Source organism: Bogoriella caseilytica, assembly GCF_003752405.1.
Taxonomy (GTDB): domain Bacteria; phylum Actinomycetota; class Actinomycetes; order Actinomycetales; family Actinomycetaceae; genus Allobogoriella; species Allobogoriella caseilytica.
Genome location: NZ_RKHK01000001.1, coordinates 2738358 through 2853700, shown reverse-complemented (window position 1 = coordinate 2853700; position 115343 = coordinate 2738358). Strand labels below are relative to the sequence as shown.

Here is a 115343-nt window from a genome sequence, read left to right as displayed (position 1 = left end):
GAAGTGTTCGGGACCGTCGTCATCGACGGGTTGCGGGGAACACTAGGGAGTAGATTGCAGATTGTCAACAATCTCCAATGACTGTCGGACCTGGCGAATGCCTGCCATCATGCGGTGATGCCGGCACGCGACGTAGAGAAGGGAACATGACGATGGCGTCATCCGTGGAGGCCCCCCGAGCAGCCCTGAGTGACCACGTGGTGCAGGTGTTGCGCGACAAGATGGCCAGCGGGGAACTCCAACCTGGCGAGCACCTCCGTGAACTCGAGCTCGCCTCTCAGCTCAAGGTCAGCCGCGGCCCGGTACGGGAGGCGCTCGCACTGCTAGCCCGCGAGGGGCAGATCGAGATCCGGCGCCATCGCGGCGCTTTTGTCAGCGTGCTCACCAAACGCGACGTCGAGGAGGTGCACACCCTGCGAGCGGCGCTCGAGGCGCTGGCCGCAGAGCGCGCGGCCACCCGGATGACCCCGGAGCACTTCGCCGAACTCGACGAGGTGCTCGCCGAGATGAAGGTGACCTCGGGCAGCGTCAAGCCACAGGACGCCGTGCGGCTGGACCTCGCCTTTCACGACGTCATCTACCGTGCGGCCGACCACACCCGCCTGAGTTGGGTGTGGACCTCGATCCGCAGCCAGGTGTCCTTCTTCCTGCTCACCCGCAACATCAACTTCCCGGACTTCCCCACCGTGGGGTACCCCGAGCACCACGAACTGCGCACCGTGCTGGCCAGTGGCGACCCGGCCGCCGCGCGGGTAGCTGCTCAGAAGCACATGAGTGGTGCGTACTCGCGCCTGAGTGAGCTGGAGCTACCAGAGCAGTAAGGGCCGGACCAGCCACATGCCCACACCAGTGCCTGGCGCGGGCACCTTTGCGCTTGTGCTCGGCAAGCGTTGCTCCACTTCGCCGTCTCGCGGTTCGTAGCGACGTCGAGTGAGCACAAACGCGAAAGGGTAGGTGGGTCAGGGAGCTCAGGCAACCCACTGATGGGCTGTGTGGGCCGATCTGCGTCAGCTGCGGCGCGGTGCCGGGCCCAGCTCGCGGAGCAACTCCCCCATTTTCGAGTAGGCCTTGTTGCGGTAGGCGATCAGCGCTTCGCGAGTGTCGTCGTCGTAGTCTGCGGCCAGCCCCTTGCCGTTCTTCACCCCGTACCGACCGGATTCGACGGCATCGGAGATCAGTCGCGGAGTGCCCAGGCGTTCACCGAAGGCCTCCTCGATGATCCCGAAGGCCTTCTGGTAGACGTCCAGTCCGGCTTGATCGGCGATAGCGAAGGGGCCAAAGAAACCGAGGCGGAAGCCAAAGGTGGTGCGCACGATGGTGTCCACATCCTCCGTCGTCGCCACCCCCTCCTCGACCACGGAACACGCTTCCTTCAGCAAGGCGTACTGCAAACGGTTCAGCACCATCCCCGGCACGTCGGCGACCTGTGCACCTTGACGGCCGGTCCGCACCAGCAGTTCCTTGACCGCCTCGACCACCTCAGGCGCCGTCGCCTCCCCGGCCACGAGTTCGACGCCGGGGATGAAGGGCGCCGGGTTGGAGTAGTGCACGGTGAGGAATCGTTCAGGGTGCTGTACGGAGGGTGCGAGCACCCGGACCGGGATCGTGGAGGTGTTCGTCCCGATGATGGCGTCAGGGCGAGCGTGAGCGGAGATCTCCGCCAGCACGACCGTCTTCACCTCCGGGCTTTCGAATACTGCTTCCTCGATGAAGTCGACATCCGCCACGGCGCCGGCCAGGGAGTCTCCTGCCGTGAGATGGGCACGGATGGTCTCGGTCGAGCCGGATCTGTACAGGCCCTGGTCCTCGAAGTCCTGAGCCTCACGGAGCAATCGGGCGAGGCCGGCCTGGGTCGCCTCAGGATCCGTGTCGACGATGCGCACCTGCAGGCCGGCCAAGGCGAGGCTCTGCGCGATACCACCACCCATGTATCCGGCACCGACCACCGTGGCTGTGGAGATTGGTCGCATGGATTGTTGCTCCTCACTTATCGCAGTGCCGAGCTGAGCACCTGGCGGATGTAGTCACGGTTCTCGGCGGCCACCCCGAGAGAGTCGCTGCCGTAGTGCTCGCAGCAGAACACGCCGGTGTACCCAAGCTCCACCGCCTGCCGGATCACGGCGCGGTAGTTGATGATCCCGTACTTCAACGGCACGGGGGCGGAGGCATAGGAACCGGTGGCCGGGTCCTCGTCGCGGAGGTAGTTCTTGATATGCCAGAAGTTCGCGTAGGGCAGGACGGCGGCGTACATGTCCTCCCACTTGGGGATGGGGCGGTGCAGGCGGACCAGGTTGCCCAGGTCCGGGTTCAACCCCACCGCCGGGTGATCGACGTCCTTGAGGAAGCTGATCGCTTCCTCCGGAGTACCGACGTAGGTGTCCTCGTACATCTCCAGACTCACCTCGATGCCATTGGCGGCGGCATGCTCGCCGAGCTCGCGAATGCGCGCCACGGCCAGGGGGCGGAGCTGCGGATCGTCCACGTGCCCCTCGGCGAGCCAGAACCACAGCGCCTGTTGCTGCGCCGGGGTCAGGGCCTGCATGAATCCGGTGTTCACCACGGGAACGCCGAAGTGCGGGGCGAGATCGATCAGGCGATGCGCCAGTCGCAGGTTCTCCTCGCCGTTGGCCACATCAACGACTGAACTCCGGGTCATCGAGATCGAGCCGATGGCCAGGCCTTCATCGTCGAGGACGGTCTCGAACTCCTTCAGCCGCGCATCGGAGAGGGCCGCGATCGGCAACCACGCATCAGAGGGGTCGATGTGCTCGAAGCCCAACTCACGCACTTGCCGGAGCTGGCGGGCCCAAGTACTCGCGGGCGCTTCGACGATCGGGCTGCCGTCTGCGGCGCGCGAGCCGAAGGGCAGCATATTGCAGGCGATCGGCCACGTTTCTGCAGTGAACATCCTCGTCCTTCTCAGTAGGCAATATCCTATATGATAGTTGACAGTGGCAGCTCTCACGTCAACGTGACAGGCTCGAAGCAACGATTCCGCCGCCCCACCCGGCCCCGCCCCGGCCAACGACGCCCGAGGAAGAGTCATGACCTACTTGATCAACAAGGCCGAGGATTTCCCGGCCGAGGCGCTGGCAGGTTTCGCTGCGGCGCACCCGCAATACGTGACCGCCGTCCACGGCGGCGTAGTTCGTTCCACCGAGACTCCCCCGGGCCAGCCCGCACTGGTCATCGGCGGCGGCTCAGGCCACTACCCCGCCTTCGCCGGCTGGGTTGGTCCAGGACTGGGGCACGGCTCCCCCTGCGGCAACATCTTCTCCTCGCCCTCCGCCTCCCAGGTCTACTCCGTGGCGCGGTCGGCCGAGAACGGCGGGGGCGTGATCATGGGCTTCGGGAACTACGCCGGCGATGTGCTGCATTTCGGCGCGGCCGCGGAGAAGCTGCGCGCCGAGGGCGTGGACGTGCGCATCATCATGGTCAGCGACGATCTCGCCTCGAACACAGCGGAGAACCATCGCGACCGGCGCGGGATCGCCGGTGACCTCCCCGTGTTCAAGATTGCCGGGGCCGCCATCGAGGCGGGCGCGGACCTCGACGAGACCGAGCGTGTGGCCTGGAAGGCCAATGACGCCACCCGTTCGCTCGGCGTCGCTTTCGACGGTTGCACCCTGCCGGGCGCTGCCGAGCCGCTCTTCCACGTCGAGCAGGGCACCATGGCCATCGGTCTGGGCATCCACGGCGAGCCGGGTGTCCGCGAGGAGCCGATGCGCACCGCTGCCGAGATCGCCGATCTCCTGGTCGACGGCGTGATGGCCGAGGCACCCGAAGCGCATTCCGGGCGCGTGGCGGTCCTACTGAACGGCTTGGGCACAGTGAAGTACGAGGAGTTGTTCGTGGTCTACCGCCAGGTGGACCGGCGACTTCAGGAGCTCGGCCTGACGGCAGTGCGCCCCGAAGTTGGTGAGCACGTGACCAGCCTGGATATGGCAGGGCTGTCGCTGACGCTGGTCTTTCTCGATGAGGAACTCGAGGAGTACTGGCTTGCGCCGGCTGACACCCCGGCTTTCCGGCGCGGCGAGGTACCCGGAGAACGCACCCAGCGCACCACGGTGTACCAGCCGGGTGAGGCGGAGATCCCCTCGTCGTCGGAGAGTTCCCGCGCACTTGCCGGAGCCATCGTCACGGCGCTGGACACGCTGCACCGTACGTGTGTGACGCACGAGGAGGAACTCGGCCAGCTCGATGCCGTGGCCGGTGATGGTGACCACGGTGCAGCCATGGTGGCGGGATCACGAGGTGCCACCGCAGCCGCGAAGGAGGCCCTCGCCCAGGGTGCCGGTGCCCGTACCGTTCTCATCCGTGCCGGTTCTGCGTGGTCCGAGGCGGCCGGCGGGACCTCGGGGGCCTTGTGGGGAGCGGCCCTGACGGCAGTCGGTGGCTCCCTCAGCGACGACGACGGCGCAGACGTGGCGACCCTGGTGGCAGCGCTCCTTGCAGGCATCGGAGCCGTGGAGAGGCTCGGTGGCGCGAAGGCCGGTGACAAAACCATGATGGACGCCGCACTGCCTTTCGCTGAGCAGCTCCGTGCACACTTCGACGCCACCGGCGATCCGGAGGCCGCGCTGGCCGAGGCCGCAGGTGCGGCTCGGAGCGCAGCAGCGGAGACCGCCGAGATCACGGCACGACTGGGGCGCTCCCGGGTGCTCGGAGAGAAGAGCCTCGGCACGCCCGATCCCGGCGCACATTCCTTCGCACTTCTGATGACCGCACTCGCTCAGCACATCAAGGACTGAAGGAGAAACCATGGGACTACGGATCGCCGTCGGCGGAGACAGCGCCGGCTACTCCTACAAAGAGGTACTGAAGCAGGAGCTGGAGGCGGACGCACGCGTCGAGACGATCGTCGACGTCGGCGTCACGGGCTCTGACGATGAGACCTACTACCCGAACGTGGCCATCGAGGCTGCAGAACGGGTCGCGCGCGGCGAGGTCGACCGTGCGCTCGTGGTGTGCGGCACCGGGCTCGGCGTGGCGATCTCCGCCAACAAGGTCGCCGGCGTCCGCGCCGTGACCGCCCACGACACCTACTCCGTCCAGCGCTCGGTCCTGTCGAACAACGCGCAGGTTCTCTGCCTGGGTGCGCGTGTGGTGGGGCTGGAGGTGGCACGCCTGCTGGTTCAGGAATGGCTCGGGCACGAGTTCGACCCGGACTCGAGTTCGGCTCCCAAGGTCGAGGCCATCACCGCCTACGAGGGCACCGGAGCGTGACCACTCGCTGGGTGGGCACCAGCTGGAAGATGCACAAGACGCTGGCCGAATCCGTGACCTACGCACAGGGGTTGGTCGCCGCCTTGCGGGATGAGCCCGGTGAGTACGCCGGGGTGCAGCCCTTCGTGATTCCCTCGCACACCGCGCTGGCCTCGGTGGATGAGGCACTCGGCCCCGCGCGCGATCGGCCGGCCGGGCTTCTCCTCGGAGCCCAGGACGCTCACTGGGAGGACGCCGGCGCCTGGACCGGGGAGGTCTCGGTGCCGCAGGTGGCGGATGCCGGGGCTCAGGTGATTGAAATCGGCCACTCCGAGCGCCGTGAGCACTTCGCCGACTCCATCGAGCGCACGGCGTGGAAAGTGCGCGCCGCGCTCCGCCACGGCTTGATGCCGTTGCTGTGCGTCGGCGAACCGGACGCCGTCCAGCGAGCCGGAGGATCGCGGGAGCATGTGCTCGATCAGGCCAGGGGGGCACTCGACGGGTTGAGCTCCGACGAGCTCGACTCCGTCCTGATCGCCTACGAACCCGTATGGGCCATCGGCGAACACGGGCGGACGCCGCACACGGCCGAGATTGATGGCCCGTTGCAGTCGTTGCAGGGCGAGTTCGGGGACCGAGTCCAGGCGGTGCTGTATGGCGGCTCGGTCAACGCTGGGAACGCCGTCGAACTGCTCGCGCTGGGAACGGTCGAGGGCTTGTTCGTCGGCCGGGCGGCCTGGAGCCTCTCCGGATATCTCGAGCTGCTCCGCCTGGCTGCGGACTGAACACGGTTCGCTGCTACTCCCCCGGCGCCTCAGCATCGAGCAACGTGCGCTGGCGCACCCCGAGAATGTGCGACTCCATCGCTGCCGCGGCCTGGTCCGCATCCCCGCCGACGATGGCCTCCAGCACGGCCTCGTGCTCGGCGACTGCCTGCTCAGCATCCGGAGTGCGATGTGCGATGAACTGCCGAAGTCGCTCTCCGTGGATGGAGATGTGCCGAGTCATCTCCTGGAAGAACGGGTTCTGCGTGGCCTGGAAGAGCAGGTCGTGAAAAGCGCGATCGGCAGCCAGGTACTCGCTGAGATCCTGGACCGAGGCCTCCGCCGTCGGCGGCGTCAGGGCCGCCGCATGCTGTCGATGGCGATCGACGGCAGCGCGCAGTGCGGGTTCTAGGCCATCGTGATTCTCGGCAGCGTGGCGAGCAGCCGCGACCTCCACCACCAGCCGGGCGTCGAAGAGCTGCTCGATGGTGGTGCGCGACATCGGCGGGGCAACCTTGTAGCCCCGCAGCGCCGTGCGGGTGACGAGCCCGGTGGCCTCGAGTTGGACCAGCGCCTCGCGAACCGGCGTGGGAGAGACGCCGAGCAACGCGGCGAGTGGATCGATGCCCAGCGATTCCCCGGGGCCGAAGCGTCCAGCGACCAGCATGTCCAATACGGCGTCGTACACCTGATCGCGGAGCGACCTGCGCGCGGCCAGTCCCGCCGCCTCGGGTGCGGAGTGCGGCGATGGTTGTGGCGCCATCCGGGCCGGGTCGGTCGCTGACATGGGCTCTACCCTAGGATCCGGCGGCATGCGAGGTGGCCTTGGGCGAGGAACACCTGATGTCGAGCTTGTTCACCGACGGCGAGTCCAGCAACACGGTCTATCTCGCCACCGGGTAGGTGGGCACCGGTCTCAAGAACCCGAGGATCATGGTTGGCGGGCGGTCAAGAAGATCCTGACTGCCACGGCAATCGTGGCCACGGCACCGGCTATGACGGCAGCCGTCCCCACTGCGGTGACCGCCGGGGTCAGTGCGGCAGGCAGAGCGGTCACCGCGAGAGTGACAGCGAGCAGGACCGGATGCAGCACGATACCGATCACCTTCGTCGACCGCGTCCAGAGCTGGCTGCGCAGGAGCACCACGACCGCCACCACCCACACGGGCAGGATGACAGCCACCGGGATCAGCGCAGCGCCAAGTGTCCACGAGTGCGCCACCGGGTGGAGACGAGCAGGGCGAGCACGACCCCCGCTGCCGTCCACCACCGCCCAGCGTCGCTGGTGCCGGTGGTGCGCACGCGTGCCAGACGCGCAAGAAGCAAGACCAAGCCGACGCTCGCTACCAGCACGACCGCCACACCCCCGAGACGCACCGTATCCGCACCGATTCCAGTGCAGAAACTGCTCCCTGTGCGGACACACTCATCGACGGCACGCAGTATGAACGCTCCCCAGCCCAGCAGTGCGAGGCACCAAGGAAGCGCCAGCCACGCAGCCAGACGATCGACTCCCCGGTACAGCGGGGAGAGGGTGACCAGCAGGGCGCCGACGAGCGCCAGCGGTGCCGGAGGGGAAAGCAGCACCACGGGAAACGACCACAACAAGCTCACGGGTTCGAACATGGGCCCGCCGCTACCCGCCGAACCAAGACCGAGACCGTAACTGCCACTGAGCAGAAGCAGCATCGCGAATGTGCCGATGGCCACCAGGGCGACTGCCACCGGAGGTACCCATGCCCCCGACATCGCACTGGGCGGCTCGGCGGTCATGGTTGGCTGGCCGTCCAGCGCTGCGGCGGCGATCTCCTCGGGTGGACCCAGGTCATCCAGTACGTGGCGAACCTCCTGCTCTCGCCACGGTTCCGGACCCAGCGCGGCCTCGAGATGATCGTGCACACCGGCCAGCACGTCGGCGCGGTAGGCGGGGTCGACGCCGCCCAGCATGCGGGTCACCTGGTTGAGGTATGTCGAGACGGTCTCGGTGGACATCGTGATTCCTTCATTGGGGATCATGAGGGTTCGTCCGGGTCCAGCACCGCATCAACAGCATCGCTGAACGCACGCCAGGTGTCGACGAACGTCGCAAGGGCTGTCTGGCCAGCGTTGGTCAGTGCGTAGTAGCGGCGCGGCGGGCCGGTGGTCGATTCCTGCCAGGTGGTCTCCACCAGCCCGGACTTCCGCAGCCGAGCGAGGAGCGGGTACAAGGTGCCTTCTCCGCCCATCAAGACACCATCTCGCGTTAGCTCGCGGGCGATCTCCAGGCCGTAGCGAGGACCAGGCCGAAGTAAGGCCAAGATGCAGTACTCCAACGCTCCCCGACGGAGGTTCGCGAGCACCGCGCCCTTGGCTACCATGCCAGACATGGTACCAGGTGAGACATTGATCCAGCAGTGACTGGAGCCCAGGTCACGGAACACGCACGGCACGTCAAGCAATCTTGACGTGATCGGCCACCCGTGCGTAGCTTCGACGTCAAGGTACCTAGACATCGGAGTGGGACGTGCGTCGTTGGATCTACCTTGCCCTCGGCTGCTTGGCAGCGCTGATTACCGTGTGGGCGCTGGACCATGCGTTGCCCGAGACTTACGGGTGGCTCATCACGGTGCTCTACACCGTGTTCGTCTTCGGTGCGGGGATCGGTACCCACCTGACGCGCCGGCAAGCGGAGAAGGCGAATCGCACCGCTGAACCCGAAAGCGTCGAGCACGAGTTGGCGCAGCAGTCCGCCGCCGGGACCTTCTCCCTTGCACTCGTGCTACCCCTGGGTTTAGGTCTCTACCTGCTGACCCAGGGCCTCTACGTGGGCGCAGCGATCTCCTACCTCATGGTCGTCGTGCTGCTCTTCGCGTACTGGATCCGCTACGCGATCCTGCGCGAACGAGTGACGTGAGCCGAGGTGGAGAACACGCTCGCACAGCTACGCAATCAGCACGGCATCACCCAGGACGAGCTCGCACGTCTGGCCGAGGTCTCCCGGCAAACCATCATCTCCATCGAAAAGGGCCGGTATGAGCCGCGCCTCGCCCTGGCTTTCCGCCTCGCGCGCATCTTCTCCTGCCGGGTCGAGGACTTGTTCATCCCCACCGACGAGCGTTGATCGCAAGAAACACCGGCCGCAGTATCAGGACGTCTCAGGTCACAACGCCTTGACCATCACGTCACCGGTTTCAGTGGCCTGACGTTCAACACCATCCTGGTCCACGTAGGTGTAGGTCTGAGTTTGTTGCTCGCCGGTGGGTACGTAACCCAGCCGCAGGTAGAGCTGGCGAGCGCGTGGATTGTCGACCCCGACGATCAGGCTGACCCGAGTGAAGCCCCGCTCGCGAGCCACCTCCTCCGCCGCGGCCATCAGGGCCGCACCCACACCGCGATTGCGGTAAGCCGGCTCGACATGCAGGTGACGCAGCAGCGGGAGCCGGGCCTCGGGAATCCCGGCGGCGTTCCCGTCAATGATCAGCAACTCACCACCGAGGATCTCCTCGCGGTCGCGCGCCACGAGGTAGACCGCCTCACCGCGCTGCTGCCGGGCAAAGTGCCTGGTCGCGATGTCGGCACCCGGTGGTTCACGCCTCGCAGCGAGCTCGACGTCTGCTGGGGTGGCCTGCCGGATGTTCACCGGGCGAGTCTCGCACGAGCGCTGTGCGCACACACTCGCCGACGGCATCGATCCCCGGTGACAGTCGATCATTGCTCTTGCGAAGGCGGACACTCCTCGTCAGGAAGCCAGTAGGCTCGATCCATGGGGCAGCTGGGTACGGAGCACTCATCGGCAGTTCGATCTCCCGATGCCCCACCGGCTGCGCCGTCCGGCCCCCTCGGTCTCCTCGTGCGAGCACTGATTGTCATGGCCCTGATTGCCGGTGGGGTGCAGCTGACGCAAACTCCCGCTCACCGCCCCCTGGATGACCTTTTCCAGGCCATCGAGGCGGGCGAGGTCAGCACCATCACGATGGAACAGCTTCCGCCCAATAGTCAGGGCCAGTCCACCGTGGAGTGGGACGGCCTCGCCCGGCCCGCCTGGTCCACATATGAGTACAGCTCTGAGAACGCGGCTCCGGAGGGATGGGCAGTTGATGATCCCTCCGTGTCCGGTGCCGATGAGCGAGCGATGATCCTTGACCTCGCCTCACGCTCTGGCGTTCAGGTGCTCGAACGGGATCTTGGGGCCTCGAGCGGCGGGCACCTCGTGTGGTTCAGCGGCCTCGCGTGGACCGCTGCGCTGCTGCTACTCATCGGTGGACCTCGACCTCGCCTGGCATCGAAGTGGGCGTGGTTCTGGCTCGCCGTAGCGACGCCGATCACCTGGCTGGTATTCGCGATCCTGGAACCCACCCTGTGGGGCCGGCGACGCCCGTCTCCGCAACGTGCCCGTCGACTTTCCGGCGGGTGGGGCTTCCTGCTCGCCCTCGTGATCGCCGGCCTGCTCGCCAGCATTCCCTGGTATCGCGACCACTTCCTGCGATAGGTGGCCTCCTCGACTACCACCGGGCGCAGCCACTGCCCCACTTCCGTGTCGGCGACCCAGCTGAGAGGCTCTCGCATCGGCCTAGCCTTTCTACCCCGGGGCTTCCGCCAGCACGAGCCATCCTCGACCGGGCGCATAGGGAAGGTCGCGGATCTCCACCTCGGTGAAGCCAGCCTCGGCCACCGTCGAACGCAGAGCGTCTTCGCTGCGAAACCTCAGCGTGCTCGTGGAGTCGATGCGCTCGCCATCGGAGTGGAAGACCGTAGGCGACTCGAAGGTGACGAGCTCACCGTCCACAGCGGTCACCTCGACCCAGTCCTCCACGAGTCCACCGGCTCCGGTGTCGACGACCCGATGTGACAGTTCCTTGGTCCAGCGCTCCCAGGCACGATCCGCAGGCACCCGGGACTCGAAGGCCAACCAGCCCCCAGGGCGCAGGCAGGTGTGAATGGCACAGAGCGTCTCGATCCAGTCCGAATCCTCCACGAAGACCTGGGCGACGTTGGCCGTCATCGTGGCCAGGTCGAAGCGCTGGCGGTGAGCGGGATCAGCCGCCACGTCTGGCGCCGTCCCCACCAGCCAGGTCACGGCCCCGGCTCCAGGCTTCCCCCGGGCCACCTCCACCGAGGCCGCCGCCGGATCGACCCCGACCACCGAGACACCTCCCGCCGCGAGCCGGCAGGCAAGACTTCCGGTCCCGCACCCGATGTCCAACACGGACCTGGCTCCGAGCTGCGCCGCCAACTCGGTGTAGGTGGTCAAGTCGCTACGGTCGCCGTCGAGAGCGTCATAGACGCGGGCAAGACGGGGGTGGGAGAAGATCGCGTCGGCCATCTGCGGATCGTACGGCGGTGCGGTGGCTGCAACTCAAGGGATTTCGCCGCCTGTCAACATCACCCGACCACCGCCCATACTGGGCCAATGGACAGCCTGGTGACCCTGCAGCAGCTGAAGTACTTCATCGAGGTCGCCGCCAGCGGCTCGATCACCCGGGCGGCGGCCGCGCTCTACGTCGCGCAGCCAAGCTTGTCGAAGTCGATGAAAGAGATCGAGGCTCGCGTGGGCCGCGAACTCTTCACCCGCACCGCCCAGGGGATCAGCCTGACCCCGGACGGCGTGGAGTTCCTCGGCTATGCCCGGCAGGTGGTCCAGCAGGCCGACCTGCTTGAGCAACGCTATGCCGACAAGAAGCCGCCCCGCCGTCTCTGTTCCATCTCGACTCAGCACTATGCCTTCGCGGTCAATGCCTTCGTCAACATGGTCCGGCGGGCCGACACCGCGGAGTACGAGTTCACGCTTCGGGAGACCCGAACGCACGACATCATCGAAGATGTCGCCACGCTACGCAGCGACATCGGCATCCTCTACCGCAATCCCTTCAACCAGCAGGTGCTGGACAAGATCTTCCGCACTCGGGGCCTCGCCTTCCACCCGCTCTTCACCGCCCGCCCGCATGTGTTCGTCTCCCGCACCAATCCGCTGGCGGGCCGGGCCTCGGTCAGTCCGGCCGACCTCGCGGACTACCCTTGCCTCTCCTTCGACCAGGGGGTGCACAACTCGTTCTACTTTGCCGAGGAGATCCTCAGCACCGAGTTCAGTCCGAAGGCCGTCCGAGTGAGTGACCGCGCCACGATCTTCAACCTGATGATCGGACTGAACGGCTACACCATCTCCACTGGCATCCTCAGCACCGATCTCAATGGCGAGAACATCGTCTCGGTGCCGCTGGAGGTGGACGACCACATCGAGGTGGGCTGGATCGCACCAGCCTCGGTGCAACTCACCGGCCAGGCGCGCACCTACCTGGATGAGCTCGAGCGCGTCCTAGCCGAAGAGGTCGACGACGACTCATAGCTAGGGGCTATGCCAACCGATAGCAGCTTGGTCTTACCCTATGTGCCAGATCTGGTGCGACCGTGGAGTCATGAGCACACGATTCCACCTCGTCGGCAGCCTCCTGCGCCCCCAGGAGCTCCTCGACCACAAGACCGCCATCCAAGAGCGCGACGACGTCACCTACCCGTTCTACGACGACGTGCCCGGGTACCGGGAGACCGAGGTGGCCAGCACCCGCGACGTCGTTGCCAAGCAGATCGAGAACGGCGTCGGCATCCTGACCGACGGCGAGTACAACCGCGCCCTGTGGCACACCGACTTCATCTGGGGACTCGGAGGCACCGAGCGATTCATCGCCGAGCACGGCTACTACTTCCGCGATCTCGACGAGGAGGGCACCTACGAGACCCGCCGCGACATCGGGGTCCGCGTAGTCGCTCCGCTGAGCGGGCGCGGGCACCATTTCATCGAGACCTACCGGCGCCTGGCCGAACTCAGCGAAGGCCGGCCCACCAAGCTCTCCATCCCCTCGCCCTCCCACGTCTTCGGCGAACTCTCCGGCAAGCTCTTCGGCGCCCCGAACGCGGGCCGGGCCGAGGGTGTCTATGCCAACGCCGACGAACTGAAGGCCGGGCTGCTCCGTGCCTATCAGGAGTTCGCCGGCGAGTACGCCGAGGCCGGCGGGGAGATCCTGCAGCTCGACGACTGCCTGTGGGAGATGTTCGCCGAGGACAACCCGACCTCCCCGTTCACCGGTGGAGCGGTGCCCTACGAGCAGGTCCGCGGCTTCGCCGAGGAGTTCATCGACCTCAACAACGCGCTCATCGACCACGCCCACACGTTGGGTTTGAAGGTGTGGACGCACAACTGCCGCGGCAACTACGACTCCCGGCACATGGGTGCCGGTTCCTACGAGGCCATCGCCGAGCTCTTCCTGCGCAAGCAGCGCTATGACCGCTTCTTCCTGGAGTGGGACGACGAGCGCGCCGGATCCATCGAGGCGCTGCGGGTCTTCGCCGACCGCCACGAAACCGAGGTCGTGCTCGGCCTGCTCTCGTCCAAGACCGCCGAACTCGATGACGAGGAGCGCGTCCGCGCGCTGCTGGAGGAGGCTGCGTCGATCGTGGACAAGGAGCGCCTGCACCTGTCCCACCAGTGCGGCTTCGCCTCCTGCGACAACGGCAACGAGCTCTCCGAGGAGCAGCAGTGGGCCAAGGTCGGCCAGGGCCAGCGCATCGCGCGCGAGTTCTGGGGAAGCTGAGAGTTCCACCCGGCCATGTCCTCGCCTTCTCTCGCCCCGAGCGCCCCCTCAGCCGTCACCCCCGCAGACGCTCCCTCCCGCTCCACGGCCTTCCTCGTGCAGCGGACCCGGCGTCGAACCCTGATCTCCTTCGAGGTCTTCCCGCCGCGTCCCGAGGTGGCACCCACTCAGGCCTGGCAGGCGATCGACACCATGGCGCAGGCCGGGCCGGACTACTTCTCTGTCACGCACGGGCACCAGCAGTCAGCACATGCGCATCGCGAACTCATCCGCCACCTGCTGGAGCACACGGAGGTGCCGGTGCTCGCGCATCTGATCTGCGCCGGCCGCACCCAGGACGACCTGCGAGCGCTCGTGGCCGGCTTGATCACGGAGGGGGTGCGGGACTTCTTGGCTCTCCGGGGCGATCCGCTACCGGGCGCGACCGAGTGGGTCGACGAGCCCTCCGGGTTCAACCGTGCGGCGGAGCTGGTACGCGCCATCCGGCAGATCGAGGAAGAACGTCTCCACCCGCCTGCCGGGATCGGTGCACGACCGATCTCGATCTCCGTCGCGGCCTATCCGCGCTCCGGTGCCCCGCGGGACTACAGCAGGGATCTGCACGCACTGTGGGAGAAGCAGGAGGCCGGAGCGGACTACGCGATCACGCAGGTCTTCTACGACGCCGAGGACTACGCGCGCCTCGTGGACGACGCCCGCTCCCAAGGGATCCACCTGCCGATCGTCGCCGGGATCGCTCCACTGACCAGCGCCAAGCGGCTGCAGCGGCTGCAGCAGATCACGGGCGTGCCGGTGCCTGAGCACTTGCTCGCCCATCTCGAGGGCGTCGATGAGGCGGAACTCGGCCGGCGCGGAGTGGCCGCCACGCTGCATCTCATCGATGCCGTGCTCGAACTCGGGTGCCCTGGTCTCCACCTGTTCACCTTCAACCGCTACCGCGCTCCGCTGTCGATCCTGGAGCACCTCAGGATCCGCGATGCGGCGCGCCAGCATCGTGCGGGCACTGCTGCCGCCAGCGCGGCCACGGCCCTGCCCTGAGCCGTTCCCGACCACCCACCACCATCTCGAGGATTCCGATGAACACGATCCCGTCACCCTCTGGCGCCCCCCGTCCGGCCACCCTGCCCACCACAGTTCTGGGCTACCCCCGCATCGGACCGGACCGGGAGATGAAGAAGGCACTGGAGGCCTACTGGGGCGGTGGCGACCCGGCGGCGCTGAGCGCAGCCCTGTCCAGCCAACGGGAACGGACACTCCAGCACCTGCAGGGCCTCGGGCTGCGCGGCGACGGCGCCGTTCCGGCGGACGGTGCCGCGATCGATCAGGTTCTCGACGCCGCGGTGCTCCTGGGCGTGGTGCCGGCCCGGTTCCGGGCGGCCGGCCTGCGGCCGGTGGATCCCGACAGTCACGACGGGCTGGCCCTGGTCTCCGCCCTCGCGCGCGGTACCGAGGAACTCGCTCCTTTGGAACTCACCAAGTGGTTCGACACCAACTATCACTACTACGTTCCCGAGCTCGAACCCGGGGCACGCTTCGCGCCGCAGGGCGAGGCAGTGGCTCGGAGGTATCGCGCTTTCGCCGATGCGTCAGCGGACCTTCCGCGGCTGACCTTACTTGGCCCGGTGAGCTTCCTCCTGCTCGCCAAGGTCACCACCGGCGCGCTCGAGGGCGGGGCCGCACACGGCCGTACGGACCCGCGATCGCGACTCGATTTGCTCCCTGACCTGTGCCAGGCCTACGCGACGCTCCTCCAGCAGCTCCGGGCAGCGGGAGCCTCCTGGGTGCAACTCGAGGAACCAGCGCTCGCCTCCGACGGCTGGGACGTGCCCCGTGAGCCGATCATCGCGGGCACGGCGGCCGCCTACCGGCAGCTGGCCGCGGTGTCGGACCGGCCCAACCTCTTCGTGCCGGTCAGCTACGGCGCCGCCGGGGCCGAGGTCCTGGAGGCGCTGGGAGGGTCCGGGGTCGAAGCGGTCGGGATCGACCTCGAGCGTGGCGAGGTCCCCACCGCTGCTGAGCTGGCACCGCTGCGCGGGATCACCCTGGCGGCCGGCGTGGTGGGGGGCCGCAATATCTGGCGCACCGACGCCACGCACGCCGTGCGCCAGCTCGACGAGCTGCGTGAGCGCCACCGGGGACCGATCACGGTGAGCACCGCGACCTCGCTGCAGCACGTCCCGCACGATGTCGCGCGCGAGCGCGCGTTGGATCCCGAGATCGCGTGCTGGCTCGCTTTCGCCGACCAGAAGATCACCGAGGTGCTGAGCCTGGCGAGCCACCTGCATGGCGGCTCACCGGAACTCGAGTCCTGGTGTCGCGAGGATGCGGATCGCCGCGCCCGCCGCGCTCAGCACCCCCGGGTGCACGTTGCTGCCGTGCGGGACCGCCTCGCTGCCGTGCACGCCGGCGACCGCCGTCGCGGACCGAGCGCAGTGCGCCGCGAGGCGCAGCAGGCAGCGCTCCAGCTCCCACCGCTGCCCACGACCACGATCGGCTCCTTCCCCCAGACCGCGCAGATCCGCCGGCTCCGTGCCGCGCACCGGCGCGGCGAGCTCGGTCAGGAGGGCTACGTCGACGGCATCCGCGAGCAGATCGCGCAGTGCGTCGCGCACCAGGAGCAGTTGGGGCTGGACGTCCTCGTCCACGGCGAGGCTGAGCGCAACGACATGGTGCAGTACTTCGCTGAGCTGCTCGAAGGCTTCGTGACCACCACGCACGGCTGGGTGCAGTCCTATGGCTCGCGCTGCCTGCGCCCACCGGTCCTCTTCGGCGACGTCCACCGGCCGCAGGCCATGACCGTGGAGTGGACGCGCTTCGCCGCGTCGCTGACGTCGCGGCCGGTCAAGGGGATGCTCACCGGCCCGGTCACGATCCTCGCGTGGTCCTTCGTCCGCGACGATCAGCCCCTGTCCGAGACCTCGGACCAGATCGCCCTGGCCCTGCGCGACGAGGTCGATGATCTGCAGCGTTCCGGTACGCAGATCATCCAGGTAGACGAGCCGGCCCTCCGGGAGCTGCTCCCGCTGCGCGAAGCCGACCGCCCGGAATACCTGCGATGGTCGGTCGATTCCTTCCGGTTAGCGACCGGAAGCGCCGGCGCCGAGACGCAAATCCACACCCACCTCTGCTACTCGGAGTTCGAGACGGTGATCGAGGCGATCGACGCACTGGACGCCGATGTCACCACCGTGGAGGCCTCGCGCTCCGGTTTCGAGGTCGTCTCGGCACTGGCCCGCCACGGCTTCTCCCGGGGTATCGGGCCCGGGGTGTGGGATATCCACTCCCCCCGCGTGCCCAGCGTGGACGAACTGACGGAGCGTCTCCGGCTCGCGGTGTCCGTGCTCGGCGCAGCGACGGTCTGGTCCAACCCTGACTGCGGCCTGAAGACCCGCGGATGGCCGGAGACCACGGCGTCGCTGGAGAACCTCGTCCGTGCCACGGCAGCCGTCCGCGCGGAGATCGCCGCCCCGGCGGTACCCGTGTGAGCCGGAGCTTCCGGGGGCGGCGGGGCTGTAGGACAATCGTGCGATGCTCGAGATCACCTGGCTACTGACCACCATTGCGCAGTCCACTGCGGCGCTGGTGGCCATCATCGGAGGACTGTTGGTCTCGCGTTACGTGAGCCTGCATGCCCAACAGAAGGCCGCCGGACGCCGCGTGGCAGATCTGTCCCGACGCCACGAGGCTGCGGCGGAGAGCTTCCAGGCCGCACGCGAGAGCTTGGAGGCTTTCGGCATCGAGCTCCTCTCCCACGACCCGGGTATCTACCAGCGACTGCTCCGACTGCCCGCTGAGATCGGGCCGGAGGACATCCCCGAGGACCTCCTCCAGGTCACCTCCCTCGCGGATGAGATGGACCGCGACCGCTTCCGGCAACGACTGGTCGAGCTACGTGCGGAGTTGGCCCGAGCCCGCGAGCAGATCGGGCAGCGCTTGCCCAGCGGCGGTTCGCGGCCGAGCTGGCACGAGATCAGCAGCCAGCTGGACTTCCCCCAGCGCGAGGAGCACCTCTGGGCCTGGAGTTACCGACTCCTCTGCCGGGAGCGGGACCTGAGCCAGCCCGCCGATCCCGGTGCCGTGCCGGTCCCCGCTCGCCTGGACTGGGACGACGACGCCGACACCCAGTGGGACATCGCCGAACACCAGGTGCTGCAGCGCCGGGTGGAACAGCTCGGGAGTGAGAGCCGTAGCCTGCGCCAGGAGCTCCAGCTGGCCCGCGAGACGCTCGAGGCGAGCCGGCAGCCCGAAGGCTTCCGGCTGGCGCTGCTCGTCCTCTCCACGGCGGTCGCCCTCGGGATCGCCCTGCCGGGCGCGGCCTTGGCCTTCTGGCCCGCCCAGGCGCCGTGGGGCGCCGAGCTGGCCCTGCGAGCGCTCTGCCTGGGCCTGTTTCTCGCGAGCCTCGGGGTCATCCTGCGCTTCCTCTTCCACTATGCCGCCTTCCTGCGCGGTGACGAACCCCAACTCCCAGACCGCCTCTGGCACCTGGCGCGGCGACGATCCGCCTGGCGCGACAGCCTGCCGCCAGAGGGTCGCCCGCAGACGATGTCGACCCGATGAGCGGAGCCGACCTGACCCTGCTCGGTGGCGTCTTCCTCGGCGGGGCGATCCCGTGGCTGGAAGCGATCATCGTGGTCCCCCTGGGCATCCTTGCCGGCGGCCCGCCCGCCCTGGTAGTGCTCGCCGGTGTAACCGGGAACCTCCTCACGCTGGCCGCCGCAGCTTGGTTCGGCGAACGCGTACGGAACTGGGTCAGGCGACGGACCGCGGAACAACGCGAGGCACGAGGCCAGCCCCGCGAGGGTTCGCACACCACTCAGAAGCGTCAGCAGCGCATCGAGCGAATCATGACGCGATGGGGCATGCCCGGCCTGGCCGTTCTTGGACCGCTCGGATTGGGCACCCAGGTCTCGGCCGTGGTGGCCGTGGCAGCCGGTGTGCGTGCGGGACTCTCGTTCACGTGGATCGCTGCCGGCACCATCGTGTGGAGCATCGTCGCGGCGGTGCTGGCGGCCTACGGCGTGAGCTTCCTCGGCATCGGCGCCGGGTAGCCCACGCCACCTCAGCCCGAGAGCGGAGCAAGGTCATCCTTCTAGCCGATGTGAGATGTCAGAGACGGCTGCTTGGCTAGAGACGTGCTGCTCCGTCTCCTCACCACGTACCTCAGCAAGTACTGGCCCTTGCTGGCCGCGGTGCTGATCTTTCAGTTCGGCTCGGCGCTCGCCGCGCTGTTCCTGCCCACCCTGAACGCCTCGATCATCGACCAGGGCGTTGCCGCAGGTGACGTCCCCTTCATTCTGCGTATGGGTGGGTGGATGATCGTGGTGGCGCTCGGGCAGATCCTCTCAGCCGTGATCGCCACGTACTGCGCTGCCCGGGTAGCCATGAGCGTCGGGCGCGATCTGCGCAACGACATCTTCGGGAAGGTCTCCGGCTTCTCCGAGCGGGAGGTCTCCTCCTTCGGCGCCGGCTCGTTGATCACCCGGAACACCAATGACGTCCAACAGGTGCAAATGCTCGCCATGATGAGCGCCACCATGCTGGTCATGGCACCGCTGATGTCCATCGGCGGCATCGTCATGGCGGTGCGCCAGGACGTCGGGCTGAGCTGGATTCTTGCGATCTCCATCCCAGTCCTGCTGGTGGCCGCTGCCCTCGTGATCTCACGGATGGTGCCGCTCTTCCGCAGCTACCAGTCGCGCTTGGATGCCGTGAACCGTGTGTTGCGCGAGCAACTCTCGGGCGTGCGCGTGGTGCGCGCCTTCGTGCGGGAGTCCATCGAGGAGCAACGCTTCCGCGTCGCGAACACCGACATCATGGTCGTCGGCCGTCAGGTCGGCTCGCTCTTCGTCCTGGTCTTCCCGCTGGTCCTGCTGATCATGAACGTCACGATCGTGGGCGTGGTGTGGTTCGGCGGGATCGAGGTCGATGCGGGCAACACCCAGGTGGGCACGCTCTTCGCCTTCATGCAGTACGTCGGCCAGATCCTCGGCGGCGTGATGATGGCAAGTTTCATGGCCATGATGATCCCGCGCGCCGCCGTCTCGGCCGAGCGCATCGGTGAGGTCCTGGCCAGCGAAACGACACTGATCCCGCCCGCTCGCCCGGTGACCACTCTGCCCCGGCCGGGGCAGGTCGAACTGATCGACGCCTCCTTCACGTACCCCGGCGCGGACCAGCCAGTGCTCTCCGGCATCTCCTTCCGGGCCGAGCCGGGTGAGACGGTGGCGATCATCGGCTCCACGGGCTCGGGGAAGACCACCCTGGTGAACCTCATCCCCCGACTCTTCGATGCGACCTCGGGCACCGTGCGCGTGCACGGTGTGGACGTCAAGGACGCCGATCTCGACATTCTCTGGCGGGGTATCGGCCTGGTGCCCCAGCGCCCCTTCCTCTTCGCGGGCACGATCGCCTCGAACCTGCGCTTCGCCAAGGAGGACGCCGCCGACGAGGAGCTCTGGCGTGCCCTGGAGATCGCCCAGGCCGCCGACTTCGTCCGCGCACGCCCCGATGGGCTGGAGGCCACGATCTCCCAGGGCGGCACGAACGTCTCCGGCGGACAGCGCCAGCGCTTGGCCATCGCACGCGCCATCGTGCGCGAACCGGACGTTCTGGTCTTCGACGACTCCTTCTCCGCCCTGGACCTCACCACCGATGCCCGGCTACGCCAGGCTCTCTGGCGGGAGTTGCCCGAGGTCACCAAGATCGTGGTGGCGCAGCGTGTCTCGACGATCACGGACGCCGACCGCATCATCGTCGTCGAGGATGGTCGCATGGTGGGCGCGGGCACCCACGAGGAGCTTCTGTCCACCGTGGTCACCTATCGCGAGATCGTCGAGTCGCAGATGGCGGTGGACGCATGAGCGAGCACACGCCGGGCACCGAACGCGACGAGGAACGCGAGACCCAGCAGGCGATCATCGCCGCCGGCGCCGATGAGCCCGGAGCCATGGGCGGCAAGCCCAAGAACTTCTGGCCCAGCTTCCGGCGCTTCATCGGGCTGCTGGGCCCCACGAGGTGGACCTTCGCTCTGGCTGCGGTGATCGGAGCTTTCGGCACACTCTTGACCATCATCGGCCCACGCATTCTGGGTGAGGCGACGAACATCGTGTTCGAGGGCGTGGTCGGTCGCATGATCGGCGAGGAATTCGCCGGCATGAGCCAAGCCCAGGTGGCCGCCGCGCTCGAGGAGGCGGGTCAGGACAACCTGGCCTCCATGGTCTCGGCCATGGAGCACTTCGTCCCCGGCGCAGGCGTGGACTTCGAAGCCCTGGGCACGATCATCGTCTGGGTGCTGGTGCTCTACCTGGGCGCCGCGCTGTTCGAGTGGCTGTCCGGCTACCTGATCAACCGGATCATGGTCCGCACCATGTGGCGCCTGCGCGAGGATGTCGAGCACAAGATCAACCGCCTGCCCCTGAGTCACTTCGACCGCGTGCCGCGCGGCGAGCTGATCAGCCGCGTGACCAACGACGTCGACAACATGACCCAGACCCTGCAGCAGTCGCTCTCGTCGGCGATCACCTCGCTGCTCACCGTCCTCGGTGTGATGGTCATGATGTTCTCCATCTCCTGGAAGCTGGCACTGGTGGCGCTCGTGGCGGTGCCGCTCATCGGCGTCATCATGGGTGTCCTCGGACCGAAGTCGCAGAAGGCCTTCCAGGCGCAGTGGAAGAAGGTCGGACGAATCAACTCCCGGGTGGAGGAGTCCTTCTCCGGCCACGCACTGGTCAAGGTCTACGGCCAGGAGGAAAAGGTACGGGCGGCCTTCACCGCGGAGAACGAAGAGCTGTACCAGGCCTCGTTCAAGGCGCAGTTCATCTCCGGGGTCATGATGCCGGCCATGCAGTTCGTCGGCTACCTCACCTATGCCGGGATTGCCGTGCTCGGCGGTGTGATGGTGGCCAGCGGCCAGATCCGCATCGGCGACGTGCAGGCTTTCGTGCAGTACTCCCAGCTCTTCATGCAGCCCTTGGCCGAACTCGGCGGCATGCTGCCGGTGGTGCAGTCCGGCACTGCGTCGGCCGAGCGGGTCTTTGCCCTGCTCGACGAGGACGAGCAAACGCCCGATCCCGCAGAGGCCGCCACCGCGCCTGCGGGTGGTAGCGGGGTCATCGAGTTCGACAGTGTGACCTTCTCCTACACGCCTGACCAGCCGTTGATCGAGAACCTGTCCTTCCGAGTGGAACCGGGCCAGACGGTGGCGATCGTCGGGCCGACCGGAGCAGGCAAGACCACTCTGGTGAACCTGCTCATGCGCTTCTACGATCTGCAGGGCGGAGCGATCCGACTGGACGGTCAGGACACCGCGGAGATGACGCGCGCAGACCTGCGTGCACGCACCGGCATGGTGTTGCAGGATCCCTGGCTCTTCGCCGGGTCGATCCGCGACAACATCCGCTACGGGAACGAGAAAGCCACCGACGAGCAGATCCGCGAGGCCGCTGAAGCGACCTACGTGGACCGCTTCGTGCACTCACTTCCCGAGGGCTACGACACCGTGCTGGACGAGGAGGCCGCGAACGTCTCTGCGGGTGAGCGTCAACTTGTCACGATCGCGCGCGCATTCGTGCGCCAGCCCGAGGTCCTGATCCTCGATGAGGCCACCAGCTCGGTGGACACGCGCACCGAGCTGCTCTTGCAGAAGGCCATGAACGCCTTGCGGTCCGGGCGCACCTCCTTCGTCATCGCCCACCGGCTCTCCACCATCCGCGATGCCGACCTCATCCTGGTGATGGAGGACGGTGCCATCGTTGAGCAGGGCACGCATGAGGAGCTCATCGGTGCCGAAGGCGCCTACTGGCGGCTCTATCAGAGCCAGTTTGAGCACGCCGCGGTCGATCCCGACACCGAGGCAGCGATCGAGGAGTCGCTGGGCACCAGCGAGACGCTCAGCTGAGCCGCCACAGACGCTCGGTTGCCCTGAAGGCGTCGGTGGACCTGATGCGCTGCCAGTTGCGGCCGCCACGAGCGAAGGTCGCCCGCACCCCAGCGGGCACCAGCGGCAGGTCCACCGGGCGCCACTCGCAGTCACGGACGTGCACCAGGTCCGCAGCCTCGGCGCCTGCAGTCTCGTCGTAACGCCACGGACCGCGCAGGCGTCCGAGGGAGTAGCCCTCACCTGCCCGGGTCCACACGAAGGCTCCTGCTGGAGCGTCAGCGAAACGTCGCACGCGGCGGGCCAACCGATCATCATGCACGTCGCCGGCTGCCGCGACCGCCTCCTCGAGCGAGCCGGGCGCATGCGGCAGCCGCCCGCCCAGACCGCAAAGCCCCAGCTCCAGACCGCGTGCCACGGCCGCGCCCGCGGGAACGCGGTCATCGTGCGAACGCATCGGCGCACGAAACAGGGGGACCTCGTCGGCATCCATCTGCCCACCTCTACCAGCAGGGCGCCTCGGCGGCACCTCGACCATCAGCCTCTGTGAGCCCTCGACGTCCCGCAGAGCCTCACCACCGGGCTCGTCAGCGCCGCGCAGAGTTCTTCGTGCGCGTGGTGGCGGACGCAGAGGCCGGGTCTTCGGGCCAGGGATGCTTCGGGTAGCGGCCGCGCAGCTCTGCCCGAACCTGGGGGTAGCCCGTGCGCCAGAAGCCGGCCAGGTCTGTGGTCACGGCGGCCGGGCGGCGCGCCGGGGAGAGCAACTCCAGCACGAGGGGCACGCGTCCGCCGGCCAGAGCGGGCGCTCCCGGCCAGCCGAACACCTCCTGGATCCGCGCAGCCAGCGTGGGGCGGGCGGGATCGGAGTAATCCACCCGCAGGGCCGAACCCGTCGGCACGGTGACGCGCTCGGGGGCGAGGATGTCCAACCGGGAGGCCTCTGGCCATGGCAGGAGCCGGCGCAACGCCGCAGTGGTGTCCAGTCGGCGCAGGTCACGACCGGTGCGGATGCCGGCGAGGTCCGGCCCGAGCCAGTCGGGTACTCGCTGCTCGAGAGCCTCGTCGGAGACGTCCGGCCACGGGTCTCCCAGTGCGGCGTGCAGAAAGGCCAGCCGCTCACGCAGCGCGGTGGCCGCCGGCGGCCACGGCACCAGGCCCGTCCCTTCGGCGCGTAGTCCGTGTTCCACGGCGGCGGCCATCAGCGCGGCGGGCGGCCGAGGCAATGGCTCCGCGGACAACTCGATCGCGCCAAGGCGCACCACCCGGCGCGAGACGAGCCGGCTGTCACGCCAGGCGACGTCGTCCTCCGTCGTGAGCAGGCTCGCCCCCACCTCACGCGCCGTGGCCTCGTCGATCGGTGCCGCCGCCCGGATGAGCGCATCGGGCTGGCCCGGCGAGCGGGTCGCATCGGCAATGGCGAGCCACTCGCTGCCCGCCAGGGCTCCCCCGGTCAGGCGCGCACCGGCACCCCCCGCCATGAGGTAGAGGTCGGATCCGGGCCGTCTTCGTGCGATGCGGTCGGAGTGGGCCAAGGCGGTCACGGTCCCGACAGCGAGGTCCAGGCCAACACCGTGCGCGTGCGGCTGCGCCCCGGTTCGCGCGCCCCGCGAGCTTCGGGCTGGTCCTGCGGCGATCCGTTCCCACCGGTCTGCCTCTCGGTGCCACGGACTGCCCCGCCCGAGCGCGGAGCGCTGGCGTCGCAGGGCCGCCGTGAGGTCGACATCGCTTGAGCCGCCGTCCAGCGAGAGCAGGGCGACGATCTCTGCAGCCAGGCGTGGTCCGACTACCTCGGCGCCGTCGAGCAGGGCCCGCGCCAGACGCGGGTCGGTTCCAATGCCCGCGATCGCGCGTCCGCGTGCGGTGACTGTGCCGTCGGCTGCCAGTGCACCGAGCTCACTGAGAACGGTGTGCGCGGCCTCGGCAGCGGGCGTAGGAGGCGGATCCATTAGGGCGAGGCCCTGGCCTACCGGTGCGCCCCACAGGGCGAGTTCGAGCATCGGTCCGGTGAGGTCGGCGGTGAGGATCTCGGGCTGAGGATGTCGCGCGAGCTGGGCGTGCTCGCCCTCGGACCAACAGCGGTAGACGGTCCCGGGGCCTTCTCGCCCAGCCCGGCCGGCGCGCTGCTCGGCCCCCGCCTGGCTCACGCTGCGCGTGACGAGCCCAGCCAGGCCTCGGCGGTGGTCTGTGCGCGGCTCGCGGGCGAGACCGGCGTCCACCACGGTGCGCACGCCCGGAACGGTCAGGGAGGACTCCGCCACCGCCGTGGAGACGATGACGCGCCGTGCCGCTGTCGCCTGGAGAGCGCGATCCTGCGCTGCGCTCGGGAGCCGGCCGTGCAGGGGCAGCACGTCGACATCAGGCCACCGGACGCGGCGGACCACGTCATCGACCTCTCGCGCGCCGGGAAGAAAGACCAGGATGTCCCCGGTCTGTTCCCGCAAAGCCCGCCCCACCACGTCAGTGACATGGGCCAGGAACTCCGGGCTGGTGCCGGTGGGTGTCAGCCGTGCCGCAGTGCCCGGCGGGGCGCACCAGAGGGTCGCCACCGGGTGCAGCGCGCCCGGCACCGTCACAACCGCGTCGTCGGCGCCCAAAAGCTCTGCGACCCGGGCGGCCTCGACGGTCGCGGACATGGCAACGACCACCAGATCCTCGCGCAAGGCGGCGCGGACCTCGACGAGCATCGCGAGCAGGAGGTCGGTGTCGATCTGGCGTTCATGGATCTCATCGAGTACCACGGCCCTCACCCCGGGCAGTTCCGGGTCGTGCTGCAGCCGCCGCAACAGCGTCCCCGCGGTCACGAACTCCACCAGTGTGTCGGACCCGGTCTGCCGGTCCCCGCGTACGGAGAACCCGGCAGTCCGCCCCGCCGGCTCGCCGAGGAGCCCCGCGAGCCGGCGGGCTCCGGCGCGCGCGGCGATCCGTCGGGGCTGCGTCACCACCACACGTCCGCCCAACGCCACCGCGAGCGCAGGGGGAACGAGCGTGGTCTTGCCACTGCCGGGAGGGGACTGCAGTACGGCAACACCGGAGCGTTCCACCGCCGAGGCGAGGTCACTCAGGCCTCCGGCCACCGGCAGGCTCGGCGGATCGGCGAGCAGCTCGGCGAGGACGGACAGGGGCATAGGCCTCAGTGTGCCCGCGATCGGGGCCTGGGGGTGACGGGAGCGCGGGGCGCCCCGCGCTCCCACGCACTGCGGGCGCTCAGGCGCGGCGAACCTCGAGCCGTGCGAATCCGAGTCCGGCGACCTGGTCGGCGAGGGCCTCGAAGCGCTCATCCCAGCCCGGTGGATGGGCATCATGGAACTCCCGCGTGCCTTCCGAGCGGGCCTGCTGCAGGGCATAGGCACGCACTCCCGAGTCCCGCGCCCGCTGGGCCACCTGCCAGGCCTGAGCATCCTCACCAGGCACCACTGTGGTGCGCACCTCGTGGTCCACGCCGGAGGCCAGCAGGATCTCCAGGCTGCGCCAGGCCCGCTCACCGCTGGACTCGATGCCGGTCACGTCGGCATACCCACCTAGTGTGGCCTTGAGATCCAGGCCCACCCAGTCGAACTGCGGGAGCAGGTCCCGCAGTCGACTGGGGTAGGCACCGGCCGTGTGCAGCCCGAGCGCAAAGCCCCTGGCGCGTATCCGCCGGGCAGCATCGTGCACGGCGTCCTGGCGCGTGGGTTCCCCGCCGGTGAGCACCAGACCATCAAGAAGGCCATGGCGCCGATCGGCCAGCTCCTCCACCTCGCGCCAGGGCACCTGCCCGGCGGTCCGGGGCGAGATCAAATCCGGGTTGTGGCAGTAGTGGCAGGACCACGGACAACCCTGAAGGAAGACCGTGGCCACGAGCCGGCCGGGCCAGTCGACGGTGGACAGTGGCACCAGCGCGGCGATCTGCAGTTCCTCAGCCTGCGCCGTCCTCACCGTAGGGCCGGTTCGGCGAAATGCTGACGCTCCGCGTGCTCACCCTTCTTGCCGATGTTGAAGGACGACACGGGGCGGTGGTACCCCATCACACGGGTCCACACCTCGCACACGGTCGGCTCGGCGTCGGGGTTTTCCGCGGCGCACCGCGGGCAGGTGGGCTGCTCACCGGCGAGATAGCCGTGCACCGGGCAGATCGAGAACGTCGGGGTCACGGTCAGGTAGGGCAGCTGGAAACGCGACAGCGCGCGCCGGACGAGCTCCCGGCAGGCATCGCCGGAAGAGACCCGCTCCCCCAGGTACAGGTGCAGCACGGTGCCACCGGTGTAGCGGCGCTGCAGTTCGTCCTGCCGTTCCAGGGCCTCGAAGGGATCGTCGGTGTAGCCCACCGGGAGCTGGGAGGAGTTGGTGTAGTACGGCTGCTCTGTGGTGCCGGCCTGGTGGATCCCCTCATATCGCGCGGCGTCGAGGCGGGCGAAGCGATAGGTCGTCCCCTCCGCGGGCGTGGCCTCCAGGTTGTACAGATGGCCGGTCTCCTCCTGGAAGGCGACCATCCGCTCACGCACGTGGTCGAGCACCCGAGCCACCAGAGCATGGCCCTCCGGGTGCGTGAGGTCGTGGGCGTCGCCGGTGAAGTTCCGGACCATCTCGTTCATGCCGTTCACACCGAGCGTGGAGAAGTGATTGTCCAAGGTCCCCAACCAGCGCTGGGACCACGGGTAGAGCCCGGCATCCATCAGCCGCTGGACCAGGGCACGCTTGAGTTCCAAGGAGTCCTTGCCGAGTTCGAGCAGACGGTCCAGGGCAGCGAGCAACCCGGCTTCGTCACCGGGGTGCAAGAAGCCGAGCCGAGCACAGTTGATGGTGACCACGCCGATGGAGCCGGTCTGCTCGGCGGAACCGAACAGGCCGTTCCCGCGCTTGAGCAGCTCACGCAGATCCAGTTGGAGCCGGCAGCACATCGAGCGGATCATGCCCGGGTCGAGGTCGGAGTTGAGGAAGTTCTGGAAGTACGGGAGGCCGTACTTCGCCGTCATCGCGAAGAGCCGGTCTGCGTTGGGGCTCTCCCAGTCGAAGTCGGGGGTGATGTTGTAGGTGGGGATCGGGAAGGTGAACACGCGGCCGTCGGCGTCGCCGTCGGTCATGACCTCGATGAAGGCCCGGTTGATCAGGTCCATCTCCGTCTGCAGCTCGCCGTAGGTGAAATCCGCAGGCTCCCCGCCGATCAGTGGCACCTGCTCGGCCAGGTCGGCCGGCACGGTCCAGTCGAAGGTGAGGTTGGTGAAGGGCGTTTGGGTGCCCCACCGGGAGGGCACATTGAGGTTGTGCACCATCTCTTGGAGGACCTGGCGGATCTGATCGCCGTCGAGGCCATCGACCCGGACGAATGGGGCCAAGTAGGTGTCGAAGGAGGAGAAGGCTTGCGCGCCGGCCCACTCATTCTGCAAGGTGCCGAGGAAGTTGACGATCTGCCCGCAGGCGGAGGACAGGTGTTTGGGCGGTCGTGCTGCGATCGCGCCGGGCACCCCGCCGAAGCCCTCCTCCAGCAGGCGGCGCAGAGACCAGCCGGCGCAGTAGCCGCCGAGCACGTCAAGATCGTGGATGTGCAGATCCCCGTCGCTGTGCGCCTGGGCGACCTCAGACGGGTAGATCGCCTCCAGCCAGTAGTTCGCGGTCAGCTTGCCCGCGGAGTTCAGCAGCAGCCCGCCCCAGGAGTAGTCCTGGTTGGCGTTGGCGTGCACCCGCCAGTCGCTGCGGTCGAGATACTCCTCGATCGTGCTGACGACATCCACTGTTCTTGCCATGCGACACCTCCGCTCCGGGCGGCGGCTGCACCGCTCCGGTAGTCCACGCTCCCACCTACGACATTCTGTAGTAGCCGAGAGCGTGGGTCGGGACGACATGCCGCTGCCGCGTCGGATCACGCGACGTCTGCGCCGGCGGCGCTGCCCAGGGCCCGCGCCACGGTGGCAGGATGGGAGCATGACGGACGGGCAGGGCATGGCCCCGGTGCTACGCGACATCATGGCGATGCGGGCCGTCCGGGATCGTATCGATCGGGAGTACGCCAGCCCTCTCAGCGTCGAGGCGCTGGCGCGCGGGGCGTTCATGTCGGCCGGACACCTGAGCCGGGAGTTCCGGCGCGTCTACGGCGAGTCTCCTTACTCCTATCTCATGACCCGCCGGATCGAGCGGGCCATGACCTTGCTGCGTCGAGGAGATCTGAGCGTGACCCAAGTCTGCTTCGAGGTCGGATTCTCCTCGTTGGGCACGTTCAGCACCAGGTTCACCGAGCTGGTCGGCGTGCCTCCGAGCGCCTACCGGCGCGATCATTCACAGGCGGCAGCCGGGATCCCGGCATGCCTGGCGAAACAGGTCACCAGGCCGATCAGGAATCGAGAAGCATCCAGGCGATAGCCGCTCGTAATGTGGCGAACATGAACCTCACCATTCATTACGCCTTCCTGCCGCACACCGACCCCGATGCGGCGCTTGCCTTCTATCGCGATGTCCTCGGATTCGAGATCCGTCAGGACGTCGGCTACGAGACCATGCGCTGGATCACGGTAGGCCCGCCGGGGCAGCCAGGCACATCCATCGTGCTGCACCCGCCGGCGGTCGATCCGGGCATCAGCGACGACGAACGACGCACCATCCTCGAGCTCATCGCCAAGGGTGTCTACGGTGCCGTCACTTTGGCCACGGACGACCTCGACGGGACCTTCGCGCGGATCGAGGCCGCAGGTGCGGACATCGTGCAGGAGCCCACAGACCAGGACTACGGGGTCCGCGACTGTGCCGTCCGCGATCCCGCAGGCAACCTCATCCGCATCAACCAGCTCACCTGATCCCCGCGGTCACAGACCCGCACCACCGACCGCAGAACCATCCACGCCAAGGGCCCTGTCGAAGGATCCAAGGAGACCACAGCCATGAGAAGCACAGACACGAGAGAGAGCGGCGCCGGAGGTTTCTCCGAGCAGGAACGCGCGGCCATGAAGGTGCGAGCCGCGGAACTGAAGGAGGAGGCCAGCCGTGGCCGCGGCAGCAAGAAGGCGTCTGCCGAACTCGACGTACTCTCCACGATCGCCGCGATGGACCCCGCCGACCGCACGGTCGCCGAACGGATTCATGTGATCGTCACCAGCAACGCCTCCGACCTCGCCCCGAAGCTGTGGTACGGGCAGCCCGCCTATGCCACGCAGAAGGGAAAGGTCGTCTGCTTCTTCCGCAGTGGCCAGGTCGATAAGGAGCGGTACTCGACCTTCGGCTTCACCACCGAAGCACGCCTCGACGATGCCACCGGCCTGTGGGCGACGTCCTTCGCCATCACGGAACTCACCGATGACGCTGAGCGGGCTATCAGCGACCTCGTCAAGAAGGCGGTGGCCTGACGTCACGGGCCGCCCGCTGCCGATCAGTAGGTGGTCAGGCCGTGCGCACGGAACTGGTCACGGACCCGCTCCGTCAGTTCCGGTGTGGGCGGTTCGGTCTCGGCCAGGTGGTAGGCCTTACCGAGCCGGTCCCACTTCTCCCGCCCCATCTGGTGGAAGGGCAGCACCTCCACGCGGCTGACCGTGGGGAGGGTCGCCACATAGGACGCCACAGCCTCAACGTTCTCCTCGGCATCCGTCAGGCCCGGGACGAGCACGAAGCGGACCCAGATCTCGGTGCCGCGCGCTGCGAGCCGGCGGCCGAACTCCAAGGTGGGAGCCAGCTCCCGTCCGGTCGTGCGCCGGTAGGTCTCCGGCAGGCCGGACTTCACATCGAGCAGCACCAGGTCGACGTCGTCCAGCAGGGCGTCCGGAATGCGCATGCCGAGGAAGCCGGAGGTGTCCACGGTGGTGTGCACGCCCATCTCCTGGGCGCCACGCAGCAGTCGTTGCAGGAACGCCGGCTGGGCCATCGGCTCACCACCGGAGATCGTCAGCCCCCCACCGGTGGCCGCGAAGACGCCCCGGTACCGGCGCACGCGGGCCAACACATCCTCCACCGGGGTGAAGACCCCGTCACGCATAATCTGGGTGTCGGGGTTGTGGCAGTACAGGCAGCGCAGCGGACAGCCGGAGAGGAAGACCGTCATCCGGGTGCCCGGCCCGTCGACGGCGGTGACCAGCTCCCAGGAGTGCAGGAACCCGCCCGAGCCGGTGCGCATGGCGTCCAGGCGCGCGCGCCGTTCCTCCTCGGCGTCGGCGCCGTTCAGGCCGGTGACCGGTGCGTCGAGGAGGATCGGGCCGCCGGTCGGGCACACAGGCGGCATCGCGCTGGCCATCGTGCTCACACGCTCCCGTGGAAGGTGCGGGAGATGACGTCTCGTTGCTGCTCACGGGTGAGCCGCACGAAGTTCACCGCATAGCCGGAGACCCGGATGGTCAGCTGCGGGTAGTTCTCCGGGTGCTCCATGGCGTCTTCCAGGGTGTCCCGGTTCAGCACATTGACGTTCATGTGGAAGCCCTGAGCCCCCATGTAGGCGTCCAGCAGTCCGGCGAGGTGGGTGACCTGCTCCTCGCGAGTGCGGCCCAGGCCCGAGGGCACCACCGTGGAGGTCAGCGAGATGCCATCCTGTGCTTGGTCGTAGGGCAGTTTCGCCACCGACAGCGCCGAGGCGAGCATCCCGTGGGTGTCACGCCCGTTCATCGGGTTCGCACCCGGCGCGAAGGGCTCGCCGGCGCGGCGGCCGTCAGGCGTGTTGCCGGTGTGCTTGCCGTAGACCACGTTGGAGGTGATCGTCAGCACCGACTGGGTGTGCTTGGCGTTGCGGTACGTGGGCACGCGGCGGACCTTCTCCATGAACCGCTCCACCAGCATGGTCGCGATGTCATCCACGCGGTCATCGTCATTGCCGAAGGTGGGGAACTCCCCTTCCACGGCGTAGTCGGTGACCAGGCCGCTCTCGTCGCGGATGGGCCGGACCTCGGCGTACTTGATCGCCGAGAGGGAGTCGGCCGCCACGGAGAGCCCGGCGATCCCGCACGCCATGGTGCGCAGGATGTCGCCGTCGTGCAGGGCCATCTCGATGCGTTCGTAGGCGTACTTGTCGTGCATGTAGTGGATGCAGTTCAGTGCGTCCACATAGGTTTCGGCGAGCCAGTCCAGCAGCATGTCGTAGGCGTCGAGCACCTCGTCGTAGTCGAGGACCTCGGAGGTGATCGTCGTGGACACCGGGGCCACCTGGGCGCCGCTGACCTCGTCGCGGCCGCCGTTGATCGCGTACAGCAGCGCCTTGGCCAGGTTGACCCGGGCGCCGAAGAACTGCATCTGCTTGCCAATGGTCATCGCAGAGACGCAGCAGGCGATCCCGGCGTCGTCTCCGGACTGGGAGCGGATGAGAGCGTCGGACTCGTACTGGATGGCGGAGGTGTCGATCGAGGCTGCCGCGCAGAAGCGCTTGAAGCCCTCCGGCAGGGCGTCGGACCACAGCACGGTGAGGTTGGGCTCCGGGGCAGGGCCCAGGTTGTACAGGGTCTGCAGGAAGCGGAAGGACGACTTGGTCACCAGGTGCCGGCCGTCCTCGCCGATGCCGCCGATGGACTCGGTCACCCAGGTGGGGTCACCGGAGAAGAGTTGGTCGTACTCCGGGGTGCGCAGGAAGCGCACGATGCGCAGCTTGATCACGAAGTCGTCAATGAGTTCCTGAGCCTGAGTTTCCGTCAGCGCGCCCTCGTCGAGGTCCCGCTGAAGGTAGACGTCCAGGAAGGTGGAGACCCGCCCCAGCGACATGGCCGCGCCGTTCTGTTCCTTCACTGCGGCGAGGTAGGCCAGGTACACCCACTGCACGGCTTCGCGGCCGTTCGCCGCCGGGCGGCCGATGTCGTGGCCGTAGCCGGCGGCCATCTCCTTGAGTTCGCGCAGGGCCTTGATCTGCTCGGCGTTCTCCTCGCGATCGCGGATGACGTCCTCGGTGGAACGCTTCGCGTCGAGCAGCACGCGCTCGTCGCCCTTGGCCGCGATCAGTGCATCCACGCCGTACAGGGCCACGCGGCGGTAGTCGCCGATGATCCGGCCACGCCCGTAGGCGTCGGGCAGGCCGGTCACCAGGTGGGAGCGACGTGCGGCGCGCACCTCGGGTGGGTAGACGTCGAAGACGCCGTCGTTGTGGGTCTTGCGGTAGCGGGTGAAGACCTCTTCGAGGGAGGGGTCGACCTCGAAGCCGTAGGTCGTGAGCGCCGTGGCCACCATGCGCCAGCCGCCGAAGGGCATGATGGCGCGCTTGAGGGGGGCATCGGTCTGCAGCCCGACGATGAGCTCGCTGTCGCGGTCGATGTACCCCGGGGCGTGCGAGGTGATCGTCGAGGGCGTGGTGGCGTCGATGTCGTAGACGCCGCGCTCACGCTCGGTGGGGAACATGTCGCTGAGGCGCTGCCACAGCGCCGTGGTGCGTTCGGTGGCACCGGCGAGGAAGTCCGACTCGCCGTCGTAGGGGGCGTAGTTGCGCTGGATGAAGTCGCGGACGTCAACGCCCTCCTGCCACGGGCCGGGGTGGAATCCCCGCCAGGCAGTAGTGGCGCGGGCGTCGGTGCTGGCGGTGGTTGCCATGACAGACCTTTCCTGAGCGGGTGGGAGAGGCTCTGTGGCCAGTGTAGGACCGCCACTTTTTGGGTCAGATGGGCCAAAGGTCCCGAGACCGGCGTGAGCTGCGGCACGCCTTGACGGACCGGAGATGGCTAACTACATTAGCCACATGGCCAATTTCATTCCCTTGTCGAGGTCGACCGAGTACCTCACAGTGCCGGGTGGCCGGATCGCCTACGACATCCAGGGCGATGGACCCCTCCTCCTCCTACTCCCCGGCATGGGCGAACTCCGCTCCTCCTACCGCCACCTTGTCCCCCTCCTGGTCGCCGCTGGGTTCACGGTCGCGACGGCGGACCTGCGCGGGCACGGCGACAGCTCGGCCGATTTCACCGCCTACGGCGATGTCGCGACGGCCTCCGACATCGCCGCGCTGGTGCGTCATCTCGGCGCACCAGCTGCTGTGGTGGGAAACTCGATGTCTGCTGGTTCCGCGGTGGTGGCCGCAGCGGAGCATCCCGAACTCTTTGACTCGCTCGTGCTGGTGGGTCCCTTCGTGCGCAACCCGGTGAACAGCTCCGTCTTCAAGCGCCTGATGTTCCGCGTGCTGATGGCCCGGCCGTGGGCACGCACGATGTGGAACGCCTACCTGCCCACGCTCTACAGCGGAGCGAAGCCTGACGACTTCCCGGCCTACCGTACGAGCATGATCACGGCCATGAAACGACCCGGATACACCCAGGCTTTCCGGCTCACCACCCGCACCGACCATGCTCCAGCCGAGCGGGCGCTCCCTGCCGTCCAGGCGCCGACCCTGGTGGTGATGGGCGAGCAGGACCCGGACTTCGCAGATCCTGCGGCCGAGGCGGCATGGATCGCGGAGGCGCTGAATGGCTCCGTGGCGATGATCGCCGACGCCGGCCACTATCCGCAGTCCCAGCAACCGGAGGCCACGGCGAGGGCCATCATCCAGTTCCTCGGGTCGGGACAACCCGATGCCTAGGGTGGGGCTCACCACCGCCGTGGTCGTCGAGACGGCCGCCCAGATGCTCGACGAGCGCGACGGTGAGGGCGTGAACGTCGCATCGCTCGCCGAGCGGCTCGGCGTGAAGCCACCCTCGCTGTACAAGCACGTCGATGGCATGCCGGGCCTGCGGCGCGGTGTCATGCTGCGCGCCAAGGCGGAGCTGGCCGAGGCGCTCGGCCGGGCAGCGATCGGCAAGGCCCGGGACGACGCCGTGCGCAGTGCCGCGATGGCCTACCGGGAGTGGGCCACAGCCCATCCTGCGCAGTACCGGATGGCGATGCGGGCGCCAGTGTCGGGCGACCACGAGGATGAGGACGTGTCCGCCACGCTGGTCGAGGTGCTCTACACCATCCTCTCCGGCTACCGGATCGCGGAGGAGGATCTCGTGGATGCCGCACGATTCTTCCGCGCCACGCTGCACGGGTTCGTGGACCTCGAGACCACCGGCGCCTTCCAGCTCCCCCGCAGCCTTGAGCGCAGCTACGAGCGGTCGATCGCGAGCCTGACCTCCGCGCTGCACAGTTGGGGAGAGCCTTGATCAGACTGGCGTCGGCGACGCTCGGGTCGGCGGCTCTCCAGGAAGGAGACCAACCATCACGGCGTGGTCAGTCCAGGGTATTCACGACCAGCAGAGGCAGAAGGGGTGGCCCGCTGGATCTGCTTAAACGTTGAAGGTCTCTTCACCGGTCGCGCGCTGGAGCAGGGTGGCTCCGAGGGAGAGGACGTGATCGTGTGCTGAGTCAATGTCCTCGACGACCACGTCGAGATGGACCCGTGCCTGGTGCTCCGGCCAGTTCGTCGCAACCTGGCCTGGGGCGAGCTGAACACCCACTGGCGTCGTCCCGTCCGGTGCCCGGATTTCGCGGTACTCCCCCTCGCCGACTACCTCGCCGCCGAACACCGCGGCCCAGAATGCGCTCTCGGTCCCGACTTCGGCTGCGTCCAAGGTGACCGTCGTACTGATGATCTTCATACGACCGAGTGTCTCCCGGCAGGGCACGGATTGCTCACTACGACCGCGACATCCGGGAGTTGGTCACGCAGGAACGGACGCGGCGGTGATCTGGCCGAGGATGACCCGACAGTGCGCGGTCCGCGGGTTTCGCACGATCTGGTGGGCCGAGAGGGACTCGAACCCCCGACACCCGCGGTGTAAACGCGGTGCTCTAACCAACTGAGCTATCGGCCCATGCCCGGTGCCTGGCAGGTACGCCAGGGCACCGAGTTCACCAGGTCAGCACCGACCCGCAGCGAGAAACCTCGCGCGGGCCCGCTCTGCCCGAGAACGTCTCCCAGCCTAGTGGAGGCTGGGATCGGCCCCGGTCACTGACCAGGTCCGTCAGCGTCGAGACCGTGAGCGCGCTGCCACGCGGATCCCGTTCCAGTTCTCTCCCACCGACATCGCCGAGGTGGCGAGCATGCCGGCCACCTTGGCCGCCTCCTCCACATCGGCCGGAGCCACGTGGTTGTCCAGGCCTGGCTTCGGGGTGAGCACCCAGATCAGCCCACCGTCATCGAGGTTGGCCTGTGCGTCGACGAGCAGGTCGGTGAGGTCTTCCTGCCCGCCGTCATCAGCGCGCCACCAGATGATGGCGCCATCACAGACGTCGCCGAAGTCCTCGTCGACCAACTCGGTGCCGGTCTCCTCTTCAACTGCTGCGCGCACGCCCGCATCGACGTCGTCGTCGTAGTAGAACTCCTGGATGACCAGCCCCGAGGTAAAGCCGAACCTGGGCCCGGGTCCTGAGGATCCGGAGCTGGCTCCCGCGCTGCCTGTCACGTGCTTCCCTTCTGCTGCGGCCTGACGGCTCGTAGTGTTCACCCCCACACGGTACTGGCGAGCGGCTCTGGATCCCACATTTGCGGCTCGATTCGATCCCTTCTGCCCGCGCCTCGCCCGACCGGTGGCTGTTCTCACACGGTCCATGGCCCTTCTGGCTGGGCTGGGGACGCTCTTGCCGAGAGAATGGCACTACCTTGAAGGTGCGCCGTCGTTCAGCGAGTTTGCTCGAGGATCGGCGGAGGTAACTTGATGGTGCGCACGTCGCCGCCGACGCCAGATGTGAGAAGAGGGAACGCGTGAGTTCACGAGACGAGTCCTCGCCCCTGATTAACGGACTCCTCAGCCAAGTCAAGGACATCGACGCGGAAGAGACCGCAGAGTGGCTCGAGTCCCTCGACGGCCTGATCGATGAGCGTGGCGGGCCGCGGGCACGCTACATCCTGCTCAACCTGCTGCACCGGGCGCGTGAGCGCTCACTAAGCATCCCCAACCCGCTGGTCACGCCGTACGTGAACACCATCGGCGTCCACGAGGAGCCCTACTTCCCCGGCGACGAGACCGTGGAACGCACCTACCGTGGCTGGATCCGCTGGAATGCCGCCGTCATGGTCACCCGCGCTCAGCGCCCGGGAGTGGGGGTGGGCGGACACATCTCCTCCTACGCCTCGCTGGCGACGCTCTACGAAGTCGGTTTCAACCACTTCTTCCGCGGGAAGTCCCACCCCGGCGGCGGCGACCACGTCTTCTTCCAGGGTCACGCCTCCCCCGGCAACTACGCCCGCGCCTTCCTCGAGGGCCGCCTCACCGAGCGCGACCTCGACGGCTTCCGCCAGGAGTACTCCCACCCTGAAGACGGGCGCGGACTGCCCTCCTACCCACACCCGCGCCGTATGCCGGACTTCTGGGAGTACCCCACGGTCTCCATGGGTCTCGGCCCGGCACAGGCCATCTACCAGGCCTGGGTCAACAAGTACCTGCACGGCCGCGGCATCAAGGACACCTCCGACCAGCACGTCTGGGCCTACCTGGGCGACGGCGAGATGGACGAGCCCGAATCTCGCGGCATGCTCCAGCAGGCCGCCTGGCAGAACCTGGACAACCTGACCTTCGTGGTCAACTGCAACCTCCAGCGCCTCGACGGCCCGGTCCGCGGCAACGGCAAGATCATCAACGAGCTCGAGTCGCAATTCCGTGGCGCCGGCTGGAACGTCATCAAGGTGGTCTGGGGCCGCGAGTGGGACACCCTGCTCAACGCCGATAAGGACCGCGCGCTGGTGAACTTGATGAATACCATCCCCGACGGCGACTTCCAGACCTACCGGGCCAACGACGGCGCCTACATCCGCGAGCACTTCTTCGGGCGCGATCCGCGCACCAAGGAGCTCGTGAAGAACATGAGCGATGACGACATCTGGTCGCTCAAGCGCGGCGGCCACGACTACCGCAAGATCTACGCCGCCTACAAGGCCGCCACGGAGCACACCGGGCAGCCCACGGTGATCCTGGCGCACACGGTCAAGGGCTACGGCCTCGGCCCCTCCTTCGCGGGCCGCAACGCCACTCACCAGATGAAGAAGCTGAAGACCACCGATCTGAAGCACCTGCGTGATGCGCTGCACATCCCGATCTCGGACGAGCAGCTCGAGGACCCCTTCAACGCCCCGTACTACCGGCCCGATGAGTCCGACGAGCGGCTGCAGTACATGCTCGAGCGCCGCAAGGCCCTGGGAGGCTTCCTGCCCAAGCGCCTCACGGAGAAGAAGCCGCTGCCGATGCCGGACGACAAGCCCTTCGAGATCCTGAAGAAGGGCTCCGGTAAGGCCGAGGTGGCCACCACGATGGCCTTCGTGCGCCTGCTCAAGGAGCTGATGAAGGAGGACTCGATCGGGCGGCGCATCGTGCCGATCATCCCCGACGAGGCACGCACCTTCGGCCTGGACGCCATCTTCCCCACGGCGAAGATCTTCAACGTCCACGGGCAGAACTACACCTCGGTGGACCAGGACCTGATGCTCTCCTACAAGGAGTCCGAGCAGGGCCAGATCCTGCACACCGGCATCAATGAGGCCGGTTCCGCGGCGGCCATGCAGTCCCTGGGCACCTCGCACGCCGTGCACGGCGAACCGATGATCCCGGTCTACATCTTCTACTCGATGTTCGGCTTCCAGCGCACCGGCGACCAGTTCTGGGCCGCCGCCGACCAGCTGGCCCGCGGCTTCATCATCGGCGCCACCGCCGGCAAGACGACACTGGCCGGTGAGGGCACCCAGCACATGGACGGGCACTCCCCCGTGCTGGCCTCGACCAACCCGGCGATGGTCCACTACGACCCCGCCTACGCCTACGAGATCCGCCACATCATGCGCGATGGTCTGAAGCGCATGTACGGCTCCGAGGACGAGGCCGGTGGCCGCGACCAGGACGTCATGTACTACCTGACGGTCTACAACGAGCCCATGGTCCAGCCCGCCGAGCCGGAGGACGTCGACGTCGAGGGCATCCTCAAAGGCATCCACCGCGTCGCCTCACCTGAGGACGCCTCGGTCGAGGGCGAAGCCCCCTGGGTCCAGCTGCTCGCCTCAGGCGTGGGTGTGCCGTGGGCGCTCCATGCCCGCGAGTTGCTGGCCAAGGACTGGGGCGTGCGCGCCGGGGTCTGGTCGGTGACCTCCTGGTACGAGCTGCGCCGCGACGGCCTGGCCGCCGACGAGCACAACTTCACCAAGCCGGGCGAAGAGCGCCGCGAGGCCTATCTGAGCGAGAAGCTGCGCGATGCCGGCGGTCCCTATGTGGCCACCTCGGACTACGAGCACCAGGTCCAGGACTCCATCCGCCGGTGGGTCCCCGGCCCGTACTACACACTTGGCGCGGACGGTTTCGGCTACTCCGACACCCGCCCGGCGGCCCGGCGCCAGCTGCTCATCGACGCCCACTCCATGGCGGTCAAGGCTCTGCAGGCCCTGGCCGAGCAGGGCACCGTCGATCCGTCTGTGGTGCAGCAGGCCATCGAGAAGTACGACCTGTTCAACATCCACGCCGGGGAGTCCGGCACCTCCGGCGGCGACGCCTGAGCCGGTCACACCACGCTGACGTCACGGCGGGGCCGACTCCCGGATGATCCCGGGGCCGGCCCCGCCGTCAGCTTGTCGGGGTTCTACAAGGCCTCCCGTAGGATCGCCGTGTGCCTGCCACACCGTCCTCACGCCCTCACCGGCCTGCCGCCGGCAGCAGGGCCGTCGTCCGCCGGCTGCGCTCAGGAACCGATCTGCTCACCTCCGAGGCGATGCGGCGACTCGACGGCGAGCTCGACTGGTATCGCTCGCTCGCCGCAGAGGACCGCTCCTGGATCGGTCTGGTCGCCCAGGCAGGTATCGCCGCCTTCATCACGTGGTACGAGGATCCCGAGGTGGGCTCCTACAACGCCCAGGACATCTTCCGTGCCGCGCCACCGGAGCTGACCCGCTCGATCTCCTTGCAGCACACCTTGCAGCTGGTACGGATCGTGGTCGCCGTCGTCGAGGACCACGCCGTCTCACTTGCCGAGCCGGACCACCGCTCCGAACTGCGCGAAGCCGTGCTGGTGTACTCCCGCGAAGTGGCCTTTTCCGCCGCAGAGGTCTACGCCCGTGCGGCTGAGGCCCGTGGCGCCTGGGATGCGCGGCTCGAAGCACTGGTAGTGGACTCCCTCATCCGCGGCGGCGACGACACGTTGCGTTCGCGCGTAGCGGCCCTGGGATGGTCGGATCGCGGTCGCACCCTCGTGCTGGTGGGCGAGGCACCGCCCGACATGAACGAACGCCACACCGCCGAACTGCGCCGCGCCTGCCGCCGCGCCGCCGAGGACGCACTGGTGGGCATCCAGGGTGAGCGCGTGGTCATCGTGCTCGGTGGTGAAGGCGATCTCCGCCAAGCTGCCCGTGATTCGATCCTGCCCCGCCTGGGCGCGGGGCCAGTGGTCTTCGGCCCCGACGCCGGGCAGATCAGCGAGGCAGCGCGCTCGGCCCGCGCAGCGCTGGCAGGCATCGCCGCCGTCGCTGCCTGGCCCACCGCGCCGCGCCCGGTGGACGCCGGCGACCTCCTGCCAGAACGAGCCCTCGCCGGAGATCCCTTGGCCCGCCGCTCCCTCGTGGAGGAGCTCTACCAACCGCTGCTCGCCGCCGGCGGGCCGCTGGTGGAAACCCTCGACGAGTACCTCGGCCAGGGCCGCTCGCTCGAGGGCGCGGCGCGGGCTCTGTACGTTCACCCCAACACCGTGCGCTACCGATTGCGGCGCATCGGCCAGCTGGTCGGTTGGGACCCGACAGACGCACGCGAGGGTTTTGTCCTGCAAACCGCGCTGGCCATCGGGCGCCTGGCCGACGCCGTCCTCGCGGACTGACACGAGCCGCCCCACGCGCCGTAGGTCACATCTTTGTAGACCCCCTACAAGTCGCCCGAGGCAACGTCGTGGGCGTCGTGGCCCGTCGCGGACCGGCCCGAGGCGGCAGAGTGGAACAGTGCTAGCCATCCTCTCCCCCGGCCAGGGCGCACAGGCCCCCGGCATGCTCGAGCCGTGGCTCGAACTCCCCGGCGCCGGCAGCGCCATCGACCGCTTCTCGGCCACTGCGGAGCTCGACCTCCACGCACTCGGGACCACCGCCGACGCCGAGACCATCCGCGATACCGCCGTGGCGCAGCCACTCATCGTGGCGGCCTCGCTGCTGAGCGCGCAGGCCCTGCTCGGTTCCGGAGCGGCCGCCACCACCCTCGCACCGGGCACCGCCTACGCGGGTCACTCCGTGGGTGAGATCGCGGCCACCGCGCTGGCCGGAGTGCTCAGCGAGGACGCAGCGCTGGCCCTGGTCGCCGAGCGTGGCCGGGCCATGGCCGAGGCCGCCGCCCAACGCGAAACCGGCATGGCCGCCATCGTGGGCGGAACGCCCGAGGGCGTCCACGCCGCATTGGAACGCCACGGTCTCACCCCGGCCAACGTCAACGGCGGTGGGCAGATCGTGGCTGCCGGCACCACCGAACAGCTCGATGCCCTCGCGGCCGACCCGGCCCTGCCCGAGTTGCGCGCCCGGGTCATCGCTCTGCAGGTGGCCGGCGCCTTCCACACCGAGCACATGGCGCCGGCCGTCGAACGTGTGCGCGCCCTCGCCAGCACGCTGGAGCCCGCCGAGCCCCACCAGGGCGCCCGCCTGCTCTCCAACCGTGACGGCGCTGTGGTCGCCGGCGGCCAGGACGCCCTGGAGCGACTGGTGACCCAGGTGGCCAACCCCGTGCGCTGGGATCTGTGTTGTGAGCAGCTCCTGGCGCTGGGAGTGACCGGCGTGATCGAACTCGCGCCCGCGGGCGTCCTGACCGGGCTGGCGCGCCGTACTCTCAAGGGTGTGGACACTCTTGCCCTGAAGAGCCCGGATGATCTCCCTGCGGCCCGTGAGCTGATCGCCCAGCACGGAGCTGCCTCGTGAAGGAGCTGCGCGCCAGCCAGCCCGTTCGCCACTCCCGCATCCTGGGTGTCGGCGGCGTGCGAGGCGAGAACATCGTCCCCAACGACGACATCGTCGGACCCATCGACTCCTCGGATGAGTGGATCCGCCAGCGCACCGGCATCGAGACCCGCCGTCGCGCGGCGGAAGACACCACCGTGGCCGACCTCGCGGCGGGCGCTGCCGAGGAGGCACTGCGGGCCGCCGGGATCCAGGCCAGTGATCTGGGTGCCGTCATCGTGGCGACCGTGACCTGGTTCGAGCAGACCCCCTCGCTCGCCGCGGTGCTCGCCGATCGTATCGGTGCCACCCCAGCACCGGCCTACGACATCTCTGCGGCCTGCGCCGGCTACGCCTACGGCATTGCCCAGGCCGACGCTCTCGTGCGCGCCGGCACCGCCGAGTATGTGCTCGTCGTGGGCGTGGAGAAGATGTCGGACTTCCTCGACCCCACTGACCGCTCGATCTCCTTCCTCCTCGGCGATGGTGCCGGCGCCGCCGTGGTCGGCCCCTCGCAGACGCCCGGGATCGCCCGCACGGTGTGGGGCTCGGACGGCTCGGGCGCCACCTTGATCAAGCAGACCAACTCCTGGCTGGACTTCCGGACCGGAGCAGCCACCCCGGTGCGCGAGCTCCCCTGGCCCACACTCCGCCAGGAAGGGCCCTCGGTGTTCAAGTGGGCCGTGTTCACCATGACGTCCGTGGCTCAGGAGGCGATCGCCGCAGCGGGCCTGGAGCCCGCTGACATCGACGTCTTCGTGCCGCACCAGGCCAACATGCGCATCATCGATCAGATGGTGAAGATGCTCGAGCTGCGCGAGGACGTGGTGGTGGGGCGTGATATCGCCGACACCGGCAACACCTCGGCAGCCTCGATTCCGCTGGCCACGGAGCGGCTCCTGCGTGAAGGCCAGGCCAGGAGTGGCGACATTGCACTCCAGATCGGCTTCGGCGCCGGACTGGCCTACGCAGCCCAGGTGGTGGTCCTGCCCTAGTGGCCGCCGCCCTGCCGGGCGGAACCTCCCCCAGCAATGCCGCCACATCGACCAGACTGACCCCGTACCCAACCCCATTTGAACGGAGAACCCCATGGCTCACAGCGAGCAGGAAATTCTGGCCGGCCTCGCCGAGATCGTGAACGAGGAGACCGGCCTGCCGGCCGACCAGGTCACCGCAGACAAGTCCTTCGCGGATGACCTCGACGTCGACTCCCTGTCGATGATGACCATCGCCACCCTCGCCGAGGAGAAGTTCGACGTGAAGATCCCGGACGAAGAGGCCACCAACCTCGGAACCGTCCAGGACGCCATCAACTTCATCAAGACCGCCCAGGCCGCCTGAGCAGGCCTTCGGAGAGCCGGCCGGACCCGCCCTGACGGCGTACCGGCCGGCTCCCACCCCTCACGACCCAGGAGCAACCCGTATGTCGCAGCGCAACGTCGTCGTCACCGGACTTGGTACCACCAATCCTCTCGGCGCGGACGTGCCCACTACGTGGACACGCCTGCTCGCCGGTGAATCCGGAGTCCGCCGCATCGAGGCAGACTGGGTCGAGCAGTACGACATCCCGGTGAGTTTCGCCGGCCAGGTGACCGCCTCGGTCGAGGGAATCCTCACCCGCCAGGAAACCCGTCGGCTGGACCCCTCGGGCCAGTACGCGATGGTCGCCGCCGCAGAGGCCTGGGCCGACGCCGGCGCACCGGAGGTCGAGGGCGAACGCCTTGGCTCGGTGATCGGCACCGGGATCGGCGGCGTGCACACGATCCTGGGCGCCTGGGACATCCTGCGCGAGAAGGGCCCGCGCCGCGTGATGCCCCTGACGGTCCCCATGCTGATGGCCAACTCCGCCACGGCCAACGTCTCGATTCGCTACGGCGCCAAGGCCGGCGCACATGCGCCCGTCTCCGCGTGCGCCTCCGGCGCCGAGGCGATTGCCTGGGGCGTGGACATGATCCGCTCCGGGCGCGCCGACGTCGTCATCACCGGGGGCACCGAGGCCGCTATTCATCCGCTGCCCATGGCCGCCTTCGCCAAGATGCAAGCCCTGTCGACCCGCAACGACGACCCGGCCGGCGCCTCACGCCCCTACGACGTGAGCCGCGATGGTTTTGTCATGGCCGAGGGCGCCGCCGTGGTGGTGCTGGAGTCCGAGGAGTTCGCAGCCGCCCGTGGCGCGGCGATCCATGCACGGATCGCCGGCATCGGGATGTCGGCCGACTCCTTCGATGTCGCCCCTCCCGACCCCTCCGGCGACGGTCAGGAGCGTGCTATGCGCACCGCGCTGGACGATGCGAGCCTGTCCGGCTCTGACGTCACGCACGTCAATGCGCATGCCACCTCCACCCCCTTGGGCGACGGCATCGAGGCCGCCGCCATCTCCCGCACCCTCGGCGAGCAGGCCGTGGTCTCAGCGACCAAGTCGATGACCGGGCACCTCCTCGGTGGCGCCGGCGCACTGGAGAGCCTGCTGACCATCCTCGCGGTGCGCGAGCGGACAGCCCCGCCGACCATCAATGTGGAGCAGCTCGATGAGGGCCTGAGCATCGATCTGGTGCGTGACACCCCGCGCGCTCTCGGTGACGGACAGGTGGCGGCGCTGAACAACGCCTTCGGTTTCGGCGGCCACAATGCCGCCATCCTCGTCGCCTCGGTCTGACCGGCGGTCGGCGCCGGGCGGACCAACCCTGCGCCGACACCGGAGGTCTCAGCCCACGCGGTGCAGCCAGCGGATCGGAGCGCCCGCTCCCGCGTAACGGAAGGGCTCGAGTTCGTCGTCCCAGGCCTGCCCGAGCGCCACGTCCAGCCTGCGCCGGAGCTCGCTGGGGTCACCGGCGTGTTCCAGCGCCGCCCGGATCCGGTCCTCTGGAACCACCACGTTGCCGTGCGCGTCCGTCTGCGCGTGGAAGATGCCCAGTTCCGGAGTGTGCGACCACCGGCCGCCGTCGTGACCAGGGGCGGGATCCTCGGTGATCTCATAGCGCAGGTGGGTCCACCCGCGCAGCGCTGAGGCCAGGCGTGCGCCCGTCCCAATGGGACCGACCCAGGAGTACTCGGCGCGGAACATCCCCGGAGCAGCCGGCTGAGCCGTCCATTCCAAAGAGGTGCGCGCATCAAGCACCGTGCCCGCCGCCCACTCGATGTGGGTGCACAGAGCTCGCGGTGCGGAGTGCACAAAAATGACACCGCGGGTGAAAGCACCAGACATGTCGACTCCTCCTGGTCCGGGTTGAGGTACGTCTTCCCCTACGACCTCGGTGGACCAGTGACGACACGCGTGCACGGCGAAACCAGTACTCAGTGTGCCCCATCAAGGCTTCCAGCGCCAGCACCGCCCGGCCTCCCCCTCCTCACCCCGTCGATGAAAACCTCTGCAAGGCTTGACAATCTTTTCACTGGCTTGCACTGTGGTCTCAGATCCGGCAACGAGGCAGGAGTGAACGCATGGCAACGACGCTGACCGAGGTGGCACAGGCCGCTGGAGTGTCCCTGGCAACCGCATCGCGGGCCTTCAAGGACCCGGACCGACTGGCCGCACCCACCCGCGAACGCGTCCAGCGGGCAGCTGCGGATCTTGGCTACACCGCCAGCTCCGCCGGCCAGCGCCGCATGACCTTCGCCGTTGTCGTCCCAGATGCCGCGAACCCCGTGTTCGCGTCACTGATCGCCTCCATGCAGTCCCAGGCATGGTCCGGGCGCCACCGGATGATGCTGGTGAACACCTTCGAGCACCCCGAGCGGGAGGAGGAGGTCCTGCAGAGCCTGCGCACCGAGGTCGACGGCGTCATCCTGGCCTCACCCCGGCTCGCGGCGGAGCGCATCGAGAGCGCGATCGGTCACCTTCCTCTGGTGGCGCTGAACGCCGAACTCGATTTCTGCCCCTCAGTGCTGATGTCGGCCGACACCGGCATGCGTCAAGCCTTCGAGCACCTGCATGCCCTCGGTCACCGCAGCCTCACCTTCGTCCCCGGCCCGGCCAGCGCATGGTCCACACGCAGACGGCAGTCCCTGGCCACCGAACTCGCCCGCGCATGGGACGTCGAGCTGACCGTGGTGGGCAATCAGGCCGCCTCGGTCAACGGTGGCCTCGCCGCCGCCGCCTCGGTGGCCTCGAGCGGTTCGACCGCTGTGCTGGCTTACAACGACCTGGTCGCCCTCGGTGTTCAGGCCGGCCTCCGGCAACTGGGGCGCCACTGCCCCAGTGACCTCAGCATCATCGGAATCGACGATCTTGACATCGCCGCCGTTGCCGAACCGGGCCTGACCTCGGTCCGGGTGTCCATCCCCGGTGGCGGCGCACTCGCTCTGAACCTCCTCACCGACCTCGTCTCCGGCAAGCACGTACCCGCTGAGCCATTGCTCCAGGACTCCCAGCTGATCGTCCGCGGCACGACCGACTCACCAGGAGCCCGGCGATGAAGGTCCTGGTCAAGGACGCCGCGCTCGCCGCGCACTGGGAGACCTTCCTGGCCGCTCTCCCACCTGAGGCCGAGGCCCACCTCGCCACGAGTGAGGCCGAGGCCGCAGACCTGATCCGCGACGCCGAGGTCTTCGTGGGTTCCACGCTCCCCCAGCATCTGGCGGCGCGCGCCGGACGCCTCCGGCTGGTGCACGCAGTAGGCGCGGGCCTGGACGGCATCGACCGCAGCGCTCTGGGCGAGCACGTGCTGGCGGCCAACACCTTCCACCATGAAAGCTCCATCGCCGAGCACATTGCCGCTGCGCTGGTCATGCTCCGGCGGGGCACGCTGCACCAGGACGCCCGCTTGCGCGTGGGCCAGTGGTCCTCGCCCATCTACGACGCCACCATGGCCCAGGCGCGCACGCTGCGGGGATCCACAATCACCTTCCTCGGATTCGGGCACATCGGCCAGGCCGCCTGGCAGGTGCTCCGGGCCTTCGGGATGCGCGGACGCGCCATCACGCGCACGGGTGCGGTGAACGCGGCGGACCACGGCCTGGAGGCGGTGGCGCCCGTCGCGGCCCTGGAGGAGCACCTCACGAGCAGCGACGTGCTGGTGGTCAGCATTCCGCTCAACGAGGCCACGCGAGGCTCCATCACCTCCCGGGAGCTCGATCTCCTGGGCACCGACGGTCTGCTGGTGAACGTGGCACGCGGTCCGATCGTGCACGAGGGCGACCTCTACGCCGCATTGCGGGATCGGCGGATCGCCGGAGCCGTGCTGGACGTCTGGTACCGCTATCCCGGGCCGGATGGCCGCGGCCTGCCGGCAAATGAACCGTTCGGGGCGCTGCCCAACGTGCTGCTCACACCGCACTCCTCCGGCATCACCGCCGACACCTTCCTCGGCCGCCTCGGCGACATCGCGGAAAACATCACCCGGCTGGCCGAGGGCCGGCCGCTCAAGAACCTCGTGGAGACGACATGAGCGGGCAGATCGAGAAGGTCGAGGTCCTGGTCTGCAGTCCGGGCCGCAACTACGTGAGCGTGAAGATCACGAGCAGCGACGGCGTCGTGGGCTGGGGTGATGCGACCCTGAACGGACGCGAACTGGCCGTGGCTGCTTACATCCGCGATCACCTCGCCAGCACCCTCATCGGCCGCCCTGCGGACCGTATCGAGGACACCTGGCAGTACCTCTACCGCGGGGCCTACTGGCGGCGAGGGCCGGTCACGATGACCGCCATCGGCGCCATCGACATCGCCCTGTGGGACCTGAACGCCAAGGCGCTGGGGGTGCCCGTCCACCGGCTGCTCGGTGGCGCCACCCGCAATCGCATCCTTGCCTACACCCACGCCACCGGCTGGGACCTCCCGGCCCTCATCGACTCGGTGGACGCCACACGCGAGGCCGGCTATCGCGCCATACGAGCGCAGTTCGGCGTCCCGGGACTGGAGACCGTCTACGGCGTCTCCCAGTCCGCGGCCTACGAGCCCGCCGGGCGAGGCGCACGACCAGCTGAAGAGCTCTGGGACACCCACGCGTACCTCCGCCACGCGCCGAAGGTGCTCAGCGCGCTGCGCGAGCATGTCGGCCCTGACCTGCACCTCCTGCATGATGCCCACCACCGCCTCGACCCGACCCAGGCCGCGCGCCTGGCACGCAGCCTCGAGGAGGTCGACCTCTTCTGGCTCGAGGACCTCATCCCGGCCGAGAACCAGGAGCTGCTCCGCTCCGTGCGGGCAGCGACGGTGACCCCCTTGGCCATCGGCGAGGTCTTCACCTCCATCTGGGACTGCCGCATCCTGCTCGCCGAGCGCCTGATCGACTTCATCCGCATGGCCGTCAGCCACGGAGGCGGCATCAGCCACCTGCGCACCGTGCTGAACTACGCCGCCGTCCACCAGGTCAAGGCCGGTCCGCACGGCCCCTCGGACATCTCCCCGATCGCGATGGCCGCCTCCCTCCACCTCGGGCTCGCCAGCCCCAACGTGGCCATCCAGGAGTACATGGGACACCCCGCCGAGACCGCCGAGGTCTTTTCCCCCGGCTACACCTTCACCGACGGCTACCTCCATCCGGGCGACGCGCCGGGCCTGGGCGTCGAGGTGGACGAGACGGCAGCAGCGCGCTTCGAGTACGAGGGCGCCTACCTGCCCACCGCTCGCACACTCGATGGTGGGGTGACGGACTGGTGAACCCGCTCCTGAACGCCGCCACGGCTCCGCACGCGTTCCTGACCCATCACCTCGACGCTCTGACACCCGGCATCGTGCACCTGGGCCTGGGCAACTTCCACCGCGCCCACCAGGCCACGTACACCGCCGCAGCACTGGCTGTCGAGCCCGGCCCCTGGGGCATCATCGGAGCGGCCAGCCGCTCGCGGCGCGTGGTCGATGCGATGCGCGCCCAGGATCTGCTCTACACCGTCACCGAGATCAGTCCGTCCGGGACGGCCTTCCACATCCCCGCCGTGCACACCGAGGTCCTGGTCGCCAGCGAGGAGACCGAGCGCCTCATCGGCGCTCTCGCCGACCCGCGCACCAGGATCATCAGCCTGACCGTGACCGAGTCCGGCTACACCTTCGATCCCGAGACCGGGAGCCTCGATGTCGCCCACCCGGACGTCCAGTCCGATCTCCGCCTGAGCTACGCGCCCCGGACCCCCCTGGGCCAGATGGTGAACGGCCTGAGGCAACGCCTCCGCAGCGGTGGGGCACCGGTGACCATCCTGAGTTGCGACAACCTGGGCTCCAACGGCGCGCGCACCCGCGAGCTCATCCACGAGTTCGTCGCTGCCCTTCCAGGCGCCGAGGGCCAGGAGCTGCAGGCCTGGCTCGGTGACCATGTCAGCTTCCCGAACTCCATGGTCGACCGGATCGTCCCGGCGACCACGGCCGAGACCCGCGCCGCGGTGCGCAGTGGCCTCGGCCTCGAGGACGCCGTCCCGGTTCCGGCCGAGCCCTTCGGTATGTGGATCATCGAGGACGACTTCGCTGCCGGCCGGCCGGCATGGGGACGCGTGGGAGCCACCTTCTCCGATCAGGTCAGCCGCTACGAGAACATGAAACTGCGCCTGCTGAACGGCACGCACTCGCTGATCGCCTATCTCGGGGCACTGAGCGAGAAGCTCACGATCCCGGAGTCGGTGGCCCAGCCCCACATCGAGGGCGCAGCCCGCAGCATCCTGCGCCACGAGTACCTACCCACCCTGGAGCTTCCCGAAGGCGTCGACATCGTCGACTACGAGGAGCAGCTCTTCTCACGCTGGCGGAACACCGCCCTGGGCCACCGCACCTCACAGGTGGGCACCGACGGTTCGGTCAAGCTCCCCCAGCGGGTCACCGAACCTGTCCTGCAGCATCTGGGCCAGGGCGTCATGCCGCACCATCTGGCCCTGACCGTGGCCGCCTATGTGGCCTGTGTGGCCCCACCCGCTGGTTTCGAACCAGGCCCCCAGGCACGCGCGATCCAGGACCCGGCCACCGACCGCCTCCAAGCACTGGCGGCACGCCACCCGCAACCCGCGTCGCTGATGCGCGCAGTCTTCGAATCCGGTCAGGTCTTCCCGGCGGTCCTCGCCGATCAGGCCGACTTCGTCAACCGTGCCGGCGATCTCCTCGACGTGATCATCGCGCACGGCCCCCACGCCGCTGTCCGTGAGGCGGCCACCTCGAGCTCATCCCTCTCCCCCCGCACGAACCCGTAACCAAAGGAGCCGAATCATGACACACCGTCGTGTCACCCTCGCCACCGCTGCCGCTGCTGCCGGCGCACTCGCCCTCGCCGGATGCGGCACCGGGGCCTCCGGCTCGGACGAGCCCGTCACCCTGACCTTCGCGGCTGTGACCTTCACCGAGTCCGGCCGAGGTGAAGCGCTGGAAGCCTGGGTCCAAGGCTTCAACGACAGCCAGGACCAGGTCGTCATCGACCCCGTCGGAATCCCCTTCGCGAGCTTCTCCCAGACCGTCTTCACTCAGATGTCCGGCGGAAGCGGACCGGATCTGCTCCGCTTCGACCAGGCCGACTTCGTCCAGGCGGCCTCCTCCGGGCTCCTGCACCCCATGGACGACATTCTCGACGTCTCGCAGTTCCCGCTCATCGAAGGGCCCGATGGCTACAACTTCGTGGACGACACCCGCTACGGCGTGATGTTCGGTGCCTCGAACTACGCGCTGATCTACAACACCGACCTCGTGGAGGAGCCTCCGCAGTCCTTCGAGGAGTTCGTCGATCTGGCCATCGAACTCACTCAGGACGGCGTCTACGGGCACGCGTTCCGGCACACCAAGGACGAAGAGCCCGGCATGATGCAGGACCTCTACAACTTCGTCTACGGCTTCGGCGGCGCGTTCTCCGACGGCGAGAACCTCACCATCAACTCTCCCGAGGTGATCGACGGACTCAGCGCCTACCAAGAGCTCTACGATGCCGAGGTGGTGCCGCGCGGCGCAGACGCCGCCACCTATCGCCGCATGTTCGCCGAGGGCCTGGTCGCCATGAACATCGACAACGGTGGCGTACCGGGCATCGTGCTGGGCCAGAACGACGACCTCAACCTCGCCGCCGCCCCGAACCCCTTCCCGGTGGCCAGCCAGGGCGGCATCATCGTGCCCATCGGGGTCAACGCCAACTCCGAGCACACCGAGGAAGCTGCGATCTTCCTGGACTGGATGCTCCAGGAGGAGAACCAGGTGGCACTCCAGGAGGTCATGGGTGCCGAGAGCGTGGCGATCGAGACCACGCGCAGCGAGGAGGCCCTCGCCGCAGCGCCCTACCTCCAGGTCTTCGATGACCTCACCGACTCCACGCAGCCCCAGATCGTCGAGGGCTTCGAGGAGCAGACCCCAGAGCTCCGCTCGATCATCGTCGACCAGGTCCTGGCCGCCCTCCACGGGGAGATGTCGATGGAGGAGGCCATGGACCGGGCCCAGGAGCTCGGCGAGAACCTCGTCGGCGACTGATCGCATCCCCCCTCTCCCACCGGATGTGAAGGAGCATCGTGACCGCCATCGCACGCAGCAAACGCGGGCAGCCCCACCCGGCAGCCCGTGGCGCCACGGGGCGCCGTCGCAGCAGCCCCACGGGTAGCTCCTGGACCCCCTGGGCCTTCCTGGCACCAGGAGTTCTCTACCTGCTGATCTTCCAGGGATACCCCTTGGTCGAGGAGCTTCTGCTCAGCTTCAGCAGCACCTCACTGCTCAACCCCCATGATCGGGAGTGGGTGGGGCTGGACAACTACCGGGACATCTTCGCCAGCCCGGACTTCCGCCAGACCCTCAGCGTCACTCTCGTCTACACCGTGACCTGTGTGGTCGGCGCCGTGGGATCGGGACTGGGCGTTGCGCTACTGCTGAACGCGAAGTTCCGGGGCCGAGGAATCGCCCGCGCGCTCGTGGCGATCCCGTGGGCCGCGCCCACCGTCGCCGTGGCGGTCATTGCCACCTGGATGATGAATGCGCAGTACGGCATCGTGAACCGCGCCCTCGAGGCCGTGGGCCTCGGGGTACCGAGCGGCAACATCCTCGACAGCGCCGACTACGCCCTGCCGGCCATCCTGGCCACCACGATCTGGCAGCTCTTCCCGTTCTGCTCGATCGTGCTGCTGGCGGCGCTGCAGGCGGTGCCGAAAGAGGTCAAAGAGGCGGCGAGCATGGACGGCGCCGGACACCTCTGGACCTTCCGGGTGGCCACGTGGCCGGTGATCAAGCCGACCGTGGGTCTGCTGACCCTGCTGATGACCATCTGGTCGATCCGGCGCTTCGAGTTGATCTGGATCATGACCAAGGGCGGCCCCCTGGGCAGCACGGAGACCCTGGTGATCGACCTGTACTCCAGCGCCTTCGAGCACAACGACCTCGGCCGGGCGGCCGCCATCGGCATGGTCGGCGTGTGCATCTCCCTGGCCGTCGTGCTCATCGGCCAGTCCATGGCGCTACGCGCCGAGAAGAAGGGGGGCCACTGATGCCCTGGGGCCGTTACCTCCGCGTGCTCGCGGTGCTCGCCGTGCTGGGCATCGCCGTGTTCCCGCTGTACTGGATGTTCGTCACGTCACTGACCACCGATCGTGAGCTGTTCACCAGCAGTCCACGGCTCTTCCCGGACTTCTCCCTCACCGGCACCTACAGCGAGGCCCTGACCGGGCCGGTTCCTCGCTGGTTGCTGAACTCCTTCCTCATTGCCGCCGGCACCTGCCTGGTCACTTTGGCCCTGGCGATTCCCTTCGCCTACGGACTCTCGCGATTCCGCTTCCGCGGCAAGGTCGCGCTGGTCATCGGACTGTTCGTGACGCAGATGTTGCCCGAGTCACTGCTGGTGGTGCCGCTCTTCGCCATCTTCCGCACCTTCGGCCTGCTGGACTCCCTGCACGGCCTGGTGCTGGTCGATACGGCCTTCGTCCTGCCGATCGTGGTCTTCGTCCTCAAGGGCGCCATCGACGGCATCCCGCGCGAGATCGAGGAGGCCGCCCGCGTCGACGGTTGCCGGCCGCTGGGCATCCTGACCCGGATCAACGTCCCCCTCATCGCGCCCTCACTGGCCGCGACCGCGGTGATCGCCTTCTTCAGCGCCTGGAACGAGTACGTCTTCGCCTTGACGTTCATCTTCGACCGTGGGCTGCAGCCCGCCTCGGTGGGCTTGGCCAGCTTCATCGGGGAGCTGAGCACGCCGACGCAGACGGTGATGGCTGTGGCGGTCATGTACACGCTGCCGGCCGTAGCCTTCTACCTCATCGCCCAGCGCTACATCGTCACCGGGATGACCGCCGGAAGTGTCAAGGGCTGAGCCCGTGACACCGGGAAAGGACAACGTCATGCGCACTGTGGTCATTCACGGCAAGCGGGACCTCCGGCTCCTCGAGCGTCCGGTTCCCGAGCCCGGCGACGGTGAGCTCCGCCTCCGGGTGGCCTTCGCAGGGATCTGCGGCTCGGACCTGCACTACTACTCCGAGGGGGCCAACGGCGCCTTCACCATCCGCGAACCGCTCGTTCCGGGGCACGAGATCTCCGCCACCGTCGACCTCGACCCGGCTGGCGAGATCGCTGCGGGCACGCCCGTGGCCGTGCACCCCGCCTATGAGGGTGATGAGACGAGTGCATGGGCCCATGCACCCCACTTGCGCCCAGGCGTGCGTTATCTCGGCTCGGCGTCCACCTGGCCGCACACCCAGGGCGGGATGAGTGAGTACCTCGTGATGCCTCGCGGGAACGTCCGCTTCCTGCCCCAGGGGCTGTCACTACGCCGAGCAGCGCTGGCCGAGCCCACTGCCGTAGCCCTGCACGGGCTCGCTCAGGCCGGTGATCTTGCTGGACGGCACGTCCTGGTCGCCGGGGCCGGGCCGATCGGGCTCCTCGCCGTCGCGGGCGCCCGGTCCGGCGGTGCCAGCGAGGTGACCGCCACGGACATCCGCCCGGGCCCCCTGGAGCGAGCCCGCGCGGTGGGTGCCACGGAAACGATCGACGTCACGGCGCAGAAACTCGCCGCGGAATCCTTCGACATCGTCCTGGAGTGCTCGGGTGCGCCGTCATCGGTCAGTGCTGCGCTGCGTGCTGCGCGCCGCGGCGCCACCTATGTGCAGCTCGGCATGCTCCCCGATGCCGCTGTCCCCCTGAACCTCGCACCGATCGTCACCAAGGAACTGACTGCGCGTGGTGCCTTCCGGTTCCATCACGAGCTCGAGGACGCCATCGAACTGCTGGCGAGCACGCCGTCCATCGAGCAGGTCATCACACACGAGTTCCCGGCGGACCAGGCGCTGGCTGCCTTCGAGGCGGCGATGGATGCGGGCAGTTCCGGCAAGGTGGTCGTGACCTTCTAGCCCGAGTCTGCGCCAGAGCTGGTCAGAGCCCTTCGCGGATCGCCTTCATGGCCTTCTTGCGGTTCCCGCGATCGAGGCGATCGAGGTAGAGCTTGCCGTCGAGGTGATCACACTCGTGCTGCAGGCACCGGCCCATCAGTTCCTCGCCCTCGACGACGACGTCCTCGCCGGCAAGATCCGTGCCCTCGACGCGCGCATACCAGAACCGCTTGGTCGGGTAGTAGAGACCGGGCACGGAGAGGCAGCCCTCGTCGTCGTCCTGGAACTCATCTTCGGACACGGCCACGAGCCGCGGGTTGAGGACGTAGCCGATGTCGCCGTCGATGTTCCACGAGAACGCTCGGAGCGAGACGCCGATCTGGTTCGCGGCCAGACCGGCCCGCCCCTCTTCGTCCACGGTCTCGAGGAGGTCCTCCACGAGCGACCGCACGCGGTCGTCGACGGTGGTGATGGGATCGCACGGGGTGCGCAGGACTGGGTCACCGACGGTTCGGATTTCACGCATGGCCATGGCCGCTATGATCCCACGCCTGGCACGCGTCCCAGGATGCGGTGACTTGCTGCGCGCAGGACTCAGATGTGGACGGTGACGTCTGCGCCCTCGCGCAGGCCCTCGACGATGTCCCGCACGGCCTCGCCCTCGCGTTCGCTGGCGAGCTGCTGCGCGATGATCTCCTCGGCCTCCTCGAAGGGCGGGATCTCCTGCTCGGAGCCAGCAGCCTCGGACTGCTCGACGAGGTCGTCGTAGTAGTCACGGACTTCCTCGGAACTCGGAGCAAGGTCGCCGGTCTCGTCAGCGATGAGACGCTCGACCTGGACGCGGGTGCGGAGCTCGTCCATCACCTGGTCGCGATCCATGCCGCCCTCTTCCACCGCGGCGAGGAACTCCTCAGTGCTCATCCCGCTATCGGCGGCGACCTCTTCCAGAGCGGCATCAAGATCAGCTTCGGTCACGTCGTACTCGCGGCCCGCGGCTTCCTGGAAGAGCAACTCGTTGCCGATCATCGACTGCAGCACCTGATCCCGGATGGGGCCTTCGTCCACCTCCTGGCCCGACATCATGGCTTCCATGGCTGCCTGCTGGAACTGTGACTCGTAGACCCCGGCGAACTCCTCCCGGGTGATCTCCGAGCCGTTGACCTCAGCGACCGGGTCGGGCAGGCCGTCGAGATCGGGCTCGGGCATCTCCGGCATGTCGCCGTCAGCGCCCGGCATGGGCGGCTCAGCACCCTCCTCGTCGGTGCCGTCCTCAGTGGTCTCCTCGGCAGCGCCATCGTCAGCATCGCCATTGGAATCATCACAGGCGGCAAGACCGGCGATCGCCAAGGCGGCAGTGGCGGTCAGAGCAAGGGTTCTCGGGGCGCGGCGGCCAGCGGTACGTGTCATCGTCTTCCACGCTAAGCGCCAGCGAGGCTCCTGGCGAATCCCGAGGTCACAGGCTCACCGGAGACAACGAACCCCCGGCCTGGTCGGGCCGGGGGTTCATCCTGCGGGGCTCCCGCGACTGGACTCGAACCAGTAACCATCCGATTAACAGTCGGAAGCTCTGCCAATTGAGCTACGCGGGAATGCTCGTGCGCTGTGACATCTGTTCCGCGGCGAGGCGGTGCCTGATCATCCTGGCGCCCGATGACTCTAGCAAAACGTGCGCGCCACTCCACGACGCAGATACGCCGGAACTGGGCTATGTGGGCAGTCCCACAGCCTCGCGGGCGCGACGTTCCACCTCGTCGACGACCTCCGCCTCGCTCGGGTCGGTACCGAGACGGCCGGTGGCCGTCACCTGGGAGAGCAACTCCCCACGGTCATCGCGACGGATGTAGGCCCGGATGGAGGCGCCCGAGGGCGTCGTGCCGTGCTCGGTGTGCACCACGGAGGACTGGATCCGCTCCCGAACGGCGGCGGTGAAGGCCTCCACCCTCTCGTGCGCGGGCGTGAGCACCAGCTGCGGCCGCGCCCGGTCGATCCAGGTGAGCGTGAGCACGCCCTCCTCGCCGTCCCACGAACCGTGCTCAAGCTCGTGCCAGGCGGCCGATGACACCTCCACCTCGCCGCCCTCTACGGTCGTGAGGATCACCAGGGCTCGAGCGGTCACCGCGGACCAGCTGCCGTGCTGCAGCTCGGCAAGCGCATGCGATCGATCACTGAGGTGCTCACGGAGGTGCTCGGGCAGACGTGCCCCGCGGCGGAGGATCATGCCACTCACGCTACCGGTCCCCCGGGTGGGGCTCGAACCCACGACCTACGGATTATGAGTCCGCTGCTCTGACCGGCTGAGCTACCGGGGGGCCGGATCAGCGTAATCGTTCACGGGGCACCCGCGAGACCGCCCACGAGCGCGCCGGTCAGTGCTCCAGTCCTCACGTGGCCCGTCGCGGGCGACGTCAGCGGGCGATGCCGGACTGGCTGGCGAAGTAGGTGACCGCGGAGTAGTTGGAGTCCGGACGCAGCTGCCAGACCCCGCCGAGGGCGGCGGCAGCGGGCACACCCTGGCAGACCGTGCCGGTGGCGCTCTGCCCGGGAGCAAGGTTGCCCACGTGCAGCAGGCTGTCCTCGGCCATGCAGAAGGGGGCATTGAGCAGGTTGTAGTCACGCCCGTCGGTACCCAGGAAGCTGGTGAACAGATCGATGGTGGGGTCCAGGGGCTCCTCGGACTGGTTCGTCACTGTCAGCGTGCCCAGCACGAGGATCTCGCCCTCACTGAGCTCATCGACGTAGGTGGCCGAGCTCTGACTTCCCTCGAAACGCCAGGCGGCATCCATCTCCGTTGCGCCGAAGGTCACCAGGAAGTCCCCGACCACCACGTCCTCCCCGCGCTCCACCACGGTGGCCTCGGGCGGGAGCTCGACGTCAGACGGCTCGCTCTCCGTGACCTGCTCGGTGGGCGCGCTCGGTGTCGGAGCGGGCTCCGGTTCTGATTCCGCGCCATCCGCACCACCGGCGGCGTGCCCACCGTCCCCAGTCTCCGGGAAGGCCTGAACCGGGGCGTCCTCCTGCTCGGTCTCATCAATCGGAGCAAGATGCGAGGCGCTCGGACCCGAGATCGACGGTGAGTCATCTGTGGTGAGCGCGCCGAGTGCCATGCCACCCACCACGGCGGCGACGATCGCGCCGGCCAGCAGCGGAGTGCGGCCGTTCGCGGCGGCGGAGACGGCGGGCGCGGTGTCCTCGGCCCTGCCGGTCGCTGAGTCTTCCGTGACAGGATCGGGCGATTCGGGAGTAGGGGGCACCGGGCTCGCGGCCTGAGCCGCTGCTTGGGGAGTGTGATGCTCCTCCACGAAACCCCTTCCTCTCCTCCTGGCGGCCTGCCTCAGACGCGCCTACCGGTCCTGTGTGCCAGGGCCTGCGGCTGTTGCCCCGCCGAAGAACCTCTGACTCCCACAGTACGGACCTCTGGGCACTTCGCATCTGTTCCTTGCTTACGAAGTTGCAACATTGCTCACGTCGGGACGATTCACGCCTCCTCGGCGAGGCCTCGCCGCCGGGTCTCCATGTCCATCAGGCTCGCGAACAGCTCGTGGTAGCGCGGATCGTCCGGCTCCGTGCGCTGGAGCTCGCCCTTGACGTCGGCGATCTGCCGGGTGAGGCTCATGCGCCGCAGGGCCAGCACGACCCCACGCGCATAGCCGGCCAGCGCCTCACTGCGATCCTCGGGCAGCGGTGCCACGGCCAGTTCGGTCAGCACTCCGGCCACCGGGCCCACGGCGTTGGTGCGCAGTTCCTCGGCCCACCAGAGCATCGCCTGGCCTCCAGCGTCGCTCGCTCCGCCGAGACGTTCGATCTGCTGGCCGTAGGCGCGCGCGCCCCCGGCGGCGCGGATGGCGTCGTGGACACCCCGGTAGGCGGGCATGGTGAAGGTGTCCGGGGCGATGTCGTCGAAGCCGGCAGCCAGGGCGAAATGCGGAAGCTGCAGCACGACCTCCAGCACGCGCCGTTCGAGCTGGGCCACCGGGTCCTCGCGGAAACTCTCCCGGCTTCCGCGCTGATGCGGGTCGGCCTCGCGCCGCTCCTGCGGCGCCCCCGAGGGGTAGGCCTGCCGATGCCCGCCCGGACCGTCCGGACCGATGCCGTCAGCCGGTGCCCCGCGACCGCGCTGCCGCTCGGCAGCCTGGACCGCACGGCGGACGTCGACCTCGTCCATCCCCAACCATCCCGCCAGGGAGCGGGTGTACTCCCCCCGCAGGGCCCGGTCCCGAATCTGCGCCACCACCGGGCCGGCTGAGCGCAGGGCCGCGACCCGCCCTTCGGCGGTCCCCAGGTCCACCTGCGCAAGCACCGACCGGATGGCGAAGGCGAACAGGGGTTGCCGGGTGGACACCAGATCGCGGACCGCGCCGTCGCCCTGGCGGAGGCGCAGGTCGCACGGATCGAGGCCGTCCGGCTGGATGGCCACGAAGGTTTGCGCCGCGAATTGCTGATCCTCCTCGAAGGCACGCAGGGCGGCCTTCTGCCCGGCGGCGTCGCCATCGAAGGTGAAGACCACCTCGCCCCCATGGGACCCGCCGGTGGAGAGCATGACGCCGGCGGCCGCATCATCACGATCGCCGAGCAGCCGCCGCACGATGCGCACATGGTCGCTGCCGAAAGCGGTGCCACACGTGGCGACCGCCGTGCTGATGCCCGCCAGGTGCGCGGCCATGACGTCGGTGTACCCCTCGACGACCACCACCTGCCGTGCCTTGGCGATCTCCCGCTTGGACAGATCGATGCCGTAGAGCACCTGGGACTTCTTGTACAACGGCGTCTCGGGGGTGTTCAGGTACTTCGGGCCGGGGTCGTCGTCGTAGAGCTTGCGCGCCCCGAAGCCGATGGTGGCCCCCGTGAGGTCGCGGATGGGCCAGATGAGCCGGCCACGGAAGCGGTCGTAGTGGCCCCGGTTGCCCTGAGAGACCAGCCCCGACGTGGAGATCTCCGCCTCCGTGAAGCCCTTGCCCCGCAGATGGCGCAGCAGGTGGTCCCATCCCTGGCGGGCGTAGCCCACGCCGAAGTGCTCCGAGGCAGCGCGGTCGAATCCGCGCTCGGCGAGGAATCTTCGTCCGATGGCGGCTTCGGGTGTGGCGAGCTGCTCCCGGAAGTACTCCTCGGCCGCGCGGTTGGCCTCCAGGAGTCGCTGCCGGCGGCCAGGTTCCTCACCCGCTCGTCGCGGCTTGCCGTCCTCCTCGTAGTGCAGGGGCACGCCGGCCTGGGCCGCCAGGTGCTCGACCGCCTCGGCGAACGGGAGGTGATCGATTCTCTGCACGAAGGAGATGACATCTCCGCCCTCGTCACAGCCGAAGCAGTGCCACAGCCCGAGTTGCGGGCGGACGTGGAAGGACGGGGTGCGTTCGTCGTGGAAGGGGCACAGGCCCTTCATGGATCCGACGCCCGCCGGCTTCAGCGTGACGTAGGTGCCCACGACCTCGTCGATGCGCACGCGTTCGCGGACAACAGCGATGTCCTCGCGCTTGATCAGCGCCATGACGGCGCCCCGCTGCTCGGGCGCGCCCAGATGCTTGAGTGCGCCGGCCCCATCAGAACGCCTCGGAGAGCATTCCGCACAGGCGTGCGTGCCACTGCTGGGCAGAGGTGTCCGTGAGGGAGGCGACCTGGTCGACGACCACGCGCAGACGGCTGGATTCCTCGGCGGCATGCCAGTCGGCGGCGAAGGGGGGTTCCAGCTCGGCCGGGCCACTCGCCATCAGCGCGTCCACGAGGTCGAACAGCGTGGTGCGCTGGGCCAGGTAGACCGGCTCGTGCTCGCGCGGGGCCATGACGTAGAAGGCCGCGAGCCCTTTGAGCACCACGATCTCGGCCAGTGTGCCCGGCGGCACCTCGAGGTCCGCCTCGTAGCGGGCCAGGGGCCCGTCGCCGAAACGCTCGCGCGTGGCGCGTTCCGCGGCGCGGCAGAAACGGCCGATGAGCTGGCTGGTCATGTTCTTCAAACGGGCCAGATCCGCTCGCGAGGTCTCGTAGCTACCGACCCACATGGGGCTGGCGAGGATGCGGGCCAGGGCCGCACCGAGCTCGTCGTCGCTCACCGGGGGGTCATACCAGTCGCGGGTCTGTGCCACGATGCGGGACTGCTCGAGATCGGAGACCAGGAGGTGGAGCGGCACGCGGCCACCGACGATGGCGTCCTCGACATCGTGCACCGAGTAGGCGACGTCGTCGGCGAGGTCCATGACCTGCGCCTCCAGGCATCGCCGTCCCTGCGGCGCCCCCTCCCGCAACCAGGAGAAGACCTCGGCGTCCTCAGCGAAGACGCCGTACTTCCGGGTGGGGGTTCCGTCACTGCCGAGCGGACCATCACCCGCGCGCCAAGGGTACTTGCAGGTGGCGTCCAAACTGGTACGGGTGAGGTTCAACCCTGCCGATCGCCCCTCGGGAGTGACGACCTTGGGTTCCAGGCGAGTGAGCAGCCGCAGGGTCTGCGCATTGCCCTCGAATCCACCGACATCGCCGCTGACCTCATCGAGCGCCCGTTCCCCGTTGTGGCCGAAGGGCGGGTGGCCGAGGTCATGGGCCAGGCATGCGGTGTCGACCACGTCGGGGTCACAACCGAGTGCCTTGCCGAGTTCGCGCCCCACCTGGGCCACCTCGAGCGAGTGGGTGAGCCGGGTGCGGACGAAGTCATCCGAGGACGGGCCGAGCACCTGGGTCTTGGCCCCCAGACGGCGCAGGGCCGAGGAATGCACCAGGCGCGCGCGGTCGCGCTCGAAGGGTGTGCGATGAGGATTCTTCGCCGGCTCGTGGTGCCACCGTTCGACATCGCGCTCACCATAGGCGGCAGCCGGGCGGGGCCACAGAGAGCGCTGGCCCGACGCGCCGGCATCGTAAGAACTCACGGGCTGAGCCTATCGGGCTGCGCTGCGGCTCGGCGTGCAGCATCCACAGGGCGCCCAGCCACGTCCTGACGCGATCTCCTGTCACTACCTCCTCACCGCGATCGACCATCTCTCGTGAGCAATGTCGCGCGCGAGGGCGTAATCTCGGCCACAATGGCCCCAATGTCCAAGCTTTCACCACCCGATGCGGCACCCGCGCCCACTCAGCCCGCCGGCACCGTGGTCACCACCCTGGTTCACCGCGCGACCCGCGGGCAGGTGGAGTGGTGGCGCCGCGCTGTCGTGCTGGAGTTCGCCACCCCCTTCGACGGCCCTGGCTTCACCGCGCTCGCCCGCGAGATCTCCTACGTGGCACGCCTGGGTGCGAACTCCATCCAGATCCATCCCGCCGTCGATCCCGGCCAGGCACGCGAGGAGATCGCCGCACTGGTCCGCCGTGCCCACCAACGCGGCGTCAAGGTCGTCATCTCCCTCGCCGCGCACCCCGGTGAGGCCGTGGCCGAGGACCATCTGGTCGGGCGCGCCGCAGCCTGGCTCGAGTGCGGAGTCGACGGCCTCGATATCGGCATGCTCCCCAGCACCCTCGACCATCCGGGCTCGGCAGCCTTGACCTCCCTCGGCCAGCTCCATGCGCTGGTCGCCGAGGGAGACGCGGTGATCTCCGCAGCGGTGTCCTCACACGACATGGCCTCCGTGGCCGAGCACCTGCTCGAGCACTGGATGCACCTCACACGCGACGACCGTGCCGCCCAGGTGCCCTGGGAGGCCGAGGCCGTACGCACCACACTCAGCGCCGCCTACGCCGAGCGTGAGGCAGCCGGTGCCGTGGCCGCATGGACACTGACCCGGCTCGGCGGAGCTCCCTGGGGTCTGGGCGACGGGGACGAGGTGGCGGCGCGCCGACGCCGGGCAGCGACCTTGCTGATGATGGGGATCCCCGGCTCCATCTACCTGCGCCACGGTGAGGGAGTCGGCCTGATCCCCCGGGCCGAGAGTGCCGTCGGCGCCATCGAAGAAGTGGCTGAAGCCGTGCGGATCCAGCGGGGCGAGGCCGGCTCCCGCTACGAACGCCTCCGCCGCGCCCTGCGCCTGCGCGAGGAGTTCGCCCTGGCCACCGGCCCGCTCGCCTGGGTCGGTGACGCACCGGGCTCCTCGACACTGGCTCTGCTCACTCGCGACCTGCTGGTGCTCACCAACTTCTCCAGCGAGACGATCGTGGTGCCCTCGGACCGCCGGGTGCTCGAGGCCAGTGACGATCTGCCACCGTCCTCACCAGGAGAGGTCATCCTTCCCGGTGACACCACCGTCTGGCTCGCTCTCACCTGAGCGAAGCTCCGCCTCAGCTGGGCCGCTCCGCCTCGCCCAGCCCCAGGCAGCCCGCCGGAGCCATGCCGGCGGCACGGCAAACGCACGCACCAGCCCCACGAACCGCCGAGGAGTTCCATGTCCACCCCCCTCTCCCCCACCGCTGAGGGCGTTCTCCATGTCCAGCGCCCTGAGCACCAGCAGTGGTGGCGGCAAGCCGTCATCTACCAGATCTATCCGCGTTCCTTCGCCGACGGCGACGGCGACGGCATGGGGGACCTTCCCGGCATCACCTCCCGCATGGAGCACCTGGCCGATCTCGGCGTCGACGCGCTGTGGCTCTCGCCCTTCTACCGCTCGCCGCAGAAGGACGCTGGCTACGACGTCGCCGACTACCGCGACATCGACCCGCGCTTCGGCAGCCTGGCGGATGCGGATGCCATGCTGGCCCGCGCGAATGAACTCGGCCTGAAGGTCATCGTCGATCTGGTGCCGAACCACACTTCGGATGAGCACGCCTGGTTCCGCGAGGCGCTGGCCGCAGGCCCCGGATCGGCTGAGCGCGAGCGCTACATGTTCCGCGAGGGGCGCGGCGAGGACGGCGCACAGCCCCCGAACAACTGGGAGTCCGTCTTCGGCGGGCCGGCGTGGACCCGGGTGCGCGAGCGTGCCGATGCTCCCGGGTCGGCCTGGGCCGAGGACGGACAGTGGTACCTCAACCTCTTCGATTCCTCCCAGCCGGATCTGAACTGGCAGAACCCTGAGGTCAGGGCGGAGTTCGAGGACATTCTGCGCTTCTGGCTCGACCGCGGCGTCGATGGGTTCCGGGTCGACGTGGCGCACGGAATGATCAAGGCCGAGGGCCTCCCCGACTGGACCGGCCGCGTCGAGATGGTGGGCGGTGTGGACGCCTCCCAGCAGGAGAGCGACGACAACCCGGCCATGCCGCCGTACTTCGACCAGAACGGCGTGCACGAGATCTACCGGTCGTGGCGCCAGGTGGTGGACAGGTACGAGGATCGGATCCTCGTGGCCGAGGCCTGGGTGGACCCCCTACCGCGGCTGGCGCGCTACGTGCGGTCCGATGAGATGCACCAGGCCTTCAACTTCGCCTTCCTCACCACGCCGTGGCACGCCGGGGAGCTCCGCTCGGTCATCGCTGAGTCCTACCAGGTCAATGACGCCGAGGAGGCACCCACCACCTGGGTGCTCTCCAACCACGATGTGGTGCGCCACGCCTCGCGCCTCGGTTTCGATGGGATCACCGACAAGGTGGGCCCGAACAAAGGCATCGGCCCCAGCGACCCACAACCTGATCGCGAGAAGGGCCTGCGCCGAGCTCGCGCCGCGACGCTACTCATGCTCGGCCTGCCCGGTTCGGCCTATCTGTACCAGGGTGAGGAGCTCGGACTACCCGAGCACACCCTGTTGCCCTCGCATGTGCGCGAGGATCCGACCTTCCAGCGAACCGGTGGTTCGGAGATCGGCCGGGACGGCTGCCGGGTGCCGATCCCCTGGGAGGCCGGGCGACCGGCGTACGGATTCTCCCCCACCGGCGCGTCCTGGCTCCCGCAGCCCGCTGACTGGGCCGAGTACGCAGCGGATGCCCAGGCCGGTCGGGAGGGTTCGACCTTGGAGCTCTACCGGCTGGCGCTCCGAGTGCGCCGCGAGCGGCAGTTGGGCACGGCCACGCTCGAGGATCACCCCGATCTGGCCTCCCCGGACGTGGTGGCACTGGTCAGCAAGGACCCGGCCGGCACGCGCGCCGACGTCCTCGTGATGACCAACATCGGCGCTGCCCCAGTGGACCTGCCAGCCGGCTGGACCGTCCTCGTGGCCTCTGGCCCACTGGAGGGCGCAGCCGTGCCCACCGACGTCACCGTCTGGGCCCAGCGGACGGGATGAGTCTGGGCGCAGCGGCAGGCTGAGCTCGGCGAGGGTTCAGCCGCCGGAGATGGACAATTCTGCCTGGGCGATCACGGCCCGGAGCTGCTCGTCGATCTCCTGGCTGGCGAGCCAGTTCTCCGGCAGATGCGGATCCTTGGGCGTTCCTGCACGTCCGCGCGGGCCTTCGGCGCCGGCCCCGGGATAGGGCTGGTCCAGATCGAGCGCGGCCAGGCGCTCATCCAGCTCCGCCAGGGTGGAGACGAGGGCGAGATCGCGCCGGGCCGGCCCTCCGACGGCGTAACCCTTGAGGTACCACGCCATGTGCTTGCGCAGCTCACGCAGCCCGCGATTCTCGTCCTCGAAGTACTCGATCATGAGCTCCGCATGCCGGCGGATCACCGCGGCCACCTCCGCCATTCCCGGGCGCACTCGCACCGGGGAACCATGGGCGGCAGCGACCAGATCGGTGAACAGCCAGGGCCGCCCCTGACACCCCCGTCCGACGACGACGCCGTCACAGCCGGTGCGGCGCATCATCTCCATGGCGTCCTCGGCGGCCCAGATGTCGCCGTTCCCGAGCACGGGGATGCTCCGCACCGCGTCCTTCAGCCGCGCGATGGCCTCCCACTGGGCGTTGCCGGAGTAGTGCTGAGCGGCGGTGCGGGCGTGCAGCGCCACGGCCGCGGCCCCGGCGCGCTCAGCCCGGCGGCCGGCATCGAGGTACGTGAGGTGACCGTCATCGATGCCCATGCGCATCTTGACCGTCACCGGGACCTCACGCTCACGCCCCGCCGCCTGGCTGGCTTCGCGGGCGGCCGTCACCGCGCCGCGCACGATCGCTTCGAAGAGATCGCGCTTCCATGGCAGGGCCGCTCCCCCGCCCTTCCGCGTCACCTTCGGCACCGGGCAGCCGAAGTTCAGGTCGACGTGGTCGGCGTGATCCTCGGCCACCAGCATGCGCACCGCCGCGGTCACGGTGGCGGGGTCGACGCCGTAGAGCTGGACCGAGCGGATGGGCTCCTCCGGATCGGCCGCGATCATCCGCATGGTTTCCGGTGTGCGCTCCACGAGCGCTCGCGAGGTGATCATCTCGGTGACGTAGAGCCCGGCCGGCGCATAGGCACCCGGCACCGCTGCGGCCTCGACGGGGCCGAGACCAGCGGCCCGCACGCCCTCGATGCCCGCCTCCCGGCACAGCTTGCGGAAGGGCGGATTGGTCACCCCGGCCATCGGCGCCAGCACGATGGGGCTACCGGCGCGCAGGGCACCGACGCGCAGACCTGGAGTGCTCATCCCTCTATTGTGGCGCCTTCTTCGTCTGAGCTGGTGTCCCGCCGCTTTGTGCGGCGCTTGAGGATGATCACGCTCACCGCGGCGAGCACAGCCCCGGCGATGGCGCCGATGGCCCAGGGCGAGCCCGCGGCGGCTGCCACCACGGCCACCCAGGCGCCCCAGCCGATGGTGGCGTAGATGACGGCGTACCCCGCCGATCCGATGGCGAGCGCCGGAAGGTAACGGCTCATCGGCATCCGCAGCACTCCGGCAGCGGCATTGACCACGGTCTTGGTGCCCGTCAGCAGGAAGGACAGCGGCACTGCCGGCACGCCCCAGCGGCGGACGACGGCCACACCCTTGTCGGCCGTGTCCGAGTCGAGCCAGGTCTGCACCCGCGCGACCCAGGGGCGCTGCGGGCCGGTGCGTTGCAAGGTCCAGCGTGAGACCACGCGCGCGATCCAGTACGTGGCCAGTGTGCGGAAGAAGCCCACGCAGTAGAAGACGATGAAGAGCACCCAGAAGGGACTGCTGTCATCGGGAATCACGCGCGGAGGGGTCAGGCCCGGTGGGGGGCGGCGTCATCCGCCGATGGCGATGCTGCGGCCTCGGCGCCGGGTGAGTCGTCCTCCGCGCACGGCGCGCAGGTGCCGAAGAGCTCTGCGACGTGGTCGACATCCACGAAACCGTTCTCCTGAGCCACCTGCCGGGCCCAGGTCTCCACCGGAGCGCCCTCGATCTCGACGGTACGGCCGCATTCCTTGCACACCAGGTGGTGGTGGTGGCCGGAGCCGGCACAGCGGCGGTAGAGGGCCTCGCCATCGTCGGTGCGCAGGACGTCCACGGCCTTGGCCTCGGACAGGGACTGCAGCGTGCGGTAGACCGTGGCAAGACCCACGGTCTCACCGGTGGCGCGCAGTTCCTCGTGCAGCTGCTGCGCACTGCGGAAGTCTTCTGTGCGGTCGAGCAGATCCTGAACCGCGGAACGCTGTCGGGTCTTCCGCAACATCGCGACCCTCCTTCGTGTGGCTATGACGTCGAGCTGCTCGCTGCGACGTGGTCCACCGGGCGGGGGCGCGAGAGCAGCGGGCGCACTATCGAGGATACGGCGTACAGGCCGATCGCGAGCACGACGATGGTCGCGCCGGGTGAGAGCGGGTAGAGGTAGGTGAGGACCAGTCCGCTCACACACACCACCAGGCCGATCACCATCGCCGCGCCCATGGTGCCCCGGAAGGACCGAGCCAGCAGCTGCGAGGTGGCCACCGGCACGATCATCAGCGCAGAGACGAGGAGAACACCGACCACGCGCATGGACACCGAGACGGTGAGCGCGGCCATGACCGCGATCAGCACCGTGAGGGCCTTCGCCGGCAGGCCGGCGGCCCGGGCGAACTCCTCGTCGTGGCACAGGGCGAAGAGCGGTCCGCGCAGCCCCACCCCCACGCCGATGATCAAGGTGGCCAGGCCCAGGGTCAGCCACACGTCCATGGTCGTGACGGCGGCGATGGAGCCGAAGAGGTAGGCGTTGAGATTCGCGGTGGTCCCACCGGCCAGGGTGATGAGCAGCACTCCTCCGGCGATACCGCCGTAAAACAGAATCGCCAGGGCCACATCGCCCGAGGTGCGGCCACGAGCGCGCACCGCCTCGATCAGCAGCGCACCGGCCACCGAGGCCACGATCGCGCCGGGCACGGCCAGCGCGCCTTGGTCGGCCCAGCCGGCAGCCGCACCGGCCAGCCATCCTGCGGCGACGCCGGTCAGGGCCACGTGCCCGATGCCGTCGCCCAGCAGGGCCAGACGGCGTTGCACAAGGTAGGTGCCCATCACCGGGGCGGCCAGGCCGACGAGGACGGCGATCAGCAGGGCCCGCTGCATCAGAGGCGTGCGGAGCATCTCCGCGAGTGTGTCCATCAGGCTCATCACGACGCTCCCTGCTCGCCACGATGCGCGGCGTCCTCCCGGTGGCGCTCACCTTGCGGGAGCGGTGCATCCAGGCCGAGATTCCTGCCGTGTGTGGCAGGTTCGCTGCTCACGTGCGGATGCACGTGATCATGTGCGGGGTCCTCGTGGCCTGGCTCCGGAGCGGGCACCGGGCCTTCGTGAATCACCCGCCCCTCACGCAGCATGATGGCGCGTTCGACCAGGGGGCCGAGCACTCCGGGTTCGTGGAGCACGGTCAGCACCGTGGTGCCCCGCTGACGCAGCATGGTGATGGTTCCCGCCAAGGAATCGGCGGAGTCGTGGTCGATCCCAGCCAGTGGCTCATCGAGGACGAGCAACTCCGGCTCACGGACGAGGGCTCGGGCGATGAGTACGCGCTGCTGCTGCCCGCCGGAGAAGATCTGCACCGATTCCTTCGCCCGGTCGGCCAGACCCACCTCAGCCAGGGCAGCGCGCGCCTGTTCCCGGCCGGAACGTCCGATGCGCAGCCGCCGGAAGGAGAGCAGGCCGGAGGCCACGACCTCCTCTGCCGTGGCGGGAACACCGGCGGAAGCGGTGATCCGCTGCGGCACGTATCCCACGCGCTGCCACGGCACGCGCTGGGTCCGTGATCCCAGGACCGTTCCGAGAACCTCAGCGCGGCCCGCCGTGATCGGGACCAGGCCGAGCAGGGCGCGCACCAGGGTGGACTTCCCCGATCCGTTGGCGCCGAACAAGGCCACCGACTCTCCGCTGGCGATCTCCAGGGAGACGTCGTTCAGCACCCGGTGGCCGCCGAGCAGGACGGTCAGCCCCGAGGTACGGATCGCCGGCGTGCTCACGCGCAGCCCAGTCCTTCGCGCAGCGCCTCCAGATTGTCCCGCATGGCTTGACGATAGTCCCCGCCCTCGGGTTCCATCTCGGCCGGGTCCAGCATGGCCACCGAGATACCCAGATCCTGGGCGAAGGCCTCCGCCACCGCCGGGTTGATCAGGTCCTCGGCGTAGATCGTGCTCACGCCTGACGCCTCCACCACGCGGCGCACCTCGGCGAGTCTCGCCGGTGAGGGCTCGGATTCTGGATCGAGCCCGGACAGGCCCATCTGTTCCAGGTCGTAGTTGTAGGCGAGGTAGCCGTAAGCCTCGTGAGCCGCCACCACGGTCCGGGTCTCGCATTCGGCGAGTCCTTCGGAGTACTCGGCGTCGAGGGCGGCGAAGTCGGCCTGGAGCGCCTCGGCGCGCTCGGCGTAGTGCTCGGCGCCCTCGGGGTCGATCTCGCCGAGTTCTGCGGCGACGTACTCTGCCACGGCGCTCATGCGATCGAAGTCGAGCCAGAAGTGCGGGTCCACGCTGGTGCCCTCGATGGGCTGGCCATCGGCGTCGAAGGCCGTGACATCGGCCGGCCCGGCCACATCCAGGGCCGCCATCGGGTCGGTGGCGGCGACGGCGTCGTCGACAGCCGCTTGGAAGCCGGAGAGGTAGACCACCACGGCCTCGTCGAGCTGAACGACAGCGCTGGTGGTGAGCTCCAGATCGTGCGGGTCGACACCGGCCGGGGTCAGGGAGGTGACCTCCGCGCGCTCCCCGGCGATCTCGTCGGCGAGGAACTCCAGCGCGTACATGGCCGCGACGATCTGCAGTTCTCCGTCCGGATCGGAGGCGGTGCCGTTCTCGCCGGCGCACGCGGTCAGTACGGCGGCCGCGGCAAGGCCGGCGGCGGCCGTCTTCGGGAAGTAACTGAACACGATTCTCAAATTACCAGTCCGCTGCAGCGCGGGCGAGAACGGCGCCCGTGAGGTGCGGCACGGCTAGAGCCGCCACCGGAGTATCCATTCGGCTGCGGCCACTCCCCCTGGGTACGGTGATCCCGCAGCTCCGCGCCAGCCAGGCGCGGGAACACCGGCCTGCCGCAGCCAGCGGTAGCCACGACCTCGGGAGCATCACTGTGGCCAGCAAGCTCGACAACGTCATTTCCCTCGCCAAGCGGCGCGGCTTCGTCTTCCAGTCCGGGGAGATCTACGGCGGATCCCGCTCCGCCTGGGACTACGGCCCGCTGGGCGTGGAGCTGAAGGAGAACATCAAGCGCCAGTGGTGGCGCACAGTGGTCACCTCCCGTGACGACGTCGTCGGGCTCGACTCCTCGATCATCCTGCCCAAGAAGGTCTGGGAAGCCTCCGGGCACGTGGAGGTCTTCACCGACCCGCTGGTGGAATCCACCGTCACTCACAAGCGCTACCGCGCCGATCATCTCTGGGAGGCCTTCGAGGCCAAGCACGGGCGCGAGCCCAGCGGCTGGGAGGAGATCCCCGACCCCGAGACCGGCGAGCGCGGCCAGTGGACCGAGCCACGTGCCTTCTCCGGCCTCATGAAGACCTACCTGGGGCCGCTCGACGACGAGTCCGGCCTGCACTACCTGCGCCCGGAGACCGCGCAGGGCATCTTCGTCAACTTCGCGAACGTGATGACCTCGGCCCGCAAGAAGCCGCCCTTCGGCATCGGGCAGATCGGGAAGTCCTTCCGCAACGAGATCACTCCCGGGAACTTCATCTTCCGCACGCGCGAGTTCGAGCAGATGGAGATGGAGTTCTTCGTCAAGCCCGGCGAGGACCAGGAATGGCATCAGTACTGGATCGACGCACGGACCGAGTGGTACACCTCGCTCGGCATCGACCCGGCCAACCTGCGCCACTACGAGCACCCGCAGGAAAAGCTCTCCCACTACTCCACGCGCACCGTCGACATCGAGTACCGCTTCGGATTCACCGGCGGTGAATGGGGCGAGCTCGAGGGCATCGCGAACCGCACGGACTATGACCTGCGCACCCACTCCGAGCACTCCGGGCAGGACCTGCGCTACTACGACCAGGCCTCCGGCGAACGCTGGACCCCCTACGTCATTGAGCCGGCTGCCGGCCTGACACGCTCGTTGATGGCCTTCATGGTGGACGCCTACACCGAGGACGAGGCCCCGAACGCCAAGGGCGGGGTCGATAAGCGCACCGTGCTGCGCCTGGACCCGCGCCTGGCCCCCGTCAAGGCCGCCGTGCTGCCCCTGTCGAAGTCGGCGGAGCTGCTCCCCACAGCCGAGAAGCTGGCCGCGGAGTTGCGCGGGTACTGGACCGTGGACCACGACATCACTCAGGCCATCGGCAAGCGGTACCGCCGGCAGGACGAGATCGGCACGCCGTACTGCGTCACGGTCGACTTCGACACGCTCGAGGATCAAGCGGTGACCATTCGCGAACGGGACTCGATGTCTCAGGAGCGGGTGGCGCTGGACCAGGTGCGCGACTACCTGGCGGCGCGCCTGCCCGGTTGCTGACGGGCCCGGCGGCCACGATGGACCAGTGACTGAGCAGCACAGATCGAGACGGCGCGCCCGCGGCCCGGAGCGCAGTACCGGTTCCGGGGCCGCGCAGGCTCACGGCGGCGGGGAGCACGGGGACGGTGGCGCCGCGCACGGCCATTCCCACTCCGGTGGCCTCGACCTCCCCCGTGCCCAGACGCGCAAGGTCCGCACGATCCTGCTGGCCATCGTCATCCCGCTGCTGATCGCCACTCTCGTGGGCATGGTGGCCCTATGGCCGCGTGGTGAGACGCCGATCCGGTCGATTCCCATCACCACCTCGGGGATGAGCATCGAAACAGGCGAGGTCGTGGAAGTCCTCACCGATCCCGAGGACGTTGAATCAGGTGCGCCCCCAGGTGAGTACGTCGGCGCGGCCGGCGGGCAGGTGCGCGTCGAGCTGTTGAGCGGATCCGGTGCCGGTCAGTTCGTGCCCGTACAGGTCCCCCCGGAGGTGATCGCCGGCGGGGTGTCCGAGGGCGACGTGCTGCAGCTGCTCTTCTCACCCGAGGCCCTGGGCACCGGCAGCCCGTACGTCTTCTGGGACTTCGAGCGCAGCGCTCCGGTGGGTTGGCTGGCGCTGATCTATCTCGCGGTGGTGTTGCTGGTGGCGCGCTGGCGCGGCCTGGCCGCCGTGGCCGGTCTCGGCTCCTCGCTGCTCGTGATCGTCGTCTTCGTGCTGCCCGCCATCATGCTCGGCTCACCCCCGGTGCTGGTGGCCCTCGTGGGTGCGGCGGCGGTCATGTTCCTCTCGCTGTACCTCGCGCACGGCATCTCCATCCGCACCACGACCGCGCTCCTGGGCACCTTCGCCGCTCTGGGCGTGACGCTGGCACTGGCCGCGTGGTCCACGCGGGCCGCCAACCTGCTGGGCACCAACTCCGAGGCCGCGCCCTACCTGGCGCTGGAGTTCCCGCATCTCAACCTCGGTGACCTGCTGCTGTGCGGCATGATCATCGCCTCACTGGGCGCTCTGAACGACGTCACGATCACCCAGGCCTCGGCCGTGTGGGAGCTCCACGCCGCGAATCCCGCCACGCCGCGGCGCACCCTGATGATGCGCGGCATGCGCATCGGGCGGGATCACATCGCCTCGACGGTGTACACCCTGGCATTCGCCTACGTGGGCACGGCGCTGCCGGTGCTGATGATGGCCTCGCTGATCCAGCGCCCCGTCCTGGACACGCTGATGGCCGGAGAGATCGCCGACGAAGTGGTCCGCACCCTGGTCTCCTCGGTGGGGCTGGTCTTCGCGATTCCCGCGACCACGGCGATCGCCGTGGTACTGGTGGCGTACTCGCGGGAGCGGCGAGTCACGGAGGACACCACGCCGAGCTGAGGGTCCCAGCCCCGCGCGCCACCCGCGCTAGACCACTCCGAGGGCGATCATGGCATCCGCGACCTTGGTGAAGCCGGCGATATTGGCGCCCAGCACGTAGTTGCCGGGAGCCTCGTACTCCTCCGCGGTGGTCACGCAGCGGTCGTGGATGTCGGCCATCGTCACGGCCAGCCGCTCTTCGGTGTACTCGAAGGTCCAGGAGTCACGTGTGGCGTTCTGCTGCATCTCCAGGGCCGAGGTAGCGACGCCCCCCGCGTTCGCCGCCTTCCCCGGGCCGAAGAGAATGCCCGCACCCTGCAGGACCGCCACCGCCTGCGGTGTGGTCGGCATGTTCGCACCTTCGGCCACCGCGAGCACACCATTGCTCACCAGAGAGCGAGCGGCCTCGACGGTGATCTCGTTCTGCGTGGCGCACGGCAGGGCCACCTCGGCGGGGACCTGCCAGACACTGCCCTCGGTGGAGAACCGTGCTGACGCTCGCCGCTCGGCATAGTCGGAGACCCGGCCGCGCTCGAGCTCCTTGATCTGCCGCAGCAGCTCCAGGTCCACCCCGCGCTCGTCGACCACGTAGCCGGAGGAATCGGAGAAGGCCACCACCCGAGCGCCGAGCTGCTGTGCCTTGGCGATCGCATGCACCGCGACATTGCCGGAGCCCGAGACGATCACCCGGCGACCGTCCAGCTCGAGTCCGCGAGTGGCCAGCATGTGCTGGGCGAAGAAGACCGTGCCGTAACCGGTGGCCTCGGTGCGCACCAGGGAGCCGCCCCAGGTCAGGCCCTTGCCGGTCAGCACACCGGACTCGTAGCGATTGGTGATCCGCTTGTACTGCCCGAAGAGGTAACCGATCTCCCGGCCGCCCACCCCGGTGTCGCCGGCGGGCACATCGGTGTGCTCACCCAGGTGCCGGTGCAACTCGGTCATGAAGGACTGGCAGAAACGCATGACCTCGCCGTCGGTGCGTCCACGAGGATCGAAGTCGGATCCGCCCTTGCCTCCACCGAGCGGCATGCCGGTGAGAGAGTTCTTGAACACCTGCTCGAATCCCAGGAACTTCACGATCCCGAGGTACACCGAGGGGTGGAAGCGCAGCCCGCCCTTGTAGGGGCCGAGAACAGAGGAGAACTCCACGCGGAACCCACGGTTGATCCGCACCTGGCCGGCGTCATCGACCCAGGGCACACGGAAGATGATCTGGCGCTCGGGTTCACACATCCGCTCCAGCACCGCGGCATCCACATACTGGGGGTGCTTGCGCAGCACGGGGCCGAGGGAATCGAAGACCTCGCGAACGGCCTGGTGAAACTCGGTCTCACCGGGGTTGCGCCGCTGCACGTCGGCCAAAACGTTCTCTAGTTGGGTTTCCACCTGTGTCCTCTCCAGGGCTCGTGCGCTCTCACACGGCTCCGGCGGATGGTAGGTCGGTAGCTCAGCGGCGCGCGCCGTGGTTCGCCATGCGGTCCACGGCTGCGCCGTAGCGGCGGTCCCGGCGTGCGTAGATCTCGGCCGCCTCCCACAGCGTGCGGCGGTCGACGTCGGGCCACGCAGTATCCAGGAAGACCATCTCGGCATAGGCAGACTGCCAGAGCAGGAAGTTCGAGGTCCGCTGCTCCCCGCCGGTGCGCAGGAGCATGTCCACATCGGGGAGGTCGGGTTCGTCGAGGTAGCGGGCCAGAGTCTTCTCGGTGATCCGATCCGGCTTGATCTCACCGGCAACGGCGCGCCGAGCGACTTCGGCGGCGGCATCGGCCAACTCAGCCCGGCCGCCGTAGTTCACGCACATCGTCAAGGTGCAGACGGTGTTCCGCCGGGTCTGCTCCTCGGCCGTCTCAAGTTCTCTGATCACCGACTTCCACAGCCGGCCTCGCCGCCCCGACCAGCGGACCCGCACACCCCAGGAGTCCATCTCGTCGCGCCGGCGGCGCAGCACATCGCGATTGAAACCCATCAGGAAGCGCACCTCCTCAGGGCTGCGCTTCCAGTTCTCGGTCGAGAAGGCGTACGCGCTCACGTGCGTGATGCCCAGCTCGATGGCACCGGCCACCACCTCGAGCAGCGAGGCCTCCCCGGCCTTGTGGCCCTCCACGCGGGGCAGACCGCGCGCATTCGCCCAGCGGCCGTTGCCGTCCATCACCACCGCCACATGGCGAGGCAGCAGTTCCGGGGGGATCAGCGGCGGGCGGGCCCCGGACGGGTGCGGAGGCGGTGCGATGGGAGTGGCAGGCACGGGAGTGCTCACGCCCCTCGCTCGACCAGGGGCAAGGACCGCAGCCGGCGCTCCATATGCCACTGCAGGTAGGCAGCCACCAACCCGGAGGTCTCCCGGCGGTGGATGGGCTCGGTGGCTTCGGCCACCGCCCAGTCCCCGCTGAGGAGAGCACCTAGGAGCGTGATGGTCTGGGGCGCCGGTGACGCCGAGCCGGGCGGCCGGCAGGTCGCACACATGGCGCCGCCACCGGCCGGGGAGAAGGCCTGGTGCGGTCCCTCGCGGCCACAGCGTGCGCAGTCGAAGCAGCTGACCGCCCATCCGGCGACAGCCAGGGCCCGCAGCAGGTAGGAGTCCAGCACCAAGGTGGAGGCGTGGCGGCGGGTGGCCAGAGCGTGCAGCCCACCGACGATCAGCAGGTACTGCTGGGGTGCGGGCTCGCCCTCGATCTCGGTGAGCCGCTCGGCCGTCTCAGCCATGACGGTGGCGGTGGTGTAGAGGCCGTAGTCGGCGCCGAGCTTGCGCCCGTGCGGGGCAATGGTCTCCACCTGGGTGATGACGTCGAGACTGCGACCACGGTGGAGCTGGACGTCCACCACGCTGAAGGGCTCGAGGCGCGCACCGAAGCGTGAGGAGGTGCGGCGCACTCCCTTGGCCACCGCGCGGATCTGGCCGTGCTCGCGGGTGAGCAGCGTGATGATCCGATCGGCCTCACCGAGCTTGTGCGTGCGCAGCACCACAGCCTCGTCCCGGTAGAGCTTCACCGTGTCATTCTCGCAGTGTTGCGGCGCCCAGGCGGGCCGACGCGCGCTGTTGCCACCATCGGCGAAGCCGCGGAGTGCCGGGCCGAAGGTGCTCCAGCGCCACCAGCAGCACGTGCCCAGCAGTCCACGCCACGAGAGCGGCGCCCTGGCGGATCGGGAGCGCACCCATCAGCCCTCCGACCATGCTCACGAAGAGCGCGGCACCCAGGATCGCCGCGGTGGCCAGGTAGTACCAGAGCCCGGTGGGTCGCATCCGTTGTGCGGGGAGTCGCATGGTGCGGTCCACCGGGTCGGTGACCAGACCGTGCAGGATCGTCCACGCACGCCACGCCAGCAGGTAAGGGAGCACACAGGCCGCGATGAGCACGCTGGTGGCCACCACACTGGCCACGGCGGTCCCGGCCGCGAGAACCTGCGCCACGAGCACGGTCACGCCGAGTACCCAGACGAGGAGGCAGGGGATGACGAAGCGATCCCCGAACACACCCCGGACTCCGGCGCTCAGTCCCTGCGTCACCGCCCGGAGCGCCGGAGCTCCCGCCCGCGCGGGCGTGGACACTCCGTTCCACTGCCGGGGGATCCGCCCGGCCTGCCGCCCAGGCGCATGAGCGAGCAGCTCGGCGGCCATTTCCGGGGGCGGGTCGATCTGGAGACCGAGCTGCTGCACGGTGCGTATGGCCAAGGCGTCGAGCGCCTCCATGCCGTCCTCGTCGTCCCACGTCATGGTCAGCACGAGCGCGTCACGGACGCCGTCCATGATCAGCACGGCGCTGACCCGCACTCCGGGGCCGGCAGCCAGCCAGGGCCGGGTGCGCACCAGGGCAACCTGGTACACCCCCGCGGTCGCCATGCGCACCTCGCGCGGACTGGACAGTCCGCTCGCGGGCCGACCCGAGGCCTCGCTCTCCCCCGCCGCCTCGCGCCATCGACGCAGCGCCACCGGCGGCGGGCACCGCAGCGCACGCCGTTCGATCAACACCGTGGGGGGCGGGCGGTGCCGGGCCCGGCGCTGGGCCACCGCGGCGATCGACTCCGGGAGCGGCCCGTCATGGACCGCGACGCTCACGGCACCGCCGGGCTCGGCAAGCACTCCGAGGGAGTCCTCGAAGAAGCCCGGGCTCTTCCCCAGGATGCCAAGGTCTTGCGAGGCCACCCATGGCTGGGGCAGCGTCCAATCGCGCAGCACGTGCAGGGGCCCGGCGCCCGGCGGGAGGGCACCCGGCCCTTCGCTCCGAGAACGGGCGACAGCCCGCATTCGGGACGGCGGAGCCGACCAGCTCCCCGCCGCACCTGTCGTGGGCTGCATCCGCGGACGTCCTCTCAGCGGAAGGCCCGGTTGATGGCGGAGATGATCGCCTTGAAGGACGACGACATGGTCGAGGGGTCGATTCCCACACCCCACAGCACCTGCTCCCCCACCAGGCACTCCACGTAGCAGGCCGCCGTCGCATCACCACCGGTGGACAGCGCGTGCTCGGCGTAGTCCAGCACCTCCACCTCGATGCCGCCGGAGGCCAGAGCCTTGACGAAGGCATCAATCGGGCCGTTCCCCGTGCCGGTCAGGGTCCGCTGTACGCCGTTGTCCACGATGGTGAGCTCCAGCACGGACTCCTGGCCCTGCCCGGCGCTGACCAGCGACGTGGCCTCGAGGGAGAGGCGCCCCCACGGCCGCAAGCTGTCGAGGGTGTTGTACGGGAGGTACTCGTCGGCGAAGATCTCCCAGAGCCGCTCCGCGGAGATCTCCCCGCCGGCAGTATCGCTGTGGCGCTGGACAATGCTCGAGAGCTCGATCTGCAGACGGCGCGGCAGATCCAGGCTCCGCGTGGCCGAGAGCAGGTAGGCCACACCGCCCTTGCCGGACTGCGAGTTCACGCGGACGATCGCCTCATAGTTGCGGCCGACGTCCTTGGGGTCCACCGGCAGGTAGGGCAGGTCCCAGACCACGTCACGGTCCTCGCCGCCCGCGGCTGCGACCTTCCTGTCCCGATCGGCGAAGCCCTTCTTGATCGCATCCTGGTGGGATCCGGAGAAGGAGGTGAAGACCAGATCGCCGCCATAGGGGTGGCGCTCGTGCACGCTCATCTGCGTGCACTGCTCGACCACGCGCCGCACGCGGTCGATGTCGGAGAAATCGATCTGCGGATCGATGCCCTGGCTGAAGAGGTTCATCCCCAGGGTCACCAGGTCGACGTTGCCGGTGCGCTCACCCTGACCGAAGAGGCAGCCCTCGATCCGGTCGGCGCCGGCCATGATGCCCAGCTCGGCGGCGGCCACTCCGGTCCCGCGGTCATTGTGCGGGTGCAGGGAAAGGGCGATGTGCTCGCGGCGGCTGAGGTTCCGGCTCATCCACTCGATCTGGTCGGCGTAGACGTTGGGTGTGGCTCGCTCGACGGTGGCGGGCAGATTCAGCACGATCTCGCGACCCGGCCCGGGCTGCCAGACGTCCATCACCGCTTCACAGACCTCCAGGGCGAAGTCCAGCTCGGTGTCCACGAAGATCTCGGGGCTGTACTGGAAGCCGAAGATCGTCTCGTCCCCGAGGACCTTCTCCGCGTGGGCAACCACCTCGCGGGTGCCGGCCACGGCGAGTTCGCGCGTGGAGTCCTTGTCGTTACGGAACACCACGTCGCGGAAGACTGGGGCGGTCGCGTTGTACATGTGCACGGTGGCGCGCGGCATGCCCACCAAGGAGTCCACCGTGCGCTGGATCAGGTCCGGCCGGGCCTGGGTGAGCACCGAGACGGTGACGTCTTCCGGGATCACTCCGGGCTCGGCCAGCGAGCGCACGAAGTCGAAGTCGGTCTGCGAGGCGGCCGGGAAACCGATCTCGATCTCCTTGTAGCCCATGGCCACCAGCAGATCGAACATCCGCCGCTTGCGTTCGGCGTCCATGGGCTCGACCAGAGCCTGGTTACCGTCGCGCAGGTCGGTGGAGAGCCAGCGGGGCGCCCGGGTGATGCGCGCATCGGGCCAGGTGCGGTCCGGCAGGGAGATGGGATTGACGTCCTCGAAGGCGCGATACTTGGCCGTGGGCATTCCCGAGGGCCGTTGCGCGGTGATGTGGTGCTGGGTCTTCATGGTCTGCTGCTTCCTCATCGCTGGTGGGCCGGGCACAGCGAACGCCGCGACGAGGAGCCGGCCTTTACCTGGCCCCGCCGCGGCACCGAAGGAGCAGCACGTGTGACATCACCGTGGAGCCTAGCGCATCGCCCTCACGCCGGCCGTGTGGCCACGGTCGTGGCGCGGGCGCGCAGCTCGTTGACCGGCTCCGGCTCGACGGTGGACTCGCGGCCTTCGATCACATCGAGCAGCACCTGCGCCGTGCGGCGGCCATAGGCCAGCGGGTGACGGTCCACGGCAGTGATCGCCGGCTGGGAGATGGTGCACAGCAAGGAGTCGTCCCAGGAGAGCAGGGCGAGCTCCCCGGGTATCGAGACGCCGGCGGCCTGTGCGGCACGCAGACCGCCGATGGCCATCAGGTCGTTGGAGTAGATGACCGCGGTGGGCCGGTCCGGGCCGCTCAGCATGGTGGTAGTGGCCTCCAACCCGCCTTCGAGGGTGTAGTCGCTGGCCACGTGACAGGCACGCATCTGCTGGCGCTGGGCTTCTGCCGAGATGTAGCGCCAGCGGCGGCGCTCGTGCATGAACTGGCCGAAACCGCCCACATGCAGCACCTCCCGGTGCCCGAGTTCCCTGAGGTGGCCGAGGATGAGCCGCGCGCTGCCCGCGTCATCGGGAGGCACGTAGCGTTCCGCACCCCGGACCGGCCCGCCCTGCAGCACCGCCGGCAGGCCGAGGCTCTCCAGCAGGCCGAAGCGCGCGTCGTCCTCGCGTTCGTCGAAGAGCACCACGCCGTCGACACGACGCTCGGCCGACCAGCGCCGGTACACCTCCAGATCGTTGCCGGGAGCGGCGTCCACCACACGCAGCAGCAGGGACATCTCCGACTCCGCGAGCACCATCTCCATGCCGGCGAGCACCTGCATGTAGTAGGGCTCGACGCCGATCTGTTGCGGAGCCCGGGTGAGGACCACGCCAATGGCGCCGGAACGCGCCCGGGAGAGTGCTCGTGCCGAGGAGCTGGGGTGGTAGCCGAGTTCCTGAGCCAGCGCGCGCACTCGCTGGCGAGTCTCCTCGCTGACGCCGGACTGGCCGTTCAGGGCGTACGACACGGCGGCCGTGGAGATGTCGAGCCGGCGGGCGAGCTCGCCAATGGTGACGCGTGCGGCCATCGCGGCTCGCCCCTTCTCCTGGTAGGTCGGACCTCTCGGACTGGACTGTAGGCGACCGGCCCGGAACCCTGGGATTCCGGGCCGGACCGTCAGCGGTGGACGATGTCGTTGACCGCGCGCAACACGGGTCGTGAGGTCAGCAGTTCAGCATGCTCAGGGAGCGTACCGGGCAGGGTGATGGTCACCGATTCTCCCGGGAGCACCGTGAGCAGCAGATCTGAGGCCGCCGCCTCCGGCCCGAGCGCTGTCCCGTCCGGGCCGGTCAGCCGGTCGGGGAAGACGGCGAGATCGCGCAGTAGCGTGGTGGCCTGCACGGTCAACTCGAGCCCGCCTGGTACCTCGGTGACGCTGGCCTCCCACTGCGCCTGCGGGTAGTCGAGGTCCTTGTCGCGTTCGAAGAACCAGGTGGTGCGCTGCACACCGCCGCCGGGGAAGCCCGGGCTGCCTCCGGCACCGTCGGTGTCGACCACGATCAGCTCGCTGCGGGGATCGGCCGGAGTGGCCACGTCGGCGGGCACCTCCACCGAGGCGACTCCGGCCGCAGGAGCGGTCAGGGTGAGCTCTGCGGAGGCAAGTACCTCGCCGGTGAAGCTCACGCGGCGCACGCGGGCGGTTGCCTCCCACTCCCCCGGCTCGTCGTTGACGGCCACCAGCTGGAGCGCACCCTCGCCGCGGGTGGCCGCATCCGCGCCCAGGCTCGTGGGCTGCACCGTCACCCGCCGGGTGGCGAAAGCGGAGCGCAGGGCGTACCAGAGCGGCTTGAGACGTTCCTCGCTGTCCACCGCGGCCCAGGAGATCACCGGCCAGCAGTCGTTGAGCTGCCAGACCACCACGCCGGAGTTGCGCTGCAGGGCACGCAGATGATCCACCCCGAGGGTGAGCGCCCGGGCCTGGTTGACCTGGGCGAGGTAGTGCCAGTCCTCGTCGGACCACCCGAGACCGACCGCATCGGGCACCGGTGCCGGGAAATGCTGGGCCAAGCCCCGATCAAGCTTGATCACGCCGTCGGCGGCACGCAGGTGGTGGGTGACCTCCTCGTTCTGCAGCGTGAGCTCGCCCTCGGGCACCGCCTGGCGCAGCGTGGCCCACGTCGGCGGCCCGCAGAATCCGAACTCGGCCACGAAGCTCGAGTCGTGGTCGCGGTAGTGGACGTAGTCCAGCTGGTTCCACACCTCCCAGAGGTGCTGGATGCCCAGGGCGTCGTCATTGGGCGCCTGCTCCAGATCACCCGAGGAGGGTGAGCCGGGAATGTAGGGGCGGGACGGGTCCAGCTCGGCGATCAGCGCGGGAAGGAGCTCGCCGTAGTAGCGGGCGCCCCAGGCCTTGCCCTGCAGGATGTCGTGCCACCAGGTCCAGTCGTGATAGCCCCAGGTGCACTCATTGTTGCCGTTCCACAACACCAGCGAAGGGTGGTGGGCGCGCTCCTGGATGGCGTCGCGAGCCTCGCCCTCGACCTCGGCGGCGTAGTCCTCGGTCTCGGGGTAGGCCGCGCAGGCGAAGAGGAAGTCCTGCCAGACCAGCACCCCGCGGGCGTCGCAGTACTCGTAGAAGGCGGCAGACTCATAGATCCCCCCGCCCCACACGCGCAGCATGTTCGCCCCGCCTGCCACCGCCTGGTCGATGCGGCGCTGGTAGCGCTCCTCGGTGATGGTGGCGGGGAAGCAGGTGTCCGGGATCCAGTCGTAGCCGCGCACGGGTACACGCTGGCCGTTGATGGAGGTCTCCCAGGTGCTGCCGCGGCCATCGGGCTGCTCCACGGTGGTCACCGTGCGGAACCCGGTCCGCCGCGTCACGCGGTCCAGCACGGCGCCGTCCGCGTCGAGCAGTTCGATCACGACGTCGTAGAGCGGCTGGTCTCCGTAGCCGCTGGGCCACCACGGTGCCGCCTGGGGCACGCGCAGCTGGACGGAGGCGCCGTCGGTACCCACGGACTCTTCCGTGGTGGCGGAGGAACCGTCTCGGCTGGCCGTCACGCGCAGACGGGCCGTGGCCGGGGAACCGATGACGGTGGCGGCCACGTCGAGCACGCCGTCGCCGCTGTCCTGATCCCAGGTGGCGAGGGGTATGACCGTGCCCAGCCGAGCCGATGACCAGGACTCGAGGTGGATCTCGCGCCAGATGCCGGCCGTGATGAAGCGTGGCCCCCAGTCCCACCCGAAGTTGCAGGCCATTTTGCGCACATAGGGGTAGTGGATGGCTTCGGTGGCCGGCAGGAGACCCACCTCGCCCTCGACCCGGTCGATCTCCTCGAAGATGGGGCGGAAGCGCACCTCGAGGGTGTTCTCTCCTTCGTGCAGCAGCTCGGTGACGTCCACGCGGTAGGTGCGGTGCTGGTTCTTGGTCTCAGCCACCACCTCACCGTTCACGCGGACCACCGCGAGGGTGTCCAGCCCGGCCATGACCAGCTCGGTGTGCTCGTGTTCGCCGGGGACGACGGTGAAGGTGCGGTGGTAGCTCCACTCCGAGCGTCCGATCCAGTGCTGGTCGTTCTCGCGGGTCCCGATCTCCGGGTCCTCCAGCAGCCCGGCGGCCATGAGGTCGGTGTGCACGGTGCCCGGCACGGTGGCTGCGATGTCGCCCCAGCTCGTGACCTCAGCCGGGGCATCCGAGGCCGGAGTGATCAGGGACAGCCGCCACGCGCCGGTGAGGTCCATACGGGCGGGCAGGGTGGGTGCGGGGGCCGAAGGCGCGGTAGTCATGAAGCTCCAGTCGAATCAGGCGGGTGCGGGCGCAGTGCCCGGGGGAAGGATGTCGCTCGGCGCCCGGCTAGCGCCGCCGGGCGGCGATGAGGTCGCGGTACCAGTGGGCCGACGCCTTCGGGGTGCGCTGGAGCGTCTCGTAGTCGATGTGCACGATGCCGAAGCGCTTGGCGTATCCGAAGGCCCATTCGTAGTTGTCGAAGAGCGACCACGCGGTGTATCCGGTGACGTTCGCCCCGGCCTCGATCGCTTCCACCACGGCAGAGATGTGCGCGGCGAGGAACTGCCTCCGGTCGGCATCCTGGATCGAACCGTCGTCGGCGACGACGTCGGGGAAGGCCGCACCGTTCTCGGTCACGAAGAGCGGCGGCGCCGAGTAGTCCCGGCTGAGGCGGATCAAGATGTCCCGCAGCCCATGCGGTTCGATCGTCCATTCCATGTCAGTGAGCGGGCCATTGCCGCGGACCCATCGCACATGCTCCGATCCGGGGTGCTCGGTGTTGTAGCGCGGGACCGGATTCGGTTCGGCGGCCACGTGGTGCTGGCTGTAGTAATTCACGCCGAGCAGGTCCAAGGGCTGCGCGATCTGCTCCAGGTCACCGGGCAGGATCGCGGAGTCGGCACCGAAGCGGCGCTGGGTGCGGGTGATCTCCTCCGGGTAGCGCCCGAGCAGCAGCGGATCGAGCCACTGCCGATTCTGCAGGGCGTCGATCGTGTCGGCCGCGGCGACGTCGGCCGGATCTTGGGTGGCCGGGTACACCGGGTAGAGGTTGGGCACGATCCCGTAGCTGAACTCGGGCGCCGCCTCACGCATCTGCTGGGTGGCCACGCCGTGCGCGAGCAGGAGATGGTGGGCTGCGCGCATGGCGGTGCGCGGGTCAGTGATCCCTGGGGCGTGCACGCCGTTGCCGTAGCCGAGGTACGCGGCACACCAGGGCTCGTTGATCGTGGTCCAGACCTTGACCTTCTCCCCCAGAGCCTCCTGGACCACGCGCGCGTAGCGGGCGAAAGCGTGAACCGTCTCGCGGTTGGCCCAGCCCCCACGGTCCTGCAGCGCCTGCGGCAGATCCCAGTGGTAGAGCGTGACGACCGGCTCGATACCGGCCTGGATGAGCAGGTCGACCAGTCGGGTGTAGAAGGCCAGACCGCGAGGCTCCACCGCGCCATCGCCGTCGGGAATGATGCGCGGCCAGGCCACGGAGAAGCGGTAGGACTCCAGCCCCAGGTCGGCCATGAGGGCGACGTCTTCTTCGAGCCGGTGGTAGTGGTCGATCGCCACAGCACCGGTCTGCCCGAGATGAACACGCCCGGGGGCGCGGGAGAAGGTATCCCAGATCGAGAGGCCGCGGCCATCGGCCTCCTCGGCGCCCTCGATCTGATAGGACGAGGTCGCGGCGCCGAGCCGGAACCCGGCCGGCAGGCGCGCAGCCAGCACCGTCGGGTCGAGGTCCACCCGCACATCGGTGGAGATCGCGAGCGGCTGCGTGAGATCGGCGGACGCAGGGGTCGCGGTGGTGGGCTCAGCGGTCATCGGTGGCTCCCATCGGGCAAGGGTCGTCGGCTGACATGGCGAAACAGCCCACCAGATGGCCGTTGTCGACCTCGATCAGGCCGGTGGACTTCTCGAGGGTTTCGGGGTGTTCGTGGTAGAAGCAGTGCTTGTCGAGTTCGACCGCACGGGCGGCTTCCTCGGCCTCGACCTCGTCCCACTTGCGGTCCAACTGGGGCACGGAGGCGAGCAGGTTGCGGGTGTACGGGTGCAAGGGCTGGCCGAACACCTTCGAGGTGATACCCGATTCGACCACGCGACCCTTGTAGAGAATGACGACCTTGTCCGAGACGTAGTTTCCCAGGGAGAGGTCGTGCGTGACGAAGAGGATGCCCAGGCCCTTGGCGCGCAGGTCGCCCAGGAGGTTGAGTACGTCGATCCGGGTGGAGGCGTCGAGCATGGAGATGATCTCGTCCGCCACCAGCAGCTTGATGTCCAGCAAGAGCGCCCGGGCGATCAGCAGGCGCTGGAGCTGCCCGCCGGAGAGCTGATGGGGGTACTTCCCCAGCACCGACTCCGGCTCCAGGCTCACCGAGCGCACGGCCTCGCGGACCTTCTCATCCCAATCCGTGCGGGACATCGAGCCGAAGTAGTTATTGCGCAGAGTGTCGAAAGCACGATCGACCTTGAAGATCGGGTTGTAGGTCGAGAAGGGATCCTGAAAGACCCCCTGGGCGCGCTGGTAGTACTTCCGCAGACGCCTGCCCGACATCCCGGCGATGTCCTCGCCCTCGAAATCGATGGTTCCCGAGGTGGTGGAGATCAGGCGGAGCACGAGCTTGCCGATCGTGGACTTGCCTGAGCCGGACTCACCGATCAGGGAGACGACCTCACCGGGAGCGATGTCGAAGGACACGTCGCGGACAGCGTGGAGCTTGTCGGTGCCGAAAGTACCGACCTTGTAGACCTTGTTCAGATCGCGCACGCGCAGCATCTCAGCCCACCTTCCAGCACGCCACCGAGTGGCCCGGTTCGACCTCGGCGAACGGCGGCACTTCGAGGCACTCGTCGTCGGCGAGCGGGCAGCGAGCCCGGAACCGGCATCCCTGAGGCGGGTCCAGCAGGCCGGGCGGACGCCCGGGGATCCCTTCGAGGCTCTGCCGCTCGTCGTAGCGCACGCCCACTTCCGGCAGGGCGCCGATCAGGGCCTTCGTGTAGGGATGCAGTGGCCGGTTGATGATGGTCTCGGTGTCCGCCTTCTCCGCCAGATGGCCCGCGTACATCACCATGATGGTGTCGGCGATCTGGTAGAGGACCGAGATGTCGTGGGTGATGACCACCATGGACTGAACGAACTCGCGGTCGCGGAACTCCACGAGGGCGCGCGAGACCGCCTTCTGGCTGGAGACGTCCAGGGCCGAGGTGACCTCATCGCCGATGAGCAACGAGGGATCCAGGAGAGTGGAGAGCACCAGCACGACCCGCTGCTTCATCCCACCGGAGAGCTCGATCGGGTACCGCTTGAGCACCTCGGTGTCGAGGCCAACGAGCTTCAGACGGCGCAGGAGTTCCGGCTCGATCTCGCGGTAACTCTCTCCGCGCGAGGCCAGAAGTTCCTTGATCATGCGGCCGATCTTGCGGGTGGGGTTCATCGCGCTCATCGCATACTGCGGGATGAGCGAGACCTCCTTGAAGCGGAAGTCCTGCATGGCGCTGTGATCGGCGATCGGCATCTCGCGGTCATCCAGGTGGACGGATCCGCCCATATGACGCATCCGCCCGTCCATCCGGATGAGCGCCTTGCCCAGCGTGGTCTTGCCACAGCCGGACTCGCCCGCCAATCCCATGATCTCGCCGTCGGCGATCTCGAAGCTGACGCCGTCGAGCGCCTTCACATCCCCGGCGAGGGTGCGGTAGTAGACCTTGAGGTCATCGACCTTGAGCGTCATCTCACGTCTCCCTGAGCTTGGGGTTGAAGACCTCATCGAGGCCGACGTTCATGATGTAGAGGGCCCCGACGATCGTGGTGATCCCCAGCCCTGGTGGCACGAACCACCACCACATCCCCAGGTGCAGCGCGCTGTTCTGGGCGGCTTGGTTCATCATCAAGCCGAGCGACATCGCGTCAGTGGGTCCCAGACCGATGAAGTCGAGCGAGGCGGCCATCAGGATGGCCCCACCGAAGAGCAGCACGAAGGTCATGAACAGGTAGGAGTACATGTTCGGGGCCACTTCGCGCCGGATGATCGAGCCCGTGGACGAGCCGGACAGCTTGGCGAGATCGACGAAGTCGCGGTTGCGCAGCGTGAGCGTCTGGGAGCGGACGGCGCGAGCCACCCACGGCCAGGAGAAGATGCCGATGTACAGAGCCTGCATCGGCACCGACCGGGTGCCCAGGTAGGCGTTGATCACGATCAGCACCACAAAGCCCGGGATCACGAGCACGATGTTGGTGAGCATGTTCAACAGTTCATCGATCCAGCCGCCCCGGTAACCGGCCACGAAGCCGACCGTCATGCCGATGGCCGCCGCGACGGCACCGCCGAGGACGCCGACCAGGTAGGTCGAGCGCAGGCCGGCCACGAACTGGGCGAAGATGTCCTGCCCGAAGAGCGTGGTGCCCAATGGCCACTCCCCGCCCGGCGGCTGGACCGGCGGGCCCACATACGCCGTCGGGCGGTGGTCGATGAAGAAGGGGGCGAAGATCCCCAGGGCGAGGAAACCGAGTACCACAATCAGGGCGCCGACCACCTTGGGGTTACGCAAGGCGAAATAGATCGTCTCGCTGCCTTTGCGGGTGGTCGCGGCAGCGTCCGGCAGAGCGGCCTTGGTGCCCTCGACTTCTGGGTCTGTCTGCGCTGGCTGCGTCATGAGGTTCCTCCCTGCAGTCCGGTGCGAGTGCGCGGGTCGACCACGATGTAGAGCAGGTCAATGATGAAGTTCGCGATCAGTACCCCGACCACCACGAAGAGCAAAGCGCCCTGCAGAAGGAACAGGTCTTGGTTGTTGATCGCGTTCAGGATGAGGTAGCCGAGGCCCGGGTAGGCGAACACCACCTCGGTGACGAGGGCACCACCGAGCACGGTGCCGAGCTGCAGCGCCAGACCGGTGATCTGCGGCAGGAGTGCGTTGCGGTAGGCGTAGCGGCGGACCAGCCGGCGCGGTGCACCGAGTGCCTCGAGATAGTTGGCGTAGTCCGCCTCGAGCTCGTAGATGATCACGTTGCGCATGCCGATCGCCCAGCCACCCAGCGCCACGAGGAACAGCGAGAGGAAGGGCAGGAACCAGTGGGTGGCCAGATTGACCACGAACTCCCACGACCACATCGGGATGAGCCCGAAGTCGTAGCCGCCGGCCACGGGGAACCACCCCATCACGATGCCGAGGAACCAGGCCAGCAGGATCGCGATCCACATGTACGGAGTGGCGGTGAGCAGGTAGCCGATCGGCAGTACGGTGTTGTCCAGCCACTTGCTCCGCGCCGCCAGCGCGCCCACCTTGTTGCCGACCAGCCAGCTCAACAGGATCGCCGGGAGCATCAGCGCCAGGGTGAAGGGCACGGCGTTCCAGATCACCTCCGAGACCTCGGAGGGGAACAGCCAGACGCTGATGCCCATCTCGCCGCGGAACAGCGCACCCCAGTAGTTGAAGTACTGCTGCCACAACGGCAGGTCCAAGCCGAAGACGGCCTCGTAGTAGTTGCGCATCGGCTCCACCGCTTCCGGGTGGGACAGATTCGCGCGGGCGATGAGCCGGGTCACGGGGTCGCCCGGCATCATGCGCGGGATCGCCCAGTTGATGCTGACGGCAACCACGAAGGTCAAGGCGTAGATCAGCAGTTTGCGAATGAGATAAGTGGCCACGTCAACCCTTGTCGGTCGGCTGGGCAGGTCAGGTCAAGTCAAAAGGGGGGTGGAGGAGTCCGCGAACAACGGCTCCCCAGCGGGCGCGGCGCCCCGGCGGGCCCGGGGTGGAGGGTCAAGAGCCGGCCTCGGCCGCGCTCCCCCTGCGTGCCCGGCCCCCGGGCGCTCCCCGTGCTCGAGCTCCCGTGCTCTCGGGCTCGAGCTCCCGGGCGCCCCGCCCCCGGCGATTGTGGTCAGTTGGCGTCGCTCTGGACGCCGTATCGGGTGGGTATTCCGACACTTACTGACCACAATCGCACGGGGTTCACGCGGGGTTCGCCCGGGTTCACTCGGGGGTTGGAGCGATCGCGAGCTGGCGCGATCAGTCCGCGTGGGTGAGATCCGCCAGGGTGGCGAGGCCACCCATCTGCCAGTACCCGCCCCAGGTGGAGGCGAAGTGGTCAGGCGTGTCGGATTCCGAGGTGGGCCAGTTGGTCCACACCTGCGTGTTGTACTGCGCCCACATGCCGTTGTACCAGAGCGGAATCGCGTGCAGCTCTTCCTGGTGCAGCTCCTGCAGATCGCTGAGGATCTCCTGGAACTCCGGGTCATCGGTCTCCGTGGCAGCCAGGCGTTCGGCCAGGTCCCAGCCCTCCTGGGAGTCCCAGCGGCCGAAGTTGCCCGAGTACATCTGGTCCTGGATGGGCTGACGGTAGAGGTACTCCCAGTAGGTGTGCGGGGTGTTGGTCAGCTGCGCGTCGTTGTTGATCAGCAGATCGAAGTCACCGCTGAATCGAGCGTCATCCACCGCACCGGAGTCCGGGAAATCGGCCGTGACGTTGATGCCGACGTCCTGAGCGCCCTCCGCGATCACGCGAGCGGCTTCCATCCAGTCGGTCCAGCCGGCTGGGACGATGAGGCTGAGCTCGATGGCCTCGCCGTCGGGGGTCTCGACGTAACCGTCGCCGTTGGTGTCCTCGTAACCGGCATCGGCGAGGATCGACTCCGCCTCACCGGCGTCAAAGGAGAAACCGTCGATGCTGTCGTCGTAGAACTCCTCGTATGCGGGCAGCATGCCGGAGAAGTGCGAGGGCTGGACCAGGCCGCCGTAGGCGCCGGAGACGATGGCGTCGACGTCGATGGCCGTGGCCAGGGCGCGGCGGAACTCCGCGTCGTCCAGCGGCTCACGCTCGGTGTTCGGAATGAGCACCGCGGTGTTCGCCGAGAGCATGTACGGAGCCTCGTCGTAGAAGGTGGTGAGCTGCCCCTGCTCGACCAGGGTGTTCACGCCGGGCAGGAAGTTGTTGGACAGGTCGAGCTGCCCCTGCAGCAGCAGTCCGAGTGCCACCTCGTTGGACGGGTTCACGATGTCCACGATGTAGCGCATCTCGAAGTCCATGCCGAGTGCCTCGATGCCCCACCAGTCATCGTTGCGCTCCCACACCATGCGGTCCTGGCCGTGGGTGTTGTAGAGGAAGGCGCCGGAACCGACCGGGTTCTCGTTCTGGTTCGACATGTAGTCGCCTTCGGCCCACTCGGACATGATGTGCTCGGGCACGATCGACACCGAGTACAGGTTGTTGTCCCAGGACTGATAGCGCGGCTCGCTGAAGGTGAAACGCACGGTGGTCTCATCCACGGCCTCGGCCGAGTCCATCCAGGTCCAGGTGTTCGACCAGGGGACCTCGGGGTTCTCGCCGAGCTCGTAGGTGAAGACGACGTCGTCGGCCGTCAGCGGCTCGCCGTCACTCCAGGTCAGCCCTTCACGCAAGGTGAGTTCGTAGACGTCGTCCTCGACCCACTCGCCCGATTCCGCAAGCCACGGCTCCAGCTCGAGGGTGTGGGGGTTGAAGAAGAAGGGTGCCTCGTAGAGCAGACCGCGCAGGCCGGTGGCCTCGCCGGACTGCGGGATCGGGTTCCAGCTTGAGGGCGGACCCCACTGCTGTCCGGAGGTGAAGACGGTCTCTTCGCGTGGATAGGACGAGATGACGTCCTCCGCAGCAGCGAGCTCCTCCTCGTCAGCGTCGGCCGCCGGGTCGTCGCCACCGTCGGCGTCGTCCTCAGTGCCATTCTCGTCCGCGGGATCGGGTTCGATCTCGGGTGCTTCAGGGGTGTCTCCGTTGCAGGCGCTCAGCGCCAGCACGGTGGCGGCGGCGACGGCGAGCCCGACGCGGTATGCCGGTTTCCTCATGATTGCTCACTCCCTCCCCACGACTGCGTGGGGTCTCTCTTCATCGAGCGGGTGATGGCGGGCGACCGGGTGGTCCTCCGACAGTCATCAGTTAACCGGTTAAGCGGACGCTCGTCAAACGGTTGCGCACCGCACGGCGAAAGTGAGACCAGGCCGATATACGGACGACCACCGTCCGCTGGAGTCGTGCCAGGCCTCGCTAAGCAGGCTGTGGTTGCGCACTGCGGCACCGCGCGCAGGTGCCCCAGTAGATGACCTCAGCGCGGTCGATGGTGAAGCCCTGGTCATCGGAGGCCTCCAGGCACGGCGCATGCCCGACCGCGCACGGCACATCCGCGACGGCCCCACAGCCGCGACACACCACGTGGTGGTGATTGTCGTCCTCACCGGCGATCTCGTAGCGCCCCGGCGAGCCCTCGGGCTCGATCCTGCGCAGCAACCCGACCTCGGTCAGGGCGCGCAGGACGTCGTAAACGGCTTGCGTGGACACCGATCCCAGTCGTGAGAGCACCCCGGCACGGACCGTCTCGGCATCTGCGTGGGGGTGCTCAGCCAGTTCGGCGAGCACCGCCAGGCGAGGCCCGGTCACTCGTAGCCCTGCCGCTTTGAGCGCGGCCGTATGCTCCGCGCTGCGAGTGGCCAGCCCGGCGCCCGCAGTGCCCGTGCCTGGCAGGCGCGCATCAGCCGTGTGGCGGCTCTCCGCAGGGATCGACGTGAGGGACATATCGCCAGTAGAACCGGCTATCTGGAATCAGTCAAGTAAGGAGCTCGCTTCATCCCCGGGGTTCCAGTGCGAGCCACCGGACACCATGAGAGGGCACCCGGACGGACACATGGCCGCGGTCGAGGTCCAGAGGGGTCATCTCCCCGCCGTCTTCCCAAAGGTCGGACACGTTCCACTGCTGGTGGGTCATGGCCGGCAGCCCGGTCACGCTCGCGAGGGCGATGGGCGTGGTCAGCTCCGACTCCCCCGTCCAGAACGCCGCGAGATACCAGCGGTCCTGCCGGCTCGATCGCGCTGACCAGACGATGATCTCGCCGTCCCCGTGCGGCTCGCGAATCACCTCCGCATTGCCGGTGGTGGAGGCCGTGACCTCGCGTAGCGCGGGATTGGCGAGCATCCCGAGGGTGGACTCCTCCGTACTGGGCAAGTCGGCACCCACCATCAGGGGGGAACGCCCCATCGCCCACAGGCTGAGGAGACTGCGCTGCTCGTCGCCGCTCAGCCGGGAGTTCCGTGGTTCGCCACGTTCGGCGCGCAGCCCGATCCGCCCCAGGGGAAGCATGTCCGCATCGGCCCAGCCGCCACTGCCCTGCAGGGGCGCCCACCGGGCCAGGCGGGCGAACTGTGCATGCACGTCCTCCCAGCGGTCCCAGAGATCGTCCGAGATGCGCCACATCTGCGCGTGCCGGCGCAGGTGGTCGATGTGCAGAGTGGAGAGGTGGGTCCCGGGCGAGAGCGACAGGGTCATCGGCCGCCCGCTGCGGGCGATGGCCAGTGCGTACGCCTCAATCTCCCGGTGGTAGTAGGGCGCCTGCATGTCGTCCGCCTTGATGAAGTCCACACCCCACTCGGCGAACTGGGCTACCTGAGCGTCGTAGTAGGCCTGCGCTCCGGGATGATCGTGGTTGAGGCCGAGATTGTGAGGGTGCCAGGTGCAGACGTTCGAGCGATCCGCGACCTCCGCTGCCGTCCATTCCGTGCCCAGGATCGGCAGGTCCAGGTCCACGGCTCGGCGAGGAATGCCGCGAACGATGTGGATGCCGAACTTCAGACCTTTCTCGTGCACGGCGCGGGCGAGGTTCGCGAAGCCCGAGCCATCGCGGGAGGAGGGGAAGCGGCCCGCTGCGGGCAACTGGCGCCCGTAGTCATCGAGCACCACCGGTGCGTCGTCGTTATAGCCGTGGGCACGGGCGGTGGGGTCATACCAGTCGATATCGACGACGACGTGGTCCCAGCCGGCGGGCAGCAGCCGTGTGCGCATGACCTCGGCATTGGCGAGCACCTCATCCTCGGTCACCGTGGTACCGAAACAGTCCCAGCTGTTCCAGCCCATGGGCGGGACCGGAGCCAGGGTGGCGGCGGTCGGCGGCGCGGTCATCGGGCTCCTTGTGGGGCGAGTGAGGCGGTCAGTTCCTGGAGTGCGTGCTCACGAGTGAAGACGGGGATCGACTCGATCGGGGCAGCTTCATCGATCCACTGCCCACCGTCATGGACGGTACCGGTCAAGGCCGAGGTCCAGTGCGCACCTGCGGGGAGGTAGATCCGCCGGCTCCGCTCCCCGGCACCGAGCACCGGGGCGACGAGCAGATCCGGTCCCAGCATGAACTGATCGATGATCTCCCACGCGCGGGCGTCCTCCGGGAACTCATGGAAGAGCCCGCGCATCACCGGCTGGCCGTCGAGGTGGGCCGCGGTCATGACCTCGCGCAGATAGGGGCGCAACTGCTCGCGCAGCCGGAGGTATCGCTCGAGGACCGGAGTCGTCTCCGAGCCGAAGCTCCATGGCTCGTTCGCCGCGCCGCTGTGCATCCGCGGGGAGCCGTCCGCGGCGCGGACCTCGCGTGCAGGCCCGCGATCGCCATGGAGCCGCATGACCGGAAGGAAGGTGCCGAGTTGGAACCAGCGCACGAGCAGCTCCTGGTACGCCGGATCCTCGGGACACCCGCCGCCGAATCCCCCGATGTCGGTGGTGAACCACGGGATACCCGCGACTCCCATATGGATCCCGGCGATGAGCTGCTGGCGCAGGGCTTCCCAGGTGGAGGGGATGTCCCCGGACCACACCAGCGCCCCGTAGCGCTGGCTGCCCGCCCAGGCGCATCGCACCAGGGCGAGCGGGGGTTCTCCCTGAGCCTGCAGCCCCTCGGCCACGGCACGCGAGAAGTGCTGCGGGTAGATCCCACCCACCTGAGTCACCGGCCCGGCGGACGTACGGTAGGCCGCGTAGTCGTAGAGCGCATACTCCGGCTCGGCCTCGTCCAGCCAGTACAGCCGGACACCGTGCCGGCCATAACCCTCGGTGAGCTTCTGCCACAGAAACTCACGCGCCTCCGCGCTGGTGACATCCAGGAACCGGCTCGGCCCACCGAAGGCCATCTGCACATCCACTCCGCGGTCGGAGGAGACGAGCATGCCGTGGCTGCTCAGCTGCGCGAAGTTCTCCGAATCGGGTGAGATCTGCGGCCAGACCGAGACCATGAGCTCGATCCCGAGTTCGCGGAGCTCACGCACCATCGCTGCCGGATCCGGCCAGAATTCCTCGTCGAAGCGGAAGTCGCCGAGATGTGGCCAGTGGAAGAAGTCGGCCACGATCACATCCAGGGGCAGGCCCCGACGGCGATACTCGCGCGCCACCTCGAGGAGCTCCTCCTGGTGGGTGTAGCGCAGTTTGGACTGCCAGAAGCCCAAGCCGTACTCGGGCATCATCGGCGCGTGGCCGGTGGCCTCGGCATACCGGCGGCTGACCTGTGCCGGCGAGCCGGCGGCAGTCACCCAGTAGTCGAACTGGACGGCGGACTCCGCCACCCATTCGGTGCGATTCATCCCGAAGGTCGCACGGCCCACGGCCGGGGTATGCCAGAGCAGACCGTAGCCGCGGCTGGACATCACAAAGGGCACGCTCACCTGGGAGTTACGGTGCGCCAACTCCAGGGTCGAGCCCTTGAGGTCCCCGATCTCCTGCTGGTACTGCCCCATGCCGTAGAGCTTCTCGTCGCGCGGGGAACGCAGCCGCAGGGTGGTGCGCCAGCTCCCGCCCGGCAGCGACTCGTACTCACGGGCACGGATCTTCAGCGCGCCGCCGTCCCCCGCCTCCTCCAGCAGCACCTCGCCGTGCTCATCCTGGATACTCACATGGCAGAAGTGCCTCAGGTAGCCGGCCTGGGCATCGTGGCGCGAACGCGCCGTCAGGACTACCCGCACTCCCCCGTTCGTCAGGGTGGCTTCGGCATCACCGTGCGGTGAGAGCTCACCGAGGTCGATGGTGGCGGCGTCCTGGTGCGGTGGCGGGAGCAGCGCCCAGTCCGCCTCGTGAACCTCCCCGAGCGCCGCCCGGACTCGCGCACTGTCTGCTCCCCAGGGCTCGACCACGAGGGTCTCGCCGTCGCCGCGCCAGACCAGGCGACCCTGTTCCGTACTGAATGGCGTGCTCATGCCAGGACCTCCGTGGGTGTGTCGATGGGTGCGCCCTCCGCATGGCGTCGTGGCGGCGGCACGGGAAGAACACCGGTGTGCCAGAGCCACCGGAAGCAGACAAAAGCGGGAGCAGCGAGGCCGAGAACGGGCGCCAGTCCGGGGACGACGTAGTAGACGGCGCAGATCACGGCAGTCGCCCCGGAAGCCGTGACGGCGTGCACGGGGCGGCTCAGGGTGAACTTCACCGACCTGAGGATCGTGCTCCGCGCCGGCTCCGCGAAGTGGGCGGCCAGGCACCAGGCCATGGCCGTGACCACGAGGCCCATACCGGTCAGCACCGACAGTAGTCCGGCCAGGAACGGGCTGACCGGACCAAGATCGACGGTCGCGACGAGATGGCGGTCGAGCAGCAGTACCGCCCAACCGGCAGCGAGGAGCCAGCCGAGGCGATTGGCGGCACCGAACTCCCGCCTCCACGTGGCCGCGAAGAACGACCACGACGGCCTGATGGAGTAGTCATCGCCCTCGCCGCGGTGCTCGGCCATGACGTCGTGCCGGATCGCGGCGATCATTGCCGCGGTCGCTGGGAAGACGCCCAGCACCACCGCACCGCGCAGCGTCCAGAGCAGCCAGAGCAGATGGAGCAGGAAGAGGCGGGTTGCCAGGCGGGCGGCGCGGACGTGCCAGTTCACCACAGTGTTCATGCGTCAGCCCTTCACGGCGCCGATGAGGACGCCCTTCTCGAAGAAGCGTTGCAGGAACGGGTACAGCACGATGACCGGCAGCGTGGACACCACGATGACGCCGTACTTGATCTGGTCGGCGAACTGCTGGGCGTAGCTACCACCACCGGACCCTCCTGATCCTCCCGCTCCCCCGGCGAAGGCCTGGTTGGAGATCAGGATGTCCCGTAGCACGATCTGCAGCGGCTGGATCTCGTTGTTCCGCACGAAGATCAACCCCGTGAAGAAGTCATTCCAGTGCTGCACCAGGTAATACAGTCCGATCACCGAGATGATGGCCATCGACAACGGCAGCGCGATCCGGACGAAGAACTGAAAATATGATGCCCCATCGATCACTGACGCTTCAAACAGCTCCTCGGGGAGCGAGTTCTCAAAGAACGCACGTGCGATGATGAGGTTGTAGACGTTCACCGCGCCGGGCAGAATGAAGACCAGCCAATTATCGATCAGGCCCAGATCACGGTAGAGCAAATATGTGGGGATCAGTCCGCCACTGAAGAACATCGTGAAGGCAAAGAAGAACATCAGCAGCTTCCGGGGCGCAAACTCGCGCCGCGAGAGCGCGAAGGCTGCCGGCATCGTCACGAAAAGGTTCAGTGCGGTCCCCACGGTGGCGTACACCAAGGTGTTGCGGTAGCCGCGCCAGATACGTGAATCCTCGAGAATCTGCTGGTATCCGAAGAAGTTGATGTCCTGCGGAATGAAGGCCACCTGGCCCGTGGCCACGAGTGTGGGGTTCGAGATCGACGCGATCACCACGAAGTAGACGGGGTAGAGCACGGCAAAGACTATCAGTCCTGACACGATCGCCAGGCCGACACTGAAGGCGATATCTCCGGGACTCCGGAGGCGCCATCTTCTGAAGGTTCGCATATCAGGCCTCACCAGAGTGACGTGTTCGACACCCTCTTGGCGATCTCATTCGTGATCACGAGGAAGGTGAAATTGATCAGGGTATTGAACAGCCCGATTGCCGTTCCGTAGCTGAACTGGTTGCCCACGATGCCGATCTTGTAGACATAGGTGGCGATAACCTCGGAGACTCCGAGGTTCAAGGGATTCTGCATGAGGAAGATCTTCTCGAAGCCAGTGGCCAGCACCCCGCCCATATTCAGGATGAACAGGATGATCATGGTGGGAACCAGGGCCGGGAGATCGATGTGTCGGACGATCTGAAGCTTTCCGGCACCGTCGATACGCGCTGCCTCATAGAGCTGCGGACTCACGGCCGCGAGGGCAGCAAGATAGATGATGCTGTTCCAACCGGCGTGCTGCCAGACCTCCGAGATCACGTAAACCGGAACGAAGGCGCTGGCATCGCCGAGGAAGTTGACGCCGTCGATCCCGATGAACCGAAGAAACCGCGTGAGCACGCCCGAGCTGGGCGAGAGAAACACCTGCAACATGCCCACGACAACCACCACGGAGATGAAGTGCGGCAGGTAGGTGGCCGTCTGCATGAATCGGCGCTTCCGGCGCCCGAGGATCTGGTTGATGATCAGGGCCAGCACGATCGGTGCGATGAAGCCAACGATCAGCGTCGAGACGCTGATCACCACCGTGTTCCGCATCAACGTCCAGAACTGCGGGCTGTCGAAGAACTGCCGGAAGTACTTGAATCCGACCCATTCACCACCGGCCAGGCCCGCAGCGAAGTCGAACTCCCTGAATGCCAGCTGGATGCCGTACATCGGCCCATACATGAAGAGACCAATGAACCCGATGGCAGGTGCCACCATCACCCAGAGCTGCCACTTGGTCCGGAAGTGGCGGGAGAGGCTGGTGCTTTTGGTGGACAGCTTCAACGGACTTTCCTCAGGCAGGCCCGGAGGAGGTGCCTCGGCGTTCGGCCTGCGGTCAACGACGGTCATCTGCGCTCTCCTTCGAGCTCAGAGGGGCCCGCCCAGGTGACGGCGGGCCCCCCTGCTTGACGTGGGTGCTCAGTCCAGGGCGGCGACGTACTCGTCGTAGTAGCGCTGGTAGATCTCGATGTTCTCGTTCAAGCCGGAGTTCTCGACCTGCTGGATGTAGGAGTCCCAGTCCTCCTCGATGCCACCGCCGGTGATCCACACACCCCAGTTGGTCATCGCGACCCCGAGGATGTCGACATCGCGATTGGCGACCGCGGTCTGATCCTCCGGGGTGAGCGTGATGAACTGCCAGGGGAAGACGTCGGCGACAAGGTCCATATTGGCGAGCGCGCCCTCAAGAGGTTCTGCCTCCTCTACGGCTTCAGAGAGGTCGACCGGGATCTCCACATCGATGTCGTCCCGGATCCACGTAGGGCCGTTGTCAGCCAGAGTGGTGGTCCACTTCCACGAAGAAGGGTCCGTCTCGCCGTCGGCCGGTGGGAGGACTTCGTAGGTGTTCTCATCGATCTGCTCGATGTTGGTGCCCATGTCGCCCCAGAGCACCTGCAGCGAGATGTCCTGGTCATAGAAAGCATTGATCACTCGCAACGCGGCCTCGGCGTTGCCGCTCTGTGCGGACATCACGATCTGGTTCTGCGGGAAGTTCTCGCCATACGAGTCGTACGTCCAGGTGAGATCCGACTCGTCCTGACCCTCCTCGGCCAGCAGTGGCGCCATCGCGGTGTACTGCGGAGCGAGCTGGGAACCGAAGCGGTCCGAGGCGGTCCAGCCCCAGCTCAGCCCCACCCGCGCCGTGTCGCCCGATCCACGGCCCACCGACTGGTAGGCGGAGTAGTCCTGGGTCATGACCTCTTCGCTGATCAGCCCCTCGGCGTAACACCGATGCAGGAAGGCGACGACCTCGCGGTAGCGCTCGTCCACGAGGAAGCTCTTGACCTCACCGTCCTCGACGAAGTAGCCGGGACCGCCGCCACCGGTGAGCGGCAAGCCCAGGCTGCCCATCAGCACCGTGGGCTGGAAGTACCCGAAACCGCCCGAGCCGGTGGGCGCCCAGTCCATGGGGATCTCATCATGGGGGTCGCCGGAACCGTTGGCGTCCTCCTCCTTGAAGGCCACCAGAACGTCGAAGAGCTCATCCCAGGTGGTGGGCACCTCCAGGCCGAGATTGTCCAGCCACTCCTGGTTGATGTACTGATGCGTCACCGTCTCGGGCCAGAAGCGCTTGTAGCCGGGCAGCGCGTAGATGGCGCCCTCGGAGTGTTGGGCCATGACCTCCATCTCGGGGATCTCATCGAACATCGCCCGGACATTCGGCAGCGACTCCATGTGCTGACTGAGGTCCTCGAACAGACCGGTGAAGGTGGACAGATCCGAGTCGGTGATGGCGTTGGTGCCCACGATCAGATCGGGGATGTCACCAGCGGCCAGCATGGTCGACTTCGCCTGGTCCCAGTCCGCGGAGATCTCCTCCCAACGAATGCTGACGTCAGCCTGCTCTTCCAGCTCGCTGACCCACTGCATCCCCTCCATGGGGCCGGTCAGCGCGTGCTTGAGGACGAGAACGTTGAGGACGTCGTCCCCACCCGATCCGGATCCGCCACCCGAGTCGTCGCCACCGTTGCCACTACATGCCGCGAGGCCCAGGGCGAGCACTGCCGCTGCGGCGACATAGCTCTGGGCTCTGCGTACTGGCTTGCCTGTCATCACTCCTCCTTGAGTGGTCGCCGTGCGGCGTCACTGCCGCGCGGTCAGGTTGTCGGCAACCACACCCGCATGGCGGTTGCCTGACGGTTTCCCCAGGTGGAGAAGGGCACAGCGGTCACCATGACCTCCTCGGCCTGGGAGCTGGGGGACGCCGTTGCCGGCGAGTAGGGCACCACGCCCGATGCGTGGACGGAGGCCCGGAAGCTCAACGCCGGAGTGCCGTCGATTTCCGCTGGCGAGAGCGGGCGCGACAGGTCGATGCTGAGGTCATCGACCGAGGCCCCGGGCACATCGACCTGTTCCACGCAGTACACGACCGGACCGCGCTCGAGCGCCACACATCCGCGAACGGCGTCGATGCGGTGGTGGGCCTGGGTCCATCGCGGAGTGACGTCGAGGTCAAGGGTGACACCGCCGGTGAGATCAGCCAGTGGCAACCGGAGGTAGCCGTCGCTGTCGGCAGCAACATCGTCACCATTGACCCGCACCCACGACGACCAGCTCGGGATCCGCGCCATCAGGACCGCCCCGTCCGCGGTCTCACCCTCCAGGGTGAGGCGGATCGTTCCTGTTGCCGGGTATTCCGTCTCGACACGGACCACGCCGTGGCCGAGGTGGTCCGGCAGATCAATCTCTCCTGCGGCGTAGAGATGCAGGGCAAGACCATCACGGGTCGCGGAGGCTACGTAGGCGCCGAGCTGCGCGAGCACCCGGGCGATGTTGGGCGGGCAGCAGGCGCACTCGTACCACCCCTGGCGCTCACGCGGCGCGTTGACCTCGGACTGGCGGTCGGGGCGCAGCTGGAGCGGGTTGGCATAGAAGAACCTGGTGCCGGAAGCATCGACGGAGGCCGCCAGCGCGTTGTGCACCTCGCGCTCGATCATCTCCGCGTAGCGCGCCTCACCCGACGCGAGCAGCATCCGCCAGTTCCAGTGGATGTCCGCGATCGTCGCGCAGGTCTCCGCGTAGGCCCGGTCGGAGGGAAGCTCATAATCGTCACCGAAGGCCTCATCGCGGTGGCGCGAACCAAAGGCTCCTGTGAGATACATCTTGCGGTGGTGGGCGCTCTCCCACTGCGCCTCCATCGCCTCCCACAAGGCCGTCTCGCCGGTCTCCAGATAGAGGTCGGTGACGCCGGCGTTGAGGTAGAGCTGCCGGACTGCGTGTCCAGTAGCATCGCGCGCCTCACGGACCGGAGCATGGTCCTGGAAGTAGCGCGGTCCCAGACCGCCGACCGTGAGCAGTCCCACGCCGCGCAGGTCGATCATGCGCTCGGCCAGTTCGAGGTAGCGCCGTTCGCGGGTGTGGCGGTAGAGCTCGATCAGAGCGGTCTCGATCTCGGGGTGACCGCAGATGCCTTGCTCGCGCCCCGGACCGAAGCGACGGTCGATCAGATCCACGAAGCGCTGGGCAAGCTCGAGCAGGTCGCTGCGCCCTGCCACGCGATCGAGGGCGATCGCGGCCTGGACCATGTGGCCGAGGACGTACATCTCGTGCGTCCACTCGAGTTCCGCGAACTTCTTCTCCGGATGCACACCCTGGATCCAGGTCATGACGTACCCGCTGGGTTCCTGCACCCGGGCGACGAGACCGATGACCTCGTCGAGCCAGGGGTTCCAGCGATCGCTGCCACTGCGCCCGATCTCCCATGCCACGGCTTCGATCACCTTGTACAGATCGGAGTCGGCGAAGACGAAACCTCGGTAGGCCGCTCCGGACTCGCCGATCACGCGCCGGAAGTTGTCCAGCACGCCGGAGTCCTCCAGCTGGTCGATGCAGTGCGGGATCGTGGCGTCCGCGTTCTTGCGCTGCCAGCCACCCAGCGGACCGAGGGGATCGAGGCGCACCGCGCGCAGGTCAACGCTGTGGTGGGCAGCGGGCAACTGGTGGTGCCCAACGGGGAGCGCGGGAGCCACCGAGACGGGCTGTCGTGCTGTGGGGCTCACCCCTGCGGGGGGTGACGCCATCTCATGACGAGACACCTGATCTCCTTCGGCCGGGTGTGCTGCCGCTGACGCTAAGCCCAGCCTTCAGCGTTGTCAAGCATCGGCCATCAGCGTTGTCAGACACCATCGACAGCACGGTGGTGCCGCGCACCCGACCCGTGACGCCGCCGCTCGGCGTGACTCCACACCGGTCACCCTCCCGGCTACCCGGCGGGGGGTGCCGACTGGTCGGCGGGCAGGCCCGGCTATCCGGTGGAGCCGCGCGGGACGAGGTGCGCGCCGGTGCGCACCTGACGCGCCGCGCCCTGGTGGCCATGAAGCCGCTCATGGAGCATCTGCACCGCGTGCTCGACCATCTGTTCCTGTTCGGGGCTCACCGAGGTCAACGAAGGGGTCGTATAGCGCCCCTCCTCGGTATCGTCGAAGCCAGTCAACGCCACATCCTCCGGCACGCGGGCACCGTGCATGCGGAGCGCACGCAGTGCCCCGATGGCGACGGCGTCATTGATGCAGATCGCCGCATCGAAGGGCCTGCCCGTCTGCAGCAGACCAGTCATCGCTTCGTAGCCCGAGATGCGCCGGTCCCAGTCGGAGCCGAAGACCACGAGGCGGGGATCGATCGTGAGCCCGTAGGCGGCCATGGCCTGCTCCAGGCCGTCATATCGCTCACCCCCTGGCCGCGCATGGGGCCGTCCCGAGGCGAGCATGGCAATGCGACGGCGACCAGACTCCAGTACATGCCGCGTGACGGCCTCGAACCCTTCACGTTCGCCCATCACCACGGCGTCGATCAGGCCGACCGGCCTGCCGCCGACCTGCACGACCGGCCGCGGAGGTCGCTGGTCCATGGCCTCGGGGGTGAGGTGCTGGGGGCAGATGACCACGCCGTCGGTGTCCGACGTCGTCACGCCCATCACCGCGTCGCGTTCGGACTGGGCATCGGGCGCCACTCGCAAGGTGGTGGCCCAGCCTCGCGCGCCCAGGGCGAGGATCAGCCGTTCGGCGATCTCGGCGAAGTATGGCTGGTAGAGCTTGGGAATCACCACGGCGATCCGCCCGGTTCGCCCGGAGGTCAGGCCCCGGCCCGCCGGGTTGGCCTGGTAGCCGAGGTCTCGCACCGCCTGCTCCACCCGCTCGCGGGTCGCGACCGCCACGTGCGGGCGCCCGAGGATCACATTCGAGACGGTCTTGGCCGAGACTCCGGCGCGTTCGGCGACATCGGCAAGCGTGGGGAGCTTCATCGGCCCCCCAGTGTCGACTCACGCCGGATCAGGTTCACCGGGGTGATCACGCGCCGGGGCGGCCCGGTCGCCCGCCCGGACATCCGCTCTGCCAGCAACTCGACAGCGGCGCGGGCCATGTGAGCCGGATCAGGATCAACAGTGGTCAGCGTGGGCGTCGAGAGGTGACCATCCTCCAGGTTGCCGTAGCCGAGCACCGCGACGCGCCCCGGAACTGCGACACCGACCGAGGCCAGGCCAGCCAGGGCACCGAGCGCCACCTCATCACTGGTGCAGACCATGGCATCGGTCTCGGGCGCGCTCTCCAGCACGGACAATGCTGCCTGCCACCCCGACTCGCGATCGGCGGCGAGTGGCAGGAGCTGAGCGTGGACACCGGACGGATCGATACCGACTGCCTCCAGGCTCGCAGCGAAGGGCGCAGACACCCCGTCGGCAGCTGGCCGCGCCAGAACATCGGCACCGAGCACGGCGGGACGAGAGCGGCCCATCACCGCCAGGTGCCGGGCGATCAACCGCGCGGCCTCGTCCCGGTCCGGGTCAACGCGGTCCACCTCCGCCGTCGCCAGCGGTGACCCGTCGTCCACGAGGACGACCGGACCGCGGGGCGGATGCCAGGTGAACCCTGCCGGAGTTCCCACCATGAGCACGCCATCGAAACTCCGGCCCTGCGCTGCCCAGACCTGCGCGATCCGCTCCGGGTCGTCGTGGGTCGGCTCGACAGCCGCCCGCAGACCCCGCCGGTCGATCTCGGAGACCAGCGCCTCGACCATCGCCGCCAGGAACGGTCGCCGCAGCCCGGCGACGCAGATGCCGACGATCCCCGTCCGGCCGGTGCGCAGCGTGCGAGCGGCCGAATTCGGGCGCCAGTCGAGAGTGGCGATCGCTTCCTGGACCTGGCGCTGGGTCTCAGGACGGATGTGTGGTTCGCCGTTGACCACGCGCGAGACGGTCTTCACCGACACACCGGCGTAGGCCGCAACGTCGCGCATGGTCACTCGCATAGGAGAAAGGGTATGCCGTGCCGCTGCAGCCCTGCCCCGTCAGCGCGCTGAGGCTATCGCTTGCGCTGCGGAGTCCGCTGCCCACCAAGACTCCGCTAGACATTCTCGCCCATCCGCGCCAAAGTCCTCTACATCGATGTACCCAGTTGCCACGCCACCCCTGGAGTCTCAGCATGACCGCCACCTTCTCCGCCGTGATCGACCTCGACGTCGCCGGGCCGACCATCAGCCGCCACCTGTACGGCCACTTCGCCGAACACTTGGGGCGCTGCATCTATGACGGGTTCTGGGTGGGCGAGGACGCCGACGTGCCCCATGAGGGCGGGATCCGGGCCGATGTGGTCGAGGCGCTGCGCGCCATTGCCATCCCGAACTTGCGCTGGCCGGGGGGCTGCTTCGCCGATGAGTACCACTGGATGGATGGAATCGGCCCACGCGAGGACCGCCCGCGGATGGTGAACACCCACTGGGGTGACGTGGAGGAGAACAACCACTTCGGCACCCACGAGTTCATGGCGCTGTGCGAACTGCTGGACACGGAGCCGTACATCTCGGCCAACGTGGGCTCAGGATCGGTCCGCGAGACCAGCGAGTGGGTGGAGTACCTGAACCGCTCAGGAGACTCCCCTATGGCCAGGCTGCGCGCGCAGAACGGCCATCCCGAGCCGTGGAAGGTACGCCTCTTCGGCATCGGGAACGAGCCGTGGGGTTGCGGCGGTAACTTGCGCGCCGAGCAGTTCGCTCCCATGGCACGTCAGCACGCGACCTATGCGCGTGACCATGGCGAGAACAGGCTCTACCGCATCGCGGCGGGCGCCTCCGATGCGGACTACGCCTGGACCGAGACCCTGATGAAGCAGGTCTCCCACGGCCTGGGCGACACCAGTCCGCGGGAGACCTTCCAGGCGATCTCCTTCCACTACTACACGATGTCCGGGGCGTGGTCCGACAAGGGCTCGGCCACCGAGTTCAGCCGCGAGGAGTACTGGACCACGATGCGCCGTGCGCAGCACGTCCGCGAACTCATCGCCGGGCATGCAGCGGTCATGGACGCCTACGACCCCACCAAGAAGATCGGGCTCGCGCTCGATGAGTGGGGCACGTGGTGGAACGTGGAGCCGGGCACCAACCCCGGATTCCTGTACCAGCAGAACACCCAGCGCGACGCGCTGGTCGCGGCGGTGCACTTCGACGCCTTCCACGCGCACGCGGACCGCCTGCGCCTGGCCAATATCGCCCAGACGGTGAACGTGCTGCAGGCGATGGTCCTCACCGACGGCCATCAGATGATCCTCACCCCCACCTACCACGCCTTCGCCATGGCCACCGGGCACCACGATGCGCAGTCGCTGGCCGTGCATCGCACCGGCACCGGGGTGCAGCGTGAGGTCGATGGCACCACCGTGGATGCCGTCTCGGTCACCGCCTCCACCAAGGACGGCCGGGCCACCATCACCGCCGCGAACCTCGACCCGGACGCCGCCGTGCGTATCGAGCTGAGCCTGCGTGGCGCGAACACCGGGACAGTAACCGGCCGGATCTTGGTCGCCGGCGACGTGGCCGACCACAACACGGCGTCCGAGCCGAACCGCGTGGCCCCGCAGGACTATGACGGTGCCCGCATCGACGGCGGCACGCTCAGCTTCGATCTGCCGGCTGCAGCGCTGGTCACCCTCGAGCTCGAGGTGAGTTGAGAGTTCCGCCTGCTGACTGTGGTGGCGTCCGGCGCGAGCCAGGCGCCCCCCGTAGGCTCTCAGCCATGCCGCACTCCCCTGCCTCGACGCACACCCGTGCGGTGGCCGACTCCGCCGCTCTCCCGCTTCCGCAACCCACCACCGCCGTCATCCTCGACCTTGACGGCACCATCACCGACTCCGCGCCGGCGATCACGACCTCCATCGCCGAGGCGCTCGCGGCCTGCGGCTACCGCGTGCCCGACGCCGGAACACTGCTGCGCTTCGTCGGCCCGCCCATCCGGGAGGGCTTCCTGACCTTCGGCGGGGTGCCAGAGCCCGCCCTCGATGGGGTGGTCGCCGAGTACCGCGAGCGGTACCGGCCCCGGATGACCCAGGTCCCGCTCTACCCGGGAGTGGCCCAACTGATCGAGACCTGGCACGCGGCGGGCATTCCCCTGGCACTGGCCACGGCGAAGCTCGGTGAGCTGGCGCGCCCCATCCTGGCCGACGCCGGGCTCGAGCAGTTCTTCACCTCGATCCACGGCGCCACCCGGGAGGACTCCCACGACCTGCCCGGCGTCCAGGTCAAGGCCAATGTGGTGGCAGCAGCGCTCCAGGGGCTGCGGGAAGCCGAGGTCGACGTCTCCGGCGCGGTGATGGTCGGGGACCGTCACCACGACATCGAGGGCGCAGCCATGCACGGCGTCCCTGGGGTTCTGGCGGCCTGGGGTTACGCCCAAGCCGGGGAGGAGGCCGGCTCCGCTGCGATCGCCGAGGATGCCGCCGGCCTCGCCCGGATCCTCGGGCTGCCGCAGGCTCGCTGACCTCCGGCAGCCGGGCATCACACGCGCCGGGCAGCGCTGCGCTAGCTACCTCTCGTCGTCGGGGACGTGACCGTAACGGTGCAGGGTGCGCGAGATCGCTTGCTCGCGCACCACGGTGAGCAGTTCTCGCCGGCCAGTGGCTAGCACGGGGCCGGTGAGCACGCTGGTGTCCGCCGAGCTGAGCCGATCGGCGATCTCCGAGGCCTCCGGCCCCACGCCGATAACCCGCACGCGGTCCACCGGTGTCTGCGCGAGGCGCTCCACGAAGTCCTCGGTCGGCTCCACGATCTGAGGAGCGGTGTTCAGCCGGGCGAGGCCGGCGCGCGCATTGTCGCCGCCGTCCTCGAATCCGGCGAGCTCCTGCGCGGTCTCGACATCCAGGCTCACCTCCACCGCAGTCCCGGCGAGCTCCGCGGCCAGCAGCACGCGCACGAGTTCGACGATGGCGGCCCCCGGGACCGTGCGGATCGTCAACGGGGCAGGCCGGTAACGGAAGACGTTGGCTTCCACCGCCAAGCCCGTCTCATCGACCTCCAGCCCCAGGCCTGACTCCCAGGCGGCAGCATCGGAGGACACGGCCGCGCGCAACCACGAGCGGTCGGCCTGCGAGGTCACCAGCCCGGTGTAGTCCGCCAGGGCCGCTCGGAGTTCCCGGGAAAGGTCAGCTTGTTCCGCGGGTAGCCCATCGGGCTCGAAGTCGCCCAGCTGGGCCACGTAGTTCGGGCCGCCAGCCTTGGCACCCGGGCCCATGTTCGAGGCCTTCCATCCACCAAAGGACTGCCGGCGCACGATGGCGCCGGTGATATGGCGGTTGATGTAGAGGTTCCCGGCCTCGGTCCGATCGGCCCAGATGGCCATCTCCTGGGAGTCCAAGGAATGGAGTCCAGCGGTGAGCCCGAAGGCGGTGGCGTTCTGCAGGGCAATGGCTTCCTCGAAGGTGGCGGCGCGCATGATCCCCAGCACCGGTCCGAAGACCTCCGTGCGGTGGAACCAGGAGCCGGGGCGCACGCCGTCCTTCAGGCCTGGCGACCACAGCCGCCCACTGTCATCGAGCTGGCGCGGTTCGACCAGCCATCGCTCCCCCGGTTCCAGGCTGGTCAGCGCCATCTCTAGCTTGTCCTGCGGTGGCTCGATCAGCGGCCCCACCGTCGCGCCCAGATCGTCAGGCCATCCGACTCGCAGCGAGCGCACGGCATCCACGAGCTGGCGCAGGAGCCGCTCCGAACGCCCGGCGGAGCCCACCAGGATGGCCAGTGACGCGGCTGAGCACTTCTGGCCGGCGTGCCCGAAGGCCGAGGTCACCAGATCCCCCACGGCCAGGTCGAAGTCCGCCGCGGGGGTGATGATCAGGGAGTTCTTCCCCGAGGTCTCGGCGAGCACGCCCGGACCGCCACGCCGCCCGTGCCGGAAGGAAATGAAGAGATCCCCGGTCTCCGCGGCGCCGGTCAGAATCACTCGGTCAATGTCGGCATGGGCCACCAGGGCCTGGCCGACCTCGCCCTCATCGGTACGGACCACCTGCACCAGCTGGCGGGGCACCCCCGAGGCCTCCAGCGCCGCCCGCACGGCCTCGACGGCGATCTCGGTGCAGCCGGGCACCTGCGGTGCGGGCTTGATGATCACCGCGGATCCGGCCGCGAGCGCAGCGAGCACGCCACCGATGGGGATGGCGACGGGGAAGTTCCACGGCGGGGCGACGAGCACGCAGGGCGCGGGAGTGAAGCGCGCGCCGTCGGTGTGCAGGGAGGCTCCCGGCTCCAGTTCAGCGACCCGGTCGGCGTAGTAGCGGGCGAAGTCGATGGCCTCGGAGACCTCTGGGTCGGACTGTGCCACGGTCTTGCCGCCTTCGTGCGCGGCCTGGGTGATCAACACCGTGCGGCGAGCTTCGAGCTCATCGGCAGCCCGGCGCAGCACCGCCGCGCGCTCGTGGGCCGGCCGCTCGGCCCATTCGCGTTGCAGATCACGAGCCAGCCGGACCACGCCGTCGACATCGGCCGTGGAGGTGAGAACCGGGGAGGTCAGCCTGGCCGGGGCAGCGCCGACGGCCTCCGCGGCCCACGCGCGCACCTCTTCGAGAGCTGGGTCGGAGTCGATCGCGTTGGTGAAGGCCTCCGGGGCCGGGGCCCGCTCGGTGGTGCGGCGTGGCTGCGCGGTGACCTCCCCAGCCAGGTGGACGGACTCCCGGAAGCGGGCCTCCTGGTCATCGGTGCCAATCGCTCCGCCGGCAAAGAGTGCGTGGAGGAAATTCTGCGGCTGCGCATTCTCCTCCAGCCGGCGCACCAAATACGAGACGGCGACGTCGAAGTCCTCTGCAGCTACGACCGGGGTGTAGAGGATGACGGTGCCGACGTCGTCCCGGACGGCGCGCGCCTGGGAGGGTGCCATGCCCTGCAGCATCTCGACGTCCAGGGCTGCGGAGACCCCGCGCTGCTCGGCAAGGAGGTGAATAGCGGCGACGTCGAAGAGGTTGTGTGAGGCGGCTCCGAGTCGCAGGGCGCCGCTGTGCTCGGGTCGCAGTGCGCGCTCGGCCAGCCGCAGGAAGTTTGCGTCCACCTCGGCCTTGGTGGCGTAGGGCGCCTGGGTCCAGCCGTGGAGTTCGGCCTCGGCGCGTTCCATGGAGAGGTTCGCGCCCTTGACCAGGCGGATCTTGATGCTTGCTCCGCCAGCGTCCCGCCGGGCGGTCGCGAAGCCGATGAGGCGCTCCAAGGCCCCTGCGGCATCGGGCAGGTAGGCCTGCAGCACGATGCCGGCGCGGAGATCCTGGAACTCGGGCTCGCTGAGCAGGGCCGTGAAGACCGCAACCGTCAGGTCCAGATCGCGGTACTCCTCCATGTCGAGATTGACGAAGGCGTGTGGGCTCCGTGCGGCGGCTGCTCGGTAGAGCGGGCGGAGTCGTTCCAGCACGCGAGCGACGGTGCCGGCTTCGTCCCAGGGGGAGATCTGTGAGACCAGGGATGAGACCTTGATCGAGACGTAGTCCACGTCCTCGCGCTCCAGCAGAGCGCGGGTGCGCTCCGCCCGGGAGGCTGCCTCCTCCTCGCCGAGCACGGCCTCGCCGAGGAGGTTGATGTTCAGTCGGAAGCCGTCCTCCTTGGCGCGGGCCAGATGCTCGGCCAGGGCGGGGTCGGCGGCATCGACGACGAGGTGACCGACCAGTCCGCGCAACCGTCTCCGCGCCAGGGGAACCACCAGGCCGGGAGCGAGGCGTGCGGCCTTGGAGCCGGTAGCCAGAAGACTGCGATCGATGGTGCTGAGGAAGCCCGCCGCGCTGGTGGACAGTGCGGCAAGCTCCTTCGCCGCCACTCGCGGATCCTCGGGCCGTGCCACTCGGTCAACGAAGTTGATCGCCAGGTCCAGGCCCTCGGGATCCGAAACGAGAGCCGCCAGGCGGCCAGCGGTGGTGCGTTCGGCCGCATCCTGTCCGGCCTCGGTGGCAGCAAGCCAGATGCGGGCAAGGTCGACGGCATCATCAACGAGCTCGGCAAGGTCCTCCACGGTCATGCCTGGACGTTACCGCCGCGGGCCGGGTTGTGGGTGGTGGCGCGGGCTCACTCGATCGTGAGGAAGCCATCATTGATGAGAGCACGCAGCGGTGGCACCAGCTCCGCTCGCGCCTCCTCAGCGTCCAGATCCATCAGCGCGGCCACGGCGGTGAGGATCTGCCCGAGCGTGAGGTCGCCGTCGCAGGCACCCACGACGGCGGCGAGCTCGGCGCGGACCTGCTGCGTGCGGGCGAAACCCGATCCCTGGCGCAACTCGACCACCACCGGGCCGGGTTCCCCGGGTATGTGGTGGCGCACCTCGGTGACGTCGGGCGCCGTCCGAGCCGCCCGGTCCAGCAAGGCCTGGTCGTCCAGGGCGCGGAGCTCGTCGTGCCGATCCAGGACGCCTGCCAGGTGCGCACCGAGCCCAGCTTCACCGGGGAGGGCCTGAGGCACCTGCTCGTAGCGCTCCAGGGAGACGATCCCGTCGGCCGGGCGACGCAACAACACGTACCCGAGGCCGATGCTCGTCACGCCTCGGCGCTCGAAGTCCTCGAGGTAGGCCTGCAGGAGACGTGTGTGCTCGCCGGTGCCAGGAAGGATCCCGCCGTCCCGGATCCACATCTCGGCGTAGCGCACCGGATCGAGGAGCTCACGTTCGACCACCCAGGCATCGAGCGGGCTCTCCGAGGCCTCGACCCACGCCCGCACGCGATCCAACCCGGAGATCTCCACCTGTTCCCGACCGTCACCATGGACAGCGAGGTACTCCCAGTTCCCCAGGAGTTGCGCGATCCCACCGGGCTCCAGGTGCTCGCCAGCGCCGCTGATCACCGCCTCTACCAGCGCATCGCCCTCCATGCCGCCGTCCCGGTAGTCGTAGGCGGGCATCTCGGGGTCGCGCGGGGTGATGACGAAGGGCGGGTTCGAGACAATGCGCGAGAAGCGTTGGCCGAGCACCGGCTCGTACAGGCTGCCGGCTCGCAGTTCGACGTCATCGACCTCGTTGAGGGCAAGATTCAGCGCGGCGAAGCGCAGGGCGCGGGCCGAGAGGTCGGTGGCGACCACCGTCGTGGCGTAGCGCCGGGCGCGCAGGGACTGGATGGCGCAACCGGTGCCGAGGTCCAGCACGCTCTGTGCGGGAGTCGGGAGCTGCAGCGCTGCCAACGTCAGGGAGGCACCACCGGCACCGAGGACGTGGTCGACGGGCAGGGGTTGCGCTCCCAGTGCCGTCTCGTCGAGGTCGGAGACCACGTACCACTCTGCGGAGCAGGCGTCGTCCGCGATCTCCTGCGGCCGCAGCGAGGCCACCGGCGTCACCGTGGTGCCGTCATCGGCGCAGAGCAGGAGGTCAACGAGTCCGGCGACCCCGGTGGTGGGCAGAGCCGAAGCGACGCCGTCGCTCGGCTGGGCCATGCCCAGCACGAGCAGTCTGGCGAGGACGGCGAGCGCGTCGGTGCGGTGCGCCAGCGCGCGTTCGGCCGGCAAGCGAAGCCCGCGGCCTAGCGCGTCATCGGCGTCCTGGCCCCACGCCTCGCGCAGCGCCGCGGCGGTGAACCCCGCATCGCGCAGGTCTGCGGCAAGAGCTCGGGCGAGGTGGTTCGCAACGGCCGGGACGGCGGTGCCGTCGGTGGCGTCGGTGGCGTCGGTGGAGGAGCGGGTAGGCACGGGGTGACGCTACCGCGCCGGGCATGCGCAGCCCTGCGGGAACCTGTGCGGCGACAGCCGCGACGGCGGGCTCGATCGGCATGCTGGCTCAGAAGAGGGCGAGCTGCCCGCCGACCTCGACTGCAGGCGTCTCGTCGCCATGGCGCCGGATCGGGTCCTCGCGCCCGCGCCAGGCGGGCCGGGTGCGATCCTGGGCGGCGCCGCGGCTCGCCTGGCCGCGGTCGCTGCGCTGGCTGCGCACGATGCCATGGCGCCTGCGGACCTCCGCCGCGCGCGCAGAGAGCCACGTGCGGTAGTCCTCAGGGGCATAGGCCCCCCGGGCGTACATCCGGCGATAGCGGTCTACGAGATCCGGGTGCTCCCGGGCGAGCCACTGCAGGAACCACTCCCGCGCCCCGGGGCGCAGGTGCAGGGCGCCGGTGACCACGTCCTGCGCGCCGGCGACGGCGAGCGCGGCATGCAGGGCGTCGAGCTGGTCCTCGGAGTCGGAGAGCCACGGCAGGATCGGCATGGCGAGCACGGAGCACTCCAGGCCGGCCTCGCGTACGGCGCGAATGAGGCCGAGGCGGGCGCGAGGATCGGGTGTGCCCGGCTCCACCGATTGCTGCAGGTCACGGTCGATCATGGCCAGCGAGACCGCGATGGAGACCGGAACGGCCTGGGCGGCTTCGATGAGCAGGGGCAGGTCGCGCTTGAGCAGCGGACCCTTGGTCAGGATCGAGAAGGGTGTGCCCGATTCAGCCAGGGCGGTGATGATCTCGGGCATGAGCCGGTAGCGGCCCTCGGCACGCATGTAGGGATCGGAATTGGTTCCCAGCGCCACGTGCTCGTGTGCCCAGGAAGGGCGGGCCAACTCGCGCCGCAGCACCTCGGCAATGTTGGTCTTGACGATGATCTGGGTGTCGAAGTCTTTGCCGGCATCGAGGTCCAGATACTCGTGGGTGCGTCGAGCGAAGCAATAGGAGCACCGGTGCAGGCATCCGCGGGTGGGGTTGATCGTCCAGCTGAAAGGCATGCTCGACTGCGCGGGCACGCGGTTCAGTGCACTCTTGGCGAGGATCTCGTGGAAGGTGACGCCCTCGAACTCAGGCGTGCGGACAGTCCGGACCAGCCCTTTCATGGGCAGCAGCGCACCCTGTGCCGCCTGGGCGCCGTCGTCGAGTCGTTGCGCTTCCCATCTCATCGCGCTATTCGAACATGCGTACGGGTCAATGTCGAGCAGGTTCGCTCCTCGCTAGAGCGCCAGCAGGCCGTCCACAACCTCGACGAGGTCAGCTCCGCTGACGTCTGCCGGGTCGAAGACCTCCCCGTGCTCTCCTTCAAGCCGGGAGCACCAGCCGGCCAGGGCGCCGACCTTCTTGGCACCGTGGCAGTCCCAGGCGTGGACAGCGACCAGGGCCATCCGATCCAGTTCGCAGTTCAGCACCTTCGCGGTGTGGCGATAGACGTCCGGTGCAGGCTTCCACACACCGACGTCGTCGGAGGTGACCACCTGATCCACGTAGGAATCCAGCCCCGCTCCGGCCAGGAAGGACCATGTGGTGTCTGGGTCACCGACGGTCAGGCAAGCAATAGTGATCCCGGATTCGGAGAGCGTCCGCAGCGCAGGTTTCACATCGGCAAAGGCGGGGACCTTGCCGAAGCCCTCGAGGAAGTAGTCGATGTCCTCATCGGAGATCGTCTGCTTCGTCTCGATCCGTAGCGATTGCCGGGCGGTTCGCATGAAGTCGGCAGTGTCGCCCGCCAGCGTCAGCGCCATGGCGTCACGCTGGAAGCGCATGAAGAAGGCGCCCAGCACCTCTGCGGGCTGCCCGACTTCCTCAAGCCTGGCCCCGAGAGGGTCGAGGTCGAGCAGAGTTTCGAGAACATCAAAAACCACGGCATCGAGACGAGTAGACACGCGAGATTCCTCCTTCATCACGGCGCGACAGGTCCGGTGGTCCTCAGGCAAGGAGCCACGGCGCAGAGCTCTTTCGACCGTATCCGGGAGGTCGGGGAGACGCCTCCTGGGTTTCTCGCCTGGCAGCCGCGCGGCCTGACTACCGGGTGGTGCGCTCCTCTCCGGCTGCGCCGAGATTGATGGCGATCTGCTCGCCGGCGCGGACGAAACCGAGGCGTTCCGCAAGACGCGCCGAGTGACGGTGAGCTAGCCGGCACCGCCACTGCGGGACCAGTCCGGAGCTCCACGCATGGCTGGCAGCCGCCGCCGCGGCCAGCGCCCCCAGACCTCGGCCCCGGGCACCCGCCGCGACCGCCACGCCCAGGTGGGCGAGGCCATCACCCCAGACCTCATAACCGGCAGCAGCCCCCGGCTCGCCGCGCCGCGCACCGGCGGCCCAGCGGTGCGTCATCTCGCCCAGGCCGCTCTCCTCGCGCTCGTCGCCCGAGCATTGATCGAGAACTGACCCGACATCGGCCTCAGCGGCTATCCACGTGGTACCCGTGACGGGCGTCTCCGGCTGGCCTTCCAGGAAGGAGAGCGATGCTGCCCCGAGCAGCTGCGGCCGCAAGGGCTCCAGTGCGGTGAGCAGCGCTGCACCGGCGATCAACTGCTCCGCCGCAAGGGGGCGCAGGAGGGCCAAGGCTTCCTCGGGGGCCGCCACGGCCGTCGTGGCACCGAGACGGAGGGACACCGCCGCCGTCAGCTCGGGCCTGGTGATCAAGATCGGCTCAGCAGCTCCGAAGGCGAGCGGCGAAACTCCCAGCCGCTCCGCCCACACGCGGTTGACGACCGTCCTGGATGACTCCGCGAGTTCAGCTGACACGCGTGCAGTATCGCAAGCCGGGCACAGGGGCACCGCATCCTTTACGTGAGCACTCCCGCCGCGCTATTCCAGGCATTCGCGCTCGGTCTGATAGGCCGAGCCGGGCAGCAGGGTGATCGCCCCACACAGGTCGGTGCGCAGCACCGGGCCGTGCGGGGTGTAGAGGTCGATGGCGGAGCTGGCCGGGTGTCCGTAGGTGTTGTCCGCCCCGACCGAGACCAGGGTGAGCGATGGGCTCAGCAGGGTGGCGAGCGCCGGATCCTGCAAGCCTGAGCCGTGGTGGGCCATGATCGCCACCGCGGGCTCTGCGAGTCCTGCCCCTTGCCATGCCTGCCGGAGGCCTGCCTGTCCGTCCAGTTCGAGATCCCCTAGCGCGAGCACGCTCAGCTCGCCGTCATCGAGCAGCACGGTGAGCGACAGGTCGTTCGCGGCCGCGCCTCCCCGGGGGACCATTGCGGCTGCGCCGGCATCGGTGGGCCAGAGGAGTTCCCACTCCACCGCTCCGGCATGGCCGGAGCTGGCCTCGCCGGATGCTGTCGTCACGCGCCCCGGCACGCCCGCCGCGTCGAGCTCAGCCGCTACCTGCGCCACGTTCTGCTCTGGGGCGGTAGCCGGGCTCAGGAGCACTTCGGTGACCGTGACGTCCGCGAGGACCTCGGCCAACCCGCCGACGTGATCGCGATGGGGGTGTGAGAGCACCAGGAGGTCGAGGTGCTGCACGCCGGCATCCTGCACGCACCGGGCAGCGCCCATGCCTTCGTCACCGACGTCGACCATCACAGCGGAATCCGGGCCGGATCGCATGAGGAAGGCGCTGCCCTGCCCCACGTCGCACTGGTGCGCGGCCCAGTCCGGGGGCAGTGCACCGGGTGTGGTTCCGGCGATCCATCGCCCCAGCACAGGCAGGAGAGCCAGTGCCGCCGCGATGAGGACGGTGATGAGCCCGGCCATCCGGAGAGCGCGGGAGGATCGCCGGAGGGCCCTGACCGGCCACCACAGCATTGCCGCCGCACGAGGACCACCGAGGGCCGCGAGCAGTACCAAGGTCACCGCCGTGGCCGCGGCGAGCAGCACGACCCCGGGGGTCCCGCCCCACCAGGGCAGCTGCGCACCCGGGAGCTCGGCAAAGGTCAGTGCACACCACGAGATCCACCACGTGAACGCCGCCGCCGCCATACCCAGCACCTCGGCACCACCGGGCCACAGGGGGGCGAGCAGGGCTGTGCCGACACCCAGCAGCGTGGCGGGCGGAACCGCCGGGGCTGCGAGCAGATTCGCCGGTACCGCGTACAGGGGCAGGGCCGGTTGGAGGAGCAGGACCACCGGGCCGCACGCCGCTTGGGCCGCCGCAGGAACGGAGATCGCCGTCGCGAGCCAGCGCGGCATCACGTGACTGAGCCATCGCGCCCACGGACGGGCCAGGGTGACCAGGCCCGCGGTCGCCAGCACCGAGAGGATGAAGCCGTAGGCGTGCGCCAGTTGCGGATCGGCCGTCATCAGCACGGCTACGGCCAGGCACAGCGCCGGAAGCGCCCGGGATGGCCGGCCGAGCAGTAGGCCGGCGAGCACCACCGAGGCCATCGCGGAGGCCCGCAGGATGGAGGGCTCAGGCCGGATGAGGAGGACGAAGCCGAGCATGGCGAGCGCAGCGACCGCCACCCGCAGCGGTGGCGGGAGCCACACGCCCGCGAGGAGCACCGCCCCGATCACGATGGCGAGATGAGTGCCGCTGATGGCGGTCAGGTGGGTCATCGCCACGGAGCGCATGGCCTCGTCGACGTCGGCAGGGAGATGCCGGTCGTCGCCCACGGACATTCCGGGAATGAGGCCGCGCGCCTGACCGGAGCGATCTGCCAGCACGCCGTGCAGGGCCGTGCGCACCGCCGCGACCGGGCGCAGCGCTGCCGGCGGGCCGGCCACCACCTCCGGCGGTGCGTAGGTGAAGGCCAGCGCGTAGGCCCGATCCCCTGGGTCGGTGGCGCGCAGGCTCGCCGGGAAGGTCACCAGGGCGCCGAGCTCGAGATCGCGCCAGGACGCAGGTGCGATCACGATCGCCGGGTCGCCATCGACCCATCGGTGGTGGGCGCGCGCATCGACCTCCTCCACCGCAAGCTGCACGCGCATACCTCGCGGCCCGCCCTCGGGGCTCGGCGCCAGCGGCGAAGGTGCCCGGAGCACTCGCCCGCTCAGCTGCACCTCGCCGCTCTCGTGGGCGGCCGCCGTCAGGGGTGAGATCTCACGAGCGTGCGACTGGCTCGTCGCGGACAGCGCGGCTGCGAGCGCAGCCAGGCCGGTCAGGAGCAGCAGGGCAACAGGGCCCGCGCGCCGCACACGGCGCGCCAGGCACAGCCCACCGGCGACGGCGGCGAGCGCACCAGCGCCGATAGCGATCCCCAGCCCCCAGGCCGGCGGCAGCCCGACTCCGGCGAAGGCTGCGCCCCAGGCGGCCAGCGCAGCAGGGACGAGCCGGAGATCCACGGCGATGGGCGGTGGGCCGCTCTCCTCCCGGGACCGCTCTTCTCCTGAGCGTTTCTGCGCGGCACGACCGGCGGTGGCCCAAGCGCCGCTCACCAGGTCACCAAGGGCTGGAGGCGCTCGAAGGTGGCCGGGCCGATGCCGGAGATCTGCAGGAGATCCTCTGCGGCACTGAACCCGCCATTCGCCTCGCGCCACTCGATGATCGCCTGCGCTCGGGCGGGTCCGATGCCGGGAAGTCCTTCCAGGGCCGCAGCGTCGGCCGTGCTGATGTTGATCGTGGCGTCCTCGGGGGGCGCGGCGTCTCCTGCGGACCCGGTGCCGGCCTCAGCACCAGCGCCCGGCTCCGGCTGGGTGACCTCGGGCGCGTCCTCTCCGATGCGCGGCAGGTACAACTGCTCGCCGTCGGTCAGCGGCCGGGCAAGGTTCACCCGGGAGAGATCAGCATCGGCGACGGGCCCGCCCGCGGAGTCCACGGCCTCGCCCGCGCGGGCATCGGCCGGCAATTCCACGAGCCCGGGTTCGGCGACCGCGCCGGCTACGTGGACGACGATCCGGGCCTCCTCGCCCGATGTCGCACTGGCAGCATCCGGAGCGTCTCCCTCCTCGGGCAGCTCTACCTGAGCCTCGGCAGCGTCCTGCTCGGTACCGCTCTGGGCTGCCTCCGGCTCGGCACCGGCCAGCGGCTCACTCTCGGCAGCCCCGTCACCGAAGTGAACCGCCTCGCCACCCCCGCTGAGGGCCATCCAGCCGATCGTGACCGCCGCGGTGAGCACGAGAAGCAACCCCAGGGCCCACGCGGCAGCCGGCTCAGGGAACCAGCGGCGCGGTGCCCTGCCGTCGCGTTCCTCCGGCTCGATCTCCAGGTGCCCGGCGGTGGCGGTGTACGCCGAGGACGCCAGGGCGCGCAGCCGCTGGGACCGGCGCTGCTCGCGGCGCGACTGGTGCGGTGCCGAGTCCTGACTGCTCACGCTCGCAGGCTAGGAACGCGTGGGGCGCGGGTGGGCGGCACGCCGCCGGGGCTGTGGATCCACCGGTGGCCACTCACCGCGGTGGGGAGAAGGTGACCACCCGCCGGGCGTGGCCACCGTGTGGGAAGGAGGTGGCAGGATCGTGGTCATGCCCCCCGCCCGCCGCAAGACAGCGTCGACGTCCGG

The 115343-nt window shown here is 68.6% G+C and carries 100 protein-coding genes and 3 tRNA genes (1 of these 103 only partly in view); 41 read left to right on the top strand and 62 right to left on the bottom strand.

What is annotated here, in order from left to right:
* The first annotated feature begins 146 nt into the window (after window positions 1–146).
* Window positions 147–821, top strand: coding sequence for a GntR family transcriptional regulator (locus EDD31_RS12785; RefSeq protein WP_245991197.1), 675 nt, complete (start codon window positions 147–149; stop codon window positions 819–821).
* Between the two features lie 186 nt (window positions 822–1007).
* Here EDD31_RS12785 and EDD31_RS12780 read toward each other — a convergent pair whose 3' ends face one another.
* Window positions 1008–1970 carry a 3-hydroxyacyl-CoA dehydrogenase family protein gene (locus tag EDD31_RS12780; RefSeq protein ID WP_123304489.1) on the bottom strand — a complete coding sequence of 321 codons (963 nt, stop codon included), beginning with the start codon at window positions 1968–1970 and terminating at the stop codon, window positions 1008–1010.
* 17 nt (window positions 1971–1987) lie between these two features.
* Window positions 1988–2908 carry a sugar phosphate isomerase/epimerase family protein gene (locus tag EDD31_RS12775; protein WP_123304488.1) on the bottom strand — a complete coding sequence of 307 codons (921 nt, stop codon included), beginning with the start codon at window positions 2906–2908 and terminating at the stop codon, window positions 1988–1990.
* Window positions 2909–3044: 136 nt separating this feature from the next.
* Between EDD31_RS12775 and EDD31_RS12770 the strand changes: the two genes are divergently transcribed.
* From EDD31_RS12770 to EDD31_RS12760, 3 genes are read left to right on the top strand one after another with little or no spacing between them, the layout of a single operon-like run.
* Window positions 3045–4751 carry a dihydroxyacetone kinase family protein gene (locus tag EDD31_RS12770; protein WP_123304487.1) on the top strand — a complete coding sequence of 569 codons (1707 nt, stop codon included), beginning with the start codon at window positions 3045–3047 and terminating at the stop codon, window positions 4749–4751.
* A gap of 10 nt (window positions 4752–4761) precedes the next feature.
* Window positions 4762–5226: a ribose-5-phosphate isomerase gene (locus EDD31_RS12765; protein WP_123304486.1), complete on the top strand. Its 465-nt coding sequence runs from the start codon at window positions 4762–4764 to the stop codon at window positions 5224–5226.
* Window positions 5223–5990, top strand: a complete 768-nt coding sequence (locus EDD31_RS12760; RefSeq protein ID WP_281270445.1) for a triose-phosphate isomerase — start codon at window positions 5223–5225, stop codon at window positions 5988–5990. Before EDD31_RS12765 ends, EDD31_RS12760 begins: the two co-directional genes overlap by 4 nt.
* Window positions 5991–6003: 13 nt before the next feature.
* Here the strand turns inward: EDD31_RS12760 and EDD31_RS12755 are convergent, their stop codons facing one another.
* From EDD31_RS12755 to EDD31_RS12740, 4 genes are all read right to left on the bottom strand, one after another.
* Window positions 6004–6756, bottom strand: coding sequence for a GntR family transcriptional regulator (locus EDD31_RS12755; protein ID WP_170163301.1), 753 nt, complete (start codon window positions 6754–6756; stop codon window positions 6004–6006).
* A gap of 144 nt (window positions 6757–6900) precedes the next feature.
* Window positions 6901–7152: a hypothetical protein gene (locus EDD31_RS12750; RefSeq protein WP_123304483.1), complete on the bottom strand. Its 252-nt coding sequence runs from the start codon at window positions 7150–7152 to the stop codon at window positions 6901–6903.
* A 5-nt stretch (window positions 7153–7157) separates the two neighbouring features.
* Entirely contained in the window at window positions 7158–7961 is an 804-nt protein-coding gene (locus EDD31_RS12745) for an HAAS signaling domain-containing protein (RefSeq protein ID WP_148058952.1), read from the bottom strand.
* Between the two features lie 20 nt (window positions 7962–7981).
* The gene (locus tag EDD31_RS12740; protein WP_342768056.1) at window positions 7982–8335 is read right to left on the bottom strand and encodes a PadR family transcriptional regulator; all 354 of its coding nucleotides are present in this window, start codon (window positions 8333–8335) and stop codon (window positions 7982–7984) included.
* A 137-nt stretch (window positions 8336–8472) separates the two neighbouring features.
* Here EDD31_RS12740 and EDD31_RS12735 point away from each other — a divergent pair, with 137 nt between their 5' ends.
* Complete coding sequence (locus EDD31_RS12735; RefSeq protein WP_123304480.1) at window positions 8473–8862, top strand: hypothetical protein; 390 nt, start codon at window positions 8473–8475, stop codon at window positions 8860–8862.
* Window positions 8863–8868: 6 nt separating this feature from the next.
* A complete protein-coding gene (locus EDD31_RS12730; RefSeq protein ID WP_123304479.1) occupies window positions 8869–9069 on the top strand; it encodes a helix-turn-helix transcriptional regulator in 201 nt (66 codons plus the stop codon).
* Window positions 9070–9108: 39 nt separating this feature from the next.
* Here the strand turns inward: EDD31_RS12730 and EDD31_RS12725 are convergent, their stop codons facing one another.
* Complete coding sequence (locus EDD31_RS12725; protein WP_170163300.1) at window positions 9109–9588, bottom strand: GNAT family N-acetyltransferase; 480 nt, start codon at window positions 9586–9588, stop codon at window positions 9109–9111.
* A 210-nt stretch (window positions 9589–9798) separates the two neighbouring features.
* On the opposite strand from EDD31_RS12725, the gene EDD31_RS12720 reads away from it, so the two are divergent.
* On the top strand, window positions 9799–10437 hold the full coding sequence (locus tag EDD31_RS12720; protein WP_148058951.1) for a hypothetical protein: 639 nt from the start codon (window positions 9799–9801) through the stop codon (window positions 10435–10437).
* 90 nt (window positions 10438–10527) lie between these two features.
* Here the strand turns inward: EDD31_RS12720 and EDD31_RS12715 are convergent, their stop codons facing one another.
* A complete protein-coding gene (locus EDD31_RS12715; RefSeq protein ID WP_123304476.1) occupies window positions 10528–11271 on the bottom strand; it encodes a class I SAM-dependent methyltransferase in 744 nt (247 codons plus the stop codon).
* Between the two features lie 87 nt (window positions 11272–11358).
* Between EDD31_RS12715 and EDD31_RS12710 the strand changes: the two genes are divergently transcribed.
* The 8 genes from EDD31_RS12710 (at window position 11359) to EDD31_RS12675 (ending at window position 22430) form a co-directional block, all read left to right on the top strand.
* On the top strand, window positions 11359–12291 hold the full coding sequence (locus EDD31_RS12710) for a LysR family transcriptional regulator (RefSeq protein ID WP_211336125.1): 933 nt from the start codon (window positions 11359–11361) through the stop codon (window positions 12289–12291).
* A gap of 70 nt (window positions 12292–12361) precedes the next feature.
* A complete protein-coding gene (locus EDD31_RS12705; RefSeq protein ID WP_123304475.1) occupies window positions 12362–13534 on the top strand; it encodes a cobalamin-independent methionine synthase II family protein in 1173 nt (390 codons plus the stop codon).
* A gap of 15 nt (window positions 13535–13549) precedes the next feature.
* Entirely contained in the window at window positions 13550–14572 is a 1023-nt protein-coding gene (locus EDD31_RS12700; RefSeq protein ID WP_123304474.1) for a methylenetetrahydrofolate reductase, read from the top strand.
* Between the two features lie 38 nt (window positions 14573–14610).
* Window positions 14611–17019, top strand: a complete 2409-nt coding sequence (gene metE, locus EDD31_RS12695; protein ID WP_123304473.1) for a 5-methyltetrahydropteroyltriglutamate--homocysteine S-methyltransferase — start codon at window positions 14611–14613, stop codon at window positions 17017–17019.
* A 43-nt stretch (window positions 17020–17062) separates the two neighbouring features.
* Window positions 17063–18091, top strand: a complete 1029-nt coding sequence (locus EDD31_RS12690) for a hypothetical protein (protein ID WP_123304472.1) — start codon at window positions 17063–17065, stop codon at window positions 18089–18091.
* Complete coding sequence (locus EDD31_RS12685) at window positions 18088–18582, top strand: small multi-drug export protein (RefSeq protein ID WP_123304471.1); 495 nt, start codon at window positions 18088–18090, stop codon at window positions 18580–18582. The genes EDD31_RS12690 and EDD31_RS12685 overlap by 4 nt, the downstream gene beginning before the upstream one ends.
* Before the next feature lie 84 nt (window positions 18583–18666).
* Entirely contained in the window at window positions 18667–20394 is a 1728-nt protein-coding gene (locus tag EDD31_RS12680; RefSeq protein ID WP_123304470.1) for an ABC transporter ATP-binding protein, read from the top strand.
* Window positions 20391–22430: an ABC transporter ATP-binding protein gene (locus tag EDD31_RS12675; protein WP_123304469.1), complete on the top strand. Its 2040-nt coding sequence runs from the start codon at window positions 20391–20393 to the stop codon at window positions 22428–22430. Before EDD31_RS12680 ends, EDD31_RS12675 begins: the two co-directional genes overlap by 4 nt.
* Here the strand turns inward: EDD31_RS12675 and EDD31_RS12670 are convergent.
* The 4 genes from EDD31_RS12670 to EDD31_RS12655 form a co-directional block, all read right to left on the bottom strand.
* Complete coding sequence (locus tag EDD31_RS12670) at window positions 22423–22902, bottom strand: GAF domain-containing protein (protein WP_123304468.1); 480 nt, start codon at window positions 22900–22902, stop codon at window positions 22423–22425. The genes EDD31_RS12675 and EDD31_RS12670 overlap by 8 nt on opposite strands.
* Before the next feature lie 94 nt (window positions 22903–22996).
* Window positions 22997–25510 carry an ATP-dependent helicase HrpB gene (gene hrpB / locus EDD31_RS12665; protein ID WP_483964272.1) on the bottom strand — a complete coding sequence of 838 codons (2514 nt, stop codon included), beginning with the start codon at window positions 25508–25510 and terminating at the stop codon, window positions 22997–22999.
* A 103-nt stretch (window positions 25511–25613) separates the two neighbouring features.
* Window positions 25614–26324 carry an anaerobic ribonucleoside-triphosphate reductase activating protein gene (locus tag EDD31_RS12660; protein ID WP_211336124.1) on the bottom strand — a complete coding sequence of 237 codons (711 nt, stop codon included), beginning with the start codon at window positions 26322–26324 and terminating at the stop codon, window positions 25614–25616.
* Window positions 26321–28228 (bottom strand): ribonucleoside triphosphate reductase, encoded by a 1908-nt coding sequence (locus EDD31_RS12655; protein WP_123304466.1) that lies wholly within the window; start codon window positions 28226–28228, stop codon window positions 26321–26323. Before EDD31_RS12655 ends, EDD31_RS12660 begins: the two co-directional genes overlap by 4 nt.
* Before the next feature lie 79 nt (window positions 28229–28307).
* On the opposite strand from EDD31_RS12655, the gene EDD31_RS12650 reads away from it, so the two are divergent.
* The 3 genes from EDD31_RS12650 (at window position 28308) to EDD31_RS12640 (ending at window position 29719) form a co-directional block, all read left to right on the top strand.
* Entirely contained in the window at window positions 28308–28742 is a 435-nt protein-coding gene (locus EDD31_RS12650) for a helix-turn-helix transcriptional regulator (protein WP_211336123.1), read from the top strand.
* A 20-nt stretch (window positions 28743–28762) separates the two neighbouring features.
* Window positions 28763–29173, top strand: a complete 411-nt coding sequence (locus EDD31_RS12645; RefSeq protein ID WP_123305533.1) for a VOC family protein — start codon at window positions 28763–28765, stop codon at window positions 29171–29173.
* An 84-nt stretch (window positions 29174–29257) separates the two neighbouring features.
* On the top strand, window positions 29258–29719 hold the full coding sequence (locus EDD31_RS12640) for a DUF1801 domain-containing protein (protein ID WP_123304465.1): 462 nt from the start codon (window positions 29258–29260) through the stop codon (window positions 29717–29719).
* A 23-nt stretch (window positions 29720–29742) separates the two neighbouring features.
* Here the strand turns inward: EDD31_RS12640 and pflA are convergent, their stop codons facing one another.
* Window positions 29743–30585, bottom strand: a complete 843-nt coding sequence (gene pflA, locus EDD31_RS12635; RefSeq protein WP_245991194.1) for a pyruvate formate-lyase-activating protein — start codon at window positions 30583–30585, stop codon at window positions 29743–29745.
* A 17-nt stretch (window positions 30586–30602) separates the two neighbouring features.
* Window positions 30603–32861 (bottom strand): formate C-acetyltransferase, encoded by a 2259-nt coding sequence (pflB, locus tag EDD31_RS12630; protein ID WP_123304464.1) that lies wholly within the window; start codon window positions 32859–32861, stop codon window positions 30603–30605.
* 145 nt (window positions 32862–33006) lie between these two features.
* On the opposite strand from pflB, the gene EDD31_RS12625 reads away from it, so the two are divergent.
* Both EDD31_RS12625 and EDD31_RS12620 read left to right on the top strand, forming a co-directional pair.
* A complete protein-coding gene (locus EDD31_RS12625; RefSeq protein WP_123304463.1) occupies window positions 33007–33840 on the top strand; it encodes an alpha/beta fold hydrolase in 834 nt (277 codons plus the stop codon).
* Window position 33841: 1 nt separating this feature from the next.
* Window positions 33842–34402 carry a TetR/AcrR family transcriptional regulator gene (locus tag EDD31_RS12620; protein ID WP_170163299.1) on the top strand — a complete coding sequence of 187 codons (561 nt, stop codon included), beginning with the start codon at window positions 33842–33844 and terminating at the stop codon, window positions 34400–34402.
* Window positions 34403–34525: 123 nt separating this feature from the next.
* On the opposite strand, the gene EDD31_RS12615 is transcribed toward EDD31_RS12620, so the two are convergent.
* The 3 genes from EDD31_RS12615 to EDD31_RS12605 all read right to left on the bottom strand — a co-directional run bounded on the left by EDD31_RS12615 (window position 34526) and on the right by EDD31_RS12605 (window position 35644).
* Window positions 34526–34837, bottom strand: coding sequence for a VOC family protein (locus EDD31_RS12615; RefSeq protein ID WP_123304461.1), 312 nt, complete (start codon window positions 34835–34837; stop codon window positions 34526–34528).
* A gap of 139 nt (window positions 34838–34976) precedes the next feature.
* Window positions 34977–35053, bottom strand: a tRNA-Val gene (locus EDD31_RS12610).
* Between the two features lie 150 nt (window positions 35054–35203).
* Entirely contained in the window at window positions 35204–35644 is a 441-nt protein-coding gene (locus tag EDD31_RS12605; RefSeq protein ID WP_483964271.1) for a DUF3052 domain-containing protein, read from the bottom strand.
* A gap of 299 nt (window positions 35645–35943) precedes the next feature.
* Between EDD31_RS12605 and aceE the strand changes: the two genes are divergently transcribed.
* From aceE to EDD31_RS12575, 6 genes are all read left to right on the top strand, one after another.
* On the top strand, window positions 35944–38715 hold the full coding sequence (aceE, locus tag EDD31_RS12600; protein ID WP_123304459.1) for a pyruvate dehydrogenase (acetyl-transferring), homodimeric type: 2772 nt from the start codon (window positions 35944–35946) through the stop codon (window positions 38713–38715).
* Between the two features lie 110 nt (window positions 38716–38825).
* Complete coding sequence (locus EDD31_RS12595; RefSeq protein WP_245991190.1) at window positions 38826–40022, top strand: PucR family transcriptional regulator; 1197 nt, start codon at window positions 38826–38828, stop codon at window positions 40020–40022.
* 118 nt (window positions 40023–40140) lie between these two features.
* Window positions 40141–41097 carry an ACP S-malonyltransferase gene (locus EDD31_RS12590; protein WP_123304458.1) on the top strand — a complete coding sequence of 319 codons (957 nt, stop codon included), beginning with the start codon at window positions 40141–40143 and terminating at the stop codon, window positions 41095–41097.
* Window positions 41094–42110 carry a beta-ketoacyl-ACP synthase III gene (locus EDD31_RS12585; RefSeq protein WP_123304457.1) on the top strand — a complete coding sequence of 339 codons (1017 nt, stop codon included), beginning with the start codon at window positions 41094–41096 and terminating at the stop codon, window positions 42108–42110. Before EDD31_RS12590 ends, EDD31_RS12585 begins: the two co-directional genes overlap by 4 nt.
* 94 nt (window positions 42111–42204) lie before the next feature.
* The gene (locus EDD31_RS12580; RefSeq protein WP_123304456.1) at window positions 42205–42456 is read left to right on the top strand and encodes an acyl carrier protein; all 252 of its coding nucleotides are present in this window, start codon (window positions 42205–42207) and stop codon (window positions 42454–42456) included.
* Window positions 42457–42538: 82 nt separating this feature from the next.
* Window positions 42539–43771: a beta-ketoacyl-[acyl-carrier-protein] synthase family protein gene (locus EDD31_RS12575; RefSeq protein WP_123304455.1), complete on the top strand. Its 1233-nt coding sequence runs from the start codon at window positions 42539–42541 to the stop codon at window positions 43769–43771.
* A gap of 48 nt (window positions 43772–43819) precedes the next feature.
* On the opposite strand, the gene EDD31_RS12570 is transcribed toward EDD31_RS12575, so the two are convergent.
* Window positions 43820–44320, bottom strand: a complete 501-nt coding sequence (locus EDD31_RS12570) for a DUF3145 domain-containing protein (RefSeq protein WP_123304454.1) — start codon at window positions 44318–44320, stop codon at window positions 43820–43822.
* A 236-nt stretch (window positions 44321–44556) separates the two neighbouring features.
* Here EDD31_RS12570 and EDD31_RS12565 point away from each other — a divergent pair, with 236 nt between their 5' ends.
* Genes EDD31_RS12565 through EDD31_RS12530 form a run of 8 tightly spaced genes read left to right on the top strand, consistent with a single transcriptional unit; the run spans window position 44557 to window position 53331 of the window.
* Complete coding sequence (locus tag EDD31_RS12565; RefSeq protein WP_123304453.1) at window positions 44557–45531, top strand: LacI family DNA-binding transcriptional regulator; 975 nt, start codon at window positions 44557–44559, stop codon at window positions 45529–45531.
* Window positions 45528–46502, top strand: a complete 975-nt coding sequence (locus EDD31_RS12560; protein ID WP_123304452.1) for a 2-hydroxyacid dehydrogenase — start codon at window positions 45528–45530, stop codon at window positions 46500–46502. The genes EDD31_RS12565 and EDD31_RS12560 overlap by 4 nt, the downstream gene beginning before the upstream one ends.
* Complete coding sequence (gene manD, locus EDD31_RS12555) at window positions 46499–47713, top strand: D-mannonate dehydratase ManD (protein ID WP_123304451.1); 1215 nt, start codon at window positions 46499–46501, stop codon at window positions 47711–47713. The genes EDD31_RS12560 and manD overlap by 4 nt, the downstream gene beginning before the upstream one ends.
* Window positions 47707–49224 carry a mannitol dehydrogenase family protein gene (locus EDD31_RS12550; RefSeq protein ID WP_123304450.1) on the top strand — a complete coding sequence of 506 codons (1518 nt, stop codon included), beginning with the start codon at window positions 47707–47709 and terminating at the stop codon, window positions 49222–49224. The genes manD and EDD31_RS12550 overlap by 7 nt, the downstream gene beginning before the upstream one ends.
* A gap of 16 nt (window positions 49225–49240) precedes the next feature.
* A complete protein-coding gene (locus tag EDD31_RS12545) occupies window positions 49241–50479 on the top strand; it encodes an ABC transporter substrate-binding protein (RefSeq protein WP_123304449.1) in 1239 nt (412 codons plus the stop codon).
* A 38-nt stretch (window positions 50480–50517) separates the two neighbouring features.
* On the top strand, window positions 50518–51480 hold the full coding sequence (locus tag EDD31_RS12540) for a carbohydrate ABC transporter permease (RefSeq protein ID WP_211336121.1): 963 nt from the start codon (window positions 50518–50520) through the stop codon (window positions 51478–51480).
* Window positions 51480–52298 (top strand): carbohydrate ABC transporter permease, encoded by an 819-nt coding sequence (locus EDD31_RS12535; protein ID WP_123304448.1) that lies wholly within the window; start codon window positions 51480–51482, stop codon window positions 52296–52298. The genes EDD31_RS12540 and EDD31_RS12535 overlap by 1 nt, the downstream gene beginning before the upstream one ends.
* Before the next feature lie 28 nt (window positions 52299–52326).
* A complete protein-coding gene (locus EDD31_RS12530) occupies window positions 52327–53331 on the top strand; it encodes an L-idonate 5-dehydrogenase (protein WP_123304447.1) in 1005 nt (334 codons plus the stop codon).
* Window positions 53332–53353: 22 nt separating this feature from the next.
* Here EDD31_RS12530 and def read toward each other — a convergent pair whose 3' ends face one another.
* From def to EDD31_RS12490, 8 genes are all read right to left on the bottom strand, one after another.
* Window positions 53354–53842 carry a peptide deformylase gene (gene def / locus EDD31_RS12525; RefSeq protein ID WP_123304446.1) on the bottom strand — a complete coding sequence of 163 codons (489 nt, stop codon included), beginning with the start codon at window positions 53840–53842 and terminating at the stop codon, window positions 53354–53356.
* 62 nt (window positions 53843–53904) lie between these two features.
* Window positions 53905–54717, bottom strand: coding sequence for a SurA N-terminal domain-containing protein (locus tag EDD31_RS12520; protein WP_123304445.1), 813 nt, complete (start codon window positions 54715–54717; stop codon window positions 53905–53907).
* Window positions 54718–54826: 109 nt separating this feature from the next.
* Window positions 54827–54899: transfer RNA gene (locus EDD31_RS12515), tRNA-Asn, on the bottom strand.
* A 116-nt stretch (window positions 54900–55015) separates the two neighbouring features.
* Complete coding sequence (locus EDD31_RS12510) at window positions 55016–55528, bottom strand: hypothetical protein (RefSeq protein WP_123304444.1); 513 nt, start codon at window positions 55526–55528, stop codon at window positions 55016–55018.
* 17 nt (window positions 55529–55545) lie between these two features.
* Window positions 55546–55619: transfer RNA gene (locus EDD31_RS12505), tRNA-Ile, on the bottom strand.
* Between the two features lie 96 nt (window positions 55620–55715).
* Window positions 55716–56609 (bottom strand): hypothetical protein, encoded by an 894-nt coding sequence (locus EDD31_RS12500; protein WP_123304443.1) that lies wholly within the window; start codon window positions 56607–56609, stop codon window positions 55716–55718.
* Window positions 56610–56785: 176 nt separating this feature from the next.
* The gene (dnaG, locus tag EDD31_RS12495; RefSeq protein ID WP_123304442.1) at window positions 56786–58789 is read right to left on the bottom strand and encodes a DNA primase; all 2004 of its coding nucleotides are present in this window, start codon (window positions 58787–58789) and stop codon (window positions 56786–56788) included.
* Between the two features lie 52 nt (window positions 58790–58841).
* Window positions 58842–60155 (bottom strand): deoxyguanosinetriphosphate triphosphohydrolase, encoded by a 1314-nt coding sequence (locus EDD31_RS12490; protein WP_123304441.1) that lies wholly within the window; start codon window positions 60153–60155, stop codon window positions 58842–58844.
* A gap of 162 nt (window positions 60156–60317) precedes the next feature.
* Between EDD31_RS12490 and EDD31_RS12485 the strand changes: the two genes are divergently transcribed.
* Complete coding sequence (locus tag EDD31_RS12485) at window positions 60318–61481, top strand: alpha-amylase family protein (protein ID WP_123304440.1); 1164 nt, start codon at window positions 60318–60320, stop codon at window positions 61479–61481.
* Window positions 61482–61598: 117 nt separating this feature from the next.
* Entirely contained in the window at window positions 61599–63365 is a 1767-nt protein-coding gene (locus EDD31_RS12480; protein WP_123304439.1) for a glycoside hydrolase family 13 protein, read from the top strand.
* A gap of 36 nt (window positions 63366–63401) precedes the next feature.
* Here EDD31_RS12480 and dusB read toward each other — a convergent pair whose 3' ends face one another.
* From dusB to EDD31_RS15020, 6 genes are read right to left on the bottom strand one after another with little or no spacing between them, the layout of a single operon-like run.
* On the bottom strand, window positions 63402–64640 hold the full coding sequence (dusB, locus tag EDD31_RS12475; protein ID WP_123304438.1) for a tRNA dihydrouridine synthase DusB: 1239 nt from the start codon (window positions 64638–64640) through the stop codon (window positions 63402–63404).
* A complete protein-coding gene (locus tag EDD31_RS12470) occupies window positions 64637–65167 on the bottom strand; it encodes a DedA family protein (protein ID WP_170163298.1) in 531 nt (176 codons plus the stop codon). The genes dusB and EDD31_RS12470 overlap by 4 nt, the downstream gene beginning before the upstream one ends.
* Window positions 65168–65178: 11 nt before the next feature.
* Window positions 65179–65628, bottom strand: a complete 450-nt coding sequence (locus tag EDD31_RS12465; RefSeq protein ID WP_123304436.1) for a Fur family transcriptional regulator — start codon at window positions 65626–65628, stop codon at window positions 65179–65181.
* 20 nt (window positions 65629–65648) lie between these two features.
* Window positions 65649–66542, bottom strand: coding sequence for a metal ABC transporter permease (locus EDD31_RS12460; RefSeq protein ID WP_211336120.1), 894 nt, complete (start codon window positions 66540–66542; stop codon window positions 65649–65651).
* Window positions 66542–67384 carry a metal ABC transporter ATP-binding protein gene (locus EDD31_RS12455; protein ID WP_245991188.1) on the bottom strand — a complete coding sequence of 281 codons (843 nt, stop codon included), beginning with the start codon at window positions 67382–67384 and terminating at the stop codon, window positions 66542–66544. Before EDD31_RS12455 ends, EDD31_RS12460 begins: the two co-directional genes overlap by 1 nt.
* Window positions 67381–68286 carry a metal ABC transporter substrate-binding protein gene (locus tag EDD31_RS15020; RefSeq protein ID WP_245991187.1) on the bottom strand — a complete coding sequence of 302 codons (906 nt, stop codon included), beginning with the start codon at window positions 68284–68286 and terminating at the stop codon, window positions 67381–67383. The genes EDD31_RS12455 and EDD31_RS15020 overlap by 4 nt, the downstream gene beginning before the upstream one ends.
* 194 nt (window positions 68287–68480) lie before the next feature.
* Here EDD31_RS15020 and EDD31_RS12450 point away from each other — a divergent pair, with 194 nt between their 5' ends.
* Window positions 68481–69863, top strand: coding sequence for a glycine--tRNA ligase (locus EDD31_RS12450; protein ID WP_123305525.1), 1383 nt, complete (start codon window positions 68481–68483; stop codon window positions 69861–69863).
* Between the two features lie 25 nt (window positions 69864–69888).
* On the top strand, window positions 69889–71226 hold the full coding sequence (locus tag EDD31_RS12445; RefSeq protein ID WP_123304434.1) for a YibE/F family protein: 1338 nt from the start codon (window positions 69889–69891) through the stop codon (window positions 71224–71226).
* Window positions 71227–71253: 27 nt separating this feature from the next.
* Here the strand turns inward: EDD31_RS12445 and gdhA are convergent, their stop codons facing one another.
* The 23 genes from gdhA to EDD31_RS12330 all read right to left on the bottom strand — a co-directional run bounded on the left by gdhA (window position 71254) and on the right by EDD31_RS12330 (window position 101296).
* On the bottom strand, window positions 71254–72591 hold the full coding sequence (gene gdhA, locus EDD31_RS12440; RefSeq protein WP_123304433.1) for an NADP-specific glutamate dehydrogenase: 1338 nt from the start codon (window positions 72589–72591) through the stop codon (window positions 71254–71256).
* A gap of 61 nt (window positions 72592–72652) precedes the next feature.
* Window positions 72653–73462, bottom strand: a complete 810-nt coding sequence (locus tag EDD31_RS12435; RefSeq protein ID WP_245991185.1) for an isoprenyl transferase — start codon at window positions 73460–73462, stop codon at window positions 72653–72655.
* On the bottom strand, window positions 73459–74193 hold the full coding sequence (recO, locus tag EDD31_RS15015) for a DNA repair protein RecO (protein ID WP_123304432.1): 735 nt from the start codon (window positions 74191–74193) through the stop codon (window positions 73459–73461). Before recO ends, EDD31_RS12435 begins: the two co-directional genes overlap by 4 nt.
* 4 nt (window positions 74194–74197) lie before the next feature.
* The gene (locus tag EDD31_RS12425; RefSeq protein WP_148058950.1) at window positions 74198–75499 is read right to left on the bottom strand and encodes a hypothetical protein; all 1302 of its coding nucleotides are present in this window, start codon (window positions 75497–75499) and stop codon (window positions 74198–74200) included.
* Window positions 75500–75513: 14 nt separating this feature from the next.
* Complete coding sequence (gene leuA, locus EDD31_RS12420; protein ID WP_245991183.1) at window positions 75514–77271, bottom strand: 2-isopropylmalate synthase; 1758 nt, start codon at window positions 77269–77271, stop codon at window positions 75514–75516.
* A gap of 134 nt (window positions 77272–77405) precedes the next feature.
* A complete protein-coding gene (locus tag EDD31_RS12415) occupies window positions 77406–78425 on the bottom strand; it encodes a LacI family DNA-binding transcriptional regulator (RefSeq protein WP_123304430.1) in 1020 nt (339 codons plus the stop codon).
* An 89-nt stretch (window positions 78426–78514) separates the two neighbouring features.
* Window positions 78515–81124: a glycoside hydrolase family 2 protein gene (locus tag EDD31_RS12410; protein WP_123304429.1), complete on the bottom strand. Its 2610-nt coding sequence runs from the start codon at window positions 81122–81124 to the stop codon at window positions 78515–78517.
* 67 nt (window positions 81125–81191) lie between these two features.
* Window positions 81192–82655 carry a GH1 family beta-glucosidase gene (locus EDD31_RS12405; RefSeq protein WP_123304428.1) on the bottom strand — a complete coding sequence of 488 codons (1464 nt, stop codon included), beginning with the start codon at window positions 82653–82655 and terminating at the stop codon, window positions 81192–81194.
* The gene (locus EDD31_RS12400) at window positions 82645–83607 is read right to left on the bottom strand and encodes an ABC transporter ATP-binding protein (RefSeq protein WP_123304427.1); all 963 of its coding nucleotides are present in this window, start codon (window positions 83605–83607) and stop codon (window positions 82645–82647) included. The genes EDD31_RS12405 and EDD31_RS12400 overlap by 11 nt, the downstream gene beginning before the upstream one ends.
* 1 nt (window position 83608) lies before the next feature.
* Window positions 83609–84562, bottom strand: a complete 954-nt coding sequence (locus EDD31_RS12395; RefSeq protein WP_123304426.1) for an ABC transporter ATP-binding protein — start codon at window positions 84560–84562, stop codon at window positions 83609–83611.
* A 1-nt stretch (window position 84563) separates the two neighbouring features.
* The gene (locus EDD31_RS12390; protein ID WP_123304425.1) at window positions 84564–85484 is read right to left on the bottom strand and encodes an ABC transporter permease; all 921 of its coding nucleotides are present in this window, start codon (window positions 85482–85484) and stop codon (window positions 84564–84566) included.
* The gene (locus EDD31_RS12385; protein WP_123304424.1) at window positions 85481–86476 is read right to left on the bottom strand and encodes an ABC transporter permease; all 996 of its coding nucleotides are present in this window, start codon (window positions 86474–86476) and stop codon (window positions 85481–85483) included. Before EDD31_RS12385 ends, EDD31_RS12390 begins: the two co-directional genes overlap by 4 nt.
* Window positions 86477–86837: 361 nt before the next feature.
* The gene (locus EDD31_RS12380; protein ID WP_123304423.1) at window positions 86838–88646 is read right to left on the bottom strand and encodes an ABC transporter substrate-binding protein; all 1809 of its coding nucleotides are present in this window, start codon (window positions 88644–88646) and stop codon (window positions 86838–86840) included.
* Between the two features lie 199 nt (window positions 88647–88845).
* Window positions 88846–89370, bottom strand: coding sequence for a Fur family transcriptional regulator (locus EDD31_RS12375; RefSeq protein ID WP_123304422.1), 525 nt, complete (start codon window positions 89368–89370; stop codon window positions 88846–88848).
* A 49-nt stretch (window positions 89371–89419) separates the two neighbouring features.
* Complete coding sequence (locus tag EDD31_RS12370) at window positions 89420–90703, bottom strand: glycoside hydrolase family 27 protein (RefSeq protein ID WP_123305520.1); 1284 nt, start codon at window positions 90701–90703, stop codon at window positions 89420–89422.
* 41 nt (window positions 90704–90744) lie between these two features.
* On the bottom strand, window positions 90745–92802 hold the full coding sequence (locus EDD31_RS12365; protein WP_123304421.1) for a glycoside hydrolase family 31 protein: 2058 nt from the start codon (window positions 92800–92802) through the stop codon (window positions 90745–90747).
* Window positions 92799–93488 carry a YesL family protein gene (locus EDD31_RS12360; protein WP_123304420.1) on the bottom strand — a complete coding sequence of 230 codons (690 nt, stop codon included), beginning with the start codon at window positions 93486–93488 and terminating at the stop codon, window positions 92799–92801. The genes EDD31_RS12365 and EDD31_RS12360 overlap by 4 nt, the downstream gene beginning before the upstream one ends.
* 3 nt (window positions 93489–93491) lie before the next feature.
* Complete coding sequence (locus tag EDD31_RS12355; protein WP_123304419.1) at window positions 93492–94403, bottom strand: carbohydrate ABC transporter permease; 912 nt, start codon at window positions 94401–94403, stop codon at window positions 93492–93494.
* Between the two features lie 8 nt (window positions 94404–94411).
* Window positions 94412–95269: an ABC transporter permease gene (locus EDD31_RS12350; RefSeq protein WP_483964270.1), complete on the bottom strand. Its 858-nt coding sequence runs from the start codon at window positions 95267–95269 to the stop codon at window positions 94412–94414.
* Between the two features lie 201 nt (window positions 95270–95470).
* Entirely contained in the window at window positions 95471–97105 is a 1635-nt protein-coding gene (locus EDD31_RS12345; RefSeq protein ID WP_123304417.1) for an extracellular solute-binding protein, read from the bottom strand.
* 44 nt (window positions 97106–97149) lie between these two features.
* Window positions 97150–99087, bottom strand: a complete 1938-nt coding sequence (locus EDD31_RS12340) for a glycoside hydrolase family 127 protein (protein ID WP_245991179.1) — start codon at window positions 99085–99087, stop codon at window positions 97150–97152.
* A 209-nt stretch (window positions 99088–99296) separates the two neighbouring features.
* On the bottom strand, window positions 99297–100292 hold the full coding sequence (locus tag EDD31_RS12335) for a LacI family DNA-binding transcriptional regulator (RefSeq protein WP_123304415.1): 996 nt from the start codon (window positions 100290–100292) through the stop codon (window positions 99297–99299).
* Window positions 100289–101296, bottom strand: a complete 1008-nt coding sequence (locus EDD31_RS12330; RefSeq protein WP_245991177.1) for a LacI family DNA-binding transcriptional regulator — start codon at window positions 101294–101296, stop codon at window positions 100289–100291. The genes EDD31_RS12335 and EDD31_RS12330 overlap by 4 nt, the downstream gene beginning before the upstream one ends.
* 173 nt (window positions 101297–101469) lie before the next feature.
* On the opposite strand from EDD31_RS12330, the gene EDD31_RS12325 reads away from it, so the two are divergent.
* A complete protein-coding gene (locus tag EDD31_RS12325; RefSeq protein ID WP_123304413.1) occupies window positions 101470–102990 on the top strand; it encodes an alpha-N-arabinofuranosidase in 1521 nt (506 codons plus the stop codon).
* Between the two features lie 65 nt (window positions 102991–103055).
* Window positions 103056–103796 (top strand): HAD hydrolase-like protein, encoded by a 741-nt coding sequence (locus tag EDD31_RS12320; protein ID WP_123304412.1) that lies wholly within the window; start codon window positions 103056–103058, stop codon window positions 103794–103796.
* Window positions 103797–103841: 45 nt separating this feature from the next.
* Here the strand turns inward: EDD31_RS12320 and EDD31_RS12315 are convergent, their stop codons facing one another.
* From EDD31_RS12315 to EDD31_RS12285, 7 genes are all read right to left on the bottom strand, one after another.
* Window positions 103842–107297: a proline dehydrogenase family protein gene (locus tag EDD31_RS12315; RefSeq protein WP_123304411.1), complete on the bottom strand. Its 3456-nt coding sequence runs from the start codon at window positions 107295–107297 to the stop codon at window positions 103842–103844.
* Between the two features lie 47 nt (window positions 107298–107344).
* Window positions 107345–108946 (bottom strand): DUF7059 domain-containing protein, encoded by a 1602-nt coding sequence (locus EDD31_RS12310; RefSeq protein WP_123304410.1) that lies wholly within the window; start codon window positions 108944–108946, stop codon window positions 107345–107347.
* An 88-nt stretch (window positions 108947–109034) separates the two neighbouring features.
* Window positions 109035–110129: an Rv2578c family radical SAM protein gene (locus EDD31_RS12305; RefSeq protein ID WP_123304409.1), complete on the bottom strand. Its 1095-nt coding sequence runs from the start codon at window positions 110127–110129 to the stop codon at window positions 109035–109037.
* Between the two features lie 51 nt (window positions 110130–110180).
* Window positions 110181–110846: an HAD-IA family hydrolase gene (locus tag EDD31_RS12300; RefSeq protein WP_123304408.1), complete on the bottom strand. Its 666-nt coding sequence runs from the start codon at window positions 110844–110846 to the stop codon at window positions 110181–110183.
* 139 nt (window positions 110847–110985) lie between these two features.
* On the bottom strand, window positions 110986–111711 hold the full coding sequence (locus EDD31_RS12295) for a GNAT family N-acetyltransferase (protein ID WP_148058949.1): 726 nt from the start codon (window positions 111709–111711) through the stop codon (window positions 110986–110988).
* A gap of 63 nt (window positions 111712–111774) precedes the next feature.
* On the bottom strand, window positions 111775–114282 hold the full coding sequence (locus EDD31_RS12290) for a ComEC/Rec2 family competence protein (RefSeq protein ID WP_170163297.1): 2508 nt from the start codon (window positions 114280–114282) through the stop codon (window positions 111775–111777).
* Window positions 114279–115157, bottom strand: coding sequence for a ComEA family DNA-binding protein (locus tag EDD31_RS12285; protein ID WP_245991175.1), 879 nt, complete (start codon window positions 115155–115157; stop codon window positions 114279–114281). Before EDD31_RS12285 ends, EDD31_RS12290 begins: the two co-directional genes overlap by 4 nt.
* 148 nt (window positions 115158–115305) lie before the next feature.
* Here EDD31_RS12285 and holA point away from each other — a divergent pair, with 148 nt between their 5' ends.
* On the top strand, window positions 115306–115343 hold the start of the coding sequence (gene holA, locus EDD31_RS12280; protein ID WP_123304405.1) for a DNA polymerase III subunit delta. Its footprint extends 964 nt past the window's final position; the window shows 38 of its 1002 coding nt (coding positions 1–38); the start codon lies at window positions 115306–115308; the stop codon falls past the right edge of the window.

Excerpts from the sequence above, each read along its gene's own strand:
- EDD31_RS12355 (WP_123304419.1), bottom strand. The coding sequence starts at position 94,403 with ATGCGAACCTTCAGAAGATGGCGCCTCCGGAGTCCCGGAGATATCGCC.
- manD (WP_123304451.1), top strand. The coding sequence starts at position 46,499 with ATGAGCGGGCAGATCGAGAAGGTCGAGGTCCTGGTCTGCAGTCCGGGC.
- EDD31_RS12710 (WP_211336125.1), top strand. The coding sequence starts at position 11,359 with ATGGACAGCCTGGTGACCCTGCAGCAGCTGAAGTACTTCATCGAGGTC.
- EDD31_RS12425 (WP_148058950.1), bottom strand. The coding sequence starts at position 75,499 with ATGCAGCCCACGACAGGTGCGGCGGGGAGCTGGTCGGCTCCGCCGTCC.
- EDD31_RS12370 (WP_123305520.1), bottom strand. The coding sequence starts at position 90,703 with ATGGGCTGGAACAGCTGGGACTGTTTCGGTACCACGGTGACCGAGGAT.
- dnaG (WP_123304442.1), bottom strand. The coding sequence starts at position 58,789 with ATGGCGCTGATCAAGCGCGAGGACATCGCTGTTGTCCGCGAACGCGTG.
- EDD31_RS12345 (WP_123304417.1), bottom strand. The coding sequence starts at position 97,105 with ATGACAGGCAAGCCAGTACGCAGAGCCCAGAGCTATGTCGCCGCAGCG.
- EDD31_RS12675 (WP_123304469.1), top strand. The coding sequence starts at position 20,391 with ATGAGCGAGCACACGCCGGGCACCGAACGCGACGAGGAACGCGAGACC.
- EDD31_RS12655 (WP_123304466.1), bottom strand. The coding sequence starts at position 28,228 with ATGTCGTCCCGACCCACGCTCTCGGCTACTACAGAATGTCGTAGGTGG.
- EDD31_RS12400 (WP_123304427.1), bottom strand. The coding sequence starts at position 83,607 with ATGCTGCGCGTGCGCGATCTGAACAAGGTCTACAAGGTCGGTACTTTC.
- EDD31_RS12575 (WP_123304455.1), top strand. The coding sequence starts at position 42,539 with ATGTCGCAGCGCAACGTCGTCGTCACCGGACTTGGTACCACCAATCCT.
- EDD31_RS12320 (WP_123304412.1), top strand. The coding sequence starts at position 103,056 with ATGCCGCACTCCCCTGCCTCGACGCACACCCGTGCGGTGGCCGACTCC.
- EDD31_RS12765 (WP_123304486.1), top strand. The coding sequence starts at position 4,762 with ATGGGACTACGGATCGCCGTCGGCGGAGACAGCGCCGGCTACTCCTAC.
- EDD31_RS12560 (WP_123304452.1), top strand. The coding sequence starts at position 45,528 with ATGAAGGTCCTGGTCAAGGACGCCGCGCTCGCCGCGCACTGGGAGACC.
- EDD31_RS12365 (WP_123304421.1), bottom strand. The coding sequence starts at position 92,802 with ATGAGCACGCCATTCAGTACGGAACAGGGTCGCCTGGTCTGGCGCGGC.
- EDD31_RS12780 (WP_123304489.1), bottom strand. The coding sequence starts at position 1,970 with ATGCGACCAATCTCCACAGCCACGGTGGTCGGTGCCGGATACATGGGT.
- EDD31_RS12535 (WP_123304448.1), top strand. The coding sequence starts at position 51,480 with ATGCCCTGGGGCCGTTACCTCCGCGTGCTCGCGGTGCTCGCCGTGCTG.
- EDD31_RS12350 (WP_483964270.1), bottom strand. The coding sequence starts at position 95,269 with ATGGTGGCACCTGCCATCGGGTTCATTGGTCTCTTCATGTATGGGCCG.
- EDD31_RS12785 (WP_245991197.1), top strand. The coding sequence starts at position 147 with ATGACGATGGCGTCATCCGTGGAGGCCCCCCGAGCAGCCCTGAGTGAC.
- dusB (WP_123304438.1), bottom strand. The coding sequence starts at position 64,640 with ATGAGCACTCCAGGTCTGCGCGTCGGTGCCCTGCGCGCCGGTAGCCCC.
- EDD31_RS12520 (WP_123304445.1), bottom strand. The coding sequence starts at position 54,717 with ATGACACGTACCGCTGGCCGCCGCGCCCCGAGAACCCTTGCTCTGACC.
- EDD31_RS12570 (WP_123304454.1), bottom strand. The coding sequence starts at position 44,320 with ATGTCTGGTGCTTTCACCCGCGGTGTCATTTTTGTGCACTCCGCACCG.
- EDD31_RS12390 (WP_123304425.1), bottom strand. The coding sequence starts at position 85,484 with ATGACGCAGCCAGCGCAGACAGACCCAGAAGTCGAGGGCACCAAGGCC.
- def (WP_123304446.1), bottom strand. The coding sequence starts at position 53,842 with ATGGCCATGCGTGAAATCCGAACCGTCGGTGACCCAGTCCTGCGCACC.
- EDD31_RS12580 (WP_123304456.1), top strand. The coding sequence starts at position 42,205 with ATGGCTCACAGCGAGCAGGAAATTCTGGCCGGCCTCGCCGAGATCGTG.
- EDD31_RS12460 (WP_211336120.1), bottom strand. The coding sequence starts at position 66,542 with ATGAGCCTGATGGACACACTCGCGGAGATGCTCCGCACGCCTCTGATG.
- EDD31_RS12530 (WP_123304447.1), top strand. The coding sequence starts at position 52,327 with ATGCGCACTGTGGTCATTCACGGCAAGCGGGACCTCCGGCTCCTCGAG.
- EDD31_RS12545 (WP_123304449.1), top strand. The coding sequence starts at position 49,241 with ATGACACACCGTCGTGTCACCCTCGCCACCGCTGCCGCTGCTGCCGGC.
- EDD31_RS12315 (WP_123304411.1), bottom strand. The coding sequence starts at position 107,297 with ATGACCGTGGAGGACCTTGCCGAGCTCGTTGATGATGCCGTCGACCTT.
- EDD31_RS12360 (WP_123304420.1), bottom strand. The coding sequence starts at position 93,488 with ATGAACACTGTGGTGAACTGGCACGTCCGCGCCGCCCGCCTGGCAACC.
- EDD31_RS12645 (WP_123305533.1), top strand. The coding sequence starts at position 28,763 with ATGAACCTCACCATTCATTACGCCTTCCTGCCGCACACCGACCCCGAT.
- EDD31_RS12715 (WP_123304476.1), bottom strand. The coding sequence starts at position 11,271 with ATGGCCGACGCGATCTTCTCCCACCCCCGTCTTGCCCGCGTCTATGAC.
- EDD31_RS12740 (WP_342768056.1), bottom strand. The coding sequence starts at position 8,335 with ATGTCTGGCATGGTAGCCAAGGGCGCGGTGCTCGCGAACCTCCGTCGG.
- metE (WP_123304473.1), top strand. The coding sequence starts at position 14,611 with ATGAACACGATCCCGTCACCCTCTGGCGCCCCCCGTCCGGCCACCCTG.
- EDD31_RS12775 (WP_123304488.1), bottom strand. The coding sequence starts at position 2,908 with ATGTTCACTGCAGAAACGTGGCCGATCGCCTGCAATATGCTGCCCTTC.
- EDD31_RS12770 (WP_123304487.1), top strand. The coding sequence starts at position 3,045 with ATGACCTACTTGATCAACAAGGCCGAGGATTTCCCGGCCGAGGCGCTG.
- pflA (WP_245991194.1), bottom strand. The coding sequence starts at position 30,585 with ATGCCGCCTGTGTGCCCGACCGGCGGCCCGATCCTCCTCGACGCACCG.
- EDD31_RS12325 (WP_123304413.1), top strand. The coding sequence starts at position 101,470 with ATGACCGCCACCTTCTCCGCCGTGATCGACCTCGACGTCGCCGGGCCG.
- EDD31_RS12335 (WP_123304415.1), bottom strand. The coding sequence starts at position 100,292 with ATGAAGCTCCCCACGCTTGCCGATGTCGCCGAACGCGCCGGAGTCTCG.
- pflB (WP_123304464.1), bottom strand. The coding sequence starts at position 32,861 with ATGGCAACCACCGCCAGCACCGACGCCCGCGCCACTACTGCCTGGCGG.
- EDD31_RS12700 (WP_123304474.1), top strand. The coding sequence starts at position 13,550 with ATGTCCTCGCCTTCTCTCGCCCCGAGCGCCCCCTCAGCCGTCACCCCC.
- EDD31_RS12510 (WP_123304444.1), bottom strand. The coding sequence starts at position 55,528 with ATGATCCTCCGCCGCGGGGCACGTCTGCCCGAGCACCTCCGTGAGCAC.
- EDD31_RS12465 (WP_123304436.1), bottom strand. The coding sequence starts at position 65,628 with ATGTTGCGGAAGACCCGACAGCGTTCCGCGGTTCAGGATCTGCTCGAC.
- EDD31_RS12625 (WP_123304463.1), top strand. The coding sequence starts at position 33,007 with ATGGCCAATTTCATTCCCTTGTCGAGGTCGACCGAGTACCTCACAGTG.
- EDD31_RS12480 (WP_123304439.1), top strand. The coding sequence starts at position 61,599 with ATGTCCACCCCCCTCTCCCCCACCGCTGAGGGCGTTCTCCATGTCCAG.
- EDD31_RS12405 (WP_123304428.1), bottom strand. The coding sequence starts at position 82,655 with ATGACCGCTGAGCCCACCACCGCGACCCCTGCGTCCGCCGATCTCACG.
- EDD31_RS12375 (WP_123304422.1), bottom strand. The coding sequence starts at position 89,370 with ATGTCCCTCACGTCGATCCCTGCGGAGAGCCGCCACACGGCTGATGCG.
- EDD31_RS12415 (WP_123304430.1), bottom strand. The coding sequence starts at position 78,425 with ATGGCCGCACGCGTCACCATTGGCGAGCTCGCCCGCCGGCTCGACATC.
- EDD31_RS12650 (WP_211336123.1), top strand. The coding sequence starts at position 28,308 with ATGACGGACGGGCAGGGCATGGCCCCGGTGCTACGCGACATCATGGCG.
- EDD31_RS12410 (WP_123304429.1), bottom strand. The coding sequence starts at position 81,124 with ATGACTACCGCGCCTTCGGCCCCCGCACCCACCCTGCCCGCCCGTATG.
- EDD31_RS12705 (WP_123304475.1), top strand. The coding sequence starts at position 12,362 with ATGAGCACACGATTCCACCTCGTCGGCAGCCTCCTGCGCCCCCAGGAG.
- EDD31_RS12485 (WP_123304440.1), top strand. The coding sequence starts at position 60,318 with ATGTCCAAGCTTTCACCACCCGATGCGGCACCCGCGCCCACTCAGCCC.
- EDD31_RS12690 (WP_123304472.1), top strand. The coding sequence starts at position 17,063 with ATGCTCGAGATCACCTGGCTACTGACCACCATTGCGCAGTCCACTGCG.
- EDD31_RS12395 (WP_123304426.1), bottom strand. The coding sequence starts at position 84,562 with ATGACGCTCAAGGTCGATGACCTCAAGGTCTACTACCGCACCCTCGCC.
- EDD31_RS12565 (WP_123304453.1), top strand. The coding sequence starts at position 44,557 with ATGGCAACGACGCTGACCGAGGTGGCACAGGCCGCTGGAGTGTCCCTG.
- EDD31_RS12330 (WP_245991177.1), bottom strand. The coding sequence starts at position 101,296 with ATGCGAGTGACCATGCGCGACGTTGCGGCCTACGCCGGTGTGTCGGTG.
- EDD31_RS12685 (WP_123304471.1), top strand. The coding sequence starts at position 18,088 with ATGAGCGGAGCCGACCTGACCCTGCTCGGTGGCGTCTTCCTCGGCGGG.
- EDD31_RS12670 (WP_123304468.1), bottom strand. The coding sequence starts at position 22,902 with ATGGATGCCGACGAGGTCCCCCTGTTTCGTGCGCCGATGCGTTCGCAC.
- EDD31_RS12305 (WP_123304409.1), bottom strand. The coding sequence starts at position 110,129 with ATGAGATGGGAAGCGCAACGACTCGACGACGGCGCCCAGGCGGCACAG.
- EDD31_RS12640 (WP_123304465.1), top strand. The coding sequence starts at position 29,258 with ATGAGAAGCACAGACACGAGAGAGAGCGGCGCCGGAGGTTTCTCCGAG.
- EDD31_RS12755 (WP_170163301.1), bottom strand. The coding sequence starts at position 6,756 with ATGTCAGCGACCGACCCGGCCCGGATGGCGCCACAACCATCGCCGCAC.
- EDD31_RS12615 (WP_123304461.1), bottom strand. The coding sequence starts at position 34,837 with ATGAAGATCATCAGTACGACGGTCACCTTGGACGCAGCCGAAGTCGGG.
- EDD31_RS12745 (WP_148058952.1), bottom strand. The coding sequence starts at position 7,961 with ATGTCCACCGAGACCGTCTCGACATACCTCAACCAGGTGACCCGCATG.
- leuA (WP_245991183.1), bottom strand. The coding sequence starts at position 77,271 with ATGAAGACCCAGCACCACATCACCGCGCAACGGCCCTCGGGAATGCCC.
- EDD31_RS12380 (WP_123304423.1), bottom strand. The coding sequence starts at position 88,646 with ATGAGGAAACCGGCATACCGCGTCGGGCTCGCCGTCGCCGCCGCCACC.